We start from the raw sequence: 112,826 nt of genomic DNA, 5'->3' as shown, positions 1-112,826 counted from the left end.
GTAAGGCTGTCGGTGCGCACACCCACCGTGATGACCGGGATGTTCGCCTCCTTCAGGATCGGCAGCGCCGCCTCGATTGCCTCCCCGCAGAGGAAGCCCACCACGGCCTGCACCTTCGCCTCGGAAAATTGTTTTGCAGCCTTGGCGCCGCCTTCGGCGGTGCAGCCATCGTCGGCAATGTGCAGCTTCACTGTGCCCCGGTCTGCCGCGGCTTCCTCCGCGCCGTCGCGGATCTGTACGCCAAGGACACTTGAAGGGCCGCTGAGCGGGGCTGCCACGCCGATGCGCAGAGCTTCGGCATGCGCAAAGCCGGCCAGCAGAAGGCCGCCCAATGCGCCTATGACGAAACCTGCGATCCGCATGTTTGTGTTTTGCCCCGCTGCCGGCCGGCCGTGGCCGGCGTCATTTCGGGCAAGAGGTAAAGGCTGGCCGGGTTTTCCGCAACACGCTTGTTCGCCCGCCAGCGGGCGCTGGCCCAAGTTGCCTTGCTTGTGGGCCGTGTATCGGGCTCATATATAACGGACATCTGGAAATTTCGGGATTCTCTCTGGTGCTGAAGAAATACGATGTCGAGCCGCAGGCCTACCGCGACGCGATGGCCCATTTCGCGGGTGCCGTCCATGTCGTGACGACTGATGGCGCCGCTGGCCGGCGCGGGGCGACGGTGATAGCCGCCTGCTCGGTGTCAGACACGCCGCCCATGATCCTGGTTTGCCTCAACCGCGAGAATCCCAACAACGAACTGTTCGTGAAGAACGGCAATTTCGCGCTGAACACGCTTGCCGCGCACCATCAGGAGCTTGCGGCCGCGTTTTCGGGCATTACCCGCCTGCCCACCGAAGAACGCTTTGCGCTGGGCGAGTGGAAGACCATCGCCAGCGGGGCGCCGACCCTTAGCGACGCACTGGCCGTGTTCGATTGCGAACTGATCGACACCAAGGACCTGGCCACCCATCGTGTGCTTTTTGGCAAGGTGACAGGGCTGCGCGTCAGCAATAATTTCAAACCGCTGATCTACCACGATCGCGGCTATCACGTGCTGGGTCGATGAGGCCACTGGAGATGCAATGACCGAGGCAGCGCGACCGGTACCCAGCACAATCGACGAAACGCTCAAGATGCTGACGGGCGCCGACTATGTGGCAGACCGCGCGCTGGCCACCGTGCTGTTCCTCAGCCTGCGCATGAAGCGGCCGCTGTTCCTCGAAGGCGAGGCGGGCGTGGGCAAGACCGAGATCGCCAAGGTGCTTGCCGAAGGGCTTGGCCGCCGTCTCATCCGCCTGCAATGCTATGAAGGGCTCGACGTTTCCTCCGCCGTCTACGAGTGGAACTACGCTGCCCAGATGATCGAGATCCGCATGGAGGAGGCGGCCGGCTCGGTCAATCGCAGCGACATGGAGCGCAACGTCTTCTCCGAAAAGTACCTGATCCGCCGCCCGGTGCTCGATGCGCTGACTGGCACGGCAGGTGCTGCGCCGATTTTCCTCATCGACGAGCTCGACCGCACCGACGAGGCTTTTGAGGCCTTCCTGCTCGAGATACTCTCCGATTTCCAGGTGACGGTGCCCGAGCTTGGCACGATCAAGGCGGAGGAGCCGCCGATCGTCGTCATCACTTCCAATCGCACGCGCGAAATCCACGACGCGCTCAAGCGACGCTGTCTCTACCATTGGGTCGACTACCCCGATGCCGCGCGCGAGTTGGAGATCGTGCGCCGCAAGGTGCCGGAGGCCAACAGCCGCCTTTCGGCCGAGGTGGTGGGCTTCATCCAGAAGCTGCGTCAGATCGAACTGTTCAAGGCGCCCGGCGTGGCCGAGACAATCGACTGGGCGAGCGCGCTGACGGAACTCGACAAGGTGGCGCTAGACCCGGAAACCGTATCCGACACGCTTGGCGTGCTCCTGAAATACCAGGACGACATCGCGCGTATCGCAGAAGGCGAAGGCCGGCGCATCCTGCAGGAAGTGAAGGCCGAGCTCTCGGCGGCGGAGTAGGGCCATGGAAAAGTTCCAGTCCGCTCCCAATGTCGCCGGGCCGGACGGGCGCATAGCCGACAACATCGTCTTTTTCGCCCGCACGCTTCGCAAGGCTGGCATGCGCCTCGGCCCGGCTTCGGTGAAGGATGCCATTGAGGCGGTCCTGGCCGCCGGCATCGGTTCGCGCGAGGATTTTTACTGGACCCTGCATGCGGTGCTGGTTACGCGCCACGAAGATCATGCGACGTTCGACGAAGCCTTTCGCCTGTTCTGGAAATCGCGCGAACTGATCGAGAAGATGATCGCCATGTTCTCGCCGGTTGCCCCCGACAATCGCGAGAAACAGAAGCTCCGCGCCGCTGAAAGCCGCGTGTCCAAGGCAATGTTCGAGGGACACGAAAAGAACCAGCCGCCGCGCGAGATGCCGGAATTCGAGATCGACGCGCGCTTCACCACTTCCGGCAACGAGGTGCTGCGCGGCAAGGATTTCGCGCAGATGACGGCGGCCGAGATCGGCGACGCCAAGCGCGCCATCGCCGATCTCCAGCTTCCTTTCGACACGGTGCGCACGCGCCGTTTCCGCCCCGACAACCGCGGCCGCTCCGATCCCCGTGCGATGTTGCGCTCGGCCGCCCGGACCGGCGGCCAACTCATTCTGCCGAAATTCCGCTCGGCCCGGGAGATCAACCCGCCCATCGTGGTTCTGGCCGATATTTCGGGCTCGATGAGCCAATACACGCGAATTTTCCTGCATTTCCTGCACGCGCTGACGGAAAAGCGGCGGCATGTGCACACCTTCGTGTTCGGCACGCGGCTGACCAATCTCACCCGCCAGATGCGCCATCGCGACCCTGATGCCGCTCTGGCCGACTGTTCCACGGCAGTTCAGGACTGGTCCGGCGGCACCCGCATCGGCGAGGCGCTGCATGAGTTCAACCGGCTCTGGTCGCGCCGGGTGCTGGGGCAGGGAGCGGTCGTTCTCCTGATCACCGACGGGCTCGAGCGGGAAGACGTGACCGGACTTTCGCAGGAGATGGCGCGGCTGCAGCGCTCCTGCCGGCGGCTGATCTGGCTGAACCCGCTGCTGCGCTTCGACGGCTTCGAGGCCCGTGCGCGCGGGGTGAAGGCCATGCTGCCTTTTGTCGATGAGTTCCGGCCAGTGCACAACCTTGACGCGCTTGCCGATCTCTGCGCTTCCTTGGACAGGAGAACGGGTGCGGATGTCGATCCGCGCCGATGGCTGGGAAATGGCAGGCCGCAAGCGGCATGACCATATTCTGTGCCATGGAGGAGCAGTCATGGAAAACATCGCGCATCTGGATGAGAGCCGCGACCCGCTGATCATTGCCGAAAACTGGATAAAGGACGGCAGGGACGTTGCCGTTGCGACGGTGGTGGAAACCTGGGGCTCGGCCCCGCGTCCGGTAGGCAGCCATCTCGTCATCGACGCGGAGGGCAATTTCCACGGTTCCGTTTCGGGTGGCTGCGTGGAAGGCGCTGTCATTGCCGAAGCCGCGGACGTGATCGAAACCGGCAAGCCGAGGATGCTGGAGTTCGGCGTGGCCGACGAGACCGCCTGGCGCGTTGGGCTTTCCTGCGGCGGCCGCATCCGCGTTTATGTCGAGCGGCTGGGCTGACGCCATGGACCCCCTGCATCTCAAGAAGCTGAATGCCGAGCGCCGCGGCCGCCGGGCCGCGATCCTGGTGACTGACCTTGGAGACGGCCGCGACCGTATCGTGTGCGAGGGCGAGGCCGTGGCGGGCGAACTCGGTACTGCGATCGCGGATGCTTTTGGCTCGGGCAAATCAGCCGTTGTCGAAGCAGATGGCAGGAACTTCTTTCTCAACGTGCACCTGCCGCAACCTCGCCTCGTGGTCATCGGCGCGGTGCATATCAGCCAGGCGCTGGCGCCGATGGCTCAGGTTGCCGGCTATCCGCTGGAGATCATCGATCCGCGCACGGCCTTTGCCACAGCGGACCGCTTTCCCGACGTGACCCTGTTTGCCGAATGGCCGGAAGACGTCCTGAAGACACGGCCGCTCGACAGCTACACGGCCCTTGCGGCCGTGACCCATGATCCGAAGATAGACGATTCCGCGCTCAAGGCTGCACTGGGAGCGGGTTGCTTCTATGTCGGCGCGCTCGGAAGCCGCAAGACGCACGCCAGGCGTGTCGAGCGCCTGCTGGCGGCCGGCGTTTCCGAGGAAGAAATCGCAAGGATCCATTCCCCCATCGGTCTCGACATCGGCGCAGCCAGCCCGGCCGAGATTGCCGTGGCCGTTCTCGCGCAGGTCATTCGCACCTTCCGGTCGCGTGATGCGGCCAGGCAACCGAAAGGGCAAGCGGCGTGAAGTTCGGCACGGTCTCCATCGATCAGGCAGAAGGCGCGATCTTGGCGCATTCGCTGACCGCGGGCGAACGGCGCTTCCGCAAGGCCCACAGTTTGAGCGCAGACGATATCGCGTTCCTCAAGAACGCCGGCGTCGACGAACTGGTCGTCGCAAGGCTCGATCCGGGCGACCTGTGTGAAGACGGCGCCGCCGAGCGGATCGCGCAGGCGCTTTCAACGCGCAATGTTGAGGTCAAGCCGGCAGCCACCGGCCGCGTCAATCTCTATGCCCAAGCCGCGGGCGTGTTCACCGTCGACAAGGCGCTGATCGATGCAATCAACGCCGTTGGTCCCGCGATCACGCTGGCCACCGTTGCCGAGTATGCCGAAGTGCAGAAGGGGCAGATGGTCGCCACCGTCAAGATCATCCCCTTTGCCGTGGCCGGCGAACTGGTGGACAAGGTGGTGGCGCTGTGCGCCGGGCGTGAGGCTTTTGCGGTGCACCCGTTCCGCGCTCTGCGCGTGGGCGTGGTGCAGTCTGTTCTGCCGGGAATCAAGCAGAGCGTGCTGGACAAGACGACCGCGATCACGGTCGAGCGCTTCGCGCGCTCTCAAAGCCGGATCACCGAGGAGCGCCGCACGCCGCACAGCGCGGAGCCGGTGTCCGAGGCGGTCGAAGCCCTGGTGCGCGACAACGACATGGTGGTGGTGTTCGGCGCTTCCGCCATGTGTGACTTCGAGGATGTCATCCCGGCGGCAATTGCCAAGGCGGGCGGGCGGGTCATCCGCGCCGGCATGCCGGTCGACCCGGGCAATCTGCTGGTGATCGGCGAGATCGGCGGCAAGCCTGTGATCGGTGCGCCGGGCTGCGCCCGCAGCCCGAAGGAAAACGGCTTCGACTGGGTGCTGGACCGCGTGATTGCCGGCCTGCCGGTTTCCGCCATGGACATTGCCGGCATGGGTGTCGGCGGCCTGCTGATGGAAATCCCCACCCGGCCGCAGCCGCGCGAGGCGCGCGAAAAGCCCCTGCCGGTGCGCGTGGGGATCGTGCTGCTCGCCGCCGGCCGTTCCAGCCGTATGGGTGGCCCCAACAAGCTGATGGCGATGTTCGGCGACCAGCCGCTGATTCGCCGCATCGCCGAACGTGCGGCAGCAAGCCATGCGGCCGGCACGGTCGTCGTGACCGGCCACCAGGCAGAACGGATCGAAACCGTGCTGGACGGGATGGACGTGAAGTTTGTCCGCAACCCGGACTTTGTCACTGGGCTTGCCTCCTCGCTCAAGGCTGGAATTGCGGCGCTGCCGGCCGATGTTGCCGGCGCGCTGATCGTGCTGGGCGACATGCCCGGGGTCACCACGGCCGACCTCGATCGCATGATCGAGGCTTTCAAGTCTGCCGGTGGACGCCCCATCGTGCGCGCGACCCACGAGGGAAGGCGCGGCAACCCGGTGCTGCTGCCGCGCTCGCTGTTTCCTGCGGTCGCGGCCTTGCAAGGCGATACCGGCGCGCGGCATATCGTAGAGGCTGAAGGGGCGGATGCCGTGGACGTGGAGATCGGGGCAGGGGCTGCGCTGGACGTCGACACACGTGACGCAATGGAAGATGCGGGCGGAGTGTTGCAGGGCAACTAATCGGGGGCACGCATGACGTTTTCGACAGGACTGCGCTGCGCTGCGGCAGCGTCCCTCATGAGTATCGTTCTGCCCTGTTCTGCGCGGTCAGAGACTCTGACGCTCGCTCCCTTCAAGGACGATCTATTCGCCTATCCGGGTGTCCTGTCCACGGGCGAGGGCGGTGCCCACACGGTGGTGGATTATCGCGAGATGCGCGACATCAACAGGCGCGATGAAGTTCCTCAAAGGCGCGCGCACCGCAAATATGTGTCGACCGGGGTGCGCAGCGTGCAGAACGACTTGGTGCTGAAGACTGCTGCCGGAGACATCCGCCACTTCGCGGTGGGCACCCAGCGCGGCGCGAAGCTCATCGTTCTCTATCTGCACGGGCAGGGCGGCAGCCGCAAGCAAGGGGTGGACGATTTCACCTTCGGCGGAAATTTCAACCGGGTGAAGAACCTGATGGCCGAAAATGGCGGCCTTTATCTCTCGCCCGACTTCTCCGATTTCGGCGACAAGGGAGCCGCGGAAATTGCCGCTCTCATCACTCACTATTCCGAACGCTCGCCCGGCGCGCCGATCTTCGTCGCTTGCGGCTCGATGGGCGGGGTCTTGTGCTGGAAGCTTGCCGGAGACAAGACCATTGCGCCGCGCCTGTCGGGTCTGATGCTGCTCGGCTCGCTGTGGTACGAGGGGTTTCTTTCCAGTCCGGCGTACAAGCGCAAGGTCCCGGTGTTTTTCGGACAGGGCAGTCGCGACAAGGTGTTCCCTATCGCAAACCAGGAAGCCTTTTTCCGTTCCATATTGGCCAAATCACCGGGTTATCCCGCCCGCTTCGTCCGCTTTGAAACAGGCACTCATGGCACGCCCATCCGAATGATCGACTGGCGCGCGGCGCTGAACTGGATGCTCTCGCTGAGAAGCTGAGCCCGCGACCGCCTACGGTGCCGAATTGTAGTCCAGTATGGTCTCGGGATTGATCACGCCATCATAGGAAGCGTCGACGTCATACTGCACCAGGCTGAAGTCGCCTTTGCGAAACAGCCAGATGCCGCTTGACGATACATCGCCCTTGGCGCGCCACTTGCCGTGGGAGGTAATGGTGTGAGCCTGCTCGTCATAAGACGAGTTGCTCAGTGCATTCTCGTCGCGAAAGCCAATGATGTTGATCGCCTCAACCTTGCCCTCCGCGTCATTGTTTTCGCGGTGAATTTCGTATTCGGGAGTTGCGAAGTGCAACTCGCGAAGGCCCCGTGCATCGTCGGCCAGATAGTAGACATGCACCTCGTTGTAGGCGCCGGTGCTGCATAGGAAGCGGATCAGGCGAGCCTTTCGCTCCGGTCCGGCCTTGCCATCCTGCCCGTCATGAAAGGTAATCGTGTAGTCTTCGGGCTTTGTGGCGTCGCCCGGTTGGCCCGGCGCCAGCGTGGTGCACTGGCTTGCATGGGTGGCCGAAAAGGCTGCCTTGGCCTGTTCGAGCACTGCATCCCTGGGCGCGGGGGCAGGGCCTTCGCTGCAGCTTTCAGGAAGCGAGTTCTCGAACGGCTTGTCGCTCGGTTTCAGGTCACCCTTTTCGATGTGCAGCCCCATGAAGGGCGGCTCGGCCTGGATCTGAGGGTCGGCGAGGCGAGCGGTGTAGCATCCGGCAAAGACCGTCTCGCCGCCCTTCTTGTCGCGGGCGAGGACGGCAACGGGGATATAGTAGTAGGTGCTGCCCGCCGCCCCTTCGGAGCCCGGTTCGCCAATTGCAACTTGCACTTCCTCGGTGTCGCTGAAGCCATCGACGAACTGCTGAAAGTCCTCGGTGGGCTTTGCATTTCCGAAATAGCTCCAGGCGCGAGTATATTCGTGCCGGTTCAAGGCATTGTAGAACGAGCGCACGAGGGCGCCCGGGTCGGACCGGTCATCCAGATACGCTGGCTCGGCGGCCAGCGCGGCGGTGCAGATCGCGATAGAGGCGGTGGCTGCAAGCAGCAGTCGAATCATTGCGCGCGGATCCTCTTTCCTAAGTATCTTCAGCCGATTGCGGCAGTGTCGTGACGTGTCGGTGTCTCGGCAAAATCGCACCCCCGGATCATTCAGCCGCGAAATTTCCTGGTGCATCACCAAGTGATTTTTAACGAGCGGCGACTAGTGTCCCGGCAGTTGTCCGCCGCGAGCCGGACGGCGCAGGAGGCTGTCTTGGGGACCAACACCGATCGCGATTTCGCTTCGCTGCTCGACGATCTCTTCGTTGCGCAGCCGCTGATTGAAGAATCGGCGTCCAAGCCCTCAATTCCCTTCGATTATCTCGCTGTCGCCGACGAACTTCATTCTGGCCGAATCAAGGTAACGAACGACGTCGCTGCCGCGGAATACCGCGAGGCCAGCGAGAACTTCGAGGCCGGCTTCGCGGCTTTGCTCGCCAGCCTCGACGCCCTGGCAGCAGAGCGCGCCGAGCCGGAGGAAGAGTTGCCCTCCGTCGATCCTGAGGCCATCGCACGTGAACTGGATCTCGCCACCGCAAAGGTGAGTGCGGACTTCAGCCGGTTGCGGCGAACTTTTGCCTTCCACAACCATCCCGACCGGGTTGCGCCGCACCTGCGCCAACGCGCCATGGTGCGCATGCAGGTGGCGAACATGCTGATCGACGACGCCAAGCGCCGCGCCGCCAAGCCGCCCAAGCGCTGATCCCGCTCCGCATCTGGAGCACCGGGCGATCATGGGCTATGCAGCAATTCGTTCTCGGCGCGTCTGCGCCACGTTCCAGTCGGAGATTTTTCATGAAGAAGCGCCGCATCGGCCGCACCGACCTTTACGTCTCGCAAATCTGCCTCGGCACGATGACATGGGGGCAGCAGAACACCGAGGCCGAAGGCCATGCCCAGATGGACCTGGCCTTCTCGCGCGGCGTCAATTTCCTCGACACGGCGGAGATGTATCCCATACCGCCTAAGGCGGAGACGCAAGGCCGCACCGAAACCTGTATCGGCAATTGGATGAAGGCCCGCGGCAACCGCGACCGCGTGGTGCTTGCCTCCAAGGTCATCGGTCGCACGAACAGCGACTGGTATCGCGGCGGGCGTCCGTCGAAGCTGGTGCGCGCGGATATTTTCGACGCCATTGACAAGTCGCTGCGCCGGCTTCAGACCGATTATATCGATATCTACCAGATCCACTTCCCCGAGCGGCCCATCACCTGGGGCGCCAACCCGACGCGTGTAGGTGCGGCGCCGGCCGAGCGGCTGGCCGACGAGACGCCGATCGCCGAGACGCTCGCCGTCTTCGACGAGTTGGTGAAGGCGGGCAAGATCCGGCATTTCGGCCTCTCCAACGAAAGCTCCTGGGGGGTGATGCGCTTCATTGCCGAGAGCGATCGGGGTGTCGGACCGCGGGTGGCCTCGCTCCAGAACGCCTACAACCTCGTCAACCGCACCTTCGAGGTGAACCTCGCCGAGGTGTGCGAGCGCGAGGACGTGAGCCTGCTTGCCTATTCGCCGCTGGCGCAGGGCTACCTGACCGGAAAGTATGACCACGGTGCCCGGCCGGAGGGCGCTCGCAGCACCCTGTTCAACCGCGGCCAGCGCTACGAGACGCCTCACGCGGCCGAAGCGCTGCTTGCCTACAACGAGCTTGCGCGCAGCTTTGGCACGGAGCCCGCGCTCTTTGCCAACGCCTATGTCAGCAGCCGCTGGTTCGTCACTTCAAACATCATCGGCGCGACATCGCTGGCCCAGCTGGAGATGGCGCTTGATTCGGCCGGGGTAACCTGGACCGAGGAAATGCAGAAGGCCGTCGACGATATTCACCAGCGTGTCGGCAATCCCTGCCCGTAACCGGCACAGCAGGTCGTTTTGACAGCTGGACCATGCACACCGGCCCCGTTAAGTTCCGGCCGGAAGTGAGGAAAGGATAAAGCATGACTGATATCTGGTTTCGCACAGGCGAGGCAACGGTTCTGGCCGCGGAAGGGCAGGCCACCGATGCCATGCCTGAGGTTCTGATCGGCTCGGTCCGGGGTCCCGTGGGGCAGGCATTCGCGTCGATGATGGGGCAGGTGAAGGGTCACACGCGCATGTTCGTGGTGCGCGACCTGAACCAGCTCGTGCGCCCGGCCGCGATGATGACCACGAAGGTCACGATCAAGAACATGGCTTATGCCGAGCTGCTCGGCGGCGTCGTGCAGGCGGCGACCGGCGACGCAATCGTCGACTGCCTTGCCGAGGGCATCCTGCCCAAGGACCAGGCCGACGAGCTGTGCATGATCATCATGATCTGGCTCGACCCGCGCTGCGCCGAAGACGAGAACCTCGACAAGAAGGATCTCTATCGCACCAACTACGAGGCGACCAAGCTGGCGATTTCGCGCGCCATGACCGGCAGCCCGACGGTGGACGAGCTGATCGCCAACCGCAAGACGGTCAAGCACTACGCGCTGGAAGACGTGATCGACTACTGAGCCGTCGATCTTCGCCCTCGCTCTGCGAGGAGAGAGGCCTTTTTTTGAAGACGTCGCAAAAGCGGCGTCTTCTTCGTTTGATAGGAGGCCGGGACTGGCCCCCCGCTTTGCCCGCTTCTGGCCGTGACGCCTCGGCCAGGCGGCATTATGAAAGGCCCGCCCACCATCGGGCCCTGAGAGTTGTTATGAAAAGTACCGCGAGTATGGGCAGCGCGACGACCACGTCGCAGAGCTTCGCGCTGACTGCCCTTATCGTCGGCGGCATCACCATCGGTTGCTCGCCCATCTTCGTGCGCCTGTCCGAGCTTGGCCCTTTGTCGACCGCCTTCTGGCGCGTCGCGCTTGCCATGCTGCCGCTGATGGCCTGGTCGGCGGCCACATCGGGCCGCTCCGAAGGTGAGGCGAAGCCGAGCAGCCTTGCTGAAGTTCTCGCCTTGATGGTGCCGGGCGTGATGCTGGCCGGCGACCTGGCGGCCTGGCACATTTCGCTGCACATGACCTCCGTGGCCAACGCAACGCTGCTGGCCAATATGGCGCCCATCTTTGTCACCCTGGCCAGTTGGCTGTTTTTTCGAACCCGGATCACGCGGGTCTTCCTCGCAGGGCTTACCCTGTCGCTGATCGGGGTCACGATCCTGCAGGGCGGGCTGGGCGCCGTGGGCGGCGGCAAGCTTGCCGGCGACGCGATGGCAGTAGTGGCGTCGGTGTTTTATGCAGGCTACCTGATTTCCTTGGGGCGCCTGCGCAGCAAGTTTTCCACGCTGACCACGATGCTATGGACCACCTTTTCGGCGGGCCTGTGCATGCTGCCGGCAGCGCTCATCTTCGAGACAGGCTTCTTCCCCGTCACCCTGTTCGGCTTTGCGATGCTGCTCGGTCTGGCCTGGATCACCCATGCCAGCGGGCAGGGGCTGATCATCTATGCGCTGGCGTGGTTGCCGCCCGCCTTTTCGTCGCTGACATTGCTGGTGCAGCCGGTCGTGGCGGCCATCCTTGCCTGGGCACTCCTGGCAGAGCCGTTGGGTGCGGCCCAGGCGCTTGGAGGTGTCATCGTGCTCGCCGGGATATTTGTGGCCCGGCGAGGCTAGCGACTTCGGCTCCTGAGGCCGAAGCCATGACGGTTTCGGCCCGTTCGCCGGTTAGATCCTATGCGCCTTCGACGACGGTAAAGCCCTCGAACTGAGGGTTGCCGACGTAGAGCGCCTTGTTCGAGCCGGCATTTTTGTGTGCGGAACGAAAATTCTCCGACTTGGTCCAGGCAATGAAGTCTTCCTGGCTATCCCAGACCGCGTGCGAGGCGAACAGCGTGTAGCCTTCCGCCTCGTTGACGGGGCCGCGCAGGAGCTGGAATTCGCGAAAGCCTTTCATTTCCGAAAGCTTCGAGTCGCGGTTCCTCCAGAGGTCTTCAAAGGTCTCCTCCGAGCCCTTCTGCACCTTGAAGCGGTTCATGGCGATGTACATGCATCTATCCTTTCAAACTGGCCTGAGTTCAGGTCGTGGAAGTTGGCTCACCTGGTGCGGTTGAAGGCGAGCGGTACGGTGAAGTTCCAGCTCGATCGCTCGGCCGCGTCAGGAATGGGCGGGAAGGGGGCAGCGCGCCGCACTGCATCCAGCGCGGCTTCGTCGAGCGCGGCCGAACCGGAACTGCCAACCATGCGAATCGAACTGACACTGCCGTCGGCGGCCACGACGAAGCTGACCCTGGTTTCGCCGTGCACGCCCTGTAGCCGTGCTTGGGCGGGATAGCGAAGCGCTCGGCGCAACTTGGCAACGATCTTGCCGGGATAATTCGAGACGGCCGCGTTGCCCACGCCGCTGGTGCCGCCCTTGCTGGCAATTCCGTCGCTGCCGTTCTTCTGGCCGTCCACCTTGCCTCGCCGCGCATCAAGGGCGGCGTTGCCACCGGAGCCCGAACTCCGTTGCGACTTCGCAGGCGCGGGTTTTTCCGCGGGCTTCTCGGCGCGCTTTTGGGGACCAGCCGCGGCCGCCTTTTGCGGCTCAGCCTTCTTCGCCTCGGCCGGTCTTGCCCGCGGCTCAGGCTTGGGCTCCGGCAAGGGGTTAACCTCTTCTGGCTTTTCGGCGGGTTCGAGCGGGGTGACAGCCGATAGCTGTAGCACCTCCGCCTGTTCCACCGGCTTGGCCTCCGCAGCGAGGATCGGCGGCGCAGGCTCTGCAGGCAGTGTTTCTTCTGCCGCAGCTCTGGAAATGTCGGGCTCGGCCGTTTGTGGTTTCGGCTGCTCCGTCGCCTTTTCGATTGGCGCCGGCATCTCGTTGACCGCCGTCTCCACTGCCGTCGCGTCCGCCGGCCGGGGTGGAGGGGCCTCGGCCACAGCCTGCGTTTCCGCCTTTCGCTCTGGGCTGGGGTCGGACACCGTCACCAGCGTGACATTCGTCACGGGCATGCCATCGTCGGCGCTGTCGCCCGCTGCCTGCAGGTTTTCGGCCGCGTTGCCGAACATGGCAATTCCGGCATCGTCAGCGCCGGCGATCAGAACGCCATTTTCTTTGATGGCCACGAAACACAGCGCCACTGCTGCGTGGAAGGCGACCGACGCTACGATCGTTGCGCCGGACCATCTGCTTCGCCGCGCTTTTGGTCCTGTGCGGGCAATGTCGAGCGGCTCCGTGGGACTGCTGTCGAGCGCAGAGTCCCCGATCAATTCGTATCGCTTTTCCGGAATTTCGCGGCTGCCCGGCCTCACCGCACCCCAGGGGAGAATGAAGCCGGGCTCGCCCGAGCCGTGAGGCAGCGCCTGAAACCCGGCCGGAGGCCAGGTCGTCATGTCTTGCGCGAATGCAGGCTCCAGTCCCAATTCCAACCTCATGCCCCTACATGCCGAAAACAATGCCGGTTCTTGTAGTGGTCTTAACGTCGCGCAGGCATGCCGCCGCGGACGGCAACATCAGCACGCTGCCGAGCAATGTTGCCGCCCTGAGCATCGTTCAGCCTCCGAATCGCATGGTCGCAGCCAGCTTGAGCGTCACACCGGGCTCATAGAGCACGGTGGTGGTGCTGGTGTTGAGCGGGTTGACATATTTCACGTCGAAAATGTTGTCGACGCGGAAGTTCACGTTGAGGTTGTCCGTCGCCTTGTAGGTGGCGAAAGCGTTGACCAGCGTGTAGTCGTCGGCGACCTTGTTGCCCTTCGGCGCGCCGCTGTACTGCACCTCGCCGCCGATCAGGAGCCTGTCTTCCAGAAAGCGGAAGCCGAGCTGCCCGGTGACCTGCGAGGAGGGGATGGTGGACAGGTCCTCGCGAATGCCGGCGTAGGACACGGTGTAGCCATTGAGGGTGGATGCCGACAGCCCGACGAAACCCCACGCCGCGTCGTAGACCCCTTCCAACTCGAAACCCCTGATCTTCGCATTGGCGTAGTTCTGGTACTGCGAGCAGATCGGTGCGTAGGTCACATTCGGGTTCATCAGCAGGTCCCACCGAACGGGGCAGAGCCCGGTCGTATCGGCAAAGGCCGAGATCGTGGTGCTGCCGATGTAGTCGGCGATATCGTTGTTGAAATAGGCCGCCTTGATGCGGAGCGCATCGTCAGGCTGGATCACGCCGTCCGCGCGATAGTTGGCGCCGACTTCCCAGGTCTTGCCCGTTTCCGGCGTGAGGTCGGGATTGGGCAGGAACGGGAATGTCGCCCCGGTGGGGTGCATGCCGTTCATCAGCGTTTCCGTGATGGACGGCGAGCGGTAGCCTTCGGCGTAGGTGCCGTAGAGCTGCAGCCCTTCCAGCGCCGCCGTCTGGAATGGCGAAACGCCCACGGTGATGCGTGGCGAAAGGCGATTGCCGGAATTGTTCGCAGCATCGCTGTCGAGGCCATAGCTGTCATACCGTAGCCCGGCGAGCACCTCGAGCCATTCCCAGCTTATCTTGTCCTGGACATAGGCGCCGCTGACCCGCCGCTTGCCCGAGGGCGTGTAGCTGTCCATGCTGCCGCTGGGGTCCCGTGTGACCACGCCGTCGCTGACCCAGTCGCCTCCATAGGTCATCTCATGCTGAAGCGCGCCCGTTTCGAAGCGGGACGTGTTCCAGATGTCGAAGCTCCAGGTGCCGAGATCGTAGTTCGTCTGCGAGCCCGCCGGAATGATGGTCGGCAGGCCTGTCCCGGGGTCGAACTGGCCGTTGCTGAGGGGCTTGACGTAGGTCCTGTCCAGCCTGGTCTTGTTGTAGGAGGCGTTGATGTGGAGGTCGAGCCAGCTCTGGTCCTCGTCCGTGATGTTGTAACGGCCGGTGAACGTGTTCTGCTTCAGGTCGAGATCGGAGACCGGGGAGCCGCCGCTGACCTCGTTCCAGCTGTCGTTGGCGCCGACCCAGCCAAGCTTGAGTTCGCTGTTTTCCGTCGGACGGATGCTGCTCTTGAGCATGCCGCTCAACACGTCGAAGCTGGTGCCGGGAACGGTATCGCCGCCGCCATCCTTGTAGTCGCCGTAGTCGCGATAGACGATGTTGCCGAGCACGTCGAACGCGTCATTGAAGCGATAAGCGCCGGTGGCGCTGGTGGTCCAGCCGTGACCGTTGGTCTCGTACATGCCGGTGGCCGAAGCAGCCCAGCTTTCGCCGGGACGGAGGAAATCCTCGGCATCCTTGGTCTCATAGAAGACCACGCCGCCGATTGCGCCAGAGCCGTAGGTGTTGGCCACCGGGCCGCGGATGACGTCGACCTGCTTGACCAGTTCGGGATCGAGCCAGAACTTCGACTGCGTGCCATGGCCTGAGCGCTGAAAATCCTGTCGCGCGCCGTCGATGATCACCTGAACGCGACCAAAGTCCTGCAGGCCTCGAATGTTGACGCTGGAAGCCGTACGGCTGGCGTCCGTCTGGACGGCCACGTTGGGCAGGCCGAACAGGACGCCCTGCTGAGACGTCGCCATGCGGCGCTCAAGCTGCTCCTGACCGACATGGCTGACGGATGCCATGGTGTCGATCGCGCTTTCGTCGGTGCGGCTGACGACCGTGATCTTGTCGAGCAGCGTGGCGCCGTCGCCGCTCTTTTTCTGTTCGACCTTCTCAGCCGTCTCCTGTGCTGCCGCCGTGCTATCTGCCTCCTGTGCGGATGCCGAAACCACGCCCAGTGCGATCGCCGCCACGCCCGCCATCAGGGCCGCCGAGCGCGCGATGCCCGGCCTCAATCTCACTTCTCCGTCGAGCCCCGACAGAACCAAAATATCCCGAGCCACAAGCCCCATACCCACAATTCTCCAGTGTCTGCTGATGCGGGCTGGCCTGGAGGCTGGCTGGCATTTTTCGTTTGCGCCGGAGTGATTTAAAACTTGACTCGTTTACTCCGGTAATGCAGTTGACTAGATAACATGATTAATTGAGTCAAGATTGATTTCGCGATCCACTCACAGTTCGTTGGACAACGAAATCGGCGCAGACATACGGCAGACGAGAGGGCCGACGCCATGAGCAGCCACGACCAGGATGCTTCCCACCATCGTCCGGAAAAAACCGCCGCGGAAACGGCGCGGCGGACGGCATCGTCGCTCATGTCCATGCGCACGGTGTCGAGCGCCGCGCTGTTTGCCGGCGAGCACGAGATCGGCATCGATCATCGCGGTTCGCTCTACCGCTTGAAAATCACCCGTCAGGGCAAGCTCATTCTCAACAAGTAATTCCGCATAGGGGGTCTGAATCATGGATGCTCGCGTAAAGCCCGCGCCGCACGAAATCCGTCTGGCGAGAGCCGAAAATCCGAAGATGCGCGAGCGCGATCTCGCCAGCCAGCTCGGCGTCTCCGAGGCCGAACTGGTGGCGGCCTATATCGGCGAGGGCGTCGTGCGCCTCGAGCCGTGCGTCAACGATCTGCTGACCGGCCTGGAGGCCGTGGGCGAAGTGATGGCGCTCACTCGCAACGAAAGCGCCGTGCACGAGAAGATCGGCGTCTACGACAAGGTCGTCACCGGCGACCAGACGACGATGGCGCTGGGCGAGAACATCGACCTGCGCATCTTTCCCAAGCGCTGGGCCTTCGGCTTTGCGGTCGAAAAGCGCGACGGCGACGGTGTGCGCCGCAGCTTCCAGTTCTTCGACAAGACGGGGGCTGCCGTGCACAAGGTGCATCTGCGCCCGTCCTCAAATGTCGAGGCGTATGAGCAGCTGTTGGAAAAACTCCGCTCGGAGGACCAGAGTGCCACCCTCGAAATCGAGGCCACCGATGTTGCCGAGGCTCCCGTCGTTGAAACGACCACGACCGTGGAAGAGCTGCGCGACCGCTGGAGCAAGCTCACCGACACGCACCAGTTCTTTGGCATGCTGCGTACCCTGAAGCTCGGCCGCCAACAGGCGCTGCACATGGTCGGCGACGACTATGCCTGGCGGGTCGAAAACGATGCGCTGACGACCATGCTGCACAAGTCGGTCGAAACGCAGGTGCCAATCATGTGCTTCGTCGGCAATGACGGCTGCATCCAGATCCATTCGGGACCGATCCAGAACGTCAAGCCGATGGGGCCTTGGATCAACATCTTCGACGAGACCTTCCACCTGCATTTCCGGACCGACCACGTCCAGGAACTCTGGGTGGTGCGCAAACCGACAACGGACGGCCATGTCACCTCGCTGGAGGCCTATGACGCCAAGGGCGAGCTGGTCATCCAGTTCTTCGGCAAGCGCAAGGAAGGTCATGACGAGCGTGTCGAATGGCGCGAAATCGCCGAGAGCCTGCCACGTGCGACGGCGGCAGCGGCCGCATAAGGATGAAGAGCATGTCGACATTCAGCCGTTCCGTGCGGGCCGCCGCAATTGGCGTGGCGCTGGCACTCGGTTCACTTGGCGTGGCGCAGGCCGAGGAGGGCGCGGCCGCGTTTCCGGATGCCTCCCGCCTCGCGGCCGTAGGCGGCTCGATCACCGAGATCGTCTATGCGCTGGGCGAGGAGGGCAAGCTGGTTGCCCGCGACTCGACCAGCACCTACCCGGAAAGCGCGCTAAAACTGCCCGATGTCGGCTATATGCGTGCGCTGTCGCCCGAGGGCGTGCTGTCGGTCAATCCGTCCGGCATCCTGGCGCTCGCGGGCAGCGGGCCGAAGGAGGCCATCGACGTGCTCAAGAAGGCGAGCGTGACCTACATCGAAGTGCCCGAGACCTTCGATCATCAGGGCATTCTCGACAAGGTCCGGATCGTCGGCCACGCGCTCGGCGTGGACGAGAAGGCCGCCGCGCTGGCCAGGTCGATCGACGCCGATCTGAAGGCAGCCGAGGAGCTGACCGCCAAGATCGCCGAGCGCAAGCGCGTGCTGTTCATCCTCAGCATGGAGGGCGGCAAGATCCTCGCTGCCGGCGATCACACGGCCGCCAATGGCATCATCAAGCTGGCCGGAGGCGTCAATGCGATGGACGGGGTGAATGGCTACAAGCAACTGACCGACGAGGCGGCACTGACCGCCAGGCCGGACGTGATCCTGATGATGGACACCCCGGGCGCGCCCGCAACGGCGGATGCCGATGTCTTCTCCAACCCGGCTCTTGCCGCTACGCCGGCGGGCAAGACGAAGAAACTCATCCGCATGGATGGCAGCTACCTGCTGGGTTTTGGTCCGCGCACGGCAAGCGCCATCCGCGATCTCGCGACCGCGCTCTATGGCGACCAGATCAAGGGCTGAGCGTACCGTGGTTGACAGCGTGGCCGGCAGCGTCGGCAACATGGAAAGGCGCGCGTCGGCGGGCGACCGCTCGGCGCGCGCGAAATTTGCGATTGTGCTCTTGGCGGTTCTGCTCGGCGTGACCGTGCTGATGAGCCTGGCTTCCGGAGCGTCCGGCGCCTCGGCGCTGGCGGTGGTGCGCGACTGGCTGTTTCCGTCGATGTCGGACGGCTCGGCACTGTCCGAGCGCGACCGCATCATCATCTATGACATCCGCCTGCCGCGCGTGGTGCTCGGCGTGCTCATCGGCTCGGCGCTCGCCGTTTCGGGCGCGGTCATGCAGGGGCTGTTCCGCAATCCGCTGGCCGATCCCGGCCTGGTCGGCGTGTCCGCGGGCGCCGGGCTCGGCGCTATCGTGGTGATCGTGCTGGGCGGCACCGTGCTCGGCCCGCTGCTGGCGATCTTGGGCATCTACACACTTCCGCTCGCCGCTTTCGCCGGTGGTCTTGCCACCACGCTGACCCTCTATCGTGTCGCCACGCGGCGCGGACAGACCTCCATCGCCACCATGCTTCTGGCCGGCATTGCACTCGGCGCCATGGCTGGTGCTTTCTCCGGCATCCTCGTCTATCTCGCCGATGACCGGCAGCTGCGCGACCTGACGTTCTGGGGGCTCGGCTCGCTCGCCGGCGCCACCTGGACCAAGATCGCGGCGGCCGGGCCGATCATCGCGCTGGCGCTGATCGCGTCTCCCTTCATGGCGCGGGGCCTGAACGCGCTGGCGCTGGGGGAGGCGGCGGCGCATCACCTCGGCATCCCCGTGCAGCGGTTCAAGAATGTCGCCATCTTCTCGGTCGCGGCGGCCACCGGCGCGTCCGTCGCTGTCAGTGGCGGAATCGGCTTTGTCGGCATCGTCGTGCCGCATCTGCTGCGCCTGCTGATCGGCCCGGACAATCGGTACCTGCTGCCGGCTTCGGCGCTGCTCGGCGCCTCCATGCTGCTGCTTGCGGATGCGATCAGCCGCACCGTCGTGGCGCCGGCCGAACTGCCCATAGGCATCATCACGGCAGCCGTCGGCGGACCGTTCTTCCTGTGGATCCTGCTCCGCAAGCGCGGGCTTCTGGACCTCTGAGTGCAGCCATGATCGAAGCCCGAAATATTTCCGTCTCCATCGGCTCCAGGCGCATCATCTCCGATGTCGATTTCGAAGTGCGCGCGGGCGAGCTCGCGGCGATCGTCGGGCCCAACGGGTCCGGAAAAACGACCTTCCTGAAGGCGCTTTCCGGCGATCTCCCATATTCGGGCAAGATCGAGATCAACAACCGCGACATGGCGGGCCTAAAACCATGGGAGACAGCGTCGATGCGCGCCGTGCTGCCGCAGGCGACGGCGCTGTCCTTTCCTTTCACGGTGCATGAAGTCGTCAGTCTCGGCCTGATGAGCGGCCGTTCCGGCGCGCTGGCCGGCGAGGAACGCAATCTGCCGGAGCGTGCCTTGGCGCGGGTGGATCTCGACGGTTTTGCCGGCCGCTTCTATCAGGAACTCTCAGGCGGCGAACAGCAGCGCGTGCAGCTTGCGCGCGTGCTGTGCCAGGTCTGGGCGCCCGTGCTGGACGGCAAGCCGCGTTACCTGTTCCTCGACGAGCCGGTCTCCAGCCTCGACATCAAGCACCAGCTGATCATCATGGACATTGCCCGCGACTTTGCCCGGCGCGGCGGGGGCGTGGTGGCGATCCTGCACGACCTTAACCTGACTGCGATGTATGCCGACCGCATCTTCGTCATGCATCGGGGGCGGTTGGCGGCGGCGGGCACGCCGAGTGAGGTGCTCAGCGACGATCTGATTTCGGAAGTGTTCGAGTGCTGCCTGAAGGTCGGTGCGCTGCCCGCGGGTGATACGCCCTTTGTCCTCCCCCAATCGGTGTCGGTTTAGGCCGCCAGCGTTGCCAAACAAAAAAGGCCGCGCTCGAAGGAGCTGCGGCCTTGCGCTTCTGGAGGCGGTATCCGTTACGCCGCCGGCGCCCGGCGGTCCTCGAGCTGGTCGATGCCCAGCAGCGAGCGCACATTCGGCCGCGCCTTGACCAGGTCGTCGATAGTGTGGCGGGAAAGAACGTCGAAGAAGGCGTTCAGAGCTTCGCGCAGCGCCGAGTTCAGGCCGCAGCTGTCGATGAGCGGGCATTCTGCGGCGTCGCTCTCGAAGCACTCTGCCATGGCGAAACTTTCTTCCGTCACCCGCACGACATCGAACAGGGTGATCTTATCGGCGTCGCGGCCAAGTCGCACACCGCCATGGCGTCCGCGCACGGTTTCGACCAGGCCATGCTGGACCAGCGGCTGGAGGATCTTGAACAGGAACAGTTCCGAGACCGAATATGCCTGGGCGATTTCGGGAATCCTGCTGAGCCGGTCCTTATTGGCCGCGCAATACATCAGGATCCGTATTGCATAATTGGTCTGGCGCGTAAGCCGCATGATCGTTCCTTCGCTGATGCTGGCCGGGCATGGGGGCAAAATGCGGCCGCAATTGGCCCGGGCAGAACAGGCAATATGTTCACGGGCCGCTTCGCCAAACCGAATATGGCGTGGGCCCTGGAATAATTCCAGATCGGTAACGACGATACTTTCTGCACGTTGTCAAGTTATCGGGGGCTATCGGCAGGGGGCCTGTCCAGTAGCTGGGACGGGCCATTTTTGGGCGGCCGCACGCGCGGCACTTTGACCTTTACGTAATAGCGGGGTTGCAATTCGTGCTGCAGTGCACAATATTCGCGGCGTCAAGAGTCGTAGACTCGCGGGAGGAGCCCTCGAGGAGTACGACATGCAGAAGTCTGCATCCAACGCCGCCCCGCTCACGGGCATCATTCGGCAGCTAAGGCCTTCGGACCTCCGGCGCTTTCGTGATCATCTGCTGAGGCTCGACGCCGAAAGCCGGCGCGACCGCTTCAACGGCTTTGCCGACGACAATTTCGTTCGCGCCTATGCCGACCGCTGCTTTGCCAAAGGCACGACGGTCATCGGCTATGTCGAGGGCGACCGTGTGCTCGGCGCTGCCGAACTGCACGAACGGCCCGAGATTGCCGAGCCTACCGGCGAGATCGCCTTCAGCGTCGAGCAGCAGCTCCAGCACCGGGGTATCGGTGGCAGCCTGTTCGAGCGGCTGATCGCCAATGCGCGCTGGCTGGGCTACACGCGGCTGCTGGTGACCACCCACCCGCAGAACGAGGCGATGAAGGCGCTGGCGCGCAAGTTCAATGCGTCCCTGTCGTTCGATGCGGGCGAAACCGTCGGTGTCATCGAACTCGATCCGCCGGCGCCCGTTTTCCCGGAGACTCCCGACCCTTTCGGAAAAGCTAAGGGCGGGCGCGGCGGCGCCATGCCGCCCGCAGTGGTGTCAATGCGTGCTGCGCAACCGGCGCAAGCGAGGCGATAGGCGCTCTTTCTCGCTGGGCGGGTGGCGCCGCTCGACGCTGATCGGTAGTCTCGCATCGTTCGCCACCGGAATTGCCATGCCACCGAACGAGACGACGACCGCTACCGGTTTCCGCGACGACGCTGCAAAGCTTGCAGCCCTTCGGCGCACCAGGGCAATTGCCACTGGCGCGCTTTGCCTCTGCGTCGTGGTGTTCGCTACCGCCAAGATTTTCCAGCCACGCTATCCATGGCTCGGTTTCGTGGCCGCCTTCGCGGAAGCTGCGACTATCGGCGGCCTGGCCGACTGGTATGCCGTGGTGGCCCTCTTCAAGCGCCCGCTCGGGCTGCCCATTCCCCACACCGCCATCATTCCCGCCAATCAGAACCGCATCGCCGAGAATCTCGGCCGCTTCATCGAGGTCAATTTCCTGGCGCCCGGGCCGGTACGGGAGAAATTGAACGAGGTCGATTTTGCCGCGCTCGTCGCCGACTGGCTGTCCGATGCGCAACGCGCCGAGGCATTGTCGCGCTTCGTTGCGCGGCTGGTGCCGCAAACACTTGCGGCGATCGACCGCTCAGGGCTGCGCAGCTTCGTCGCCGACCGGATGGTCGAGCAGCTCGACAGGGTGAAGGTGGCGCCGCTGGCCTCTGAACTGCTCTCGGCCTTCAGCGAGGACCGCCGCCACCAGAAGCTTTTGGACCAGTTCACCACGATCATCGGCCGCTTCCTGTCGGATGAGGAAGCGTTAGCGGCCATGCGCGAGAAGATCCGCAAGGAACTGCCGTCGCTGTTCAACCTGTTCCGTGCCGACGCGTACCTGCTCAAGAAAATCGTCGCTTCCGCGGGTTCGCTGCTGGAGGAGGTGCGCAACGACCCGGACCACCCGATGCGGCACGAGTTCGACCGCTTCGTTCACAAATTCATCTATGATCTGCGCACCTCCAAGGCATATGCCCGCCGCGCCGAGGCCATGAAGCGCGATTTTCTCGCGCGACCGGAGCTGAGGGCAATTGCGGGCGACGTCTGGGAAAGCCTGCGCAGCCTGATCGAGCAGGACGCAGCCGCGCCCGATTCGAAGATCCGCGCGCATCTTGCCGGCATGTTTGTGGAGGTCGGCCGCAATCTCGCGCGCGACGAGGCGATCCGCGCCGACATGAACGAGGGTTTCGTGGTGGCTCTCGCCGCTTTCGTCGAAAGCCAGAAGAGCAGCGTCTCCGGCTTCATCGCCGACCAGGTCAAGCGCTGGGACCTCGCCCAGCTGACCCGCCTGATGGAAATGAATATCGGCCGCGACCTGCAATATATCCGGTTCAACGGCATGCTGATCGGCGGTATGGCGGGGCTGGCGCTCCATGTTGCGGAACTGCTCTTTTTTGCAGGCTGACTTGTGCTGGTCACACCATTGCATTGGGCAAGTAAGTATAAGTCGATCCATGTCATGTCCCAGCCCTGATCCAAATTGACAAAGCTGCTTTGTTCGTGACAGTCGGAATGAACACCGCCCGGGGAACAGAATTCGCGGTGTGCATTTGCGGAGAGGTTCATGTCAAAGCCCGCCCCGACGTTTGCGGAGCTCAAGCAGATGGCAGGCCAGGAACTGGGCGTGTCGGGATGGGTTACGGTCGATCAGACGCGTATAAACCAGTTTGCCGAATGCACCGGCGATCATCAGTGGATCCACGTCGACCCCGAGCGCGCCAGACGGCGCAGCCCCTTTCGCTGCACAATCGCGCACGGATATCTGACCCTATCGATAATAGCGGCGCTCGGGCAGGAGATTGGGGCGGTTCCCGAAAACACCCAGGCTGCGTTCAATTATGGTCTGGACAGCGTGCGTTTCATCGCACCGGTTCGGGTCGGCGCGCGCATCCGCTTGCGCTCGACGCTGGTGTCCATCGAGGATCGCGGACCCGGCCAATATCTCATGAAGGCCAGCAATGTGGTCGAGATCGAGGGCGAGGAGCGGCCGGCGCTGACCGCGGAAACCCTGGTCATGCTGTATGAGCGCCGCAGCAAGGCGGCTGCATCCACAACTGGCGGCTAGGCAGTGGCGGCCGCCGGTGTACTAATTGGCAATAATCGTTCCATGAACCCTCGGATACTAATAGGCTGTGAATCGAGGAACTGAGAACAGCCTCCGGCAGGCGAAACTGGCACGCGCGCCTTGATTCCCGCAATCGCATCAAGGAGTGTTGGCCATGAGCGCTGCCAACGAGAAGGCCCGGTTCCTTATCATCGACGACCATCCGCTGTTTCGCGAAGCGCTGCACAGTGCCGTGCGAATGGCCTATCCCGATGTCGATACGGTGGAGGCGCGTTCTCTCTCCGAAGCGCTCGAAATACTGGCGGGGCCGAAACCCTTCGACCTGGCTTTGCTCGATCTCGGCATGCCCGATGTCCATGGTTTCGAGGGGCTTCTCCAGCTACGCATCCACCATCCGCGTCTGCCGGTTGTGGTCGTATCAGGCCACGATGAGCAGAAGATCATTTCCGAAGCCCTGTCCTATGGCGCGGCGGGTTTCATTCCCAAGTCGGTTCGCAAGAGCGATCTCGCCAACGCAATACGCTCGGTGATGGACGGTGCGGTCCACGTTCCGGAAAACTACAAGCCAGAGGCGCTAGACCCCGAGAGTGCCGATCGTGCGGAAATGGTGCGCCGCCTCGCCAAGCTCACGCCGCAGCAGCTGCGCGTGCTGCAGATGCTACGCCAGGGGCTGCTCAACAAGCAGATCGCCTTCGAGCTGCAGGTCGGCGAAACGACGGTGAAGGCGCATGTCTCGGAAATCCTGCGCAAGCTCAACGTCTATTCCCGCACGCAAGCGGTCATTGAGGTTTCGAAGCTCGAGAATGTCGATCTCTTCCGCGAGCAGTCGGGTTTCCAGGCGGCTACCCCTCGGCAAAACGACACGTGAAGACCTGAACGGGCGACCGGCACCGGCCGTTCCGCGCTAAGCCAACAGATGCGCCAGCAGTGCCCTGAGCTGCGCCGGCTTCAGCGGCTTGCGCATCAGCTCCACGCCGGCCGCGCGCGCCGTTTGCGTGACGGATTCCGACGTGTCGCCGGTGATGATCAGGGCAGGGACCTCGCTAGACAGATGGTGCCGCACGGCTGCGATGGTGACGCTGCCCAGATCGCCGCCGTCCAGGTGCTGGTCGGCGATGACGACGTCAGGAACCCAGGCCGTATCCCCGAGCGCCCGAAGCGCCTCGGCTGTGGAGGTGGCGGCGCGAACCGTGCATTGCCAGCGTTCGAGCAAGGTGGTCATCGCATTCAGAACGTCCGGTTCGTCCTCCACCAGCAGCACCTTGGTGCCGAAAAGGCCGTAGCCGCGCGGCCGCTCCGTGTCGGTCGCGACGATATTCGTCGCCTGGAATACGGTCGCGGCAACCGGCAGCTCCAGGTGGAATACAGTGCCGCGCCCTACGACGGAGGAAAGCGTGATCGGGTGATCCAGCGCAGTCGTCATGCGCCGCACGATGGAGAGCCCAAGCCCCAGGCCGCCGCTTGAAACGTCGGAGCCGGAGGCTGCGGAGCAACGATGGAACTCCTCGAAAATGGCTTCGCGCTGGTCTTCCGCGATGCCGCAACCGGTATCCGCCACGTCGATCCGGATCGCGTCGCCCCTGTGTCGCGCGCCGACCAGCACACCGCCCTTGCGGGTGTAGCGGATGGCATTTGAGACGATGTTTTGCAGGATGCGCCGCAGCAAGGTGCGATCCGAACGCACCACTGCATTGGTCGACCGGAACTTGACCTTCAGTCCCTTCTGCGCGGCCAGCGGCTGAAAGTCGGACTTGAGCGAGGAAAACAGCGGTCCGAGCGGGACGTCGGTGATGTTGGTCTCCACCACGCCGGCGTCCAGCTTGGAAATGTCGAGCAGCGTATGGAGCAGGTCCTCCATCGTCTCCAGGGAACGCTCGACCTGCCTCACCAGCTTGCGGCCCTCCTCGGTGGTCTGGATCTCGGCGAGCGCCGAAACGGTGAGGTGGGCGGCATTGAGCGGCTGGAGAATGTCATGGCTGGCCGCGGCCAGGAAACGTGTCTTGGACACGTTGGCGCGCTCGGCGCTTTCCTTGGCTGCAACCAGGTCGATATTGGACACTTCGAGCCGGCGCAGCGTGGCGCGCAGTTCCTCGGTGCGGCGGCGCACCCGGCTCTCCAGATTGATCGCTGTCTGGAACAGTGAAAAAGCATTGCCCTGCTGATCCATCGATCGTTCCACGCGCGAAATCAGCGCCTGGTTGATCTTCTTCAGCTTCTCGATGTCATGGACATCCCGCATGGGCATTTTCACCTGCCTCTATTCGGCCGCCTCTCGCTGGCCGAAGGCGATACCGGTGAAGGTCTGGTTGAGATGCATGGAACGATATTGCTCGCCATAGGTTCCAAAACCGATCACCCGATTGGCGCGATATAGTTCCGAAATATCGCGGAAGACCTGTCGGTTGCGCGCGTCGAGGCGTCGCAAAACGCAATCAAAGCCCAAAATCATGTCTATCCCGCCTAATCTTTCCCGCACATTCATGAGCGCGTCGCGGGTGGATTCGACCATGCCGGTGGGCTTGGCGATGGAAAGCACGACGCCATCGTCGATGGCGCAGTAGAACGACAGCGAACCGTCGCCGTTCATCTTCTGGATCGAGCGGCAATAATATTCGCCGCCCACCTTCACCACCACTGGATGCGAGGCAAAGCTCTGCGGCGTCATCGCGTGGTGTTCGATGCCCACTGCTGCCGCGAATTCTTCGGCCGCCACGCATGCGTTGAACTCATGGACGATCCGCCGCTCCGGGTCGGAAGCGGTCACCACCAGTTTGTCGCCGGTAGGCACGAAGTTCTCCGTCTTGAAAACATGGAACGGGACGTCGGTGGCCACGAGGATGACGATGGCGCAGTCGCTGTCGACCTGGCCGTCGTGGATCAGTGTCGTGGTCTCGAACTTCAGATCGTCACCGGCCGAGCCGCCGATCAGCGGGATGTCGTCCAGGCCCCAATGCAGGGCCGAAGTCACCGCCTCCTCGGCGTAGGAAAGCCCGTCGATCAGGCAGAGCGCGAACACGTTGCCCGAGCGGGCACCCGTCAGTCCGTACAGCGTGCGGCGCAGCTGTTCCACCTCGGCCGCCACATAGTCTATCCCCGAGGAGGAGAGTTCACGCACGACTGCGCTGGCGACTGTAAACGACCGCTGCGGAAACAAGATTGCCAAGGCTCGGCTGGTCGTCAGCCCGTCGGGCGTGATTTCGCCCGCGGTCGAGCAGCCGGCATGGGCGAGACTTGGCGCATGCAGCCTCAGGGCTGCTGCGAGCAAATGGGCGTCCAGCAGGGATTGGGAGAAGAAGACCAGCGCAAAACCGGCGTCAATTGCTGCTGCCTCATCGGCAATGGCGCGGGCGAATTCGTCCGCGTCGGGATCATCAGAGGTCAGGGTCGACACCCCGCAGGCATAGCTTGTCCGTGAACAGACCAGCGCAACTCCTCCCCCAGCCAGCCTGGATGTGCCCCCAACACATCGTCGGCGTACTTGGCGGGCATTGTTGCCACAAGAAACCGCTTTGGCAATGGGTGTCGGCGACGGTCGTATCCGAAAGTACAATATGCCCTCTCTTGTGCGGGCTGCATTCTCGATTTGTGGGCAATACGAAATGTACTTATGCTGCGTCTTGCGGCGTTTGAACATTGCCGCCGCGGCCCGGGTCGGACTGGGCGGTTAGGGCACCAAGGGAGGATACATGTCGGAAGTATCGTTGGTTGTGAACGGCCGGCGCGTAAGCGGCGTGGTCGAAGACCGAACCTTGCTGGTTCAGTTTCTGCGCGAGCATCTCGGGCTCACCGGAACCCATGTCGGCTGCGACACATCGCAATGCGGCGCCTGCGTCGTGCATGTCGACGGAATGGCCGTCAAGTCGTGCACCATGCTCGCCGTGCAGGCATCGGGCTCCACGGTGGTCACTATTGAAGGCCTGGCCGACGGCGCGGACCTGCACCCCGTACAGGCGGCTTTCCGCGAGCATCACGGCTTGCAATGCGGCTTCTGCACGCCGGGCATGATCATGGCGGCGGTGGACATCATCAACCGTCACCCGGACGATCTGGACGAGGCGACCGTGCGGACCGAGCTGGAAGGCAATATCTGCCGTTGCACCGGCTACCATAACATCGTCAAGGCCGTGCTGGCGGCTTCGAAGGCCATGGCGCAGAACAGGGGCAACACTGCAAAGGCGAATGAGGCGGCGTAAGCCAGGCGGTGAGCGAGCGGAGCGCGCTGACGGTTCGTTGTTCACTTTTCGCGTTTCGCTTCTTTAAGGTTCCGGAGGAGAACTTTGATGGGCATTGAAGGAATTGGCGCGCGCGTGACGCGCAAGGAAGACAAGAGATTCATCACCGGCGCCGGGCGCTATGTCGACGACATGGTGGTTCCCGGCATGAAGCACGCGGTCTTCGTGCGCAGTCCGCACGCGCATGCGCAAATACAGGGCATCGACGTCGAGGCGGCCCGGGCCATGCCGGGCGTGATCGGCGTCCTGACGGGCAGGGAACTCAAGGCGGACGGCATCGGCAACCTCATCTGCGGCTGGATGATCCATTCCAAGGACGGCTCGCCGATGAAGATGGGCGCGTGGTCGCCGCTGGCGGTGGACAGGGTGCGCTATGTCGGTGACGCCGTGGCGGTCGTGGTGGCCGAAACCAAGGCCCAGGCCCGCGACGCCGCCGAGGCCGTCGAAGTTGCCTACGAGGAACTCGAGGCCGTCACCACGGCGGAGGAGGCGCTGAAGAAGGGCGCCCCGCAGCTGCATCCGGAAGCCGAGGGTAATCTGATCTTCGACTGGGAGATCGGCGACGCCAAGGCAACCGACGCGGCGATAGCCAATGCAGCCCATGTCACCCGCATGAGGATCATCAACAACCGCCTCGTGCCCAATGCCATGGAGCCACGGGCCGCACTGGGCCATTACAACAAGGCCGAAGACCACTACACCTGCTGGACGACCTCGCAGAACCCGCATGTCGCCCGCCTGGTCATGAGCGCCTTCTACAACGTCGCTCCCGAAAACAAGCTGCGGGTAATCGCGCCGGATGTCGGCGGCGGCTTCGGGTCCAAGATCTACATCTATCCCGAAGAAATCGTCTGCCTTTGGGCCTCCAGGAAGACCGGCGTGCCGGTGAAATGGGTGGCCGACCGCACTGAAAGCTTCCTCACCGACGCGCATGGCCGCGACCACGTCTCAATGGTGGAGATGGCTTTCGACAAGGACAACCGCATCACCGGCCTCAAGGTCGACACCATCGCCAATCTTGGCGCCTACATGTCGCTCTTCTCTTCGTCGGTTCCGACCTATCTCTACGCGACCCTTTTGTCGGGCCAGTACGACATACCGGCGATCCACGCCAATGTGCGTACGGTCTACACTAACACCGCACCCGTCGACGCCTATCGCGGGGCAGGGCGGCCGGAAGCCACCTACGTGCTTGAGCGAGTGATGGAGACGGCCGCGCGCGAGCTTGGCCTCTCGCCGGCAGAGTTGCGCCGCAAGAACTTCATCACCTCCTTCCCGCACCAGACGCCTGTGATCATGAACTATGACGCCGGCGACTACGGCGCCTCGCTCGACGCGGCGATGAAGGCGGCGGACTATGCCGGCTTTGCCGATCGCAAGGCCGAGGCCGCCAGGCGCGGCAAGCTGCGCGGCATAGGCATGAGCTGCTATATCGAGGCCTGCGGCATCGCCCCCTCGGCGGCCGTCGGCTCGCTCGGTGCGGGCGTGGGCCTGTGGGAATCGGCCGAGGTTCGCGTCAATGCGGTGGGCACCATCGAGGTTCTGACCGGCTCGCACAGCCACGGGCAGGGTCATGAGACGACCTTCGCGCAGCTCGTTTCAGGCCGCCTCGGCATACCGCTCGACCAGGTTTCCATTGTCCATGGCGACACCGACAAGGTGCAGATGGGCATGGGCACCTATGGATCGCGTTCCGGCGCGGTCGGCATGAGCGCGATCGTCAAGGCGCTCGACAAGGTCGAGGCCAAGGCCAAGAAGATCGCAGCGCATATGATGGAGGCCGATGAGGGCGACATCGTTATCGAGAACGGCGCCTGCAAGGTGGCCGGCACAGACAAGAGCGTGCCGTGGTTCCAGGTGGCGCTTGCCGCCTACACCGCGCACAACCTGCCGGGCGGCATGGAGCCAGGGCTGAAGGAGACCGCCTTCTACGATCCGACGAACTTCACCTTCCCGGCCGGCTGCTACATCTGCGAGGTCGAGATCGATCCGGAGACGGGCACGACCGAGATCGTGCAGTTCGTTGCTTCCGACGATTTCGGCAAGATCATCAATCCGATGATTGTCGAAGGCCAGGTTCATGGCGGCATCGCCCAAGGCGTCGGCCAGGCGCTGCTGGAGGGCGCTCACTACGATCCCGACAGCGGGCAGCTGCTGACGGCGAGCTACATGGACTACACCATGCCGCGCGCCGGCGACCTGCCGTCCTTCCAGGTTTCGACCACGGAAACGCCGTGCCCCGGCAACCCGCTCGGCATCAAGGGCTGCGGCGAGGCGGGCGCCATCGGGTCTCCGCCGGCGGTCATGAACGCCATCACCGACGCCATTGGCACCAACGAGCTGACCATGCCGGCAACGCCGCAAAAGGTGTGGGCGGCGATCCGTTCGGCAACGAGACACTGAGGAGGAGCGATCATGTATTCGGTTAACTATCATCGGGCTTCCTCCGTCGCCGACGCCGCGAAGCTGATAAAGAACGGCGATGCCAAGTTCATGTCTGGCGGCATGACCCTGATTCCGGCCATGAAGACACGGCTGGCTGCCCCGTCGGACCTGGTCGACCTCGGTCATGTTGCCGAGCTGAAAGGCATCACGATCTCGGGCGAAACCGTCACGATCGGGGCAGGGACGACGCACTATCAGGTTGCCAATGACGAGCAGTTGAAGAAGGTGTGCCCGGCGCTGGCCGAGCTTGCCGGCATGATCGGCGACCCCGCCGTGCGCTACAAGGGCACCATCGGCGGCTCCATCGCCAACAACGACCCGGCGGCCGACTATCCGGCGGCGATGCTTGGGCTTGGTGCAACGATGGTCACCAACCAGCGGGAAATTCCTGCCGACGAGTTCTTCGAGGGGCTGTTCGAGACGGCCCTGAACGAGGACGAGATCATCACCGCGGTGACATTCACCGCGCCCGCGAAGGCCGCGTATCAGAAGTTCCGCAACCCGGCCTCGCGCTACGCCATCGTCGGCGTGTTCGTCGCCAAGGATGCGGACGGCGTGCGGGTGGCGGTGACCGGGGCGGGGGATGATGGCGTGTTCCGCGCCACGCAAATCGAGGAGGCGTTGGCGAATAGATTCGATGCGTCCGCGCTCGAGGGCGTGACTGTGCCATCGGACAGCCTGATGAGCGACATTCACGCGTCCGCCGAGTACCGCGCCAGCCTTGTCGTTGTCATGGCCAAACGCGCGGTGGCTGCTGCCAGCGCCTGAGGGCCGGCGCATCGATCCTGAAGGGGGCCGTTCGCGGCCCTTTTCTCGTCGGGAGTTTGGTGAAGTCGCACCGGGCAATCCGCCATCAGAGTGCTGGCTCATCTTTTGACTCGGTTGCGGGGGAAGGCTAGACCGTAGGCTAACATCGCACGGCAACACAGGCAGGTTCGTTTGAAGAATTTCGTGAGGACCGCCGTCGGCTTTCTGGCCCTGCTCCTGCTGGCTGCAATCCTTCTTTGGTATCGCACCACGTCCATCGGCCACGAAGCGCTTGGCGACATCGCCACCCAGGCCGACCTGTGCAAGACCGTCGGCTGCTCCGAGGGCATCGACGAGGCGGCGTCCTATCTCGCCGAAGAATTCGGCCTGTCACCGCGTCTGGTCGAATGGTGCGTCGGCGTCGACACGATTTCCGAGCGCATGGGCAGCAAGGGCCTGGTCAATCGCTCCTGGTGGATCAACTTGCTCTACATACCCTGTGGCGAGCCAGTCGTGGAGTAGGCCGCCAACTGGTGTCACTTTGCGAGTAGCAGAGTTGCCACCCCGTGTGATCTTGCCGTCGCATCCGCCGGCAGCTTGCGCTAGATAGCCAGAGGAACCATTTCTGCTCTTGCGTAGAGCGATGATGCCACGCATGCAGGGCAGCATACAAACGGCCAAAACGCGGCACGGAGAAGCGCCCTGAACGCGCGTGAAAAGACCATAGGAAAATGAGCGGAAACGCAAACATGCACGACAACTACAGCGTCTTCAGGCTCTCCATCGCACCGATGATGGACTGGACTGATAGGCACTGCCGCTTTTTCCATCGCCAGCTCACGCAGCGATCGCTGCTCTACACCGAGATGGTGGTGGCTGATGCCGTCATTCAGGGGGCGCGGGAGCGGCTGCTCGCGTTCTCGGCGGAAGAGCATCCGGTTGCGCTGCAGCTTGGCGGGTCGGATCCGCGCAAGCTTGCCGAGGCCGCGCGCATTGGCGAGGCGTTCGGCTATGACGAGATCAACCTCAATGTCGGCTGCCCGTCCGACCGGGTGCAGTCTGGCACGTTCGGCGCCTGCCTGATGAAGACGCCCGAACTGGTGGCCGAATGCGTGGCCGCCATGAAGCGGGCGGTCAAAATTCCGGTCACCGTCAAATGCCGCATAGGCGTCGACGAGCAGGACCCCGAAGTGGCGCTCGACGCACTTTCTGATCGCGTCTTTGCCGCCGGCGTCGACGCACTCTGGGTGCATGCGCGCAAAGCCTGGCTGGAGGGGCTGAGCCCGAAGGAAAACCGGGATATTCCGCCGCTCGACTATGGCCGCGTCTATCGCCTGAAGGCGAAAAATAGCAGCCAGTTCATTGGCATCAATGGCGGTGTTCAGTCATTGGATGAAGCGCGCGAGCACCTCGATTACGTCGATGGGGTCATGCTCGGCCGCGCCGCCTATCACACGCCCGGCATACTTGCGCAGGTCGATGCGGCCCTGTTTGGCCAGCCTGTGCGGGAGTTTGATTTCGCGGGGCTGATCGACGCAATGGCAGCCTATGCCGCACGCCATATCGAGCGCGGGGGGCGGCTTGCCCATGTCACCCGCCACATGGTGGGGCTGTTCCACGGCCAGCCCGGCGCGCGGCGGTTTCGTCAAATCCTCTCCACCGACGCCACGCGCCCGGGAGCGGGGCCGGAGGTTTTGCACCGGGCCTTTGCGGCTGTCGAACTGGAGCGCGCCGGTCAGGCAGCCTGACTGCTCAGTCGCGCATGATCATGCGGTCGCCGCGAATGTCGAAGCGCGACAGCGAACCTATGAAGTCCATGCCAAGCAGGCTTTGGCCCAGCATTCCCGGTGCCGCCACCAGCACTGGCATGTTGCGCCGGGTGATCGCACCCAGCGTTATGTTGCCGGCCACCACGCGGGCGGCGTTGGCGTTGCCATTGGCGGTCGAGACGGGGATGGTGTAGTTCAGCGCGGAGGGATCGAAGCCGGCGCGCTCGGCATCTGCTGCCGTCAGCACGATGCTGGTTGCGCCCGTGTCGATCAGCACGCGGATCGGCGCGCCATCGATTGTCATCCGTGCCTCGAAATGGCCGTTCGGCAGTTTGTCCAGCGTCACGGTGGATCGTCCGTCAGCATCGGTGAACGACATCGGGCTACCTGGAACCAGGCCGGCGGTGACGCGGCTGGCAATGTCCTGCAGTTCGTAGCGGTATTGGTAGCCGGCCACCAAAACCAGCGCCAGCAGCAGCCAAAGGCCAAGCGTCCGCGCCACGTCGCCGAAGCGGTGCCTGGCATTGAGAATGCCGGCGCCGATCACAGCACCGAATATGCCGAGATAAAGAACGCGCCCGAACGTGTCGCTGGAGATGCCCGAAGCGCCGCCGCTCATGTCGTTGAGCACGAGGAAGAGCAGTCCCGCAGCCATTACCGCCAGAAAGATCCAGATCCAACGGCCCGCCATGTCGTCAGCCCGCCACGTCGCGTTCGCGCGCCATGCGGGCGCGGCGGGTTTCTCGGCGAGGGCGCCGCTCCACCGTATCCAGCCTTGCCGGAAGCTCCGCCATCACCTCGCGCCGACGCTGCGGCGTCATGCCGATCCAGCCGGAAATCTCTTCGCGGGTGCGCCCGCAGCCAAAGCAGTAGCCGGTCTTCATGTCGACCGAGCAGACGAGTATGCAGGGCGATTCGATTGCCGTCATGGAGCGTTCCGGTTGGTATTCACCACATGGGACAGGCGTGCGACCAATGCAAGCCCCACGCCCTTTCGGCATTGTGCCACGAAGCCAAGGCGGCTATGCCGCAGGCAACGACGATTTGCCCAGGCTAATACGACATGACCAGCGCGCTTCCCTTTGATGACATCCGCACCCTGATGGCCCAGTTGCCTGCCGGCGATGAGGCAGCCGGCGCGCTCGTGCGCGGCCAGTTCGCCAGGGCCGAGAAGGCGGCGGGCTCGCTTGGCCGGCTGGAAGAGCTGGCCGCATGGCTCGCCACATGGAGCGGTCGCCCGCCGGCGGTCAATCGTCCGCTGGTGGCCATCTTTGCGGGCAATCATGGCGTGGCGCGGCACGGCGTCTCGCCACGGCCGATGGAAGCAACGGCGCGCGCGGTGGAACTCACCGCTGCAGGCGGGGCGGCAATCAACCAGGTCTGCCTGGCGCATGATATCGGGCTGAAGGTGTTCGACCTCGCGCTGCACCTGCCGACCGAGGACATCACCCAGGAGGCCGCGCTCGACGAACGGGGCTGCGCGGCAACCATGGCTTTCGGCATGGAAGCGATCGCGGGAACCGACCTTCTGTGCATAGGCGATCTGGGCGTCGGCAACTCCACGGTTGCCGCCGCCATGCTGGCGGCGCTTCACGGCGGCTCGGGCGCGGACTGGGTGGGGCAGGGCTCCGGCGCTGATGCAGCCATGGTCGCGCGTAAGGCCCAGGTGGTCGACGCCGCGCTTGCCTTCCACGGCAGTCATCTCAAAGACCCTTTGGAGGTGCTGCGCCGCGTTGGCGGGCGTGAATTTGCCGCCATCGCGGGTGCAATCATTGCCGCACGCATGGAGAAGATACCCGTCATCCTGGATGGCCTGCCTGCGGTCGCTTCGGCCTCTGTCCTGCAGGCGCTGAACCCGCGCGCGCTGGAGCACTGCGTGGTGGCACAGCTTTCGTCCGAGCCCGCTTTTGGCAAGGCGGTGGAAAAGCTCGGCATGCGGCCCGTGCTTGATCTCGGCCTCGCCCACGCCGAGGGCGTGGGGGCGGCTCTTGCCGCGGGCATCGTCAAGGCCGCGGCGCTGTGCAGCACGGGCATGGCTGCCGCGCTACGCTGACGGCGCCCGCGGGCGGCCACGAACGGCCGAGCATGAAAGGGCGCCTACCGCCGGCGCCCGCCCATTGCCACGCTCTTGGTCGGCAGGGCAGGCAGCACTTCCATCACCCGCGAGAGCGGGAAGATGGCGATAGCTTCCGTGCCCTCGCGCAGCTTGGAATGCAGCTGGAATTCGCCTCCGTGCATTTCGATCAGCCCTTGCACTATGGGCAGCCCAAGTCCGGTACCCTGTTCTGCGCTTTTGATGGCGATGGAGCCCTGGCCGAAAGCCGAAAGAACCACCGGGATTTCTTCGGGCGGTATGCCTGGTCCATTGTCCTTGACCGACACATATTGTCCGCCGCCGGCCGTCCAGCCCACACGCACCAGGATGTCGCTTCCAGGCGGGGCGAATTTCACCGCATTCGACAGCAGGTTCAGCGTGATCTGGCGCACGGCACGCTCGTCGGCATGGAGACGCGGCAGATCCGGCTCGAACTGCTGCACAATACGAAGGTCCTTGTTGTGCGCCTTCAATTCCATCAGGTGGCAGCACTCCTCCACCACGTGCAGAAGCTGCACCGGCTCCTCGTGGAGCTGATAGCGGCCGGCTTCTATGCGCGACAGGTCGAGGATCTCGTTGATCAGGTCGAGCAAATGCTGGCCGGAATCGTGCACATCGCGCGCGTAGTCGCGGTAAGTGGGGTTTTCCATCGGCCCCAGAACCTCGCTCGACATCACCTCCGAAAAGCCGAGGATGGCGTTGAGAGGCGTGCGCAGCTCGTGGCTCATCGAGGCCAGGAAGCGCGACTTGGCCAAATTGGCCTCTTCTGCGCGCCGGCGGGCTTCGTCCGACATCGACTTGGCGGTTTCAAGCTCGGCGATCAGCCCATCCTTTTCGGACCGGAAGGAAAGCAGCATCACCGAAGAACGGTTGAGGTGGGTCGCCACATAGTCAAAGAAAGGCAGCGACAGCGCCAGAAGACCGATCATGATGAGCTCGACCGGCGTCCAGCCCTGCATGCTGGCCATGGCATAGGCGGCCACCGGCAAGGTGAAGGTGACCAGCAAAGCGCCGCGCAGCGAAGAGGCGATCAGCGCCGTGGCGGCCATCGCCAGCAGCAGAACCACCGCCTTGATGATCGGGAACTGGTCAACCCGGCATTCACCGCAGCCCATGGAGGCGAAATAGACCCAGCCCAGCCCGCTGACAAAATGCCAGAAAAGCAGCCTTTGCTTGGTGCTGTTGGCGTCGAGCTTTGAAATATCGGCCGTGCCGACGCGGTGCGCTATGTAGGCGAGGCCGGCATAGCTGGTCACGGTCAGCAGCGCCCAGACCAGAATGTCGCCGCGCATGCCGGCAAAAAGCCCGGCAACCGCTATCACCAGAACAAGCAGGGGAATTGCCGTGGCGCTGCTGGTCATGGCATGGGCATGCAGCTTCAGCATTTCGCGATCGAAGGCGAGCGCGCCCGGACGTTGCGCCAGGCGGTCTCTCGTCCTGCGCACTGCCCGCGCGACGTCGCTGTTGCGGCGCCGCTTGGTGCGGTCCACAATGAACTTGTCGGCGATGTCGGAGCGCAGCAACGCCATTGAGAGTGTTCAACTTATGCGAGCAACCGGTTCAGGAGCCAAGCTACGCCGGAATGATTAAGAGACTGTTTGCCATATGATTGGATTGTCGCGGTATCGGCCGCGTTCCAGAGGTTTTTCTTCGCCGCGCCGTCGCCCCTTGCGGTTTGTATTCGACATCGGCTTGACGTTCGCCATTCTCGGTATGCTTGCATTGGTGGTGGCTCGCGTCGAACAGCTGACGGTGCATCAGGCCGAGGGCGAAGTCGTCGTTCATGACGGCGATACCGTCACGCTGGCCGGCGAGCAAATTCGGCTGGCCGGCATCGATGCTCCGGAATATGCACAGCTGTGCCAGCTCGACGGCGATGACTATGCCTGTGGCCACCGGGCGCGGGATGTACTTGTCGAACTCGTCGACAAACAGCGAGTGATCTGCGAGGGAAGCGAGCACGACCGCTACGGCCGGCTCCTGGCGGTTTGCAGGGCGGGTGGCGTCGAACTCAACCACGCGCTTGTCGAGGCAGGCTGGGCCGTTGCCTACGGCCGCTATGACGACGCCGAACGGGCGGCGCGGGAAGCCCGTCGCGGCATGTGGTCCGGCACGTTCGAACGCCCGCGGGATTGGCGCGACAAGCACAGCGGAGTATCCGAAGACCACCACGGCGGCGAAATCGCCGGTTTCCGCTGGCTGCGAGAATTTCTGCGAACTCCGTGACGCGGTGTTACAGTGCGGTCCATCCGTTTCACAGGGAGAGCGATGTGAGGCTGTTCGATGGCGGGCGCGCGCCCAATCCGCGCCGGGTTCGCGTATTTCTGGCTGAAAAGGGCATCGAGGTGCCGCTTGTGCCGGTCGACATGGCCGGCTTGGAGCACAAGGGCGCGCCAATCACGTCGCGCAATCCTTTGCAGCGCCTGCCGGTTCTTGAGCTGGACGACGGCACGATCCTGACCGAGTCTGTCGCGATCTGCCGCTATTTCGAAGAGCTTCATCCGGAGCCGGCGCTGTTCGGGCGCGGCGCGCTCGGCAAGGCTCTGGTGGAGATGTGGCAGCGGCGCATGGAGTTCAACCTGTTTGCCGCGGTGGCGGCTGCGTTCCGCCATCTGCATCCGGCGATGAAGGAGTGGGAGGTGCCGCAGGTTCCAGCATGGGGCGAGGCCAACAAGGTGAAGGCCGTCGAGTTTTTGGCCATCCTCGATGACGAGCTTTCCAGCCGTGAATTCGCCGCCGGGGACGAGTTTTCCATCGCGGACATCACCGGCCTGATCGCGATCGACTTCATGAAGCCTGCGCGCATTCAGGTGCCCGAGGAAATGGGCAATGTCATTCGCTGGCACAGGGGCCTTTCCAGCCGCTCGAGTGCTGCCGCATAAGCCCATGCCCGAGTTCGAACTGGATCGATTGACAGCGCAAATTCGCGCCTGCCGCATCTGTGTGGAAGCGCCGCGCGGCCGCCCACTGCCGCATGAACCTCGTCCGGTGGTGGTGGCGTCCACGACAGCGCGAATTCTCATCGCCGGGCAGGCGCCGGGCACCCGGGTGCATGCCAGCGGCATACCATTCGACGACCCCTCGGGTGATCGCCTGCGCGACTGGCTCGGCGTCGATCGAGCCGAATTCTACGAGCCCGCAAATTTCGCCATCGTACCCATGGGTTTCTGCTTTCCCGGCAATGATGCCAAGGGTGGCGACCTGCCGCCGCGCCGCGAATGCGCGCCGCAGTGGCGCAAACCGCTGATCGAACAGATGCCGCAGATAGAACTTGTGCTCGCTGTAGGTCTTCACGCGCAAGCCTGGCACATCGGCACCGCGCGCGCCGCTAGCCTTGGCCAGACCGTCATGAACTGGCGCGCGGTCTATGATGCCTCTGCGGCGCCGCGCGTCATACCTTTGCCGCATCCCTCCTGGCGTAATTCGGCTTGGCTGAAGAGGAATCCCTGGTTTGAAACCGATTTGCTGCCTTTCCTGAAATCGGAAATCCGCCATCGCCTGCGTGGTAAAGCGGGCAAAGGCGTTGCCTAGAATTGCCCAGGCCGGAGAATTCCTTTCTTGCGAAAAGGGGGTTCTATCGCGATGATGCGAGAATATTTTTTCGTTTGGAGCCATCATGGATCGCCTTGACCGCAAAATTCTTCGTCTTCTTCAGGAAGACGCGACCCTGGCCGTGGCCGACATCGCTAAGAAGGTGGGGCTATCGACGACCCCGTGCTGGCGGCGCATTCAGAAGCTGGAGGAAGAGGGCGTCATCAAGCGCCGTGTGGCCATTCTTGACCCCGAAAAGGTCAACACGCGGGTCAATGTCTTTGTGTCGATCCGCACCAATTCGCACAGCCATGAGTGGCTGCGCCGCTTCTCGGAAGTCATCCAGGAGTTTCCGGAAGTCATCGAATTCTATCGCATGAGCGGCGATGTGGACTATCTCTTGCGGGTCGTGGTGCCCGACATTGCCGCCTACGACGCCTTTTACAAAAGACTCATCGCCAGGATCGAGATCCGTGACGTGTCGTCGGCATTTGCCATGGAGCAGATCAAGTATACCACGCAACTGCCGCTGGATTATCTTGTTCTGGACAAGGAGGCGGGCTCCAATGCCGCCTGAAACCGTACAGCTTTCAGGGCCGCTTCGCCTTTGATGCGAGGCGGCCCTTCGCATTCAGATTGCCCAGGCACGGAAAATGAAGTGCTCCCGTGCCTTCGCTCCGTCTGCTATGCGCCGCTGCGCCCTGCCAGAGCATGATAAAGCCAAAGCACGACGATAGCGCCGATGACCGCGACTATGAGGCTGTAAATGTTCAGCCCTGTAACACCGGTCGCGCCGAAGAAGTTGAAGATAAGGCCGCCGACCACTGCGCCGATGACGCCGAGGACGATGTCCATCAGCATGCCCTGACCAGTATTGTTGACGATTTTGCTAGCCAGGAAGCCGGCGATCAGGCCGAGGATGATCCAACCGATAATCGACATGTTGAAGTCTCCTGTTTGCACGCCAGCAAAGATTTTCACAAGAGACTATGAAACACAACTCCTTCCGATATTTGCAGCCGAAGTCAGTCCGCGCTGCTGTCCCGGCGGGGAAAGGGGCAACCCGAAGTCGTCGAACCGGGGCTCCCCTATCACGCTGGCGGCGGTGGCCCAAACCGCAGTGTAGTCGTCACCTTGGGTCTATGATGATGCGTTATCCGCATGAGACTCATTGCTGATGTTGAGTAGGAACATTACGGTTTTTCCTGACCTGACAAGAATATCGAAAGGTTCTAGCCTGTCCGGGTGGTAGTAAGTCTCATTCCTATCTTCACCAAGGGGAAATTGCCCGCGTCGGTTCGCCGATGCGGGCCTTTTATTTGCAGCATGCGGTTGTCCGCGGGTGGATTGTCGGAATCTCGCAGGGCATTTTACAGGCCTCCGCACCGCCAATTCGCGAGCGAGTGATTCAACTTGCCCGAGGGATTGGAGATTCGAGCGGCGCATGGGCTTTCGCTTGGATTCGGACGCGGATCGGGCTTGTCCACAGCTCGCCCCATCAAAACAGAAGGTCTTTTCGCGGCGCAGTTTGTCGGGATTTGCGGCATTTTACCGGAAATGATCGGCTTCTGCTCGCCAGTCTCGAAATAGCGCTTGCGCCCCCACCTTCGAGTATATATGGCTTCCCCCGGTTCGGAGTGTAGCGCAGCCCGGTAGCGCACTTGACTGGGGGTCAAGGGGTCGTGGGTTCGAATCCCGCCACTCCGACCATTTTCCTTCTGCTAAGGTTCGAGATCCGGCAGCCGCCCCAGCGGTTGCTCTCGCCATCCTCGGCTAGCCGAGTGCGGGCACATTGCCTTCCCGCTGGTGGCGGTATTCCAGCCCGATCGCGCCCCAGATCAGCCCCAGCAACAGGTAGAAATGTCGCCAGTGGTCGGTGTCGATGACCGTGCCGAGCGCGATGTGCCCGATGAGCACGACATAGGCGCACAAGAGGTATGGCTGCCACGGCCGGTCGCGAAACAGGATGCGGAAGCCGGCTGCCAGGGTCCAGCAGATCATGGTGAGATAGGCGACGAAGCCGAGCCAGCCGTAATCCATCAGAGATTTCAGCCAGATGTTGTGCGTGTCCTCGCCATAGATCTGGCCGAACACCAGCGGCCCGATGCCGAAAGGCCTTTCCAGCGCAAGCAGAAAACCGATGCCATAGCGCGCGAAGCGGCCGAGGCGGGCGCCGTCATAGTCCTGCACCAGTTGCGCGCGCGTGGTGAACAGGTCCGAAATGCTCGGTATCTGCAGGGCGATCAGCAGCGCGAAGGCGAGCAGCAGGAAGGCGGCAATGCTCATGGCAACAATGCGCAGCCGGAAGGCGCCGCTCGAACTTTGCAGGAAAAGCGCGGCAATCAGCAGGATGGACGAGGCAGCGAACAGGCCCCAGGCTCCGCGCGAAAACGAAAGAAAGATGCCGCCGACAACGACCAGCAGCGGCACGGCATAGACCACCATCATCAGCGGTCGACCGGTCATGAGACGGTGGAGCAGGTAAATGCCGGGCAGGGCAAGGAAGGGGCCGAATACGTTCGGGTCCTGAAAGGCGCCTGCCGCGCGGCCATATTTGGTGAACATGGCCGCGCCGGGAAAGGCGTTGAAATAGCCCAATATCCCAAGCGTGGATGTGCACAGGGCTGCCGTTACCCAGGCCGCGAAGACGACCCGATAAAGCCCCGGCCGCATTTCCGTGACGGCGGCGAAGAACACGGCGGTGAAGGCAAGAAACAGCGAGACTGCCAGATACAGCGGCGTGCTCATCAGGTTCGACATCTGGCTCATGGAGATCATGCCGCCGATGTTGAAGATCACCAGCAGCACCAGGAGCGGCGCTACGGCGCGCGAGATTCGCAGGCCGAAGAGCGACCAGATGGCGATCAGCCCGGCCATGTAGAGTTCGTAGGGCGCCGGCTCGTTGATGACGAACCCGGACAAGAGAACGCCGAGTCCGATCGCGCCCGAAGAGATCAGCGCCACGAGCTTGGCGTTGACGGCTGCCCGAGTCAGCTCATGGACGATCGCGCTCAATAGGCGTTTTCCGTGTCGAGCAGCCGCACCGGCGTCAGCAGAAGTATCTTCAGGTCGAACCAAAGCGACCAGTTCTCGATGTAGTCGAGATCATATTCCGTGCGCATGCGGATCTTTTCGTCCGAATCCATCTCGCCGCGCCAGCCATTGATCTGCGCCCAGCCGGTAACGCCCGGCTTCACGCGATGGCGGGCGAAATAGCTGTCCACCACTTCATTGTACAAGAGGTTGTGCGATTGTGCGGCCACGGCATGCGGGCGTGGCCCGACGAGCGACAGGCTGCCGAACAGCACATTGAAGAATTGCGGCAGTTCATCAATCGAAGTCCTGCGGATGAAGCGGCCCACGTGCGTGACCCGGGGATCGTTCTTGGTCACCGCCTTGCGCGCCGTCGGGTCCGACTGGTCGGCATACATGGAGCGGAACTTGAAGACCTCGATGATCTCGTTGTTGAAGCCATGCCGCTTCTGCTTGAATAGCACGGGCCCCTTGCTGTCGAGCTTGATGGCGATCGCCGTCGCGAGCATCACCGGAGAGAACACGATGATGCCCAGCAGGCTGAACGCGATGTCAAAGGCGCGCTTCGCCACCGAATCCCAGTCGTTGATGGGCTTGTCGAAGATGTCGAGCATCGGCACCGACCCGATGAAGGAATAGGCGCGTGGCCTGAACTGGAGTTGGCTGGAATGCGCCGAAAGGCGAATGTCCACCGGCAGCACCCAAAGCTGCTTCAACAACGAGAGGACCCGAGTTTCCGCAGTGATTGGTAAGGAAACGATCAGCATGTCGATGCGGGCAATGCGTGCAAACTCGATGAGCTCGCTGACATCGCCGAGCTTGGGATAGCCGGCGACGACGGGCGGAGAACGGCGTTCATCGCGATCGTCGAAAATGCCGCAGACGCGAATATCGTTGTAAGGCTGCTGTTCGATGGCGCGGATCAGCGTTTCCGCAGCCTTGCCGCCGCCCACGATCACGGCGCGGCGTTCCATGGTACCGTTGCGGGCCCAGCGGCGAATGAGATGCGCCATCACCAGGCGAAATCCGAATACCAGGAAAAATCCGGTCACGAACCAGGTGCCGAACATCAGCCGCGAGAACTCGCTCGAGATCTTCAGGAAGAAGCCCGTGATCGCGACCAGCGCAAAGCCGCACGCCCACAGGAGAGCCAAGCGCCCGGCGCGGCGGAACGGCCTGAGCAGTTCGGGTATCTGGTAAAGGTCGCAAATCTCGAAGAGCAGGACCGTCAGCAGCGAGACCCCGCCGATGACCCCCGCATACTGCCACAACAGGTGGGTGCTCAGGCCGACATGGAAGGCAAACAGTGCGGCGCCGGAGACGAAGAACAGAGCGAATTCGACGAGCCGCATCACGCCGCTCACCATCACCGGCGAAGTGGTGTCGCGGCGGTATTGCGAGGCGACCTGCAGCGCAACCTTGTTGAGCTTGCCGGCCGGCTTGCCGATGCCAGTGGCTGAGCCGTCAAATCGACGGACCGCTTCCGTCGAATAGAGGCGCGAAGGGTCTAGCTCTTTCATGATGATGATCCGTAGCTTGCGCGGGATCATTATCGGGCAGGCGCTAAGAAACCCTTGAAGCAATCGCGTCGTTTGAGATGCCCCTGTCAGGAGCGGCGTGGCCGAGCGCGCCGAAATAGATGCGTTCGATCTCGGCCGCCATCACGTCGGCGCCGAAGCGCGCCTTCAGTTCGGCGCTTGTGGGCATCGCAGCGCGGTAGGCTGCGGGCGAGGCCAATGCGCTGCTCATCTTTTCGGCAATTTGCGAGGCCAGCGGCAATACCAGGGCAGGCGAATCGTGGCCGAATATTTCCGGTATGCCCCCAACCGCCGTTGCTATCATGGGCATGCCGGCGCCAAGCGCCTCCAGCACGATGTAGGGCATAGCCTCGGCACGTGAGGGGACGACGATAAACCTCGCAAGTTCAAAGGCTTTCCGGGCTGGCATCGGCGGCAGGAATCGCACCCGCTCGGCAAGGCTCAGTTCCCGCACCTGATCCCTATAGCGTGGCAGGTCATCTCCATCGCCCACCATCACGGCGGTGACCCGGCGCGAAAGGCGGACTTCAGTTTCGGCCAGTGCCGCGATGAAGAGGTCCGGACCCTTCAGGTCGCGCATCATCCCGATATAGAGAAAGTCGGCGGCGCTTTCTGTCGGCCTGACGGGCTCGAACTCGCCCGCACGCAGCCCGTTGTAGACGAGGCTATTGGGTGCCAGCGGCTCACCGATCTTGCGTTTGAATGTGCGTCGCTCGTAGTCGGAAACGAAAAGCAGGTGGTCGGTCAGGCGCCCCATCAGGCGCTCGAGGCCGAAAATCACACGCCCGCTAGCGGTCGTTTCGTCATAGTGCAGGCTGCCGCCGTGCGGCGAATAGAGGCGGGCTACGCGAGACCTTGAAACCCGCAACAGTGAGCCGAACAAGCGCGCATAGACGCCACCTTTGGCGCCGTGTCCGTGCAAGATGTCCGGCCGCAATTCCTTGATGATTCTGTAGGCGCGGACGGCTGCGGCGATGTCGCCCGGCCCGACGTGGCGTTGCATCGGCGTGCGCCAGATGCCGAGTTCCAGGGTGCTTTCGATCTCCTGGAAGATGCGGTCCTCAAACTCGCCGCCCGTGGTCGAATCGCAGACGATGCCGACTGAATGGCCAGCGGCTACCTGCGCGGCGATCAGGTCGCGCACGTGGCGAAAGATGCCGCCGACGGGCGAACGAAAGCAGTGGACTATGCGCAGCTTGGTGGTCACGGCCGGGGCAATCGCTTCCGCGGCCTCATGCTCCCGGCTCTGCCTCAAAAGAATCGCTCGCGCACATAGATGGTGTCGCCCGGCAGCAGCGGATCGGTCGTCTTGACCCGGCCGGTCATGACCTTGCCATTGATGTCGCGGGTGATATCGACATCGGCCTGGTTTGCGCGAGGCGTAAATCCGCCCGCGATTGCGATCGCCTTTTGCACGGTCAACCCGGGAACGTAGGAATATTGGCCGGCCGCGCCCACTTCGCCCATGACGAAGATGGGCCGGTAACGATCGATCTCGACGGAGACGTCGGGCGAGCGCAGATAGCCGTTGCGCAGCCTGCCTGCGATCGTGGCTTCGACCTGCTGGGCGGTGGACCCGCGAACAGGAACCAGGCCGATCAGGGGGAAGGCGATGTGGCCGGACTGGTCGACGCTGTAGGTGTTGGTCAGTCCTTCCTGCTCGAAAACAGTGACGCGGATGCGGTCGCCTGCGCCCAGCCGATAGGGCTGGTCGAGCACTTCATGGAAGGCGGTAGGGGCCGGGCGATAGCTCGTGCAGCCGGCAAGCAGTGCCGTAGCCAGCATTGCGCAAACAAACGGGCGAAAGCGTTGCATGAGTTTGCCGATACCTTTGGCGTTGCGCCGGAGAGCCCCGAGCGGATTCGATGGCGTTTTATCGGCCTGTTAGGGTTAATGGCGGGTAAAGGTGCGATTGCGCGCGCTCTCACGCTGGTGTTGCGGTAGGTGTTGCCGCCGAAGGCTGCAGAAGCCGTGGCAATCTTAACTGCCGGGTTACCATGGATGTTTACCATGCTGCTGTCAGATACTGGGAGCAGGATGCATGTCAGGCGTTCACTCGACTGCCGGCGATATCGACGTCGACCTTGGAAGGCTGTTTGCTTCGCTTTTGAGAAGCTGGCGGCGGATTCTGGCTGTCGCGCTGGGCGCTGCGGTTTTGGCTTTCCTGTTTGCCTCGCTGGCCACGCCGCACTACCGCGCCGAAACGCGCCTGCTCATCGAAACGCGCGAATCCGTGTTCACCCGCCCCAGCGGAGAGGCAGATCGGCCGATCCTCGACGAGGAAGGGGTGGCCAGCCAGGTCGAGGTCATCGGCTCCACCGACATCCTCAAGCAGGTAGCCCAGAAGCTTGAGCTGTCGAAGCTGCCGGAATTCGATCCCGCGGCCAACATGTCCGTTGTGTCGCGGCTGCTCGTTCTCGCCGGTCTGAAGAGCGACCCGCACGAAATTCCCTCCGACGAGCGCGTGCTTAAGGCGTTCCGCGAAAAGTTGACCGTCTACCGCGTGGAGCGGTCCCGCGTCATTGTCATCGAGTTTTCTTCCAAGGACCCCAAGCTGGCGGCCGAGGTGCCGAACGCGCTGGCCAATGCCTATCTGGCGGTCAGCCGCGATGCCAAGCTCGCCTCGAACTCCGATGCCACTGGCTGGCTGGCGCCCGAGATCGCCGATCTCGACAAGCGCGTGAAGGAGGCCGAGGCTCGCGTGGCCGATTTCCGCGCCAAATCGGACCTGTTGATCGGCCAGAACAATTCTATCCTCGCCACCCAGCAGCTGGCGGAGCTTTCCTCCGAGTTGTCGCGCGTGCGGGCCAGCCGGGCTGCAGCCGAAGCGACTGCTGAAAGCGTGCGAAAGGCGCTGGAGAAGGGCGGCTCGCTCGATGCGCTGCCGCAGGTGCTTTCCTCGTCGCTGGTGCAGCGACTGCGCGAACGGCAGGCGCAACTCAAGGCGGACATTGCGGACCTGTCCACAACGCTGCTGGAAAACCATCCGCGCATCCGTGCCCTCCGATCGCAGCTCGTTGATCTCGATGCGCAGATACGTGCCGAAGCGCAGAACGTTCTCAAAAGCGTCGCTACCGAAGTGCAGGCCGCGCAGTTGCGTGAAACCCAGATCACCGCCGATCTCAACAGGCTCAAGGCCGAGTCGGCACGCGCGGGCGAGGAAGAGGTCGAGTTGCGCGCGCTGGAACGCGAAGCCGCCGCACAGCGTCAACTGCTCGAATCCTACATGACCCGTTACCGCGAGGCCGCCTCGCGGCAGGATCGCAACTATCTGCCGGCGGATGCGCGGATCTTCTCCCGCGCAGTCGTGCCGTCGGAGCCCTATTTCCCAAAAATCGTGCCCATCGTGGGGGCTGCTTTCGTGGCTTCCCTTCTCATAATGGCGGTGGCGACCCTGCTGCAGGAGCTCTTTTCCGGACGAGCCATGCGGCCTGCGCCTGGTGCGCGCCTGGACCCGGTGGAGCAGGTTGCCATGCCGGCGCTGCACGAGCCGGAACAGACGCCAGCGCTCGAGGCAGATGCAGTTGCCGCTGCAATGCCGGAGCCTGTCGCGGCAATGGTGCCAGAGGCGCCTCCCGTCGTCAGGCGTGCTGCTCCGCGTCTCAGCAAGCTGGGCGAAATCGGCATCGAGCGCGCCGCCGAGAAACTGATTTCAAGCGGCACCACAAGGGCCATCGTCGTCTCGCCCGAAGGCGACGAGGCTGCGGCCACGGCCATTCTGGTGGCTCGGGAAATTTCAGATGCCGGCCTGCGCGTGCTGCTGCTCGACCTGACCGCCTCCGGCGCCGCATCGCGGCCGATGCTGGATGGTGTCCGCCGCCCGGGCATCACCAATCTTCTTACCGCGAAGGCGCAGTTCACCGACGTGATCCATGCCGATCATTATTCGGGCTGCCATGTGATCCCGGTGGGGACGGCCGACCCCGTTCGTGCCATGCGCGCTGCCGACCGGCTGCCGATCATCCTGGAATCGCTTTCCACGGCTTATGACCTTGTCATCGTCGAATGCGGTCCGATCGACGCCGATGGCATCCGTCGGCTCGTGGGCGAGGACACCGAAATCCTGCTGAGCGTCATCGAGCCTGAGGACGAGGTGGTGGCCGCCGCCGCGAATCTGAAGGCCGGTGGCTATCTCGACCTGATTCTGGTCACGCCTGCCGGTTCCGAACTGCCGATCACGCCGGTGCCAGGACGCAGCGCCGCTTGAGGATGCAGGAGGCGTGGTCAGTCGTCCGATGAGGCGGCGGACCGGCTTGCCGCGCGCCTGCGCAGCGCCTTTGCGAGCCTCCACATCACAGGGCTGTTCTTGATGTGGGTCTTGAGACGGACCGAAACGCGCATGGCAAGTGCAAAACCGTGCCCCTTTGCGGTCAATGGCACAAGCACATCGGCTTGCCTGGTTTCGACATCACACCACAACCGCTTGTAGGGCTCGTCTCCCACGCTGAAGTCATAGACCTCGAAACCCTGTTCGCAGGCTTTCTCGATGTTTTCGTAGAACAGGAACTCGCCGGGGCTGGCGGGCGCCAGCTCATTGTCGCGGATAGCGCCGAATTCGCAGATAAGGCGTTTGCCGCAGTGGCTGGTGCCTGTTACGGCGCGCAGCTTGCCGGCCACTTCCAGCCCCTCGAGCGTGAAGCGCCGCGTGCCGTGGCGCAGTGCGTCGGCGAAAAGCGCCTGAAAAAACGCCTGGATTTCAGCTTCGGCGAACACATTGGCCACGCCGGCCTTGCGGAACCGCTGCTCCTTCATCTCCAGGAATGCGTCGAAGAGCCGGCGGATTTCCTCCGGCGTGGCGGCGACGATGCGCCTGTAGCCGCCGGCAGCCTCGAACTTGCGCATCTGCGCTCGGTGCTTCTTGCGTTTGCGCTTGGCGCTGGTGTGCTCCAGCACGGCGTCAAACCCGGATCGCAGGTCGACCGCGAGCGCGATATTCGGGCTCGGCACGTGCGGCAAGGCAAGCAGCGGGTTCTTGTGGCCGTCTAGGTCGACGGCAAGGCGCTGCAGGAGCAAGGCGTCTATGTCGGGCCTCGCTGCGCGAATGGCCTTTACCATCTGCGCCATCTCGGCCCGCGTTGCGACGCCTGACCAGGCGGGCAGGGCGGGTGCGAAATTGCCATTTGCATGTGTGCCGCCCATGAAACGGGCGATGCGAAACGGCCCGGCGCGCACGACCTCCAGCGCAAGCGCGAATGCGGCGCGGCCATCCGCCTTCAGCGAGACGATCAGTCCTTCCGGGTGCATATGGGTGACCCAGTTCTGCACCCAGAGCGGGGCTTGCGCCGGTCCGTGGGGGCTTGTCGCGCAAAGCTGGCCATAAGCCGCGAGTGCCGCGGGCGTGACCTGCGAAACCTGGACGTCGATCAGCACGCCGCTGGCGGCGTCTGCGTTGCCAAGCGATGCGGCCGCGTCAACCATACCTCAATCCTTCGCGGCTACTGCTGGCCATCTGGGTTCATCAGGGCCGCCAGGGCCCGGCTGTCATGGACAGTAGTGGCTAAAGGTGAATCAATGTTCGATGGGGTCGATGCTCTGCGCCGGCTGGTACTGAACGGTCTTGGCGCTTCCGGTCTGTCCCGGCTGGCGCGCCCGCTTGTGGGCGGCGTCGGCGCCATCCTCATGTTGCATCGCGTCACCGCCCATCCGCAAAAACCGGATGGCTTCAACCGGCATCTCAACATCGAACCAGCCTTTCTCGATGCGCTGATCGCCGACATGAGGGTTGGCGGCTACGAGTTCGTTACGCTCGATGAGGCGCTGGTGCGCCTTGCGCAGGGCAGGGGCGCCCGGCGTTTCGCGACCATAACCGCCGACGATGCCTATCGCGACAACCTCACCGAGGCTCTTCCAATACTGGAAAAGCACGGTGCGCCCATCACCATCTACGTCGCGCCGGGGCTGATTGATGGCGCGGTCGATCTCTGGTGGGAGGTGGTCGAAGACGTTGTGAACAAGCGCGGCATGCTGGTGCTCGAAACGGCGGAAGGCCCGCTCAAGCTCGATTGCTCGACATTGGAGGGGCGCATTCGCGCTAATGCCCGCCTGCACCGCTATCTGACCGTCGAGACGCGCGAGGAAGATCAGTGCGCGGTGCTGGCCGCGCTGGCGCAAGCGAACGGCGTCGATCCACGCACGCCGAGCCGCGAAACGCTGATGAACTGGGACGAGATTGCCCAGGCGGCGGCGCATCCTCTGGTTACGATCGGTGCGCACACCATCCATCACTACAGCCTGAAGCGGCTGAATGCGGAAACGGCGCGCCGCGAGATCGTCGATGCCGCAACAGCTCTGGAAGAGCGCCTCGGCGCGCGGCCGCGCCATATGGCCTATCCCTATGGTTATGCCAGCGCGGTCGGTGCGCGCGAGGTGGAACTGGCCAGGGAGGCGGGCTACACATCTGCCGTCACGACGCGCCACGGCATTTTGCAGGCCGGGCACGCGCGCCATTTACACGCTCTGCCGCGCATCTCGGTCAACGGCCGCTATCAGGAGCTTGCCTATCTGCGCACGATGCTGTCGGGCATCACCACGCCGCTCGCAAATCGCGGCAGGGCGCTGGTGACGGTATAGATCGAAAGGGGCTATCAGCCCTTCTTCGGCTTGCGCTCGACGAGCAGCCACTTGATGATGCCCATGGCGGGCAGGATCCAGAGAAGGCCGGTAAGCAGGAAGAACAGGAAGTGCACCAGCGCGCTGGATTCGCCAAGTCGCGCCACTGCAATCGTCGTCGCCACGAGCGAATAGACGATCACCAGTACGATCAGCAGTATGGTTCCGATCAGCTTCTTGAGGCGAATAGGCATGGCTTTTCCTTCGTGGTCGTCCTAGGACTTCCTGGTGCCGTGCGCAAGCCGAACAACGGCGCGACGGCGTGTCGCGCGCATCACAGCCTTGTAACCGCGGCCCCGATGGTCCACCAATCGCCGCGGTTCGAACCGCCGGAATATTGCCATGTCAGCGACGATAAATTCCACTGCGCCCCTTGCCATTCGCGAACAGGAACTGCGCGACCGCAGGCTGGTCCGCGACTGGCTCTATATTGTGCTGGTCGTGCTCTTTGCTCTGGTCATGGTGGGCGGCGCCACCCGAATGACTGGCTCCGGCCTGTCGATCACCGAGTGGAAGCCGATCCACGGGGTCATTCCGCCGCTCAACCAGGCCGAATGGCAGGAAGAGTTCGAGAAGTATCAGCAGATCCCGCAATACGAGCAGATCAACAAGGGCATGACCCTTGAGGAGTTCAAGGAAATCTTCTGGTGGGAGTGGGCGCACCGTTTGCTGGCGCGCGGCGTCGGCTTCCTGGTCGCCATTCCGCTTGTGCTGTTCTGGGCGTCGGGCCGGCTCGAGCGCGGGCTGAAGCCGCGGCTGGTCGGTTTGCTTGCTCTCGGTGGGCTGCAGGGCGCTGTCGGCTGGTGGATGGTCGCTTCGGGGCTTTCGGAGCGTGCTTTCGTCAGCCAATACAGGCTCGCGATCCACCTCACCTTCGCCTGCGTCATCGTCATGGCCGTGACCTATATTGCGCGCGGGCTGGCAATCTATTCGCAAGCGCCGGCCGGGCGAGGCGTGCAGCGCTTTGCCGGCATCATGGTGCTACTCGTTCTGGTGCAGATCTATCTCGGCGCGCTCGTGGCGGGCCTGCATGCCGGCCTGACCTACAACACCTGGCCGCTGATGGACGGCGCCATCATTCCGGGCGATCTGTTCGTCATCGATCCGGCCTGGCGCAACCTGTTCGAAAACCCCAAGACTGTGCAGTTCATCCACCGTATGTTCGCCTATACGGTGCTGGTGGTAGCGATCTGGCATGCCGTGGCGACGGGCCTGGCAGAACCGGGAACGACACATGCGCGCCGCGCCTGGGTGCTGGTCGGCCTTGTTTTGGTGCAGGCCGCAGTCGGCGTCGGCACGCTGTTGGCTCAGGCGCATATGCATTGGGCACTGCTGCATCAGGGAGTCGCACTTGTGGTGCTTATCTTCGCGACGGCCCACTGGCGCGGCACAAAGGGTGCCTATCCGCTTCCGACCGAGGTGGTTGTCGGAAGGTAACCAGCCGGAACTTTCTCTTGGCGAAGGCCGCGACCGCAGGTGCGCGGCCTTTTTGTTATTTCAGATTGTCGTGCTGCGGCGCCAGCGCGCCACCAGGCAGCACTAGGCGCAAGCGTCGAGCGAAGACTGGCCCAACCGTCCGGATGTGGCGAGAAAACCCAGAGAGAGTAGCAGGGCCGGCCTTCAATCAGACGGGAAGGCCGGCACTATATTCTATGGCTACAGGCCGAGCATCAGGTTCAGGTTCTGCACGGCTGCGCCGGAGGCGCCCTTGCCGAGATTGTCGTAGACGGCGATCAGCAGAGCCTGCGCGCGGGCGTCGTTGGCGCTGACATACAGCTTCATCTTGTTGGTGCCGTTATAGATCTCAGGCTGGATATCCGCGCTGCGCTCGAAGTCGACCAGCGGCGCAACCTCGACCACGCCGCCCTTCACGCCGGCATAATGGTCTGCGATTGCCGCATGCAGTTCCGCGCCGGTGGGCACCTGCGGCAGGCGGCCGAGCTGCAACGGCACCACGGTGATCATGCCTTGCGCGAAATTGCCGACGGCCGGCTGCATGATCGGGTCATGCGAGAGCTTCGCATAGGCGCGCAGCTCGGGGATATGCTTGTGCTTGAGCATCAGGCCATAGGGAAGGAATTCGGGCGAATCCTCCCCCTGCGCTTCATAGTCCTCGATCATCTGCCGGCCGCCGCCCGAATAGCCGGAGATGCCGTTGATGGTGACGGGGAAGTCGGCCGGCAGCAGGCCGGCGGTGACCAGCGGGCGCAGGCCCGCGATCGGACCCTGCGGCCAGCAGCCGGGATTGGCCACTCGCTTGGATGCGGCAATCGCCTGCATCTGCGCCTTGTCCATCTCCGGAAAACCGTAGGTCCAGCCTTCGGCTACGCGGTACGCAGTCGAGGCGTCGATCACCCGTGTGGTGTCGTTCTCGATCAGCGAGACGCTTTCGCGCGCCGCGTCGTCGGGCAGGCACAGAATGGCCACGTCCGCCTTGTTCAGGAACTCGGCGCGCGCTTCCGTTTCCTTGCGTCGTTCGGCAGGAACCGAAATGATCTCCAGGTCGCCGCGGTCAGCCAGCAGTGCCCTGATCTGCAGGCCTGTCGTGCCATGCTCGCCGTCGATGAAGATTTTCGGTTTCATTTCCTGTCGTCCGTAAGAAGGTTCACATTGTTTGGCCGACCGCGCCCGAAGCCGGGCTGGTCTGGTTGCTCGGCTCAGGCGCTCTCGCGCGCCTTTCGCTCTGCCAGCAAGCCGACATACTGCATCGCCACGGTGGCACCCGCGATTGCCGTTATATCGGCGTGGTCGTAGGCCGGCGCAACCTCTACGACATCGGCGCCGACAATGTCGATCTGCGTCATCTGGCGCAGCACCGACAGCATCTTGGCCGAGGAGGGGCCGCCAGCAACCGGCGTCCCGGTTCCGGGCGCATATGCGGGGTCGAGGCAGTCTATGTCGAAGGTCACATAGGTCTTCCGACCGCCGGTGCGTTCCGCAATCGCATAGGCGATGTCGGACGCGCGCATTTCTTCCACGTCGTAGCCATAGAGGATCTTGATGCCGAACGTGTCGGGCGCATGGGTGCGGATGCCGATCTGGATCGAGCGATCCGGATCGATGATGCCTTCGCGTACCGCGCGCGCCACGAAGGAGCCGTGGTCGATGCGCTTGCCGTCGTCGTCCCAGGTGTCCTGATGCGCGTCGAATTGCACCAGCGCCATCGGCCCGTGGATGGCCGCATGCGCCTTCAGCACCGGCCAGGTGACGAAATGGTCGCCCCCAAGCGTCAGCAGGAAGGCGCCGGATTTCAGGATCTTGGCCGCTTCGCGCTCGATGATGCCCGGCGTCTTCTGGTGGTTGCCGCTGTCGAGCAGGCAGTCGCCATAATCGATCACGCCCAGTTCTTCGAACAGATCGAGATGGAACGGATATTGCGGGTCGCAGTCGAAAATGGCCGAGGCGCGGCGGATGGCCTGCGGGCCGAAGCGTGCGCCCGGCCGGTTTGTCACGGCAGCGTCGAAGGGGATGCCCCAGACGACCACGTCGGCACCCTTCACGTTCTTGGTATAGCGCCGGCGCATGAAGGACAGCGCTCCAGCATAGGTCGGGTCGCCCGAGCGGCCGGTGTTCCTGGTGGCCGTGAAAGCATGGTCAATGGAATTTGCAGGCATCACGATTTCCTAAACGGGTCTGGTGGGACGAAGCCATCGCGCGGAAACTGCTCGGCTTCGGTCGAGAGGGTTTCGTCCCGGCTCTACACCATTCCGGACGAAAAGTGGACCCGCGCAGACTGCATGTTCTGCCGCAGCCGGCAGGGGCCCGTCCAACTGCTCGTGGCCTTCGCAGAGCCACAAAAAAAAGCCGCCCGAAGGCGGCTTTTCCGACAGGCACCTGCCGCGAGGCAGCGCCCGAATGTTTCGAGCCGCTTAGCGCTTCGAGAACTGGAAGCTGCGGCGAGCCTTGGCCCGGCCGTACTTCTTGCGCTCGACGGTACGGCTGTCGCGGGTCAGGAAACCGCCCTTCTTGAGCACGCCGCGCAGCGCCGGCTCGTAGTAGGTCAGCGCCTTGGAGATGCCGTGACGGACCGCGCCGGCCTGGCCGGAGAGGCCGCCGCCGACAACGGTGGCGATGATGTCGAACTGGCCTTCGCGGTTGGTCGCCACGATCGGCTGCTTCAGGATCATCTGCAACACCGGACGGGCGAAATAGGCGCCGTATTCCTTGTCGTTGATGATGATCTTGCCGGTGCCGGGCTTGACCCAGACGCGAGCGATGGCGTCCTTGCGCTTGCCGGTGGCGTAGGCGCGGCCCTGGGCATCCAGCTTCTGGACGTGGACCGGAGCGGCCGGCTGTGCGGCGGCAACGGTGCCGAGATCTGCGAGCGAGTTGAGCTCAGCCATGATTACGAAGCCTTCTTGTTCTTGGCGTTCAGCGCGCCGACGTCGAGCGTCTCGGGCTGCTGGGCGACATGCGGGTGTTCAGAGCCGGCGTAAACGCGCAGGTTCTTCATCTGGCGACGGCCGAGCGGGCCGCGCGGGATCATGCGTTCCACGGCCTTCTCAAGCAGACGCTCGGGGAAACGGCCTTCGATCAGCTGGCGAGCGGTGCGCTCCTTGATGCCGCCGGGGTGGCCGGTGTGCCAGTAGTACATCTTGTCGGTGTACTTCTTGCCGGTCAGCACGACCTTCTCGGCGTTGATGATGATGACGTTGTCACCGTCGTCGACGTGAGGCGTGAAGGTGGGCTTATGCTTGCCGCGCAGGCGGTTGGCGACGATGGATGCGAGACGGCCGACGACGAGACCTTCGGCGTCGATCAGCACCCACTTCTTCACCACGTCCGCAGGCTTCTGCGAAAAGGTTTTCATGGATCTTGCTTTCGTTCTGGACCTTCCGGAGAAGGCGTTTCTTGTTGCTTGGTTTGCCGGATGGCCGAGGCCGCCCGCCAAATACAAGGACTGCGGCCTGGAAGGCTGCTGGTCCAGACGGGCTTATAGGCAAAGCTCAATATTCGCGTCAAGTGGGCGTGGCCGGAGAATCCTATAATAAGCGACTTGAAAACAAAGGCTTACGATTGTGGTATTATTTTACCGTACCTAGCCGTGCCGTTTCGGTGGAATCGAATAGGTTCCGGTGGCGTGTGCCACCGTGTGGCTATCCGGCCCGGCGACGATGTCGATGTCGAAGACCATCAGGCTTTTCCCCATCTTCAGGATGCGGCAGTGACCCAGAATCGGCCCGGCCTCGGCCTTGCGCATGAAGTTTATGTTGAGATTGGTTGTGACGGACAGCGCGTCCGCACCGGCATGGGTGAGTACGCAGACATAGCCGCCAATGTCGGCGAGCGTGAACAGCGAAGGCCCGGAAACCGTGCCGCCGGGGCGCAGGTGCCGCTCGTCGGCGTTCAGCCGCACCGTGCAGCCGCCCGGAAACACGTCGATCGCCTCGTACGCGGCGAATTCGCCATTGAGCTGCGGATAGACCGAGCGTAGCAGGGTGTTGGCCTCGGCGGCTGTCATGTGCGGGGTAAGATTGTTCTGGGTCGGCATAGCGAGTTTCGTCGGCCTCATTCATGAATGCCGCCGCTTCGGCGGCGTTGCGCGCACGGAAACTTGCGCAAGTTCGCGGCCATAAGACCCGTTTGGCCCCTGTTCTTCAACCCGGGCCGTGGTAGTTCTTCGGCAAGCTTGAATGCGTGGCTGTCTCATACAACATTCGAAGACCACGCGTTGATCGAAGGTGTCACGGCCGCCGTCATGGGCAGTGCCGTGGTGCGCAACAGAGCCGGAGAATAACATTGGCAGAAATCGTAGCCATGAAAGGCGCCGCCGAAGGGCCGGTCACCGCAATTTCCAGGGGAGGCGTGCTGCGCCTGACATTGTCCAATCCGCCGGCCAATGCACTGTCGATGGCGACGATGGCCGCGCTCCAGGCCGAATTCGACCGCGCCCGTGACGACGAAGCGGTGCGGGTGATCGTGCTGGCGGCAGAAGGCAAGGTGTTCTGCGCCGGCCACGACCTCAAGGAGATGACCGCGCATCGCGCCGATGCCGACGGGGGCAGGGCCTTCTTCGAGCGCACCATGGCCGCCTGCGCGCAGCTGATGCAGACCATCGTGCGCCATCCAAAGCCTGTCCTCGCTGAGGTGGCCGGGCTGGCGACTGCGGCCGGTTGCCAGCTTGTGGCAAGCTGCGATCTTGCAATCGCCTCCAGCGAGGCCACCTTCTGCACGCCGGGCGTCAATATCGGCCTGTTCTGCTCGACGCCGATGGTCGCGCTATCGCGCAACGTGTCGCGCAAGCAGGCGATGGAAATGCTGCTCACCGGCGAGACGATCGACGCCACGACCGCGCGGGAATTCGGTCTGGTCAATCGCGTCGTGCCGCCCGAATACCTGAACCAGATCGTGAGCAAATATGCTCAAACCATTGCATCCAAATCGCCGCTGACGTTGAAGATCGGCAAGGAAGCCTTTTATGCGCAGGCCGAGATGGGGCTTTCGGGGGCCTACGACTATGCCTCGCGGGTGATGGTGGAAAACATGCTGGCGCGCGATGCGGAGGAGGGTATCGGTGCCTTCATCGAAAAACGCAAGCCGGAGTGGAAGGGGGAATAAGCTCCCGCGATTGCCCTCGTCCGTCCTGAAAGCGCATGAAGACATGAACCACGACGCCTACGAAAACTCCTACATCGCCGGCATCCTGAACTCGGTGAAGACCATCGCGGTGGTCGGCGCCTCGGCGAACGAGGTGCGGCCGAGCTATTTCGTGATGAAATACCTGCTCGCCAAGGGCTACTCCGTCATCCCGGTCAATCCGGGGCATGCGGGCAAGGAGATCCTCGGGCAGATGACCTATGCCAGGTTGGCCGACATTCCGGTGCCGATCGACATGGTGGACATCTTCCGCGCCTCCGAGGCGGTGCCGGCAATCGTCGACGAGGTTCTGGCGCTCGAGTCGCTACCCAAGGTTATCTGGACGCAGTTGACCGTGCGCCACGACGAAGCGGCCGCGCGGGCGGAAGCCGCCGGCATCAAGGTCGTGATGAACCGCTGCCCGAAAATCGAATATGCGCGGCTGGCCGGCGAAATCGGCTGGAACGGCGTCAATTCAGGCGTCGTTTCGGCGAGGAAACCGGTCATGCGCGCGGGCTTCCAGAGTTTCGGTGTCAGGGAGCGCTAGTTTTGTAAAATTATTCCCGCCGCGGCTGCATTTTGCGGCGCAACGGCTCAATTGCCGGTCTGACGAGGCATTTTGTTCTTTGCATTCACGGCGGCGGTCCGTCAAGAATAGCAACGAATTTCAGCATCCCTTTTCGGAGAAAACGATGTCCCAACGCACCCCTGGCTTCAACACGCTCGCCGTGCATGCCGGCGCCAAGCCCGATCCGGCCACGGGCGCGCGCGCCACGCCGATCTACCAGACGACGGCCTATGTGTTCGATGATGTCGACCACGCCGCCTCGCTGTTCGGCCTCAAGGCTTTCGGCAACATCTACACGCGCATCATGAACCCGACCCAGGCGGTGCTTGAGGAGCGCGTGGCCGCGCTCGAGGGCGGCACGGCGGCGGTGGCGACGGCTTCCGGCCATGCTGCGCAGCTGCTGGTGTTCCACACCATCATGCAGCCGGGCGAAAATTTTGTTGCCGCCCGCAAGCTCTATGGCGGCTCGATCAACCAGTTCGGCCATGCCTTCAAGAATTTCGGCTGGGAAGTGCGCTGGGCCGATGTCGATGACGTCTCGACCTTCGAGAGCCAGATCGACGACAAGACCCGCGCCATCTTCATCGAGAGCCTGGCCAACCCCGGTGGCGTGTTCGTCGACATCGAGGCGATCGGCAACATCGCCCGCAAGCACGGCCTGCCGCTTATCGTCGACAACACCATGGCCACCCCGTATCTGCTGCGTCCGATCGAGCACGGCGCCGACGTCGTCGTGCACTCGCTGACCAAGTTCATCGGCGGCCACGGCAACTCCATGGGCGGCATCATCGTCGATGGCGGCACCTTTGACTGGTCGAAGTCGGGCAACTATCCGATGCTGTCGCAGCCGCGTCCGGAATATGGCGGCCTCGTCCTGCACGAGACGTTTGGCAACTTCGCCTTCGCGATCGCCAACCGCGTTCTGGGCCTGCGCGACTTCGGCCCGGCGATCTCGCCGTTCAACGCCTTCCTTATCCAGACCGGCCTGGAAACCCTGCCGCTGCGCATGCAGCGCCACTGCGATAATGCGCTGAAGGTAGCCGAGTGGCTGTCCAGGCATGACAAGGTCGCCTGGGTGTCCTATCCGGGCCTGCCGGGGGACAAGAACCATGCGCTTCAGCAGAAGTACTCGCCCAAGGGCGCGGGCGCCGTCTTCACCTTCGGCCTCAAGGGCGGCTACGAATCGGGCGTCAAGCTGGTTGAATCGCTTGAACTGTTCTCGCACCTTGCCAACATCGGCGACACCAAGTCGCTGGTCATCCACCCGGCCTCGACCACCCATCGCCAGCTCTCCGACGAGCAGAAGATTGCCGCTGGCGCCGGCCCGGACGTGGTGCGACTGTCGATCGGCATCGAGGATGTCGCCGACATCATCGCAGACCTGGAACAGGCGCTGGCCAAGGCTTGAGGCTGCAAGCCCGAATTTGAACCTGGGCCCCGGAAGGCATTCGCCGTCCGGGGCCGGTTCCGTTTCCTGGAGGGAGAACAGCGTGACCGAAAAATTCCTGACCGTGGACATTGCCGGTATCGAGCCGGAGGAGAACGCCCCGGCCGAGGGGCGGCTTGTTTCTGGCAACCCGAAGTTCCGAAGCTGGAACATCGAGGATGTCGATGGCGGTCTTTTCGCCGGCATCTGGGAATCGACGCCCGGCAAATGGCGCATCGAATATGACGAGTGGGAGTTCTGCCACATCCTCTCGGGCGTTTCGGTCATCACCGAGGATGGCGGGGAGCCGCGCACGGTGAAGACAGGCGACCGCTTTGTCATTCGCCCCGGCTTCAAGGGTAGCTGGGAAGTGATCGAAACCACGCGCAAGGATTATGTGATCCGGCTCTAGTTTTTGTTGCCCGGTATTTGACAGAAATGCATTGATCTAAAGAGTTTTGCCGCCACCGGAATAGAGTGGGCAAATGACGAAAGTTTATCTCGTCAACCTTGATAGATCTGTTGCCCGCTTGGAGCATATGCGGCGCCAGTTTGCTGCACTCGGCTTGGAGGTCGAGCGCGTGTCAGCCACGGACGGCTCGTCGATTGACCTCACCCCTTATGCGGGCAGCGGGCTGCTGCCCGGTGAGATCGGCTGTTTTCTCAGCCATCGCGAAATCTGGGAGAAGCTGGTGCGATCCGAGGAGGAATATGCCCTGGTGCTCGAAGACGATGTGCGCCTGAGCCGCGATCTTCCCGGGCTGCTCTCGGCTCTCGACTGGGTTCCGGGTTCGGCCGGGCTGGTGAAGCTCGACACTTCGGGCGGTCTTATCGGCGTGGCCAAATCAGGGTCGAGGGCGCCCTGCCGGCGCTCGCTGCATTTGCTGCGCACCCACCACGGCGGCACGGCGGGCTACATCGTCAGCCGCGCTTACGCGGCAAGGTTGCTTGCAGGTTCCACGACCTTGAGGGAGGCGGTGGATCACTTCATGTTCGGCCACGATGCGGTGGCGAATGACGATGGCCAGATCTGGCAACTGATCCCCGCGCTGGTCGCCCAGGAAAAGCGGTTTAGCCCTACGCCGGATCAGGAGTTCGAAAGCCTCATACAGCCCAACCGGCGCAGGCGCCGCTCGTTCCCACGGCGGCTCCTACGCAGTCTGGGCAAGCCGTTCAGCTGGCTGGCCGGTGCGACCGAAAGACTATATCGGTCGGCCACCGGAGACATTCGTTTCGTCAAAATGACTTTCAGATAGCCGGCCTGAGCGTTCCTACCACCTGCACGTCAGCCTTTCCAAACCGTGGAAATGGTAGCTGTCGCGGTAGAGGGGTTCTTCGGCCAGCGAAATCTGCGGCAGCCTGTCGAACAGCACCTTCAGCGAGGTCTGCATCTCCAGTCGCGCCAGCGGCGCGCCGATGCAGAAATGGATGCCGGCGCCGAAAGACACGTTCTTCTGGTCGCTGCGGCCGGGCTGGAATTCATGCGGTGCGGCATAGGCTTCGGGATCCCGGTTGGCGCAGCCAAGCAGCAGGCCCACCTGCTGGCCCTGCTTCAGCGTCAGGCCCTCCGCGGCCTCGATCTCGCCATAGGCATAGCGCGTGAACATGTGCAGCGGCGCATCGAAACGCAGGCATTCCTCTACCGTCGCGGCCGTTTCTTCCGGCGTCGTGAAGAAGCGGCGCGGATCGCCGCCCTGCTTCAGTATGGTGCGCACGGCATTGCCGGTCTGGTGCACGGTCGCCTCATGGCCGGCATTGAGCAGCAGTATGGCCGACGATACGAGTTCGTCTTCGGTCAGTTTCTGGCCGTCTTCCTGCGCCGAGATCAGCAAGCTGAGCAGGTCGTCGCCGGGGTTCTTGCGCCGCTCGGCCACATAGGCGCGCAGAAAGTCGGAAAACGCCTGCGAAGCGGCATTGGCCCGGTCTTCGGTCTCGCGGGTGCGCCCGTGCATATACATGGCCACCATGTCGTGGGACCAGGCCAGAAGCTGTGGGCCCATTTCCACCGGCACGCCCAGCATCTCGGCGATGATGGTGATCGGCAGCGGCGCGGCAAAGGCCGGCAAGAGGTCGACCTGGCCGCCTGCCTCGAAGCCATCGATCAGTTCGTTGGCCAGCGCTTCCACGCGCGGACGCAGGCGCTCGACCTGGCGCGAGACGAAGGCGCGGTTGACCAGCGTGCGCAAGCGCGTGTGCACCGGCGGCTCCAGCTCCAGCATCGAGTTGGCCTCGATCGCATCGAAGGCCTTGAGGTGCGAGCGGTCGCCGGCAAGACCCTGGTCGTCCGCGCCCGCAGGCTTTTCGCGGCCGAAGCGGCGATCGCGCAGCAGGCGATTCACGTCGTCGTAGCCGGCAAGGCACCAGAAGCCGAAATCTTCCCAGAAGAAGCTGCGCGCATTGGCATGCAGCCACGCATAGGCCTCATAAGGGTCTTGCACGAAACGCTGCTCATGCGGGTCGAGCCGCAGGCGGCGCGTGGCGGGGTCGTAATTCAGGTAGGATGGAGGTGCGGAGATGTTCGTCATGGCGGCCTGTTTAGCCCGCCTTGCCAAGCCTGATCCAGTGCATATCTGTCGCGCGCCCGGTTTTGGTTTGATCCAGAAGCCCTTGGGCTTTCCGACCGGCTCCCGAGAAACTGCCAGAAACAAGGTGGGCATCGGGCGCGCTCGACCACCAGGGTCGGCGAGGCCGATCTGGCCGCGAGGATACGCATGCGCACAGTTACCAACGCGCGCGGCCCACGATCTCTGAAACGTCGCGTTCTAAGCGTGGCTTGTCGAGAGAGAAACCTAGGCGCGGCCCGCTACGCCACAGCGTTCCAGTGCAGAGGCGAGGGTCGTGGTTTCGGTAAGCCCAAGCACCTTGCGGATGGCGTCGGTGCTTTCGCTCACCACGATCTGCCCCATGACATGGGTGACCATGGTGCCTCGGCCATGTTCTCTCATCGCGACGATATGGTTGGTGTTGAGATAAACGAGTTTGCCGTCAAAATCCGTTAGTGCAATCCACATGCCGGTCCCCTTGCAGTCGCCAAACGCTGCCCCCTCAGGCCGGATGAACTGCCTCCCTCGTCAAGGCCCACGTACATCTGAGAGAAATATAGTCCCGCAAAATCGAATCGATTGCAACGGTCTGCTCCGATTCGCGAAAGCCGCCTTTGATCTGCTGCGGCTTCCGAAGTCGATCTCAGCGCGGCGACTCAATTGCTCTTCCAAAGGGCAGGTGGGGCTGGTGGGCGGATCACCTCGCCGCCAGTTCGCCGCAGGCTAAGTATCTCGTGAAAGGGCGGAGCCGAACCGAGCGATTCGCGCAGAGCGTGTGCGGGCAGCCCAGGCCGCCGAGGAAGATCGCATTTTCTTGAAGGTGAGTGGCACGCCCAACGGGACTCGAACCCGTGTTTCCGCCGTGAAAGGGCGGCGTCCTAGACCGCTAGACGATGGGCGCGCGGCAGGGATGGGCGCCTTATAGACATGCAATCGGCGGTGGGCAACCCATCAAATCACGCGGCAGGTTCTTGATGGCCAATGATCGCGGGAAAAGTCGCCGCGAGGCGAAGCATGCCGCTCACGCGCTGCGCCAGCCTGCGCCGGTAAGCTGCTTGTTAGCCAGGTTTTTATGGAAAAAACCACTGGCACGCCCAACGGGACTCGAACCCGTGTTTCCGCCGTGAAAGGGCGGCGTCCTAGACCGCTAGACGATGGGCGCGCGGTGGAGATGGCGCCTTATAGACAGGCAATTGGTGGCGGGCAACCCATCAAAGCGAGCTTCAGCAGATTTTTTTCGCGTCACTGGCGGCGACGGCAGCGCCAGTTCCAGTCGCGCTCAGGGCCGACGTCCACATGCACGGAATCCGTGTGGCAATAGGTGCCCACGCCGCCGCGGCCGGGCATCGAGCGTACGTAGTTTGCAAGCTCCCACTTGCTCACGCCTTCGATCTGGATATCGGCGGCCGCGCAATACATATGCAGCGAGTTCTTGGCCCCGCGCGCGCGACGGTTGTGAGAGGGGCTGCGGTAGCCCGAAGTCACGATGATCTTGCCGCCGTAACGCTGCTCGATGGCCTTCAGCATGCGCACCAGGGACGGCTTGAGGCAGGCAATGTCGACGTTTTCGGTTTGGCGCAACAGTCCGTTGGGAGCAAGGCGCGCCAATCCGGCCGCTGACGCCAGCTGGTATGTGCCGGCTTCGTCCTCGTGCAGGTCGACGTCGCTGTCGTCGTCTATGCCGGACTTTCGGGTGATTTCAAAAAGGCCGCTCTGGCGCACGCCTGGCAGGGCTGATTCGCCGGTGATGGAAGCCAGAGCCGCAGGCTTTGCGGAGGGATCAGCGGCAGCAATCTGGATGATCGGCTTTGCCTGCGGCTGCTCGGCCGTCTCTATCAGCGGTTTGCTGGCAGGGGCGGCGGTTGCGATCAGGGGTTTTGCGGAAACACCAGGCGCTCCGCGACCGGAAGCCGTCGGAGTGACGGGCGATGCCGAAGAGGGGGAGCCGAAGAGCGAGGTGAAGAAGCCCTTCTTCTTCGGCGCTTCCGGCTGGGCAGCCTTGGGAGTGCTGGCCGCCGAAGATTCGGCCTGCACCGCCACGCCTGTGTCGGGGCTGGGGGCAATAGTGGCTTCCGCTGCTGCGACCACCTGGGAAGGGGCTGCCTCGGGCAGGCTGCCGGTGGGCGTCGCGTCCGCCTGGGTCTCGGCAGCTGCGGCCGGCTTGGCCGGCTCTGCTGCCTGCGCGGCAGCAATCGCCAGCCGCTCGGCCTGTGCTTCTGCCGCAACGGCCTCCTGCAGCGAAATGGTGGCGCCGTTGGCTGGCTTGGCTGTAGGCAGGTAGGCAACCGCCAAGGGCAGTTCCTTGTCGTTGGCGTCCATCACCGTCGTCATCGCTGGCGCGGTGTTCGCGTCTGCAGCTGCAGGCGTGGCTTCTGCGAGTTGCGCGCCTTCGGCCGGCGCTGCTTCATTGCCGTCGACGGCGACCTCCACCGCCTCGGCCGGCGTGACCCCGACATTGAAACCCGGCGCGTTGAAATCGAGGTTGGGATCGTTGGTCGAGGTGCAGGATGCGAGCAGCGCGCAGCAAAGCGCAGCCAGCACCGCACGGCTTTCTCGTTTGGCGACGCGAGTGCCTACTGCGGTCAAACCTATCCCCTTCTTGTCTTTATTTTCGCGTGGTGGATGGGCACGGCGTTCAAAAATGCAGTCGAACTATGTCGTCTCAGCAATCGGGCTCAGAGCCCGCCGATTCTGCAGCACCCCGGCCGGAGTCGAGCTAGGGTTGAAATAAGGCAAGAACGTGTTTGCCACGCCATCATTTCGCCTGCTTTTCTGGAAAGGTCAATTCACCACGCATTACAATGTGTTACACGCGCACCCTTACATAGGTGCCCGGCGCATCGCCAAGGGTGGGTGTGTGCGCGCCCGGGTGGCGCGCCGCAACCTTGCGGTTGTCTCGTTCCGCGATCCAGCTTTGCCAGTGCGGCCACCAGGAACCCGTGTTTTCCTGCGCGTTGGCAACCCATTCATCGAAGTCGCCCGCCGGTTTCCCGTTGGTCCAGTATTGATACTTGTTTTGCGCCGGCGGGTTCACGACGCCGGCGATGTGGCCTGACCCTGCCATCACATATTCCACCGGCCCGCCGAAATATCGGCAGCCCAGAAACACCGATCGGGCCGGTGCAATGTGGTCTTCGCGGGCGGCGAGATTGTAGACGGGGATGGTCACGTCCCCCAGCGAGACGGTGCGGCCAGCCAGTTCCATGCGGCCGTGGGAGAGGTTGTTCTCAAGATAGCAGTTGCGCAGGTAGAACGAGTGGTTGGCCGCGCTCATGCGCGTCGAGTCCGCGTTCCAGTAGAGCAGGTCGAAGGGCAGGGGCTCCTTGCCGCGCATGTAGTTGTTGACCACGTAAGGCCAGATCAGGTCGCTCGAGCGCAGCATGTTGAAGGCGGTGGCCATCTTGTTGCCTTCCAGGTAGCCCTTGCCGCGCATCGAGCGTTCGAGCGCCGCGATCTGATCCTCGTCGACAAAGACCTTGAGGTCGCCGGCATGGGTGAAGTCCACCTGCGTGGTGAAGAAGGTGGCCGTCTTGATCCGCTCGTCGCCTTCCTGTGCCAGCAGCGCCAGCGCCGCGGCCAGCAGCGTGCCGCCGACGCAGTAGCCGATCGCGTTGACCTCGCGCTCGCCCGTGGCAGCCTCGACCGTATCGAGGCCATATTGCAGCCCCTCGCGGATATAGGCTTCCCAGCCCTTCATGCCGTGCCGCTCGTCCGGATTGATCCAGGAGATCACGAACACCGTGTGGCCCTGTTCGACAGCCCAGCGGATGAAGGATTTCTGCGGGTTGAGGTCGAGGATGTAGAACTTGTTGATCCAGGGCGGGCAGATCAGCAGCGGGCGCTTCAGCACCGTTTCGGTCGAAGGATCATATTGGATGATCTCGGCCACGTCGCTGCGCCCGACCACCTTGCCCGGCGTCATCGCCAGGTTGCGGCCGATCTCGAACTGCGAATGGTCGGACTGCCGCAGCTTCAGGTCGCCGCCGCCGGCCTGGATGTCCTCGGCCAGCATCTTCATGCCGCGCACCAGGTTCTCGCCATTGCTGGCCACGGTTTCGCGGAACAGCTCGGGGTTGGTGAGGATGAAGTTGGACGGAGACAGCGCGTTGGAGATCTGCCTGACGTAGAAGCTGGCCTTGTGGCGCGTATGCTCGTCTAGCCCCTCTGCGTGCTCGACCAGATCGTTCGCCCAGCGAGCGGTCACCAGATAGGCCTGCTTCAGAAAGTCGAAGAAGGCGTTGCGGCCCCATTCGGGGTCCTGGAAGCGTTTGTCGCCCTTCTCGGGAGCGATGCTCTCGCCGCCGCTTGGCTGTTCGCCGCCGCTCATGCGCAGGATCGCGCTCGACCAGACGTTCATGTATCCGGAAAACAACCTGGTCTGCGCTTCCAGCGCCCGCGACGGGTCGGAAAGCCAGTACTCGGTGAGCTTGGAGAACGTCTTGACCATGTCGGCCATGGGCTCGGAGACGCCGTCGCGCAGTTCGCCGCGCTCGCGCGGCTCGATCCATGCCGAGGCAGCCTTGCCGGCCTGTTCGACCATGCGCGCGAGGTTAAGTGCGAAGCGTTCCGGGTCCTTGACCAGATACTGCTCGACCGAAGAGGCCTGCTCGCTATCGGTCTTGCCCGAATCGGCGGTCTTCGACATGGTTCCCGCTTGTCCTCCCGTGTCTTTTTACTACCATATTAAGATGTGATGCCCAAACGGGTCGAACAACACCGATGCCGACGTGTAATAGAGCTGCGGGGGAATTGATATGACAGGGCAAGCTCGGCTGGGCATTTTTTCCGCTTTGCGTCCGGGGTTTTTCGGCGCGGCCGTGGGATTGGCGCTGATCGCGCTTTCCGGCTGCACTACCCCGGAGGAAGTGGCGTTCACCGCTCCGCCATCGGGCCTGTCTTCGGGGCAGGCAAGGCAGACCGGCACCTTTCCGAACCTGAACATCCCGCCGCAGGTGGCGGCCAGCCAGATCAGCGAGGGCGAGAAGGCGGAAAAGCTGTCGGAATTGCAGGCGGCGCAAGCCTCTCAGGCCGCGGCCGGGCAGGGCAACGTGCCCAAGGACGAGGCCTTGTTGAAGAAGCTCGCCACCACTCACGGCAAGAAAACGCTGCAGGAAATCGAGGGCAAATGATGGCCTCGACCAGCCTTCGCATAGGGTATATACCGCGGCACACAAACTGATCGCTGGGCTGGCACTTCAATGGAAGAATTTCATAAGGTTCGTAGACTTCCACCCTACGTCTTCGAGCAGGTCAACCGGTTGAAGGCCAGTGCCCGAGCCAGGGGCGCCGATATCGTCGATCTGGGCATGGGCAATCCCGACCTGCCCACGCCCAAGGCCATCGTCGACAAGCTTTGCGAAGTCGTGCGCGATCCGCGCACGCATCGCTATTCTTCCTCGCGCGGCATTCCCGGCCTGCGCCGCGCCCAGGCCAACTATTACGCCCGCCGCTTCGGCGTGAAGCTCGATCCCGACACCCAGGTCGTCGCCACGCTCGGTTCCAAGGAAGGCTTCGCCAACATGGCGCAGGCCATCACCGCGCCCGGCGACGTGGTGCTGTGCCCGAACCCGACCTATCCGATCCATGCCTTCGGTTTCATCATGTCGGGCGGCGTCATCCGCTCGCTGCAGGCCGAGCCCGACGATGGCTTCATCCCGGCGCTGGAGCGCGGCATGCGCCACTCCATCCCCAAGCCGCTGGCGCTGATCCTCAACTACCCGTCGAACCCGACGGCGCTGGTCGCCTCGCTCGACTTCTACAAGGACGTGGTCGCCTTCGCCCGGAAGCACGAGATCATCATCCTTTCCGACCTCGCCTATGCGGAGATCTATTTCGACGATACGCCGCCGCCTTCGGTGCTGCAGGTGCCGGGCGCGATGGACGTCACGGTCGAGTTCACCTCCATGTCGAAGACGTTTTCCATGCCGGGCTGGCGCATGGGTTTTGCCGTGGGCAACGAGCGCCTGATCGCGGCGCTGACGCGGGTGAAATCCTATCTGGACTACGGTGCCTTCACGCCGATTCAGGTGGCGGCGACGGCCGCCCTCAACGGCGACGGCTCTGACATCGCCGAGGTGCGCGAAGTCTACCACAAGCGTCGCGAGGTCATGGTGGACGCGTTCGGCCGCGCGGGATGGGATATTCCAGCCCCGGCCGCGACGATGTTTGCCTGGGCGCCCATTCCCGAGCAGTTCCGGCATCTCGGTTCGCTCGAATTCTCCAAGCTTCTGATCGAGAAAGCGGATGTGGCTGTTGCGCCGGGCATCGGCTTTGGCGAATACGGTGACGACCACGTGCGCATCGCGCTGGTCGAAAACGAACACCGCATCCGCCAGGCGGCGCGCAACATCAAGCGCTTCCTCGGCTCGGATGCCGACAAACCGGACAATGTGGTGCCACTCGCGGCGCAACGCTGAACGGATCCCACGAACACTTATCCAACAGCCAAGGGGACACTGCTGGCATGGCCGAAGCTTTGCGTATTGGAATAGCCGGGCTCGGCACTGTCGGCGCGTCCGTGGTGCGCGTTCTTAGCGACAAGGCTGCCGAGCTCACCCGCCAGTGCGGCCGCGATATCGTGGTGACGGCGGTCTCGGCCCGAAACAAGTCGCGTGACCGCGGCATCGATCTCGGCGCTGCCACCTGGTTCGACGAGCCGCTCGAACTGGCCAAGAGCCCGGACATCGACGTCTTTGTCGAACTGATGGGCGGCGAGGACGACCCCGCACTGGCCTGCGTGAAGGCGGCGCTTGAGGCGGGCAAGCATGTCGTGACTGCCAACAAGGCGCTGCTTTCGAAGCACGGCGTGGCGCTGGCGGAGATCGCCGAGAGCAAGGGCGTGCTGCTCAACTACGAGGCGGCGGTGGCGGGCGGCATTCCCATCATCAAGACCATGCGCGAGGCTATGGCGGGAAACACCGTGTCGCGCGTGCTCGGAATCCTCAACGGCACCTGCAACTATATCCTGACCCGCATGGAGGCCGAGGGCCTGTCCTTCGAGGCCTGCCTGAAGGACGCGCAGCGCCTGGGCTACGCGGAAGCTGACCCGACTTTCGACATCGAGGGCCACGACACCGCCCACAAGCTGTCCATCCTGACCAGCCTTGCGTTTGGCTGCAAGATCGCGGCCGACAGCATCTATATGGAAGGCATCAGCAACATCAGCCAGGCTGACATTCGCGCCGCGGCCGAACTCGGCTACCGCATCAAGCTGCTTGGTGTCGCCCAGCAGACCGAGAGCGGCATCGAACAGCGCGTGCACCCCACCATGGTGCCGACCTCATCGGTCATCGCGCAGGTGCATGGGGTGACCAATGCGGTGGCCGTCGAGACCGACATTCTGGGCGAGCTGCTTCTGTCCGGCCCCGGAGCCGGCGGCAACGCCACCGCCTCGGCCGTCGTGGGCGACATTGCCGACATCGCCAAGAGCCGGCCGGGCTTCCAGCACGGCCCGGTCTTCGGCCGTCCGGCCAGGGAACTGAAGCCCTACAAGAAGGCGCAGATGCGCAGCCATGCAGGCGGCTATTTCATCCGCCTCACCGTGCATGACCGCGTCGGCGTTTTTGCCGGCGTCGCCAAGCGCATGGCCGACAACGACATTTCGCTGGAATCGATCGTCCAGCACGGTTCGAGCGCCGAGGGCGACAACAGCAAGACCGTCATCCTCGTCACCCATGAGACGACCGAGGCGGCGGTGCGCAAGGCAGTGGAAGGCATCACCAAAGACGGTCACCTGGTCGACAAGCCGCAGGTTATCCGCATCGAGCGCGCTGACTGACGCCCGCCGCCGCGAGGCGGCTCTCGCGTGAATCCGAAGCGGCGTGGACCGATGGGTCCGCGCCGCTTTTTACGTTTGGAGTATGCCCCTACGCCGGCTTCTACTCTCTTCGGCCAGGGGCCGCCCTCGCTGCCCACACCTTAATCGATTGAGGTTTCGCCAGGTCGCAACAAGTGCATCTGGCAGGTCTTGCCGTTGTCATGACACTTTGACACAAGGGTTCGGTAAGCGCCGATGACGGCGTAACCATCAGAATTCACGGGAATACTCAGCTATGGCGAAAAGAGACGCAGCCGGCCTCGACCGGATCCTCACCATGGAACTCGTGCGCGTGACCGAGCGCGCTGCCGTGGCAGCCGCAAGGCTGCGCGGGCGCGGCGACGAGAAGGCGGCCGACCAGGTTGCGGTCGACGCCATGCGCGCCGAGCTGAACCGCCTCGCCATCAAGGGCACCGTCGTCATCGGCGAAGGCGAGCGCGACGAGGCGCCGATGCTCTATATCGGCGAAGAGGTTGGTCTGGGCGACGGGCCCGAGGTCGATATCGCGCTCGACCCGCTGGAAGGCACAACCATCTGCGCCAAGAACCTGCCCAACGCGCTGGCCGTCATCGCCATCGCCGAGAAGGGCAGCCTGCTGTTTGCGCCTGACGTCTACATGGACAAGATCGCGGTCGGCCCCGGCTATGCCGACGGCGTCATCGACATCGACGCCTCGCCGGAAGACAATATCCACAGTCTCGCCAAGGCCAAGGGCGTGCCGGTGACCGAAGTTACCGCCTGTATCCTCGACCGCCCGCGCCATGCCAAGCTGATCGACGCCGTGCGCGGCACGGGCGCTGCCATCCGCCTCATCGGCGACGGCGACGTTGCCGGCGTCATCCACACCACCAACCCGGAAGAGACCGGCATCGACATCTACATGGGCACCGGCGGTGCGCCCGAAGGCGTGCTGGCTGCTGCTGCGCTGCGCTGCACCGGCGGCCAGATACAGGGGCGCCTGCTGCTCGATACGCCGGAAAAGGTCGCGCGTGCGGCCAAGATGGGCATCTCCGACCCCAACAAGGTCTACCGCACCGAGGAGATGGCGCGCGGCGACGTGCTGTTTGCTGCCACCGGCGTCACCGACGGCAACATGCTTGCCGGCGTGAAGTTCGGCCGCAACTTCATCACCACCGACACGATCGTGCTGCGCTCGTCCTCGCTCACGGTGCGCTCGATCAAGGCCCGCCACCAGGATCTGGAGAAGTTCCAGTAATTCCCGGCGGACTTTCCACGGCTTCGATGCCGCAGCCTGTTTGGCTTTGCCGCGCGATCCCTTATCCTGCACTCAAGGATTGGGGATTTGGGGGCGCATGACGACCGAAAAGCGTTTCTTTCTGGGCGTCAGGCGCTCGGCCACCGGGCTTGCCTGGGAGCACAGGCTCAACGAGCGCCAGGAGATGACGGCGCTCGCCATTGCCCAGGGGCATGGCGTGCCCGACATCGTGGCGCGCGTGCTGGCCGGCCGCGGCGTTGCCGCGGACGACACGCAGCGCTTTCTCGACCCGACCATCCGCGACCTCCTGCCGAACCCGGCAACCTTCACCGACATGGAGAAGGCGGCCGAGCGCATCGCCGCGGCGATAGTGCGTCGCGAGCGCGTGGCGATCTTTGGCGATTACGATGTCGACGGCGCGGCGTCCTCCGCGCTGCTGAAGCGCTTTCTGGCGCACTACGGCGTCGAGGCCGAGATCTACATTCCCGACCGCATCTTCGAAGGCTATGGGCCGAACCCGGACGCCATGCGCGAACTGGTCTCGCGCGGGGCGCGTCTGATCGTCACCGTCGACTGCGGCACCAACAGCGCAGCCGCAATCGAAGCGGCGCGCGAGGCCGGCGCCGATGTCGTCGTGCTCGATCACCATCAGGTCGGCGGACCGCTGCCGGAGGCGGCCGTCGCCATCGTCAACCCCAACCGCGAGGACGATCTGTCGGGGCAGGGGCATCTGTGCGCAGCCGGCGTGGTGTTCTTGGCGCTGGTGCAGACGGCCAAGGTGCTGCGCAACGCGCGCCCCGACCTGCCGCACATCGATCTCCTGTCGATGCTCGACCTAGTGGCGCTCGCGACCGTCTGCGACGTGGTGCCGTTAACCGGCGTCAACCGGGCCTTCGTTGTCAAGGGCCTCGTCGCCATCCGCCAGCAGCGCAATGTTGGCCTCGGCGCTCTTGCTCGCGTCTCGCGCATAGGCGAACCGATCAACAGTTTTCACCTTGCCTTCCTCATCGGCCCGCGCATCAATGCCGGCGGCCGCATCGGCGATGCAGCACTCGGCAGCCGTTTGCTCGCTACCGACGATCCCGTGGAGGCCGGCAAGATCGCCGAGACGCTCGACCGCCTGAACCAGGAGCGGCAGGCGATGGAGCAGGAGATGCTGGCTGAAGCCCGCGCCGAGGCGGATGCGGAACTGCTGGGCGGGCAGGGGCCTGCCGTCATGGTGACCGCCAGCCCGAAATGGCACCCGGGCATCGTCGGTCTTCTGGCTTCCCGGCTGAAGGACCATGCGCGGCGCCCCGCCTTCGCCATCGCCTTCAATGCCAATGGCGTCGGCACCGGCTCAGGTCGATCCATCCCCGGCTTCGACCTCGGACGGCTGGTGCGTGAGGCGCATGAGCGCGGGCTGATCGTGAAGGGCGGCGGCCATGCCATGGCGGCCGGCATCACGGTGGAACGCGAGAAACTTGGCGCGCTGCGCGCCTTCTTCGAGGAACACGCCGCGTCCGACGTCTTCCGCCTGCAAAGCGAGGAAAGCCTGCCCATCGATGCCGCGCTTGCAGCCGACGGCGCCACCACGGGCCTGCTCGATACGCTTGAGCGCGCCGGCCCCTTCGGCTCCGGCCATGTCGCGCCGGTCTTCGTGCTGCCGCGCCACAAGCTGGTCGACGCGCGACTGGTGGGCACCTCGCACATTCGCGCGGATCTGCGCTCGGATGGCGGCGGCCGCATTCAGGCGATCGCCTTCCGCGCGGTGGATACGGCCTTGGGTGATTTCCTGTTCAAGAGCCGGGGCGGCACGGTGCATCTCGCCGGCTCGCTGTCCTCAAACTATTGGAACGGCAACAGAAGCGTGCAATTCCGCATCATAGATGCGGCGCTGGCCTGATCAGGCCAGAACCGTCTGCAGCCGCTCCAGCTCCCCGAGCTGCGCCTGCGTGGCCTCGTAGCCCAGGCGGATCGCCTCGTCTGCGCGGTGGAATTCCGCGAGGCCGATATGACCGAGCTTGGGCTGGAGCGAGAGGTCCGGCGGGTCGCCGGCAAGCCGCGCCCGGGAAATACGGTCCTGGATGATGTTGAAGGCTTCCACCATCACGCCGGTGATGCCGAGCCGGCTCTCGCGCGAATAGGCGTTGAGCTGGCGCGAGCCGCCAGCGGGCGCGTCGGCCTCGACCAGAAGTTCGCCGGCGCTGTGCTTGATCACGGCTGCGCGCCCGAACAGGTCGTAGTGCAGGTTCACCGCCACCACCAGTCGCTGCTCATAGGCCCGGCAGACCGAAACCGGCACGGGATTGACCAGCGCGCCGTCGACCAGGATGCGCTTGTTGGCCAGTACCGGCTCGAACACGCCGGGCAGGGCGTAAGACGCGCGCATGGCTGTGATCAGCGCCCCGCTCGACAGCCAGATTTCATGGCCAGTGCGGATCTCGGAGGCGACGCAGACGAAGGGCTTTGGCAGGTCCTCGAAGCGCAGGCCGGAAAGATGTTCCTGCATGCGTGCTGTCAGCTTCATGCCGCCCAGCAGCCCGCTGCCTCCGAGGCGGAAGTCGAGCAGGCCGAAGATGCGCCGCTTGGTCAGGTTGCGGGCGAACTCCTCCAGTTCGTCCAGCTTGCCGGCGAGATAGCAGCCGCCGACCAGCGCGCCGATCGAGGTGCCGGCGATCATGTCGATCTCGATGCCGGCCTCGTCCAGCGCGCGCAGCACGCCGATATGGGCCCAGCCGCGCGCTGCGCCGCCGCCAAGGGCGAGTGAAATTCCGGATTTCTTTGCGGGTTGTGGGTCGGAAAGTCCGCCCGACGAGGCGGGACCGTTTGCCTCCCTCACATCTGGCCTATTGCGCAGTGACGCCCATTCGAGCATCGCAATCTCCATCTTCCCACGCCCAAGTTAGGCGGAGGTCGTATCGAAAGAATGAATCTTCCCTTTTTCTGGCCGAGAGGCCGACGCCTATTATGTGGCGCCTTGATATGTCCTTTTCACGTCGAAAAGCGGTTCGGTGCCATCACCTGTTAGAACGACGCCGCCGTCCTTGCGTTCCACCTTTCGATAGAAGCAGGAACGTCGTCCGGTATGGCAGGTTGCATCGTGACCGGACACGTTTACGCGCAGCAACACCGCGTCCTGGTCGCAGTCGGTGCGCATCTCGACCACGTGCTGGAAATTGCCGGATGTCTCGCCCTTCTTCCAGAGCGATTTGCGCGAACGCGACCAGTAATGGGCGATGCCGGTCTCGACGGTGAGCGCCAGCGCTTCGGCGTTCATATGCGCCACCATCAAGAGCACGCCGTCGCTGGCGTCGGTCACCACCGCCGTCACGAGGCCGTTGGCGTCGAAGCGCGGCGCAAAGACTTCGCCCTCTTCGATCGCCTTCTTGTCGGTCGGAGTTTTGGGGAATTCAAGCGCGGACATCGCCGGCTCCCTGTCTCGCGAAGCCGGCGGCCAGCCGCCCGGCTTATTTGCTGCCGTGGCGCACCATGGTCATGAAGCGCAGTTGCTCTTCGGGGCTGTCCTTGAACACGCCGGTAAAGGTCGAAGTCAGCGTGGTGGAGCCCTGCTTGCGGATACCCCGCATGGCCATGCACATATGCTCGGCCTCGATCATCACCGCCACGCCGCGCGGATTGAGCACGTCCTGGATGACGTTGGCGATCTGCGCCGTCATGGCTTCCTGCGTCTGCAGGCGGTGGGCGAAGATGTCGACCACCCGCGCAATCTTGGAGAGGCCGACGACCCTGCCGTCCGGCAGGTAGCCGACATGGGCGCGGCCGATGATGGGCACCATGTGGTGCTCGCAATGCGAGTGGAACTCGATATCCCGCACCAGCACGAGATCGTCATAGCCGGCCACTTCTTCGAACGTGCGGCCGAGCTCTTCTGCCGGGCACATGTCGTAGCCGTTGAACATCTCCAGATATGCCTTGGCGACGCGCTTCGGCGTGTCGATCAGGCCCTCGCGGTCCGGGTTGTCGCCGGTCCAGCGCAGCAGCGTTCGCACGGCCGCCTCGACCTCCGCCTGGTCTGGCCTGTCGGTCGCCGGCTTTTCGAGATATTCGGATTTCGGCATCAATTTCTTGATCACGGCGTCCATGAAAGGTGTCTCCCGTAGTCCCACTCAGAGGAGGGACGAGTTGAACGGACCACAGCCTTTAACGGGATGTCGGAGAGTCCGGCCCGAAAGCGGCGTGACGGAAATCCGAGCGGGCAGGGCGCTGCCTTGCCGTTGTCGGATCATAAGCATTATATAAGGGTTAGCGGCACGAATGAAAGATGCCGAAACGGCACAGGCTGTTTCCGAAACGGCGACGGGTTGGAAAATCATGATCGATGACGTCTACAATGCGAAAATTCTTGGCTTCGCAGGTAATATTGCACGGATCGGTCGGCTTGAGCACCCCGATGCCACCGCGACCGCGCATTCAAAATTATGCGGCTCGACGGTGACAGTCGATCTCAAGATGAAGGACGGCATCGTCACCCACTTCGCCCATGATGTGAAGGCCTGCGCGCTCGGCCAGGCTTCGTCCTCGATCATGGCCGCCAATGTCGTGGGCGCGAGCGCCGACGAGCTGCGCGATGTGCGCGAAACCATGCTGAAGATGCTGAAGGAAAACGGCCCCCCGCCGCAGGGCCGATTCGCCGACCTGAAATATCTGGAGCCGGTGCGCGACTACAAGGCCCGCCATGCCTCGACCATGCTGACCTTCGACGCGGTCGTCGATTGCATCGGCCAGATCGAAAGGAAGCACGCCGAGGCGGCTGCCTGAAGGCGGTCCCGAAGTTGGAAAGACATGCGCCGGCCCATTGCGAGCCGGCGCTTTTGTTTCAGGCAATCAGGTCGCGTACCATCGGCACCACCTTGGTGCCGTAGAGCTCGATTGAGCGCATCATCTTTTCATGCGGCAGCGGCCCGGACGAGTATTTCATCTGGAAACGCGAGATGCCGAGCGCCTTGACCGTCGCGGCGATCTTGCGGGCCACCGTCTCCGGTGAACCGACATAGAGCGAACCGAGATCGGCCTCTGAATTGAATGCGGCCTGCGTGGTCGGCGGCCAGCCACGCTCGGCGCCGATGCGGTCGTGCATCTTCTTGTAGTTCGGCCACAGTTCTTCGCGCGCCTGCTCGTCGGTGTCAGCGACATAGCCCGGCGAATGCACGCCGATCGGCTGCCTTTGGCCGCCGAGTTGGTCGATAGCCCGGTAATAGAGGTCGACAAAGGGGCGGAAACGCTTCGGATCGCCGCCGATGATGGCAAGGATCATGGGCAGGTTGTAGCGCGCCGCGCGCACCACCGATTCGGGGCTGCCGCCCACGCCGATCCAGGTTTTGAGCGTGCCGGATTCCGTCGGCGGGTAGACCCGCTGGTCGTGCAGGGGCGGCCGCGTCGAGCCCTGCCAACTGACGGGGCCGCCTTTCAGCAGTCCCGCGAACAGGTCGAGCTTTTCAGTGAAAAGCGTCTCGTAGTCGTTGAGCCGGAACCCGAACAGCGGAAAGGATTCGGTGAAGGAGCCGCGACCGAGAATCACTTCGGCCCGCCCGTTCGAGAGGGCGTCGACCGTTGAAAAACGCTGGAAGACGCGGATCGGGTCGTCCGAACTCAGCACCGTGACGGCGGAGCCGAGCTTGATGCGCCCCGTGCGCGCCGCGATCGCGGCCAGCACAGTTTCCGGCGTCGACACGGCAAAATCGTCGCGGTGGTGTTCGCCCACGCCGATGAAATCGATGCCGAGCTGATCGGCCAGCACGGCCTCGTCCACGACGTTGCGGATAACCTGTGCCTGCGGCAGAAGCTGGCCGTTGGCGCCGGCGGTGACGTCACCGAAGGTATCGAGCCCGAATTCAATCTTGTCCGACATGGTGTCCCTCTGCATTGGCCGGATATTTGACCGGCAATGACGATTATCGCAATCGCCCTGAATCTCGCAGGGCAGCAGATTGCCCGAGATTGTGGCGATCGGTTCGATGAACCAGATAAGCAGCTTGGCGCACGCTTCACATTCGCCGGACCGAGCACGGACTGTTCACGCCGGGTTGACGACCTTGCGGAAACGCCTGGCCGGCAGCGACATATTCGCCAAAACATTGCGAAATAGCGCAAGGCAAGCCATCTACAGGTGCATGGGTTTCTTGTTGGGGCAAAGCGGACGATGAGCGGCGGTCGGGACGACGATCACGCCTGTGGTCATCGGCACGATGAGCAAGGCGGCCGCGGAAGCGTGCCCGTCGCCAGAGGGCGCAACTGGTCCGGTCCTTGGTCGAAGACGCCCGGGCGTCTTCTAGGGGTGTCACTGGTGCGCCTCTATCAGCTCACGCTGTCCGGGTTTGTCGGCAATTCCTGCCGGCATCTGCCTACTTGCTCGGAATATGCCTATGAGGCCATCGCCCGGCACGGCCTGTGGGCCGGCGGCTGGATGGGGCTGTTCCGCGTGATGCGCTGTGGCCCCTGGGGCACCCACGGCATCGACCGTGTTCCGGAGATATTGCAACAGCGCTATCGCTGGTACACGCCCTGGCGCTACTGGCACATTGGCAAGGCGCCGCAGGGGCATTCCTGACGCTCGGTGCTTTACGACGCGTCAAACTCACCCTAAAAGACCGCTCGCCCGCCGGATGCGAAAATCCCGGCATCACCACCCGCGCTCGTTTGCGGGACTGGATATGGAGAAGAGCTTTGCTGAATTCTGTTTCCCTTACATTTCCCGATGGTTCCGTCCGCGAATACGAAGCGGCGATGACCGGCATGGGCCTTGCCGAGTCGATTTCCAAGTCACTGGCCAAGAAGGCGGTGGCCTACGCCATCGACGGCGAACTGCGCGATCTTTCCGACCCGCTCGGCAAGTCCGGCAAAATCGAAATCGTCACCCGTGACGATCCGCGCGCGCTTGAACTGATCCGCCACGACGCAGCCCACGTGCTCGCCGAGGCTGTGCAGGAGCTTTGGCCCGGAACCCAGGTCACCATCGGCCCGGTGATCGAGAACGGTTTCTATTACGACTTTGCGCGCAACGAACCCTTCACGCCGGAAGATTTCCCCGCCATCGAGAAGAAGATGCGCGAGATCATCGCCCGCAACAAGCCCTTCACCAAGGAGGTCTGGGACCGCGAGAAGGCCAGGCAGGTGTTCCGCGACAAGGGCGAGGCCTACAAGGTCGAGCTGATCGACGCGATCCCCGAGGATCAGGACCTCAAGATCTATTCCCAGGGCGAGTGGTTCGACCTCTGCCGCGGCCCGCACATGGCCTCGACCGGCCAGATCGGCAACGCCTTCAAGCTGATGAAGGTGGCCGGCGCCTATTGGCGCGGCGACGCCAACAACCCGATGCTGACACGCATCTACGGCACCGCCTGGGCTGACCAGGCGCAGCTCGACCAGTATCTTCACATGCTGGAAGAGGCCGAGAAGCGCGATCACCGTCGCCTCGGCCGCGAGATGGACCTGTTCCATTTCCAGGAGGAGGGACCGGGCGTGGTCTTCTGGCACGCCAAGGGCTGGAAGATGTTCCAGAACCTCGTGTCCTACATGCGCCGCCGCCTCGACCAGCAGGGCTATCAGGAAGTCAACGCACCGCAAGTGCTCGACAAGAGCCTGTGGGAGACTTCCGGTCACTGGGGCTGGTATCGCGACGCCATGTTCAAGGTGACGGTCGCCGGCGACGACACCGACGACGACCGCGTCTTCGCGCTCAAGCCGATGAACTGCCCGGGTCACGTGCAGATCTTCAAGCATGGCTTGAAGTCCTACCGCGATCTGCCGATCAAGCTTGCCGAATTCGGCAACGTCCATCGCTACGAGCCATCCGGCGCGCTGCATGGGCTGATGCGCGTGCGCGGCTTCACGCAGGACGATGCGCACATCTTCTGCACCGAGGACCAACTCGCCGAAGAGTGCCTGCGCATCAACGACCTGATCCTGTCGACCTATGCCGATTTCGGCTTCGACGAGATCAGCGTGAAGCTCTCCACGCGACCGGACAAGCGCGTGGGCTCCGACGAGGCGTGGGACCACGCAGAGGAGATCATGTCGAACGTTCTGGAGACGATCCGGACACGATCGGGCAACCGCATCAAGACGTCGATCAATCCGGGCGAGGGCGCGTTCTACGGGCCGAAGTTCGAATATGTGCTGAAGGACGCCATCGGCCGCGAATGGCAGTGCGGCACCACGCAGGTCGACTTCAACCTGCCGGAACGCTTCGGCGCCTTCTACATCGGCAACGATTCGGAGAAGAAGCAGCCGGTGATGATCCACCGCGCCATCTGCGGCTCCATGGAACGTTTCCTCGGTATCCTGATCGAGAACTATGCGGGCCACTTCCCGCTGTGGTTCGCGCCGCTGCAGGTGGTGGTGGCGACGATCACCTCGGACGCCGACGAATACGCGCAATCCGTGGTGAAGCGCCTCAAGGCAGCTGGCCTGTCGGCCGAGGCCGACCTGCGCAACGAGAAGATCAACTACAAGGTCCGCGAGCATTCGCTGGCCAAGGTCCCGGTCATTCTCGTCTGCGGCAAGCGCGAGGCGGAGGAGGCGACGGTCAACGTCCGCCGGCTCGGCTCGCGCGACCAGCAGTCCATGACGCTGGACGAGGCGGTGGCCGCTCTTGCCGACGAAGCCATCACGCCGGATCGTCGCCGCGCTCTGCAGGGCTGAGGCGCCGGCCATCAACAGCGATTACTAAAAGGCGGAGCGATCATCGCTCCGCCTTTATCATTTTTTGAGGGATTTTGGGCGCGTGGCCCAGCCGCTCAGTCTTCGTTCGCCTTCACGATCACGCCAAGCGTCTTTGGCAGCTCGAGCGGCGCGGACATCGCACTGGCCGCCAGCAGCGCGAACGGCACCGGGGAGGCTGGAGCGGCCTTGATCTCGATGCTCTGCGGATCGTCCAGGAATTTATTGACCGCCGCAGTGATCTGGCCGGAAAGCTCCGGGTTGTTGAGTTGCGCCGTCATGAACGGCAGGATGGCCTTGGTCTGGTTGGCGACGTCGGACGGCTTCACGCCCTGCTGTTCGGCAAGGTAGTTCAGCACCTTGCCCACCAGCGAGTCGTCGTAATAGCGCAGGCTGGCGCCCTTAAAGGTCAGTTGCTGCATCAGCCCCAGCATGGCGAACCCCTGCGCTGTGTTGTCAGCGCCTTCGGGCAACTCGGCCATCTTCTTCTGCACGTCCTGCAACGACTTCATGAATGCGAGCGTGTAGCCGCCGATGTCGAAGCTCATTCCGAACGTGCCGGCGTTCTCGACCGTCACGTCATATTGCGAAAGCGCGAGCCGGCCATCGTCCGGATGCCACAGGCCCGCCATTTCGATGGAGCCGCTGATCTGCTGGTAGCCAAGGCTGTCGAGCACCTTGCGCGTGTCGCGGTCGTCGATGGATGTCAGGTCGGCGGAGAAGCCTTCCGCCGAACCGGTGAATTCCATCGCCTTGCCATCCTTCGGCGGCGTGATTTCCATCGACAGGTTGGAGAGCGAGAACACATCCTTGCCGTCGGCCTTCACCTCGATGCTGGCCAGTTCCGCACTCTGATACATGACCATCGAGGCAAGGGGATCGGTTGTTGCCCCCTCGGGCGGGAGAACGACGCCCGACAGAACCAGCGAACTGATATCCACCGAGCTCTTGTCGTGCGCATAATGATAGGGCTCGGTGCTGATCGTTTCGATTTTGTAGCTGCCGCCGGCCTCGCTCACGCCCTCGAGCGTCAGCGAGCCGATCGAAAAACGCTCGGCCTCGCCCGGTATGCCGACGGTGACGCCTTGGAGCACCATTTCGGAGGAAGTGCCGCTGGCGGACTTCCAGTCCAAGTCCATGCTCTGGGCGGCCAGCAGTTGCTTCAGGCGGGAGGCAACTTCCGATGCATCCTGTGCATGGGCGCCCTGCAGCGAAGCGGCAACGAAAACGGTTGAAAATGCGAGCTTGTAAAAAGCTGGACGGAACATCGTCATTTTGTGATCCTTGAGATCGGGAAATGCATGAACGTTGCTTCTCGCGTTGGGGCATGCGCGGGAAAGTGAGGCATTTCGCACAGAATGCTCAAAAAAGCGTGCAAAAGGCAATTGAAAGAAGGGCGCGGATGCTCCGCGATCGGGGTATGGTCCGACGGGCTTGCGCTTTTGCTACAATTCGCCCTCTTGTCGCGAATCAGCCGGTCGGATAACCGAATTTTATGGGAAAAGGGCTTTTGCCGCCGGGCTCCGGCGATGGCGATCATATTGAACCGGTCGATCTGAAGAAGGCGCTGGAAGAGCGCTATCTTGCCTATGCGCTATCGACCATCATGCACCGTGCGCTGCCGGACGTGCGCGACGGGCTCAAACCCGTGCACCGGCGCATCATGCATGCGATGCGGCTGCTGCGCCTCAACCCCGACCAGGGCTTTGCCAAGTGCGCCCGCATCGTCGGCGAGGTGATGGGTAAGTTCCACCCGCATGGCGACCAGTCGATCTACGACGCGCTGGTGCGCCTGGCGCAGGACTTTGCCGTGCGCTATCCGCTGGTCGACGGGCAGGGCAACTTCGGCAACATCGACGGCGATAACGCCGCCGCCATGCGCTACACCGAAGCGCGCATGACCGAAGTTTCGACAGCGCTTTTGGAGGGCATTACCGAGGATGCGGTCGACTATCGACCGACCTACAACGAGGAAGACGAGGAGCCGGTGGTGCTGCCCGGCGCCTTCCCCAACCTGCTCGCCAACGGCTCGTCGGGCATCGCGGTCGGCATGGCCACTTCCATTCCGCCGCACAACGCGGCCGAGCTTTGCACGGCTGCGCTCCACCTGATCGATCATCCCGAAGCCACCGTCGACGACCTCATCAGCAAGGAGCCGGGCGACGGCTTGGTGCAGGGGCCGGATTTCCCCACCGGCGGCATCATCATCGACAACCGCGCCTCGATCCTGGAGGCATACGAGACCGGCAGGGGCTCCTTCCGCGTCCGTGCCCGCTATTCGGTCGAGGACCAGGGCCGCGGCACCTGGCACATCGTCGTCACCGAGATACCGTATCAGGTCCAGAAATCGCGCCTGATCGAGAAGATCGCCGAGCTTCTGGTGGCCCGCAAGCTGCCGCTCCTGGAAGACATTCGCGACGAGAGCGCGGAAGACATCCGCCTCGTGCTTGTGCCCAAGAGCCGCACCGTCGATCCGGGCCTGTTGATGGAATCGCTGTTCAAGCTCACGGAGCTTGAAAGCCGCTTCCCGCTCAACATGAACGTGCTGTCGCGCGGCAAGGTGCCGAACGTACTTTCGCTGAAGACGGTTCTTCAGGAGTGGCTGGAGCACCGCAAGGAAGTGCTGGTCCGCCGCTCCAGGCATCGTCTGGCCGAGATCGAGCGCCGGCTGGAAATCCTCGCCGGCTATCTCATCGCCTATCTCAACCTCGACGAGGTGATCCGCATCATCCGCGAAGAGGACGAGCCCAAGCAGGTGATGATGGCCCGCTGGGCGCTCACCGACACCCAGGCCGAAGCGATCCTCAACATGCGGCTGCGCGCGTTGCGCAAGCTCGAGGAAATCGAGATCCGCAAGGAGCACGATGCTCTCAGCGGCGAGAAGGCCGAGATCGAGCAGTTGCTGGCTTCCGATGCCAGGCAGTGGAAGACCATCGCCTGGCAGGTCCATGAGGTGCGCCGCGATTTCGGACCCGAGGAAAACCCGGCACTCGGCAAGCGCCGCACGACCTTCGCCGATGCCCCCGACCACGATCTGAGCGAAATCCAGAACGCGATGATCGAGAAGGAGCCGGTTACTGTCGTCATCTCTGAAAAGGGCTGGCTGCGGGCCATGAAGGGTCACCTCAACGACCATTTGCTGTTCAGCTTCAAGGAGGGCGACGGCCTCAAGCTCGCCTTCCACGCACAGACCACCGACAAGATCCTGGTCTTCACCACGGGCGGCAAGTTCTACACCATCGGCGTCGACCGGCTGCCGGGCGGCCGCGGCCATGGCGAACCCATCCGCATCATCGTCGACATGGAGAACGATCAGGACATCGTCACCGCTTTCGTGCACGACCCATCGCGCAAGCTGCTGCTGGTCTCGCGCGACGGCAATGGCTTTGTCGTGCCGGAGACGGACGTCGTTGCCAACACCCGCAAGGGCAAGCAGGTGATGAACGTCAAGCTGCCCGACGAGGCCAAGCTTTGCCTGCCGGTGAAGGGCGACCACGTCGCCATCGTCGGCGACAACCGCAAGATGCTGGTGTTCGCGCTCTCCGAAATTCCGGAAATGACCCGCGGCAAGGGCGTACGCCTGCAGCGCTACAAGGATGGCGGCGTGCTCGACCTGAAGCTTTTTGCCATCGCCGAAGGTCTCACCTGGCAGGATTCGGCCGAGCGCACCTTTGTGCGCAGCCGCGAGGAACTGCTGGAGTGGATCGGCAACCGCGCCGCTGCCGGCCGTATGGTGCCCAAGGGCTTTCCGCGCACCGGCAAGTTCGGCAACTAGCTTCTTCAGGCAGGGGGCGAGCTAGCGCCTGCTCCCTTCCTCTCCTGTTCGGCCTTTAGTCTGCGCGCGATCGGGCCGTACTGCTTTGACCAAGCGATGAAGGCCTCGAACACCGGCCGCAGCCCATAGGCGGCCTCGGTGATGTCGTATTCGACGCGGGGCGGGCTTTCGTCATAGGCCGTGCGCTTGACCAGCCCGTCCGCCTCCAGTTCGCGCAACTGCACGGTCAGCATGTGCTGGGTGATGCCCGGAAGCGCTCGCCGCAACTCGCCGAAGCGATGCGTGTGCTGCGCCAGTGCCCACATGATCTCGATCTTCCACTTGCCCGTCAAAGGCCGCATGGCTTCCAGAAAGGGCGTGTAGGGGTGTTCGCCGGCTTGGTCTTCGTCGTCTTTGGCTTGCATGCTCATGTGCGGATCAAAAGATCATTCCGGTTGAAGTCGCCGGCCCCGGTAGCGCCTCAATGGCTGTTCGCCCTGGCAAAATGAAGGCCGCCGGTCGCGCTAGCCCCAGGCCTCAGGTCACGATTCTTTTAAGGAAATTACGGTTCGCTGAAGGAAGCGCGATTTCGGCAATTGTGCTGCCGCCTGTCGCCCGCGAACGCGCCGCACTTGCCGGTGGGCGAAGGGGCTTCGCCCCTCCGCCCGGGCCCCGTTCTAGAGGCCCTTGGCGATCCTGGCCGCCAAGCGCGCATTGTTTTCCACCAGCGCGATATTGGTCTTCAGGCTCGCGCCATTGGTCAGTTCGAGGAGGCGGGCCAGCAGGAACGGGGTCACCGCCTTGCCGGAGATGCCCTGCGCCTCTGCGTCGCGCTGCGCGGCATCGACGTAGCCGGCCATCGTCTCGACCGGAATCTCGTCGGCTTCAGGAACCGGATTGGCCACCAGCATGCCGCCGCCGAGGCCGAGCGCCTGGCGCGTGCGGAAGAAGCCGGAAATGTCTTCGGCAGCGTCGAGACGAAGCGGCGCTGCATAAGGCGAGACGCGCGACCAGAAGGCCGGCACCACGTCCGAGCCGAAGGCGACCACCGGAACGCCGCGTGTTTCCAGCACTTCCAGCGTCTTTTCGATGTCGAGAATGGCCTTGGCGCCGGCCGAAACGACGATGACCGGCGTGCGCGCCAGTTCGTCGAGGTCGGCGGAAATGTCAAAGCTCTTTTCCGCACCCTTGTGCACGCCGCCGATGCCGCCGGTGGCGAAGACGCGGATGCCGGCCATATGCGCCGCGATCATGGTGGCGGCAACCGTGGTGCCGCCGGTGCGCCCCTGTGCCACCGCAAAGGCCAGGTCGGCGCGAGAAAGCTTCATGGTGCCAGTGGTCTTTGCCAGCGCCTCGCGCTCCGCGTCCGAAAGGCCGATCTTCAGGCGGCCATCGATCACGGCGATGGTAGCGGGCACCGCGCCCTCGTCGCGGATGATTTTTTCGACATTGGCGGCCATCTCGCTGTTCTGCGGATAGGGCATGCCGTGGGTGATGATGGTGCTTTCCAGTGCCACCACCGGCTTGCCCGAGGCGAGCGCCTCGGCAACGGGCGCATGGATGTCGACGAAGGGGCGGGCGGTTTCTGGCGTCATGGGGTATCTCCGATATTTGCGCCTTCATGCAATTCCTCGGCCTGAGGCACAAGGGAAAGCATTGCGGCAAAATCCTCTGGCGAAAGCTCAGGCGCTGACTTGTCGCTCTCGACGGCCAGCACCGCCGCCGCAACGCCCTCGCGCAGCGCTTGGCGAAGCGGCAGGCCGCGCAGCATGGCAACCGTCGTGGCGCCGGCCAGCGCATCGCCCGCGCCGGTCACATCGACCACTTTGCGCGCTTTTGGCGGCTCGATCGAAAACAGCTCGTCGCCATCGAAGCCGATAACCGCGCTTTCGCCGGCGGTGATGACGCCGCGGCAAAGACCGCGCTCGCGCAGCGCCCCGACCGAAGTCGCAATGCCGGCTTCTCCGGTTTCGGCCAGCGCGCCGATTTCGCGGCGGTTCATGAACAGGCAGGCAAGGCTGGAAAGCAGGCCGTCCAGGCGCACGACTTTGGCCGGCGAAACCGCGATGACGAAGACAGGCTTGCCCGCAGCCAGGCCCACGAGGCTGCGCAACGCCTCAGACGGCAGGTTTGCGTCGCACAGGATGGCGTCGGTGCGGTCGAGCGCGTCGCGCATCTTGGAGCGGCGCATCTGCTTGGGGAAGGCGAGCTCATAGAGCATCATGTCGGCAAAGCCGGTGATCACGTCGCCGTCCTGGTCGAGGATGGCGGTGTAGCTCGGCGTGGTTCTGTCGAGGAACACCGCCGAAAGATCCTCTATGCCTTCCGCGGCGATTGCGCGCGCCACCATGTCGCCGGCCGCGTCCCCGCCGCGCACCGAAATCAGCGCCGCTGTTGCGCCTCGCCGGACGGCATTGCGCACCGCGTTGAAAACTCCGCCGCCCAGGTCCTCGCGCATGATTCCCGGGTTTGAAGCGCCGGGAACATAGACGCCGCTGACCTGGCCGCGCCGGTCCACGTGGGCGCCGCCAACGGCCAGAATGCTGGGAGATCTCATGCTTGTGTCCTGTCGAAACGAGCTTGCCGAAGCGCCGCGGACCTTATGGCTTCTCCCGGCCATGGGCAATCGGCCGCGACGAATCGAGGAAATGGCGACGAAACCGGGGCGGGAGTGCACTTCCCGCGCCTTGTGTCTCTTGTTCTTTCGGCCATGTACAAAAATAGAACAAAATTGGAATATCTTTCTTTGTCAGATAGTTAACCACTCTTGTCAAACGTGAACAAAAAAGGTACAAATCTTTTCTCGAAAAGGACATTCCGGCCTTCATTGACGTCCGAGGGGTAATGTATCATGGCTCAGAATTCGTTGCGGCTTGTTGAGGACAAATCGGTGGACAAAACTAAGGCTCTGGATGCAGCGCTGTCGCAAATCGAGCGCGCCTTCGGCAAGGGCTCGATCATGCGTCTGGGCGCAAATGAGAAGAGCGTCGAGATCGAAACGGTTTCGACCGGCTCGCTCGGCCTCGACATTGCGCTCGGCGTTGGCGGTCTGCCGCGCGGCCGTATCGTCGAGATTTACGGCCCGGAAAGCTCGGGTAAGACCACGATGGCGCTGCACACCGTGGCAGAGGCACAGAAGAAGGGCGGTATCTGCGCCTTCGTCGACGCCGAACACGCGCTCGACCCCGTCTATGCCCGCAAGCTGGGCGTTGACCTGGAAAACCTCCTGATCTCGCAGCCCGATACCGGCGAGCAGGCGCTGGAAATCTGCGACACGCTGGTGCGCTCCGGCGCCATCGACGTTCTGGTGGTCGACTCGGTCGCGGCACTCACCCCGCGCGCCGAAATCGAAGGCGAGATGGGCGATTCACTGCCCGGCCTGCAGGCCCGCCTGATGAGCCAGGCGCTGCGCAAGCTCACCGCGACCATCTCGCGTTCCAACACCATGGTCATCTTCATCAACCAGATCCGCATGAAGATCGGCGTCATGTTCGGTTCGCCGGAAACCACCACGGGCGGCAACGCGCTGAAGTTCTATGCATCGGTGCGTCTCGACATCCGCCGCATCGGCTCGGTGAAGGACCGTGACGAGGTCGTCGGCAACCAGACCCGCGTCAAGGTGGTGAAGAACAAGCTGGCGCCGCCCTTCAAGCAGGTCGAGTTCGACATCATGTATGGCGAGGGCGTGTCCAAGACCGGTGAACTTATCGATCTCGGCGTCAAGGCCGGCGTGGTCGAGAAGTCGGGCGCCTGGTTCTCCTACAATTCGCAGCGCCTCGGCCAGGGCCGTGAGAACGCCAAGACGTTCCTGCGTGACAACCCCGATACGGCGCGCGAGATCGAGACGGTGCTGCGCCAGAACGCCGGCCTGATTGCCGAAAAGATGCTCGACCAGGGTGGCGAAGACGGTTTCGACGAGGTCGGCGAGGCTTAAAGCCCGCCGCAGTTCGAAAGGTTTGGCAGGCCGTCGGCGTTCGCGCCGGCGGCCTGTTTCGTATAACGGGCTCGGTGTGTCCCGTCCGGGCCACCGGTGGCCGTGCCACAAGCAAACTCAGGGCTTTCGGCGTTCTGGACAGGGTAGAATGCGAAGGCTAAAAGGCCATGTTCATTTTCCGCCTCCGGCATGGGCGGATCTCTCGCAAAGGCAATGACATGAGCGGCGTAAACGAAATCCGGTCGACTTTCCTCGACTATTACCGGAAGAACGGTCACGAAGTGGTGCCATCGAGCCCGCTCGTGCCGCGCAACGACCCCACCCTCATGTTCGTCAATGCCGGCATGGTGCAGTTCAAGAACGTGTTCACGGGGCTTGAGACGCGCAACTATTCGCGCGCCGCGACCGCGCAGAAATGCGTGCGCGCCGGCGGCAAGCACAACGACCTCGACAATGTCGGCTACACCGCCCGCCACCACACCTTCTTCGAGATGCTCGGCAACTTCTCGTTCGGCGATTATTTCAAGGAACAGGCCATCGAGCTCGCCTGGAACCTGATCACGAAGGAGTTCGGCCTCGATCGCGAGCGCCTGCTGGTCACCGTCTACCACACCGACGACGAAGCTGCCGGCTTCTGGAAGAAGATCGCGGGCCTGCCCGAGCAGAAGATCATCCGCATCCCGACCAGCGACAATTTCTGGGCGATGGGTGATACCGGCCCCTGCGGCCCGTGCTCGGAAATCTTCTACGACCACGGCGAAGGCATTGCCGGTGGCCCTCCCGGCAGCCCGGATGAAGACGGCGACCGCTTCATCGAGATCTGGAACCTCGTCTTCATGCAGTTCGAGCAGGTGACGAAGGAAGAGCGCATCGCGCTGCCACGTCCGTCGATCGATACCGGCATGGGGCTGGAGCGCATCGCAGCCGTGCTTCAGGGCAAGCACGACAACTACGACATCGACCTGTTCCAGGCGCTGATCCGTGCCTCGGAAGAGGCGACCGGTGTCAGGGCCGAGGGCAAGAACCGCGCCAGCCACCGCGTAATTGCCGACCATTTGCGCGCGGCGAGCTTCCTGATTGCCGATGGCGTTCTGCCGTCCAACGAAGGGCGCGGCTATGTTCTGCGCCGCATCATGCGCCGCGCCATGCGCCATGCCCAGCTTCTCGGCGCCAGCGAGCCGCTGATGTGGCGTCTGGTGCCGGCGCTGGTGCGCGAAATGGGCCAGGCCTATCCCGAACTGTTGCGCGGCCAGCCGCTGATCACCGAGACGCTGAAGCTTGAGGAAACCCGCTTCCGCAAGACGCTCGCGCGCGGCCTCAATCTCCTTTCCGATGCGACCGAAACGCTGGGCACCGGCGACCGCCTCGACGGCGAGACTGCCTTCAAGCTCTACGACACTTACGGCTTCCCGCTCGACCTCACGCAGGATGCGCTGCGCCAGCGCGGCATTTCCGTCGACACCGACGGCTTCAATGCTGCCATGGAGCGCCAGAAGGCCGAAGCGCGCGCCAACTGGGCGGGTTCCGGCGAAGCCGCAACAGAGGCGGTCTGGTTCGCCGTCAAGGACAAGGTCGGCGCCACCGAGTTCCTCGGCTACGAAACCGAGCAGGCCGAGGGCGTGGTCGCCGCGCTGGTGAAAAGCGGCGAGGAGGTCAGTTCCGTCCAGGCCGGCGAGATGGTCGATATCGTCGTCAACCAGACGCCGTTCTACGGCGAATCCGGCGGCCAGGTGGGCGACACCGGCACCATGTCGGGCGAAGGTTTTGCGGTCGAGATCACCGACACGCAGAAAAAGGGTGACGGCCTGTTCGTGCACAGCGGCAAGGTGGTCCAGGGCAGCGTCCGGGTCGGCGCGGCCGTGGAGATGAAGGTCGACCACGAGCGCCGCACGCGGCTGCGCTCCAATCACTCTGCCACCCACCTGATCCACGAGGCGCTGCGTGAGGTGCTGGGCACCCATGTCGCCCAGAAGGGTTCGCTGGTGGCGCCGGAGCGCCTGCGCTTCGACTTCTCGCATCCGAAGCCGATTTCGGCCGAGGAACTGGAGCGCATCGAGACCATGGCCAACGAGGTCGTGGTGCAGAACAGCCCGATCACCACGCGCCTCATGAGCGTCGACGATGCCATTGCCGAGGGCGCCATGGCGCTGTTCGGCGAAAAATACGGCGACGAGGTACGCGTCGTGACGATGGGCACGGGCCTGGATGGCGACAAGGCCGGCAAGCCCTATTCGGTCGAGCTTTGCGGTGGCACCCATGTCAACGCCACTGGTGACATCGGCCTTGTGCGGCTCGTCTCGGAAGGCGCGGTGGCTGCGGGCGTGCGACGCATCGAGGCGCTGACCGGCGAGGCGGCCCGCCGTCATCTCGACGAGCAGGACCGCCGCCTCAAGGCAATTGCGGCGGCGCTCAAGGTGTCGCCCGCCGATGCGCAGGCCCGCGTCGAGGCGCTGGTCGAGGAACGCCGCAAGCTCGAGCGCGAACTCACCGAGGCGCGCAAGAAGCTGGCGCTGGGCGGCGGCGCGGCGGGCAGCGGTGCCGCGGCAGCGGACGAGACTGTTGCCGGCGTCGGCTTCATGGGCCGCGTCGTTTCGGGTGTTTCGCCCAAGGACCTCAAGCCGCTTGCGGACGAGGGCAAGAAGTCGCTCGGCTCCGGTGTCGTGGTGTTCGTCGGCGCGGCCGATGACGGCAAGGCGAGCGTGGTTGTCGGCGTCACCGACGATCTCACCCAGCGCTTCAGCGCGGTCGACCTCGTGCGTGTCGCCTCTGCTGCGCTCGGCGGCCAGGGCGGTGGCGGCCGGCCGGACATGGCGCAGGCCGGCGGCCCCGATGCTGCCCGCGCCCAGGAAGCCATCGATGCCGTGAAGGCCGCGCTCCAGTAAGCGCGGTCAGTCCTTGCGCACCACCGGACCGATCCTGTCGATGCGATCGGTCCATACTGCTCCATCGAAGTAAGTGGTGGGGCAGCGTCCGCAGGGGCAGGGTCAAACCGGATCGCCGGCAAGGCAGCCTACCTGCTTTCTGCCGCCGACGACCGTACGCTTGACGCGCATCAAGCCGCTGTCGCGGTTCAATGGGGCGACGCCGACCAGCTTGGCAATCTGCTCCCTGTCGATGCGGCCCAGTTCTGGCAGGCCGGCCGGCAAGAAGCACGCGGTACGCAGGCCGCTGCCCTCGGGCCTTTTTGCCAAACCCGGTATCCGCCGCACGTCAGGCCGTCATTCGTCGATGACATTGGCGCTGGTCGAGCAGGAAGTGCAAGCTCTCCTCGACCCAGCCTCTTGCCGTGTCGGTCATCTTCTTCCGGCCGTTCTCTTCTTGCACGTGGGGCATTTCGGTAGCGCACGACGAGATCCTCCACGACAGCCTCACGGCCGGATTGTCGCGGCAGAGCCCGCATTTCCGTGCGCAGGCCGTGGTCGGCCGGGACGAAGGCGTCGATCTTGTCGTCTTGGAGAGTTGGCCGCAGGCCCTGGCGAACTGACTGACCTGGTTGGCGTCACCCTGGCGACGGCATCCCGGTCGCCGGCAGTATAAGTCACAGGCTTGGTCCCCCCCTTATACGCGAGCGCCCGGCTCTCTCATCGGTTCGACGAAGCCTCGTGAGGCTGGAGCGTCATACCAAGTGCTCCGACCTCACAATGAAAAAGCGCCCCGGGGGCGCTTTTTCGTTTTCTGGGTCTCTGCCGATCAGCGCTTGGCGATCGGCACGTAGTCGCGCTCCGGCGAGCCGGTATAGAGCTGGCGCGGACGGCCGATCCTCTGGCTCGGATCTTCGATCATTTCCTTCCACTGCGAGATCCAGCCCACAGTGCGCGCCACCGCGAACAGCACCGTGAACATGGTGGTGGGGAAGCCCAGCGCCTTCAGCGTGATGCCCGAGTAGAAGTCGATGTTCGGGTAGAGCTTCTTTTCGATGAAATATTCATCGGTAAGCGCGATCTTCTCAAGCTCCATCGCAACGTCGAGCAGCGGATCGTCCTTGATGCCGAGCTCGCCCAGAACTTCATGCGTGGTCTTCTGCATGATCTTGGCGCGCGGGTCGTAATTCTTGTAGACGCGGTGGCCGAAGCCCATCAGGCGGAACGGATCGTTCTTGTCCTTGGCGCGATCGATGAATTCCGGAATGCGGTCGACCGTGCCGATCTCGGCCAGCATGTTCAGCGCCGCTTCATTGGCGCCGCCATGCGCCGGGCCCCACAGGCAGGCGATGCCGGCAGCAATGCACGCAAACGGATTGGCGCCCGACGAGCCGGCCAGGCGCACCGTCGAGGTCGAGGCGTTCTGTTCGTGGTCGGCGTGCAGGATGAAGATGCGCTCCATCGCGCGGGCCAGCACTGGGTTGACCTTGTATTCCTCGCACGGGACCGCAAAGCACATGTGCAGGAAGTTGGCGGCGAAGTTCAGCTCGTTCTTCGGGTAAACGAAGGGCTGTCCGATGTGGTACTTATAGGCCATCGCCGCAATCGTCGGCATCTTGGCGATCAGGCGGATCGAGGCGACCATGCGCTGGTGCGGATCCGAAATGTCGGTCGAGTCGTGGTAGAAGGCCGACAGCGCGCCGACCACGCCGCACATCACCGCCATCGGGTGCGCGTCACGGCGGAAGCCGGTGAAGAAGCGCGACATCTGCTCGTGCACCATGGTGTGGCGCGTCACGCGATAGTCGAAGTCGTCCTTCTGGGCCTTGGTGGGCAGCTCGCCATAGAGCAGCAGGTAGCAGACTTCCAGGAAGTCGCCATGCTCGGCAAGCTGGTCGATCGGATAGCCGCGGTGCAGCAGCACGCCGGCGTCGCCATCGATATAGGTGATCTCCGACTCGCAGCTGGCGGTCGAAGTGAAGCCCGGATCGTAGGTGAAGGCCCCGGTTTCCTTGTAGAGCGCGCCAATATCGATCACCGATGGGCCGACAGAGCCACTTCGCACTTTGAATTCGTGGGTCTTGCCACCAAATTCTAGTTTGGCTGTCGAGTCGGTCATCGCAAACTTCCTTTTCTATTCGGCGAACGGCGTCACCCGCGGGAAAATGCCGTTTTTCCGGCATTCGAAATGCGGGTTTTTGCTAACGCATTTCCGGGGGCGTGCCAAGTTCGGCAACGGAGATATGTTGCATCGCAGCAGGCATGTTGCAACGCCAAACCGCGTTGCGACCATAACGTTAATCGATTTGATCGGCGATGCGCGCCAGGCTTTCCTCGCGACCCAGCACAGCCAGCACGTCGAATACGCCCGGCGAGGTGCTTTTCCCCGTCAGCGCTGCGCGCAGCGGTTGGGCAACGCCGCCGAGCTTGAGCTCCTTGGCGCTGGCGAACTCGCGAATCGCCGCCTCTGTCGAGGCCGCGGTCCAGTCCGCGCCGACGCCTGCGAGGGCCGCGTGCGCGCCGCGCAGGATCTCACGCTGTGGCTCGCCCAGAAGCGCCGCCGCCTTTTCGTCCAGCGGCAGCGGGCGCTGAGCAAACAGGAAGGCTGCGCCATCCGCGAGTTCCAGCAGCGTCTTGGCGCGTTCCTTGAGGCCGGGCATGGCGGCCAGCAGCTGTGCCTTGCGCGCGTCATTCAGCCCGGCGCGGATCGCCTCCGCGTTCTCCAGGTGGGGCAGCGTGTCGATGAAGATGTCGAGCAGTTCCGCGTCGTCCATCTTGCGCATATAGATGCCGTTCAGCGCCTCGAGCTTCTGGAAGTCGAAGCGCGCCGCACCCTTGTTGACGTCGACGATGTCGAACCAGCGGATCATGTCCTCCATCGCCATCACTTCGTCGTCACCATGGCTCCAGCCGAGGCGCGCGAGATAGTTCAATAGCGCCGCCGGCAGGTAGCCCATGGAACGATAGGCTTCGACGCCGAGCGCGCCGTGCCGCTTGGAAAGTTTTGCCCCGTCCGAGCCATGGATCAGCGGGATGTGCGCCATCTGCGGCACGTCCCAGCCCATGGCGTTGTAGATGACGGTCTGGCGTGCGGCGTTGGTCAGGTGGTCGTCGCCGCGGATGATGTGCGTGACGCCCATGTCGTGGTCGTCCACCACCACGGCATGCATGTAGGTGGGGTTGCCGTCCGAGCGCAGGATGATGAAGTCGTCGAGGTCCTTGTTGGGGAAGCGGACCTGTCCTTGCACGCTGTCATTCACCACCGTCTCGCCTTCCGTGGGCGCCTTGATACGGATGGCGGGCTTCACGCCGGCGGGTGCCTCGGACGGGTCTCGGTCGCGCCAGCGGCCGTCATAGCGCGGCGGCCGGCCCTCGGCACGGGCCTTTTCGCGCATCTCGTTGAGCTCCTCGGGCGTGGCATAGCAGTAATAGGCCTTGCCCGTGCGCACCAGCTCTTCGGCCACTTCGCGGTGCCGGGGGGCGCGCTCGAACTGCGACACCGGCTCGCCTTCCCAGGTCAGGCCGAGCCAGGTGAGCCCGTCGAGGATAGCGGCGGTCGCCGCGTCAGTGGAGCGTTCGCGGTCGGTGTCCTCGATGCGCAGCAGCATCTTGCCGCCGGTGTGGCGCGCGTAGAGCCAGTTGAACAGCGCCGTGCGGGCGCCGCCGATATGCAGATAGCCGGTGGGCGAGGGGGCGAAACGTGTGATGACTGTGTCGGACATGAGGTTTCCAGAAGGAAGGATCAGGCTGGCCGGAGCCGCAAGGGCAGGCGCATGGCAATTTGATAGCGTTCATGTAGCATAGAGGGTCAGTGGCGCAAGGGGCAGGCCCTCCGGCAGTGCAAAGCGCTGTGCGGGCGGCCGTGCTCTCAGGCAGGGGGAGCCGGGGCAGTGCGTGCACCACCGAGAGGCGATGTGAGCGAGCGCGAGCTGTTCACCGGCGGGCCGGAAGGCCTGACGCTGCTGCAACCGCCCGCGTTGCCGAACACAGCGGACCCACCGCGCCCGGCCCCACAGCCGCCGCCACGAGTCGCGACGCTGCCCGCTGCCGCGCGCCAGGCGCTGACAGCAGTCGTCGATCCCATCAAGCGGGGCCATCGCAAGGGGGCACTGGCTACCGCCCTTGCAACCGAGCTCGATCGGGGCACACCGTTTCTGTTCATGCCCGTCCTTCTTGGGGCGGGCGCCATCATCTATTTCCGGCTCCCTTCCGAACCGGACTTCCAACCACTCGTCGGCGGGGTTGCGCTCACTGCGGCCCTTGCGGCGCTGGTGCCGGCGCGGCGTCAGGCTGTGCGGCTTGTGCTCATTGCCGTTCTGGTATGCCTTTCGGGCATGGCGCTGGCGAAGCTGGAAACCTGGCGGGCCGGAACCGCCATGCTGGGCGGCGAAATCTCCACGCGCCTCTCTGCGCGGGTCGCGGCGATAGAGCAGATGGCCAATGGCCGTGTGCGGCTGACAATGGATGTTCTGGCCACCGCGCGGCCCACGCTGCGTTACGCGCCGCAGCGCGTGCGGTTGACCGCGCGCCGTGTCCCGCCCGGAACCATCGTCGGCTCGCATGTCGAAGGTGTGGTCACGCTGATGCCGCCTTCCGGCCCGGTGCGGCCTGACAGCTACGACTTTTCCTTTACCAGCTATTTCGACGGCATCGGCGCCAGCGGCTTTTTCCTCCGCGGTCCCGACCTTGTCGAAGGCGCGCCGCAGCCGTCGTTGCGGACCAGGCTTTCCAACGGCCTGGAAAATGTCCGCAACGCCATCGCCGCGCGCATTCGCGGCCACATAGGCGGTCCTGAGGGCGAAATCGCCGCCGCCCTGGTGGTGGGCATTCGCGCCGGCATTCCGGAAGACATCAACGAGGCGATGCGCCGGACTGGCATCTACCACATCATCTCGATTTCAGGCCTGCACATGGCGCTGGTGGCCGGCACCGTGATGAGCGCGCTGCGAGTGGCTTTCGCGGCTTTTCCCGGCTTCGCCTCGAGGCGGCCGGTCAAGAAATACGCGGCCGGCGCGGCTCTTGCCGCCATTGCCGGCTATCTGTTCCTTTCTGGTGGCGACGTGGCGGCGCAGCGCAGCTTCCTTATGCTGGCGGTGATGCTCACAGCCCTGCTTTTTGACCGCGGCGCGCTCACCACGCGCAATCTCGCCATCTCGGCGCTCGTCATCATGGCCGTATCACCGCATGAGGTGGTGGGCCCAAGCTTCCAGATGTCGTTTGCGGCAACCGCGGCGCTGGTGAGCGCCTATGCGATATGGGCCGAGCGCCGGCATGTGAAGAAGCGGGCACCGCCGGCCCAGCCCAGATCGCTCGTGGGGCGCGGAGTTGCCAAGGCGATCGGCGCCGTGGGCGCGCTTGCCATCACATCCGTTGTGGCGGGCGTCGCGACGACTGCTTTCGGCGTCTATCACTTCCAGCGTGTCTCGCCGCTCAGCCTGCTTGCCAATCTGGCCGTGATGCCCAGCGTTTCTATACTCGTCATGCCTTTCGCCGTCGCCGGATCGCTGGCGATGCCGCTCGGGCTGGACGCGCCGTTCTTCTACGTGATGGGGAAGGGCCTGTCGCTGATGATCGCAGTGTCGAGCTGGATATCTGAGCGATCGCCGATCGATGCGGTGGGACTCATCTCAGCGCATTCGCTGGTGCTGCTTACCGTCGCGCTGGTGTTTGCCTGCATGGCCTCGACCTGGCTGCGGCTGCTGGCGGTGCCGGCTGTACTTGCCGGCGCGCTGACGCTGACCGATGTTCGCACGCCCGACGTTTTCGTTTCCGAAGACGGACGGCTCGTTGCGGTGCCGCTCGGCGGTGGGAAACTTGCGGTCAACAGAGCAAGGCCGAACGCCTTTACCATCGAAAACTGGAAACGGGCGGTACGGGCCGAGGAACTCGTCAGCCCGGTCAACACCACTTCGAAAAGAAGCGCCGGCAAGGGAAGGTCGCGCACTGCGCAGAAGCTGAGCAACCAGGCTGCAGTTACGGATCGCGATATTTCAGGCGCGGAAGTCGAAGGCGAGGGCATTGCGCCGCCGAAAATCCGAACGCAGCCGCCGGCGCTACCAAAAGCCGAAACGGGGCAAGATGAAGCGCCAAGCTCAGGCTTCGACTGCCACGACAGCCTCTGCGTTGCCGTGCATCCCTCCGGCGCGATTGTAGTTCACGCGGCAAACCCGGCAATCGCGCGTCCCGTCTGCGAATATGCCGCCGTGATTGTCGTCGACGACGCCACCGCCAAAAACATCTGTCGGCGTGAGGGGATGCTGGTCATCACCAAGCGCGATCTGGCGAAATTCGGCAGCGCCGTCGTCAATCTTGGTGGCGGCGAGGTGGGCAGCCAAGGCGCGGAAGTTCACTACGCGGTGGGCGAGCCATATCGGCCATGGCATGCCCATCGCCAGTTTTCGCGCGAGGCACGAGGCTTGGCGCCCTACGTCAAAAAGTCGGAGGCCAAGTCAGCCGAACCGCGTGGATCATCGCAAAACGCACGGACGCCGCCACCGCACCACGCCGAAGACTGAGCTGAGCTCGGTGCCCGCCGGCTCCGGTTCAATAGCGGCGGATCAGCCCAACCAGCCTGCCTTGGACTTTCACCCGATCAGGTCCGAAAATGCGCGTCTCATAGGCCGGGTTCGCAGCCTCGAGCGCGATCGACGCCCCCTTGCGACGGAAGCGCTTCAAGGTCGCTTCCTCGTCGTCCACCAGTGCCACCACGATCTCGCCGGGATTGGCCGTATTGGCGTTGCGGATGATGACCGTATCGCCATCGAAAATGCCGGCCTCGATCATGGAGTCGCCCTTGACCTCGAGCGCATAGTGCTCGCCACCGGAAATCATCTCTGGCGGCACCGTGATGGAATGGGTCTTGTGCTGGATTGCGTCGATGGGCACGCCGGCGGCAATGCGGCCCATAACCGGGATCGAGATCGCCGTCCCGGATTCGTCGTTGCTGGCCAGAGGCGCGCGAGCCGGCTCCGGGGCGGCGCGGCGGCCGAGGCTGCCTTCGATCACACTGGGCGAGAACCTGGTGCGAGGCGTGAGGCCGGGGGCAATGGAATCGGGCAGGCGCAGCACTTCAAGCGCGCGCGCCCGGTTGGGCAGCCGGCGAATAAAGCCGCGCTCTTCCAGTGCGGTGATCAGCCGGTGGATGCCGGATTTGGAAGCAAGGTCCAGCGCGTCCTTCATTTCGTCAAAGGAAGGCGGTATGCCGGATTCCTTCAGCCGCTCGTGAATGAAGAGAAGCAACTCGTGTTGTTTGCGCGTCAGCATGGCCAGCCCCCCGGGGAGAATCGACCCCCAAAACAAAACCAGAACAAACACTATCTGTTCCAGTTGTGTTCTGCAACTGTTTAAATTTCCATGAAGACGCGCAAATCGGTTGCCGGCTGAGATATTGGCGTGCTCCGCTCCACCTTTGCCACCTTGCTGCAGCAAAGCGGCGCAAGGGGTTGGTTCCGCGCAATTTCCGCCTTTTGCGCACCAAGCCTCAATCGCGCCGCGACCGGCTTCCGGAGGGCGGCATCCATTGCGGTGTAGACCGTGGGAAGCCGCGCGCAGTCAGCGCAGCTTCAGAACCGTGCAAGGGGCGCCGGCCGGCGCTGCCGGGGCGAAGGGATCGCGGATGATCAGCGCATTGGCTTCCGCGAATGTCCTCAGCATGGACGAATCCTGCACTTCGAAGGGCGTCGCCACCGGGCCGTCATGCCCTTCTCGCAACACCGCCCGCACGAAGTCCTGCCGGCGGCCGTTCGCCGCCATCGGTTTGCCGAGAACGGCCTGGCGCAGGTCGGGTTCGAAGGGACGGCCGGCAAGCCGCGACAGAAGCGGCTTCAGGAAAAGATGCGAGCACACGAGGCTGGCGACGGGATTGCCGGGCAGGCCCAGGAAACGCGTGCGGCCGCGCCGGCCGAACATCAGCGGCTTGCCGGGGCGCATGGCGATCTTCCAGAAATCCAGCACCATGCCCTCGCTCACCAGCGCCTCATGGGTAAGGTCGTGGTCGCCCACGGAGGCCCCGCCAAGCATGACCACCACATCGGCGTCGTGGTCCAGCGCCTGCCTGATGCGCGCGGCAATTGCCGGGCGGCTGTCGGGCACGATGCCCAGATCAAGCACCCGTGCGCCTACGGAGGTGGCAATCGCCGCGACACCGAAGGCATTGGAAGCCACGATCTGGTCGGGCCCAAGCTCGCTGCCAGGCGGCAGCAGTTCGTCGCCGGTGGCGATGATGGCGAGCAGTGGCCGTTTCACGACGTCGAGGCGAGGGTGGTTTGCCGACGCCACCAGCGAAAGCGCGCCGGCATCGAGTTCGCGGCCTTTTTCAAGAAGCAGGTCGCCGGTGACGAAATCCAGTCCCTTGCGGCGGATGTGCCGCCCTGCGGCTACGGTTTCCAGAACTTCGACCGTGTCCTGGCCCAGCTTACGCGCGTTTTCCTGGATCACGATGGTGTCGGCGCCCTCCGGCACCGGCGCACCGGTGAAGATGCGCACCGCCTGGCTGCGCCCGATCTGGCCGTTGAACCGCCGGCCAGCCGGGGCCTCGCCGATGATCTGGAGCGTGACGGGCACTGTCTCCACGTCCTGGGCGCGCACCGCGTAGCCGTCCATGGCCGCCGCATCGAAAGGAGGCTGCGTTCTCAGCGCGCGCACGTCTTCGGCAAGTATGCGGCCCGCAGCCTCCGCCAGCGGCACGGTTTCGGGCTCGCAGGCAACCGCCCCTTGCAGAAGCCGCTCGAGCGCGTCCTTCACCGGGAGCAGCGACATCGTCAGCTATCCGCCCGGTAGTCGCCGGATTTTCCGCCGGACTTCTCCAAAAGCCTGATGCCGGAAATCACCATGCCACGGTCCACCGCCTTGGCCATGTCGTAGATGGTCAGGCAGGCCACCGAGGCGGCGGTCAGCGCTTCCATTTCCACGCCGGTCTTGCCCGTCACGCGCGCCAGCGCCGTCACGCGCAGGCCGGGCAGCGCTTCGTCAGGCTCGATGTCCACCGAAACCTTGGTCAGCAGCAGCGGATGGCACAGGGGAATCAGCTCATGGGTGCGCTTGGCGGCCATTATGCCGGCCAGGCGTGCGGTGCCCAGCACGTCGCCCTTCTTGGCATCGCCGGCGCGGATCATGCGCAATGTCTCGGGCAGCATGGTGACGATGCCTTCGGCAACCGCCGTGCGCTCGGTTTCCGCCTTGGCGCCGACATCGACCATATTCGCCTGGCCATCGGCGCCGAGATGGGTAAGGGCAGGCTTGCCGGTCATGACCTAACCGTTCACGGCGCGGGCAGCTTCGGCGCCCGTCAGCAGTTTCCGGGTGGCCTCGGCCACGTCGGCCTGCCGCATCAGGCTTTCGCCCACCAGGAAGGTGCCGATGCCGCAACTCTCCAGGCGCCGACAGTCGTTGTGGGTGAAGATGCCGCTTTCGCCGACAAGCAGCTTGTTGTCCGGCACCAGCGCCGAAACGCGCTCGGAGGTCTCGAGGCTGACCTCGAAGGTGCGCAGGTTGCGGTTGTTGATGCCGATCAGCGGCGAGGCGAGTTTCAGCGCGCGCTCGGCCTCGGCCTCGTCATGCACTTCCAACAGCACGTCCATGCCCAGATGGTGCGCAGTGTCCTCAAGCGCCTTGGCCTCGTCATCGTCCAGGCTGGCCATGATGACGAGTATGGCGTCCGCGCCCCAGGCGCGCGCCTCATAAACCTGATAGGGCTCGAACATGAAGTCCTTGCGCAGCGCAGGCAGGCCGCAGGCGGCGCGCGCCTCGGTCAGGAATTCAGGCGCCCCTTGGAAGGAGGGCGTGTCGGTCAGCACCGACAGGCACGCCGCCCCGCCCGCTTCATAGGCGCGGGCAAGCGCCGGCGGATCGAAATCCGGACGGATCAGCCCCTTGGAAGGGCTGGCCTTCTTGATCTCGGCAATCAGCGCGAAATCGCCGCTGGCGCGCTTGGCCTTCAACGCGGCCAGAAAGCCGCGCGGCGGCTCGGCATCGCGCATGCGGGCCTTCAGTTCCACCAGCGGCAGGCGCGCCTTGGCTGCGGCGATCTCCTCGCGCTTGTAGGCTTCGATCTTCGCAAGAATGTCAGACATCGCTTATCCGTTGGAAACCTTCACCAGCGCCTCGAGAACGCCCAGCGCGCGGCCGTTATCGATCGTCGCGGCGGCGGTGGCCACGCCTTCTTTCAGGCTTGCAGCCCTGCCGGCAACGACCAGGCCGGCGCCGGCATTCATCAGCACCGTCTCGCGATAGGCGCCGTTCACGCCCGAAAGAACGCCGCGCAGCGCATTGGCGTTGAAGGCCGCATCGCCGCCGCGCAGTTCTTCCTTGGTGTGGCGGCTCAAGCCCACCTGTTCGGGGCTCAGCACGAAGCTGCGCAGTTCCCCGCCAACCACTTCCGTCACATCCGTTTCGCCGGTGGTGGTGATCTCGTCGTAGCCGTCGCCATGCACGACCCAGACGTGGTCCGCGCCAAGGGTCTTCAGCGTCTCGGCCACGGGCACCACCCACTGAGGCGAAAACACGCCCACCATCTGGCGCGTCACGCCGGCCGGATTGGAGAGCGGGCCGATGATGTTGAAGATAGTGCGCGTGCCGAGCTCTACCCGCGTCGGGCCGACATGGCGCATCGCCGGGTGGTGCGCCGGCGCGAACATGAAGCCGACGCCGGCCTCGCGCACGCATTCACCGATCTGCTCCGGCGTCAGGTCGATCTTGACGCCCAGCGCCATCAGCACGTCGGCCGCACCGGTCTGCGAGGAAAGGCCGCGATTGCCGTGCTTGGCCACCGGCACGCCGGCGCCCGCAATCACGAAGGCCGAGGCGGTCGAAATATTGACGCTGTGCGACCCGTCGCCGCCGGTGCCGACGATGTCGACAGCGCCGGCAGGTGCGTCCACGCGCAGCATCTTCTCGCGCATCGTCGCTACCGCGCCGGAGATTTCGTCCACGGTTTCGCCGCGAACTCTCAGCGCCATCAGGAAACCGCCGATCTGGCCCGGCGTGGCGTCGCCGGACATGATGATGTCGAACGCCTCCTTCGCCTCCTCGAAGGAGAGGGGGGCGCCCGTGGCGATCTTGGCGAGATGGGGTTTCAGCGTGCTCATCGTCAGAAGGCCAGTGCCTGAGTGATCGCGTTCTGGTTGATCTGCACTGGGTACTGCGTCTGCAGCTTGGCCACCAGCTCGTCCAGCAGGTCGTCGGCAATGCCCCTTGCAACGACCTTCCGGTCTTCTTCCGGAACCGAATGGGCATCGGCACCGGCCGGCTCCACCACATCCGTCACCTTGAACAGGATCTGTGCGTCCCCCGTGGGCGAAGCGAACAGGCCCACGCCATTCTGCCCGACGCTGAACACGACGCCGACGCCCGCGCGACCGAAGTCGCCATCGTCGGCTTCGCGCTTCAGGCCGCGTTTGGTCTGCTTCTCCTGCGACAGCTCGGACGCCAGCGTTTCCATGGGGGTGCCATCCTTGAGGCGCTTGCGCAGTTCCTCTCCCTTTTCGGCCAGACGCTTCTCGGTCTCGATCTTGGTCCAGTCGGCCACGACCTTCTCGCGCACTTCGTCCAGCGTGCGGTCGCGGGCGGGGGTCACGTCTTCCAGTTCATAGAACACGTAGCCGGCCGAGCCGATGTTCAGGGGCGGGTTGTCGGCGCCGACATCGGCCTGGAACACGGCCTGCAGCAGTTCACGCGGCTGCGGCAGGGAATCCACCGCCGTGCCGTCCGGCCGCTGGCCGGCGCGGTCGATGTCGACGGTCACCAGCTTCAGATGCGTCTTGTTCGCCGCTTCCGCCATGGAATCGCCGGCAGCGCGCGCGTCCTCGAAGTTGTCGTGCACTTCCAGCAGCAGCCGGTTGGCATCGACCAGCGCAAGGTGCTTGCGGATCTCGCCGGCCACCTCGTCGAGCGGCTTCACCACCTCGGGCTTGATTTCCGTCACGCGCAGCAGCACCGGGCCGAACTGGCCCTGCACCACGGGGCTCACCTCATTGGCAGCCATCGAGAAGGCGGCTTCGGCGACGGCCCTGTCGGGGATCCTGTCCTTCGCCAGCGTGCCGAGCAGCACGTCGGCTTCCGTCTTGCCTTCCGCCGCCATGATCTTCTCGAAAGTGGCGCCGCCCTTGATCGAATCGAGCGCTGCGTTGGCTGCCTCGGGCGACTTGAAGACGATCTGCTCGATCGTGCGCGTCTCCGGCGTGGTGTAGTGCGCCTTGTTCTTCTCGTAATCCTCGCGAACCTGCTCGTCCGAGATCGACTTCTCGTCGGCAATGTCGGCCGGCTCGAGTTTCACGTAGGAAAACTTGCGGAATTCAGGAGCCGCATAGTTCTTCTTGTTGTCCTCGAACCAGGCCTTGAGCACCTCGTCGGAGGGCGCGGCGACTGGCTCGACCAGCGACTTGGGCAGGACCACATAGTCCACGGTGCGGTCTTCACCGCGATAAAGCGCAACCGCGCGCAGGAACGTGTCGGGCGCCCGGAGCCCGTCGGAAACCGCCTCGATGATCTGCTGGCGGACGGCAACCTGCGAGCGATTGGCGAAATAGTCGTCGGGCCGCATCCCGATCTGGCGCAGCACATAGTCGAACTGCTGGCGGTTGAAGCGGCCGTCCGGGCCCTGGAAGGCCGGGTCTTCGGCGGTCAGAGCCGCCAGGCGATCCTTGGAAAGGCCCAGCCCCATCTTGCGGGCCTGTTCGTCGAGCAGTGCGCCGGCCACAAGCTGCGCCAGCACCTGGTTCTCCAGGCCGAATGCCTTCATCTGCTCGCGCGTCAGGCGCTGGCCGAATTGCTGCGACATCAGGTTGGCCTGACGGTCATAGGCCAGGCGGAATTCGTTGATCGAAACCGACGTGCCGCCGGCGGTCAGCACCTTGTTGCCGCCGTGGCCCTCCATCATCTTGCCGGTGATGCCCCAGATGGCGAAGCTCAGGACCAACATGAGAAGCAGCAGCTTCGCAACCCAGGTTCCAGCGGCATTTCGCAAGCTATTGAGCATCTATCACTTCCGGTCTTGGCGCATACGGGCGCGGTTTCGCGTCTGAATGAACGGCAATAGCGCCGTTCAGGGCCAGTGTCGATTGCTTTGTGGCCTGATTTTGGTACTGAGGGCGGGGGTCACCGGTCACAGATACAGGATAAAGAGCATAATGACGCCAGGAATTCGCCCGCTGGTCGCCGGCAACTGGAAGATGAACGGAACGAGCGCCTCGCTGGGCGAGTTGCGCGCCATTGCCGAAGGCCTGGGGCAGGGGCTGGACGCCTTTGCCGACGCACTGGTCTGCGTGCCGGCAACGCTCATCTCTCGCGCCGCCGAGGTGGTGGCGGGCACGCCCGTGGGCGTCGGCGGCGAGGACTGCCATCCCAAGGAAAGCGGCGCTCATACGGGCGACATCTCGGCCGAGATGCTGAAGGACGCCGGCGCCACTCATGTCATAGTGGGCCACTCCGAGCGCCGTACCGATCACGGCGAGAGCGATGCGCTGGTTCATGCCAAGGCGGAAGCGGCCTGGCGCGCGGGGCTCGTGGCCATCATCTGCATCGGCGAGACCAAGGACGAGCGCGAAAGCGGCGCGACGCTAGACATTCTGTCGCGCCAGATCGAGGGTTCGGTGCCTGCCGACGCAACTGCCGCCAACGCGATCATCGCCTATGAACCCGTCTGGGCGATCGGCACCGGCCTCACGCCTACCGTCGCCGACGTTGCCGAGGCGCACGCCCACATCCGCTCACGGCTGACGGCGCGTCTGGGTGCGGCGGCTGGCTCGATGCGCATCCTCTATGGCGGCTCCGTCAAGCCCTCCAACGCAGTCGAACTGCTGGCGGTCGGCAATGTCGATGGCGCGCTGGTCGGCGGCGCCAGCCTCAAGGCAGTCGACTTCCTCGGCATCGCCGAAGCATATCGCTCGCTCTGACGCAGAACGGTCAGAACACTTTGCAATGCCGGTTTCGCATCCCATATTCGCTCTCGGACTTGGAAATGCCGCGAAACCGTTGTATTGAGCCGCCTCCAATGCCGCGGACGCGACCGCGCCCGTAAATCCGCCAGCTTCAGGTGAAGTCATGCAAACCATAATCATCGTCATTCATCTGATGATCGTTCTCGCGCTCGTCGGCGTCGTGCTTCTGCAGCGCTCCGAAGGCGGGGGGCTCGGCATCGGCGGCGGCTCCGGCTTCATGACCGCCCGCGGTGCCGCCAATGCGCTCACCCGCGCCACGGCCATCCTGGCAGCTGGCTTCTTCGCCACCTCGCTGATCCTTTCGATCCTCGCGCGCTACGGCGAGCGTCCGATCGACATTCTGGACCGCGTGCCGGTTACGCAGGGCGGCACTTCCGGCGGCGGCGTGCTCAACCAGCTTGGCGGCGCGCCCGAGGCGCCCGCGCAGACCGCTCCGGCAGAGAGCGGCACTGCTCCTGCGCCCGCCGAGCAGCCGGCCGCGCCGCAGGTCCCCAATCAGTAACGGATTAGCCCGGAATAGGCCTCCGCGGGGCTCTTGAAGCCCGGCGGAGGCTTTTGTTTTGCGCCTCCAGCAACGAGCCGTCCGACAACTGTGGTCATTTGATCACAGTTTGGGTGAATGGGGTTTTGTCCTCGGAAAACACCCTAAGGCGGAGAATCGGTCCCTTGAGATTTTTCGGGTTTATTGCTTATAAACCCGACAGCGGTAGCCTGCGCTTTGGCGTAGTATGATGCTCTGCCGCACAGTTTTTATCAGGATCGCAAACAATGCATATTCGCAGCCTACTATTCCTGGGCATCTGCGCTTCCCTTGGCCTGTCCGCTTCGGCCTACGCCGAAACCCCGCCGCAGAAGACCTATCTTTTCCCCAAGACCGCCAAGGCCGCCGAGGTCGATGCCAAGCAGGAGAAGCTTCCGATCAAGAAGCCCAATGGCAAGCAGCAGGCCAAGAAGGACGAGAAGAAAGCCAAGCAGGACTTGATTACGACAGGCGCTGTGCTTGCCGATCCGCTCTCGATCGCGCGGGAAGGCAATAGTGGCGAATTGCGTAGCGCGGAGCACGGCAAGCCGCAGGGCGGTTTCCTGGCGCTTCTCTTCGGCGGCGAGGCTTCCTCGCCCAGCATGCTGCCGCAGACCCGCGCGCTGGATGCGGTGCTCGAAAAGCGCCAGTCCCAGAAGAAATTTCAGGTGAGGTCGGAGTTCGAGCCGCAGACGGTTCCGTTCTCGGGCTATGAGCGCGGCACCATCGTGATCGACACCAGGGCGCGCTACCTCTATCTGGTCGAAACCTCCAGCACTGCACGCCGCTATGCGATCGCGGTCGGCCGCGAGGGGCTCGAGTTCAAGGGCACCGCCAAGGTCGGCGACAAGCAGGAATGGCCGCGCTGGATCCCCACACAGGATATGCAGAAGCGTGAGCCGCAAAAATACGGTCAGTACAAGGACGGCATGAATGGCGGCCCCGACAATCCGCTCGGCGCCCGTGCCATCTACCTCTACCAGGGCCGGAACGACACACATATCCGCATCCACGGCACCAACCAGCCGCAGACCATCGGCACCAACTCGTCCAATGGCTGCTTCCGCATGGTCAACGATCACGTGATCGACCTCTACAACCGCGTCAAGATGGGCACGGAAGTCGTCGTTCTCTGATCGATAGGGCATCATAAAAAGGGCCGGCCCTGCCGGCCCTTTTTGTTTGGGCGCCTGGCGCCCAAAAAAATCATTGCCGGGAAAATGCGCCCTGCGCGGATTTTTCACTGGCGGAATCAATCCTACAGCGATAAGCGATGACTCCCATGGCGCGATACGTATTCATCACTGGCGGCGTGGTTTCTTCCCTCGGAAAAGGCATAGCCGCGGCAGCACTCGGTGCTCTCTTGCAGGCACGCGGTTACCGCGTGCGCATCCGTAAACTCGATCCCTATCTGAATGTGGATCCCGGCACGATGTCGCCGTATCAGCACGGCGAGGTGTTCGTGACCGATGACGGGGCCGAAACCGACCTCGACCTCGGTCACTACGAGCGCTTCACTGGCCGCTCGGCCAATCAGAGCGACAGCATCACCACCGGCCGCATCTACAAGAACATCATCGAGCGCGAGCGGCGCGGCGACTATCTGGGCGCGACCGTCCAGGTCATTCCGCACGTCACCGACGAGATCAAGAATTTCATCCTGGCCGGAAACGACGATTTCGATTTCGTCCTGTGCGAGATCGGCGGCACGGTGGGCGACATCGAGGCGATGCCGTTCCTGGAAGCCATTCGCCAGCTCGGCAACGACCTGCCGCGCAACAATGCGGTCTATGTCCATCTGACCCTGATGCCGTATATCCCGACGGCCGGCGAACTGAAGACCAAGCCCACCCAGCATTCGGTCAAGGAACTGCGCTCGATCGGCATCGCCCCGGACATCCTGCTGGTACGCGCCGACAGGGCCATTCCCAAGGAAGAGCGCAGGAAGCTTTCGCTGTTCTGCAATGTGCGCGAATCGGCAGTCATCCAGGCGCTGGACGTCGGCCACATCTACGATGTGCCGCTGGCCTATCACAACGAAGGGCTGGATTCGGAAGTCCTGGCTGCGTTCGGTATCGACCCCGCGCCCAAGCCGCGCCTTGACCAGTGGCAGCATGTCTCCCAGCTTATCCACAACCCCGAGGGCGAAGTCACCATCGCGGTGGTCGGCAAGTACACCGGCCTCAAGGATGCCTACAAATCTCTGATTGAAGCGCTGTCTCACGGCGGCCTGGCCAACCGGGTCAAGGTCAAGCTGGACTGGATCGAGGCCGAGATCTTCGAAAAGGAAGACCCGGTGCCGTGGCTGGAAAAGGTGCATGGCATCCTGGTTCCGGGCGGCTTCGGCGAACGTGGAGCGGAAGGCAAGATCCTGGCCGCCAAGTTCGCCCGCGAGCACAAGGTGCCATATTTCGGCATCTGCTTCGGCATGCAGATGGCCTGCATCGAGGCGGCGCGTTCGCTTGCCGGGGTTCAGAAGGCCTCTTCGACCGAATTCGGCCCCACCAGCGAGCCTGTCGTCGGCCTGATGACCGAGTGGCTGAAGGGCAACATGCTCGAGAAGCGCCAGGCGGCCGGCGATTTGGGCGGCACCATGCGTCTCGGCGCATACGAGTCTCATCTCGCCGCGGGCTCGAAGATCGCCGAAATCTACGGCGACACCATTATTCACGAGCGCCATCGCCACCGCTATGAGGTCAACGTCGACTACAAGGAACGGCTGGAAGAGTGCGGGTTGGTGTTCGCTGGCATGTCGCCCGACGGCGTGCTGCCCGAGACGGTCGAGTATCCGGACCATCCGTGGTTCATCGGCGTGCAATATCACCCCGAGCTCAAGAGCCGCCCGCTCGATCCGCATCCGCTGTTTGCAAGCTTCATCGAGGCGGCGGTAGAGCAGAGCCGGCTCGTCTAGCCGCCGCGTCGCCGGACGCGAAGGCGGGTCAAGAAGCCCGGAAGAAAAAAGCTCGGCCCGAAAATCGGCAGCGATTTCGGGCCGAGCCTTTTTCATGCGGTATCACGAATGAGCGGAGGCGTTGGCGGCCCACTGAGAGCGGCGGGCGAACGCTATGCGTTCGCCCATCACTGCGACTGGCGCCGTGACTATGCCCTGGCCGCAACGTGGCCGGCGCCGCGCCTCGCCATGCGAAGGGCGTAGTAGATAACCCCGGCGATGGCGACGCCGAAGAACCAGCCATAGACACCCCACCATTCCGGCAGCCAGTTGGTGAAGTTGGGCAGGATCGACGAGAACAGCGCACCGATGCCGGCGGCGATGAAGGCGTTGACGTGCCAGCCGGCCTGGAAGCGGAATTCCCCGTTCTCGCGATAGAGATCGGCCACATTCATCTCGCCCTTCCGGATGAGATAGTAATCCACCATCATCACCCCGAAGATCGGGCCCATGGTGGCGCCGATGATGCCGACGAAGACGGCCGCACCGCTTTCCCATGGCGCGAATGGATAGAGAGCCAGCGCGATCAGCGCAGCGATGTAGCCACCCTTCTTGAAGTCGATCTGCCTGGGAAAGACGTTGGAGAAGTCGAAGGCCGGCGAGACGAAGTTTGCGACCACGTTGATGCCGAGCGTGGCGACCGCGAAGGTGAGGGCGGCCAGCAGGGCCAGGAAGTAGCTGTCGAACTTGGCCGAGATCTGGTCGGGGTGCAGAAGCACCTCGCCATAGACGTCATAGGCGGCGATGGTGGTCACGCCGGCGACCAGCGAGAACAGGATCAGGTTGACCGGCAGGCCCCATATGTTGCCCTTGCGCACCGCCGCCTGGTTTGGGGCATAACGCGAGAAGTCGCAGAAGTTCAGGTAGAGCGCGGAGAAATAGGTAACCCAGATCGCCGCCGCGGCCGCCAGCGCGGGCACGGAGCCCGGCAGGCCCGGAACGCCCGCATCCTTGGTCTTCTCCAGCAGCACGTCCATGGGAATGTCGCTGGTGACGGCGAAGCTACCGGCCTTCCAGCACAGATAGACGGCAAGGATCAGCATCATGATCCAGACCGCCGGTCCCGCCCAGTCCTGGAAGCGCCGGACGGTTTCCATGCCACGCTGGATGATCAGCAGCTGCAGGGCCCACACCACCAGGAAACACACGACCTCGAGCCCTGAGTGGCCGAGCACATGCACATCCTGGTGAAAGCTCGCAAACCACTCGGTGCGGATCAGCAGCGCCACAATGGCGCCCGACGCCGCCGCGGTCTGCGCGCCGTACCAGAAGCAGGCCACAATCGCCCGCACCAGGGCCGGGATGTTGGCGCCCCAGATTCCGAAAGACGCGCGCGCCAGCACTGGGAACGGCACGCCGGTTTTCACGCCCGCATTGCCGATCAGGTTCATGAGCACGTAGATTATCAGCGAGCCGATGCCGATTGCGATGAGGAAGTTTACAAAGCTGCCGCAGAAAAGAAAAAGGCTGGCGGCAAGATAATAGCCCCACAGGCTGTGAACGTCCGATGTCCAGACGTTGAATATGCTGAACGCTCCCCAGTTACGCACTTTCGCGGGGGCCAGATCGTCGTTGTAGAGAGATGGCGATGCGTCGGTAATGCTCATTTGGTCTTCTCCCAAGACTCAGTCAGGCATTTGCGCGATCGCCGAAAGCTATGCCTGTGGGTGGGCGATGTCCATCGTTTCGAATGTGAGGCGGTGAACGAACGCGTGCCTCATGCACGCGCTTTTGACGGCGCTCCAGCCGACACATCGTTCACCATTTGACGCCTAATTCCCTCGCTATCGTTCACATATCTACACTCCATCGGCGCTGCACCGCAGCTGACCGAAAGGTTTGAAATAGAGACTATTGGAGAATTGAAATGAACAAGACCATTCTTGCTGTCGCAGCCATCCTGCTCGCTTCGGGTACCGCTTTTGCCAACGAGCGCCAGGGCGATGCCGCGCCGGCCGTGGTCATCAACCAAGACGCCGTTGCCGCTTCCACGGCCGCGTCCGTGCCTCTGCCGCGCCAGGGCGATGCGGTTCCGGCCTCGTCGGTTGTCCATGCACCCAGCTCCGCCAACTACGGCTCCAGTGCATCGATCGGCGCCTATGCTGGGCAAGTCGGCAACAGCCCCCGCTTGATCGGCCGCGGCAACTGAGTGCTGGTCAACTAATCTGGTCGTTAGGGGCGGCGGGCTTCGGCCTTGCCGCCCTTGCCATGCCTGGCGTTCAGATGCGCTGCATGAAGGCGATTGCGCCGTGCGGCGCATGTATTTTTCCGGACGTAATGAAATAGACGAACACGTCCCGCGGCTTCACCGGTGCGTCATACGCGGGGTCCGCGCGTGGCAGGTCAGCCGGCACGCCGCCCTCCGCCCAGGTCTTGGCCCGCGTAGCCCATTCATCGAGCGCCTTGGGGGCATAGCAGGTCGCAATGTCGTCCGAGCCGGTCTGCAGCCGCGCATAGACGAAATCTCCGGTAATGTCGGCGATGGCCGGGTAGGTGGCGTGGTCGGCATAGACTACGGGCACATTGTATTTGCGCGCCAACGCCACGAATTCGGGTACGACGAATGAGGGGTGGCGCACTTCAACTGTGTGGCGCAGCGCCACGCCGTCCTGTTTTTCCGGCAGCAGCTTCAGAAAGGCCTCGAAGTCGTCATGATCGAATTTCTTGGTCGGCGCGAACTGCCACAGGATCGGCCCCAGCTTTTCGCCCAGCGCCACAATGCCTGAGCCCAGGAAGCGCATCATGGATTCGCCTGCTTCTCCGAGCACGCGGCGATTGGTGACGAAGCGGTTGCCCTTCAGCGAATAGACGAAGCCGTCCGGCGCCTCGCTGGCCCATTTGACGAAGGTCGGTTCCTTGAAGCTCGAATAATAGGTGCCATTGACCTCGATGGTCGGCACCTGGCGGCTGGCATATTGGAGCTGCTTCGCCTTGGGCAGCTTTTCAGGATAGAAGGAGGTGTCCCAGGGCTCGAAAGTCCAGCCTCCCATGCCTGCGCGAATGGTCCCCGACTTGGTCATACGCTCCTCCACCTCAACTCGAAAAATCTAAGCTTATGCGATGGATCTGGCACCGCCCCCTACGCGGCCGGGGGGCATTGCCGCTCGGCCGAGCTTCGTCACCGTTTCCGGCAGCCGGTCGAAGTATCGGAAACACCGAACCGGCTTTCGATTGAAACGATGCCGCTCTCGTCCATCACTCCGCAGCTTCGCGTTTTCCCTTCGGCCGCCGTTCCAGCAGCTCCTTCAGGAACTGGCCGGTGTAGCTGCGCGGCTCGGCAATGATGTCCTCGGGCGTGCCGGCAGCCACGAGTTCACCGCCGCCGTCGCCGCCTTCGGGCCCGAGGTCGAGGATCCAGTCGGCGGTCTTGATGACTTCCAGATTGTGCTCGATCACCACCACCGTGTTGCCCTGTTCGACCAGTTCGTGCAGCACCTCCAGAAGCTTGGCCACATCGTGGAAGTGCAGGCCGGTCGTCGGCTCGTCGAGGATGTAGAGTGTCTTGCCTGTCGCCTTGCGCGACAGTTCTTTGGCGAGCTTGATGCGCTGTGCCTCGCCGCCCGACAGCGTCGTCGCCTGCTGGCCGACATGGATGTAGCCCAGACCAACCTTGGCCAGCGTCTCCAGCTTGTCGCGCACCGCAGGCACGGCCGAGAAGAACTCGACGCCTTCCTCCACCGTCATCTCCAGCACGTCGGCGATCGACTTGCCCTTGAAGGTGACGTCCAGCGTTTCGCGGTTGTAGCGCTTGCCGTGGCAGACGTCGCAGGTGACGTAGACGTCGGGCAGGAAGTGCATCTCGATCTTGATGACGCCGTCGCCCTGGCAGGCCTCGCAGCGGCCGCCCTTCACGTTGAAGGAGAAGCGGCCGGGCTGGTAGCCGCGCGCCTTGGCTTCCGGCAGGCCCGCGAACCAGTCGCGGATCGGCGTGAAGGCGCCGGTATAGGTGGCAGGGTTGGAGCGCGGCGTGCGGCCGATTGGCGACTGGTCGATGTCGATCACCTTGTCGAGGAATTCCAATCCCTCGATGCGGTCGTGCTCGGCTGGGTGCTCGCGCGAGCCCATGATGCGCCGCGACGCGGCCTTGAACAGCGTCTCGATCAGGAAGGTCGACTTGCCGCCGCCCGAAACGCCGGTGACGGCGGTGAAGGTGCCGAGCGGTATCTCGGCGGTGACATTCTTCAGGTTGTTGCCGCGCGCGCCCACCACCTTGATGCGCCGACCTTTCTTCATCTGCCGCCGCGCCTCTGGCACGTGAACCTCGAGCTCGCCGCTGAGGTACTTGCCGGTGATCGAGTTCGGGTTGTCCATGATCTCGGCCGGCGTACCCTGCGCGATGATCTGTCCGCCATGAATGCCGGCGGCGGGGCCGATGTCGACGACGTAGTCGGCGGTGAGGATCGCGTCCTCGTCATGCTCCACCACGATGACCGTGTTGCCCAGGTCGCGCAGATGCTTGAGCGTATCGAGCAGCCGGTCGTTGTCGCGCTGGTGCAGTCCGATCGACGGTTCGTCGAGCACGTAGAGCACCCCGGTCAGGCCCGAGCCGATCTGCGAGGCCAGGCGGATGCGCTGGCTCTCGCCGCCCGACAGCGTGCCGGAATTGCGCGCCAGCGTCAGATAATCCAGGCCGACATCATTGAGGAAGCGCAGGCGCTCGCGGATCTCCTTGAGGATGCGCACCGCAATCTCGTTCTGCTTGTCATTGAGCTGCGCCGGCAGTTCCTCGAACCAGGAATTCGCCTTGCGGATCGAAAGCTCCGTCACCTGGCCTATGTGCTTGTCACCGACCTTTACCGCCAGCGCCTCCGGCTTCAGGCGATAGCCATTGCAGGCCGGGCAGGGGGTGGCCGACATGAAGCGCTCGATCTCCTCGCGCATCCAGGCCGATTCGGTCTCCTTCCAGCGGCGCTCGAGGTTGGGTATCACGCCCTCGAAGGTCTTGGTCGTCTTGTAGGAGCGCAGGCCGTCGTCATAGTTGAAGGTGATCTCGCGGCTGCCGGTGCCGTGCAGAATGGCCTGCCTGGCCTCGTCGCTCAGATCCTTGAACTTGTCACCCAGCTTGAAGCCATACGCCTTGCCCAGCGCCTCCAGCGTCTGAGCGTAATAGGGCGATGTCGATTTCGCCCACGGGCTCACCGCGCCGTCGCGCAGCGAAACGTTGTCGTCCGGCACCACCAGGTTGGGGTCGATTGCGCGCTGGCTGCCCAGGCCGTCGCAGGTCGGGCAGGCGCCGAAAGGGTTGTTGAACGAGAACAGTCGCGGCTCAATCTCGGGAATGGTGAAACCCGAAACCGGGCAGGCGAACTTTTCCGAGAACAGGATGCGCTCATGCGTCTCGTTGGCCGACTTGTTGGCCGCGCCACCCTCCGCCGTCTCCTCCGGGGGCAGCGGCTTGTCGGCGAATTCGGCAACCGCAAGGCCGTCGGCCAGCTTCAGCGCCGTTTCCATAGAGTCGGCCAGTCGCGTCGCCAGATCGCCGCGCACCACAATGCGGTCCACGACGACGTCGATGTCGTGCTTGTACTTCTTGTCCAGCGCGGGCACGTCGGCGATCTCGTAGAAGGTGCCGTCCACCTTGACGCGCTGAAAACCCTTCTTCTGTAGCTCCGCCAGTTCCTTGCGGTATTCGCCTTTGCGGCCCCGCACCAGCGGCGCCATGATGTAGAGGCGCGTGCCTTCGTCCAGCGCCAGCACCCGGTCGACCATCTGGCTCACCGTCTGGCTCTCGATCGGCAGGCCGGTTGCCGGTGAGTAGGGCACGCCCACGCGCGCGAACAGCAGGCGCATGTAGTCGTAGATTTCGGTGACCGTGCCGACCGTCGAGCGCGGGTTGCGCGAGGTCGTCTTCTGCTCGATGGAAATGGCCGGCGACAGGCCGTCGATCTGGTCGACGTCCGGCTTCTGCATCATCTCGAGGAACTGCCGCGCATAGGCCGACAGGCTTTCCACATAGCGCCGCTGGCCTTCCGCATAGATCGTGTCGAAAGCCAGCGAAGACTTGCCCGAGCCTGACAGGCCGGTCATCACGATCAGCGAGTCGCGGGGCAGGTCGAGATCGACGTTCTTGAGGTTGTGTTCGCGCGCGCCGCGAATGGAGAGGAATTTGTGCTCGGCCATGCCGGGTCGCCGCCTCGATTTCAAAATGTTACCTGGCTTGGCTGGTATGACCGGCCAAACCCGTCATGTAGGTATTCTCTCAACTGTGTCGAGGGATGCCTAAAGCTCCTCAAGCCGGGGTTTAGCCGCCTTTGGGCGGATGCGGCAAGTGAAAAGAACAAAGGTCGAACGCTCTGCTGACATTTCACCGTCGGCAGTAGTCGTTCGGGATAACAATTTTTCCCTGCCGGAATTTGCGCATTGACCCCATGGCACGGCGGGCGCACAATGACGTTGTCATCTGCGGCTGAGCAAGTTGCTCTTCGCTGCCAAAGGGCGGTTTGCGAGACGCCACAAACCTGCGAACGGAAGTCGTGGAGACGTTGGAGCAAGCGACTCAGGAGGGAGGCATGATCCCACCGGACAGTCTCAAATGGCTCCCCTTGATGGAGCCGCAGCGGGTCTGACAACCCGAAGGTACCCGGCACGTCGGCCTCTGTAATCAAGAAAAATAAGCTGAAACACCAGTCGGATCGTCGGCTGAAGGCCGCGAAGCATCCGAAAAAGCC

102 protein-coding genes, 3 tRNA genes and 1 pseudogene (1 of these 106 only partly in view) are annotated in these 112,826 nt (G+C 63.6%); 57 read left to right on the top strand and 49 right to left on the bottom strand.

Annotated features, from left to right (window positions below):
- A protein-coding gene (locus ABLE86_RS00800; RefSeq protein ID WP_348777017.1) for a branched-chain amino acid ABC transporter substrate-binding protein crosses the window boundary here: on the bottom strand, positions 1–362 show its beginning. It extends 712 nt beyond the left edge of the window; the window shows 362 of its 1,074 coding nt (coding positions 1–362); its start codon is at positions 360–362; its stop codon lies beyond the left edge, outside the window.
- Between the two features lie 188 nt (positions 363–550).
- Between ABLE86_RS00800 and ABLE86_RS00795 the strand changes: the two genes are divergently transcribed.
- From ABLE86_RS00795 to ABLE86_RS00765, 7 genes are read left to right on the top strand one after another with little or no spacing between them, the layout of a single operon-like run.
- Positions 551–1,051 carry a flavin reductase gene (locus ABLE86_RS00795; protein ID WP_348777016.1) on the top strand — a complete coding sequence of 167 codons (501 nt, stop codon included), beginning with the start codon at positions 551–553 and terminating at the stop codon, positions 1,049–1,051.
- Between the two features lie 16 nt (positions 1,052–1,067).
- The gene (locus tag ABLE86_RS00790; protein ID WP_348777015.1) at positions 1,068–1,994 is read left to right on the top strand and encodes a MoxR family ATPase; all 927 of its coding nucleotides are present in this window, start codon (positions 1,068–1,070) and stop codon (positions 1,992–1,994) included.
- A 4-nt stretch (positions 1,995–1,998) separates the two neighbouring features.
- Positions 1,999–3,246 carry a VWA domain-containing protein gene (locus ABLE86_RS00785; protein WP_348777014.1) on the top strand — a complete coding sequence of 416 codons (1,248 nt, stop codon included), beginning with the start codon at positions 1,999–2,001 and terminating at the stop codon, positions 3,244–3,246.
- A gap of 28 nt (positions 3,247–3,274) precedes the next feature.
- Positions 3,275–3,613, top strand: coding sequence for an XdhC family protein (locus ABLE86_RS00780; protein WP_348777013.1), 339 nt, complete (start codon positions 3,275–3,277; stop codon positions 3,611–3,613).
- Between the two features lie 4 nt (positions 3,614–3,617).
- The gene (locus ABLE86_RS00775) at positions 3,618–4,328 is read left to right on the top strand and encodes an XdhC family protein (protein WP_348777012.1); all 711 of its coding nucleotides are present in this window, start codon (positions 3,618–3,620) and stop codon (positions 4,326–4,328) included.
- Complete coding sequence (locus ABLE86_RS00770) at positions 4,325–5,938, top strand: molybdopterin-binding/glycosyltransferase family 2 protein (protein ID WP_348777011.1); 1,614 nt, start codon at positions 4,325–4,327, stop codon at positions 5,936–5,938. Before ABLE86_RS00775 ends, ABLE86_RS00770 begins: the two co-directional genes overlap by 4 nt.
- A 57-nt stretch (positions 5,939–5,995) precedes the next feature.
- Positions 5,996–6,847, top strand: coding sequence for an alpha/beta hydrolase (locus ABLE86_RS00765; RefSeq protein WP_348777010.1), 852 nt, complete (start codon positions 5,996–5,998; stop codon positions 6,845–6,847).
- A 12-nt stretch (positions 6,848–6,859) separates the two neighbouring features.
- On the opposite strand, the gene ABLE86_RS00760 is transcribed toward ABLE86_RS00765, so the two are convergent.
- Positions 6,860–7,906: a DUF1176 domain-containing protein gene (locus tag ABLE86_RS00760; protein ID WP_348777009.1), complete on the bottom strand. Its 1,047-nt coding sequence runs from the start codon at positions 7,904–7,906 to the stop codon at positions 6,860–6,862.
- Positions 7,907–8,101: 195 nt separating this feature from the next.
- On the opposite strand from ABLE86_RS00760, the gene ABLE86_RS00755 reads away from it, so the two are divergent.
- The 4 genes from ABLE86_RS00755 to ABLE86_RS00740 all read left to right on the top strand — a co-directional run bounded on the left by ABLE86_RS00755 (position 8,102) and on the right by ABLE86_RS00740 (position 11,446).
- Positions 8,102–8,590: a hypothetical protein gene (locus ABLE86_RS00755; RefSeq protein ID WP_348777706.1), complete on the top strand. Its 489-nt coding sequence runs from the start codon at positions 8,102–8,104 to the stop codon at positions 8,588–8,590.
- Between the two features lie 92 nt (positions 8,591–8,682).
- Complete coding sequence (locus ABLE86_RS00750) at positions 8,683–9,735, top strand: aldo/keto reductase (protein ID WP_348777008.1); 1,053 nt, start codon at positions 8,683–8,685, stop codon at positions 9,733–9,735.
- A gap of 83 nt (positions 9,736–9,818) precedes the next feature.
- On the top strand, positions 9,819–10,358 hold the full coding sequence (gene fae, locus ABLE86_RS00745) for a formaldehyde-activating enzyme (RefSeq protein ID WP_348777007.1): 540 nt from the start codon (positions 9,819–9,821) through the stop codon (positions 10,356–10,358).
- 185 nt (positions 10,359–10,543) lie between these two features.
- The gene (locus ABLE86_RS00740) at positions 10,544–11,446 is read left to right on the top strand and encodes a DMT family transporter (protein ID WP_348777006.1); all 903 of its coding nucleotides are present in this window, start codon (positions 10,544–10,546) and stop codon (positions 11,444–11,446) included.
- A gap of 58 nt (positions 11,447–11,504) precedes the next feature.
- Here ABLE86_RS00740 and ABLE86_RS00735 read toward each other — a convergent pair whose 3' ends face one another.
- From ABLE86_RS00735 to ABLE86_RS00725, 3 genes are all read right to left on the bottom strand, one after another.
- Complete coding sequence (locus tag ABLE86_RS00735; RefSeq protein ID WP_348777005.1) at positions 11,505–11,819, bottom strand: antibiotic biosynthesis monooxygenase; 315 nt, start codon at positions 11,817–11,819, stop codon at positions 11,505–11,507.
- Between the two features lie 47 nt (positions 11,820–11,866).
- Complete coding sequence (locus tag ABLE86_RS00730) at positions 11,867–13,141, bottom strand: TonB family protein (RefSeq protein ID WP_348777004.1); 1,275 nt, start codon at positions 13,139–13,141, stop codon at positions 11,867–11,869.
- Between the two features lie 160 nt (positions 13,142–13,301).
- The gene (locus ABLE86_RS00725; protein ID WP_348777003.1) at positions 13,302–15,494 is read right to left on the bottom strand and encodes a TonB-dependent hemoglobin/transferrin/lactoferrin family receptor; all 2,193 of its coding nucleotides are present in this window, start codon (positions 15,492–15,494) and stop codon (positions 13,302–13,304) included.
- Between the two features lie 276 nt (positions 15,495–15,770).
- On the opposite strand from ABLE86_RS00725, the gene hemP reads away from it, so the two are divergent.
- From hemP to ABLE86_RS00700, 5 genes are read left to right on the top strand one after another with little or no spacing between them, the layout of a single operon-like run.
- Positions 15,771–15,980 carry a hemin uptake protein HemP gene (gene hemP, locus ABLE86_RS00720; protein WP_348777002.1) on the top strand — a complete coding sequence of 70 codons (210 nt, stop codon included), beginning with the start codon at positions 15,771–15,773 and terminating at the stop codon, positions 15,978–15,980.
- A 22-nt stretch (positions 15,981–16,002) separates the two neighbouring features.
- Positions 16,003–17,061 (top strand): ChuX/HutX family heme-like substrate-binding protein, encoded by a 1,059-nt coding sequence (locus ABLE86_RS00715; RefSeq protein WP_348777001.1) that lies wholly within the window; start codon positions 16,003–16,005, stop codon positions 17,059–17,061.
- An 11-nt stretch (positions 17,062–17,072) separates the two neighbouring features.
- Positions 17,073–17,966, top strand: a complete 894-nt coding sequence (locus ABLE86_RS00710; protein WP_348777000.1) for an ABC transporter substrate-binding protein — start codon at positions 17,073–17,075, stop codon at positions 17,964–17,966.
- Between the two features lie 40 nt (positions 17,967–18,006).
- A complete protein-coding gene (locus tag ABLE86_RS00705; RefSeq protein WP_348777705.1) occupies positions 18,007–19,077 on the top strand; it encodes an iron ABC transporter permease in 1,071 nt (356 codons plus the stop codon).
- Between the two features lie 8 nt (positions 19,078–19,085).
- Positions 19,086–19,877 carry a heme ABC transporter ATP-binding protein gene (locus tag ABLE86_RS00700; protein WP_348776999.1) on the top strand — a complete coding sequence of 264 codons (792 nt, stop codon included), beginning with the start codon at positions 19,086–19,088 and terminating at the stop codon, positions 19,875–19,877.
- Between the two features lie 74 nt (positions 19,878–19,951).
- Here ABLE86_RS00700 and rirA read toward each other — a convergent pair whose 3' ends face one another.
- Positions 19,952–20,416, bottom strand: coding sequence for an iron-responsive transcriptional regulator RirA (rirA, locus tag ABLE86_RS00695; RefSeq protein WP_348776998.1), 465 nt, complete (start codon positions 20,414–20,416; stop codon positions 19,952–19,954).
- Positions 20,417–20,762: 346 nt separating this feature from the next.
- On the opposite strand from rirA, the gene ABLE86_RS00690 reads away from it, so the two are divergent.
- The 4 genes from ABLE86_RS00690 (at position 20,763) to ABLE86_RS00675 (ending at position 24,268) form a co-directional block, all read left to right on the top strand.
- Positions 20,763–21,374, top strand: coding sequence for a GNAT family N-acetyltransferase (locus tag ABLE86_RS00690; RefSeq protein ID WP_348776997.1), 612 nt, complete (start codon positions 20,763–20,765; stop codon positions 21,372–21,374).
- 76 nt (positions 21,375–21,450) lie between these two features.
- Entirely contained in the window at positions 21,451–22,740 is a 1,290-nt protein-coding gene (locus tag ABLE86_RS00685; RefSeq protein WP_348776996.1) for a DUF445 domain-containing protein, read from the top strand.
- Positions 22,741–22,938: 198 nt separating this feature from the next.
- Positions 22,939–23,400, top strand: coding sequence for a MaoC family dehydratase (locus ABLE86_RS00680; RefSeq protein ID WP_348776995.1), 462 nt, complete (start codon positions 22,939–22,941; stop codon positions 23,398–23,400).
- Positions 23,401–23,554: 154 nt separating this feature from the next.
- Positions 23,555–24,268, top strand: coding sequence for a response regulator transcription factor (locus ABLE86_RS00675; RefSeq protein ID WP_348776994.1), 714 nt, complete (start codon positions 23,555–23,557; stop codon positions 24,266–24,268).
- Positions 24,269–24,304: 36 nt separating this feature from the next.
- On the opposite strand, the gene ABLE86_RS00670 is transcribed toward ABLE86_RS00675, so the two are convergent.
- On the bottom strand, positions 24,305–25,645 hold the full coding sequence (locus ABLE86_RS00670) for a hybrid sensor histidine kinase/response regulator (protein ID WP_348776993.1): 1,341 nt from the start codon (positions 25,643–25,645) through the stop codon (positions 24,305–24,307).
- Between the two features lie 12 nt (positions 25,646–25,657).
- A complete protein-coding gene (locus tag ABLE86_RS00665) occupies positions 25,658–27,034 on the bottom strand; it encodes an FIST N-terminal domain-containing protein (protein WP_348776992.1) in 1,377 nt (458 codons plus the stop codon).
- Between the two features lie 52 nt (positions 27,035–27,086).
- Between ABLE86_RS00665 and ABLE86_RS00660 the strand changes: the two genes are divergently transcribed.
- The 5 genes from ABLE86_RS00660 to dusA all read left to right on the top strand — a co-directional run bounded on the left by ABLE86_RS00660 (position 27,087) and on the right by dusA (position 32,572).
- Positions 27,087–27,593 (top strand): (2Fe-2S)-binding protein, encoded by a 507-nt coding sequence (locus ABLE86_RS00660; protein ID WP_348776991.1) that lies wholly within the window; start codon positions 27,087–27,089, stop codon positions 27,591–27,593.
- 87 nt (positions 27,594–27,680) lie between these two features.
- Entirely contained in the window at positions 27,681–30,035 is a 2,355-nt protein-coding gene (locus ABLE86_RS00655; protein ID WP_348776990.1) for a xanthine dehydrogenase family protein molybdopterin-binding subunit, read from the top strand.
- Positions 30,036–30,047: 12 nt separating this feature from the next.
- Positions 30,048–30,845 carry a xanthine dehydrogenase family protein subunit M gene (locus ABLE86_RS00650; protein ID WP_348776989.1) on the top strand — a complete coding sequence of 266 codons (798 nt, stop codon included), beginning with the start codon at positions 30,048–30,050 and terminating at the stop codon, positions 30,843–30,845.
- A 183-nt stretch (positions 30,846–31,028) separates the two neighbouring features.
- Positions 31,029–31,346, top strand: a complete 318-nt coding sequence (locus ABLE86_RS00645) for a hypothetical protein (protein WP_348776988.1) — start codon at positions 31,029–31,031, stop codon at positions 31,344–31,346.
- 227 nt (positions 31,347–31,573) lie between these two features.
- Positions 31,574–32,572, top strand: coding sequence for a tRNA dihydrouridine(20/20a) synthase DusA (gene dusA / locus ABLE86_RS00640; RefSeq protein WP_348776987.1), 999 nt, complete (start codon positions 31,574–31,576; stop codon positions 32,570–32,572).
- 4 nt (positions 32,573–32,576) lie between these two features.
- Here dusA and ABLE86_RS00635 read toward each other — a convergent pair whose 3' ends face one another.
- Both ABLE86_RS00635 and ABLE86_RS00630 read right to left on the bottom strand, forming a co-directional pair.
- Positions 32,577–33,284, bottom strand: a complete 708-nt coding sequence (locus ABLE86_RS00635) for a TIGR02281 family clan AA aspartic protease (protein WP_348776986.1) — start codon at positions 33,282–33,284, stop codon at positions 32,577–32,579.
- Between the two features lie 4 nt (positions 33,285–33,288).
- Positions 33,289–33,522: a DUF1289 domain-containing protein gene (locus ABLE86_RS00630; protein WP_348776985.1), complete on the bottom strand. Its 234-nt coding sequence runs from the start codon at positions 33,520–33,522 to the stop codon at positions 33,289–33,291.
- 134 nt (positions 33,523–33,656) lie between these two features.
- Here ABLE86_RS00630 and ABLE86_RS00625 point away from each other — a divergent pair, with 134 nt between their 5' ends.
- Positions 33,657–34,646, top strand: a complete 990-nt coding sequence (locus ABLE86_RS00625) for a nicotinate-nucleotide--dimethylbenzimidazole phosphoribosyltransferase (protein WP_348776984.1) — start codon at positions 33,657–33,659, stop codon at positions 34,644–34,646.
- 44 nt (positions 34,647–34,690) lie between these two features.
- Here ABLE86_RS00625 and ABLE86_RS00620 read toward each other — a convergent pair whose 3' ends face one another.
- A complete protein-coding gene (locus tag ABLE86_RS00620) occupies positions 34,691–36,217 on the bottom strand; it encodes a HAMP domain-containing sensor histidine kinase (RefSeq protein WP_348776983.1) in 1,527 nt (508 codons plus the stop codon).
- Positions 36,218–36,380: 163 nt separating this feature from the next.
- Here ABLE86_RS00620 and ABLE86_RS00615 point away from each other — a divergent pair, with 163 nt between their 5' ends.
- The 4 genes from ABLE86_RS00615 (at position 36,381) to ABLE86_RS00600 (ending at position 38,796) form a co-directional block, all read left to right on the top strand.
- Complete coding sequence (locus tag ABLE86_RS00615; protein ID WP_348776982.1) at positions 36,381–36,914, top strand: thermonuclease family protein; 534 nt, start codon at positions 36,381–36,383, stop codon at positions 36,912–36,914.
- A gap of 44 nt (positions 36,915–36,958) precedes the next feature.
- The gene (locus tag ABLE86_RS00610) at positions 36,959–37,570 is read left to right on the top strand and encodes a glutathione S-transferase (protein WP_348776981.1); all 612 of its coding nucleotides are present in this window, start codon (positions 36,959–36,961) and stop codon (positions 37,568–37,570) included.
- 4 nt (positions 37,571–37,574) lie between these two features.
- Positions 37,575–38,219 carry a uracil-DNA glycosylase family protein gene (locus tag ABLE86_RS00605; protein ID WP_348776980.1) on the top strand — a complete coding sequence of 215 codons (645 nt, stop codon included), beginning with the start codon at positions 37,575–37,577 and terminating at the stop codon, positions 38,217–38,219.
- 85 nt (positions 38,220–38,304) lie between these two features.
- Positions 38,305–38,796, top strand: a complete 492-nt coding sequence (locus tag ABLE86_RS00600) for an Lrp/AsnC family transcriptional regulator (RefSeq protein ID WP_348776979.1) — start codon at positions 38,305–38,307, stop codon at positions 38,794–38,796.
- 107 nt (positions 38,797–38,903) lie between these two features.
- On the opposite strand, the gene ABLE86_RS00595 is transcribed toward ABLE86_RS00600, so the two are convergent.
- Positions 38,904–39,161: a GlsB/YeaQ/YmgE family stress response membrane protein gene (locus ABLE86_RS00595; RefSeq protein WP_348776978.1), complete on the bottom strand. Its 258-nt coding sequence runs from the start codon at positions 39,159–39,161 to the stop codon at positions 38,904–38,906.
- 691 nt (positions 39,162–39,852) lie between these two features.
- Here ABLE86_RS00595 and ABLE86_RS00590 point away from each other — a divergent pair.
- A tRNA-Pro gene (locus ABLE86_RS00590) sits at positions 39,853–39,929 on the top strand.
- A 63-nt stretch (positions 39,930–39,992) separates the two neighbouring features.
- Here ABLE86_RS00590 and ABLE86_RS00585 read toward each other — a convergent pair.
- Genes ABLE86_RS00585 through ABLE86_RS00570 form a run of 4 tightly spaced genes read right to left on the bottom strand, consistent with a single transcriptional unit; the run spans position 39,993 to position 44,605 of the window.
- Positions 39,993–41,234 carry an O-antigen ligase family protein gene (locus ABLE86_RS00585; RefSeq protein ID WP_348776977.1) on the bottom strand — a complete coding sequence of 414 codons (1,242 nt, stop codon included), beginning with the start codon at positions 41,232–41,234 and terminating at the stop codon, positions 39,993–39,995.
- Complete coding sequence (locus ABLE86_RS00580) at positions 41,231–42,772, bottom strand: undecaprenyl-phosphate glucose phosphotransferase (protein WP_348776976.1); 1,542 nt, start codon at positions 42,770–42,772, stop codon at positions 41,231–41,233. Before ABLE86_RS00580 ends, ABLE86_RS00585 begins: the two co-directional genes overlap by 4 nt.
- A 43-nt stretch (positions 42,773–42,815) precedes the next feature.
- Entirely contained in the window at positions 42,816–43,997 is a 1,182-nt protein-coding gene (locus ABLE86_RS00575) for a glycosyltransferase family 4 protein (RefSeq protein WP_348776975.1), read from the bottom strand.
- Positions 43,998–44,041: 44 nt separating this feature from the next.
- Positions 44,042–44,605 carry a polysaccharide biosynthesis/export family protein gene (locus ABLE86_RS00570; RefSeq protein WP_348776974.1) on the bottom strand — a complete coding sequence of 188 codons (564 nt, stop codon included), beginning with the start codon at positions 44,603–44,605 and terminating at the stop codon, positions 44,042–44,044.
- 226 nt (positions 44,606–44,831) lie between these two features.
- Here ABLE86_RS00570 and ABLE86_RS00565 point away from each other — a divergent pair, with 226 nt between their 5' ends.
- On the top strand, positions 44,832–46,997 hold the full coding sequence (locus tag ABLE86_RS00565; RefSeq protein WP_348776973.1) for an exopolysaccharide transport family protein: 2,166 nt from the start codon (positions 44,832–44,834) through the stop codon (positions 46,995–46,997).
- Positions 46,998–47,014: 17 nt separating this feature from the next.
- Here the strand turns inward: ABLE86_RS00565 and ABLE86_RS00560 are convergent, their stop codons facing one another.
- Positions 47,015–48,208: a GNAT family N-acetyltransferase gene (locus ABLE86_RS00560; protein ID WP_348776972.1), complete on the bottom strand. Its 1,194-nt coding sequence runs from the start codon at positions 48,206–48,208 to the stop codon at positions 47,015–47,017.
- Between the two features lie 93 nt (positions 48,209–48,301).
- Here ABLE86_RS00560 and ABLE86_RS00555 point away from each other — a divergent pair, with 93 nt between their 5' ends.
- Positions 48,302–49,360 carry a polysaccharide deacetylase family protein gene (locus ABLE86_RS00555; RefSeq protein WP_348776971.1) on the top strand — a complete coding sequence of 353 codons (1,059 nt, stop codon included), beginning with the start codon at positions 48,302–48,304 and terminating at the stop codon, positions 49,358–49,360.
- A 14-nt stretch (positions 49,361–49,374) separates the two neighbouring features.
- On the opposite strand, the gene ABLE86_RS00550 is transcribed toward ABLE86_RS00555, so the two are convergent.
- Complete coding sequence (locus ABLE86_RS00550; RefSeq protein ID WP_348776970.1) at positions 49,375–49,593, bottom strand: DUF2842 domain-containing protein; 219 nt, start codon at positions 49,591–49,593, stop codon at positions 49,375–49,377.
- Between the two features lie 148 nt (positions 49,594–49,741).
- Between ABLE86_RS00550 and ABLE86_RS00545 the strand changes: the two genes are divergently transcribed.
- Complete coding sequence (locus ABLE86_RS00545; protein WP_348776969.1) at positions 49,742–50,836, top strand: COX15/CtaA family protein; 1,095 nt, start codon at positions 49,742–49,744, stop codon at positions 50,834–50,836.
- A 219-nt stretch (positions 50,837–51,055) separates the two neighbouring features.
- Here the strand turns inward: ABLE86_RS00545 and argC are convergent, their stop codons facing one another.
- The 5 genes from argC to ABLE86_RS00520 all read right to left on the bottom strand — a co-directional run bounded on the left by argC (position 51,056) and on the right by ABLE86_RS00520 (position 54,890).
- A complete protein-coding gene (gene argC, locus ABLE86_RS00540; RefSeq protein WP_348776968.1) occupies positions 51,056–51,982 on the bottom strand; it encodes an N-acetyl-gamma-glutamyl-phosphate reductase in 927 nt (308 codons plus the stop codon).
- Between the two features lie 74 nt (positions 51,983–52,056).
- Positions 52,057–53,013 (bottom strand): agmatinase, encoded by a 957-nt coding sequence (gene speB / locus ABLE86_RS00535; RefSeq protein WP_348776967.1) that lies wholly within the window; start codon positions 53,011–53,013, stop codon positions 52,057–52,059.
- A 255-nt stretch (positions 53,014–53,268) separates the two neighbouring features.
- Positions 53,269–53,742, bottom strand: a complete 474-nt coding sequence (gene rpsI / locus ABLE86_RS00530; RefSeq protein ID WP_348776966.1) for a 30S ribosomal protein S9 — start codon at positions 53,740–53,742, stop codon at positions 53,269–53,271.
- Between the two features lie 2 nt (positions 53,743–53,744).
- Positions 53,745–54,209: a 50S ribosomal protein L13 gene (gene rplM, locus ABLE86_RS00525; RefSeq protein WP_348776965.1), complete on the bottom strand. Its 465-nt coding sequence runs from the start codon at positions 54,207–54,209 to the stop codon at positions 53,745–53,747.
- A 228-nt stretch (positions 54,210–54,437) separates the two neighbouring features.
- Positions 54,438–54,890 carry a PaaI family thioesterase gene (locus tag ABLE86_RS00520; protein ID WP_348776964.1) on the bottom strand — a complete coding sequence of 151 codons (453 nt, stop codon included), beginning with the start codon at positions 54,888–54,890 and terminating at the stop codon, positions 54,438–54,440.
- Between the two features lie 248 nt (positions 54,891–55,138).
- Between ABLE86_RS00520 and ABLE86_RS00515 the strand changes: the two genes are divergently transcribed.
- The 5 genes from ABLE86_RS00515 to ABLE86_RS00495 all read left to right on the top strand — a co-directional run bounded on the left by ABLE86_RS00515 (position 55,139) and on the right by ABLE86_RS00495 (position 59,225).
- Positions 55,139–55,957 carry an enoyl-CoA hydratase gene (locus ABLE86_RS00515; RefSeq protein WP_348776963.1) on the top strand — a complete coding sequence of 273 codons (819 nt, stop codon included), beginning with the start codon at positions 55,139–55,141 and terminating at the stop codon, positions 55,955–55,957.
- A gap of 43 nt (positions 55,958–56,000) precedes the next feature.
- Entirely contained in the window at positions 56,001–56,522 is a 522-nt protein-coding gene (locus tag ABLE86_RS00510) for a CoA-binding protein (RefSeq protein ID WP_348776962.1), read from the top strand.
- 145 nt (positions 56,523–56,667) lie between these two features.
- A complete protein-coding gene (locus ABLE86_RS00505) occupies positions 56,668–57,951 on the top strand; it encodes an O-acetylhomoserine aminocarboxypropyltransferase (RefSeq protein WP_348776961.1) in 1,284 nt (427 codons plus the stop codon).
- 82 nt (positions 57,952–58,033) lie between these two features.
- The gene (locus tag ABLE86_RS00500; protein ID WP_348776960.1) at positions 58,034–58,381 is read left to right on the top strand and encodes a cupin domain-containing protein; all 348 of its coding nucleotides are present in this window, start codon (positions 58,034–58,036) and stop codon (positions 58,379–58,381) included.
- Between the two features lie 73 nt (positions 58,382–58,454).
- Positions 58,455–59,225 carry a glycosyltransferase family 25 protein gene (locus ABLE86_RS00495; RefSeq protein WP_348776959.1) on the top strand — a complete coding sequence of 257 codons (771 nt, stop codon included), beginning with the start codon at positions 58,455–58,457 and terminating at the stop codon, positions 59,223–59,225.
- A gap of 15 nt (positions 59,226–59,240) precedes the next feature.
- Here ABLE86_RS00495 and ABLE86_RS00490 read toward each other — a convergent pair whose 3' ends face one another.
- The 6 genes from ABLE86_RS00490 to phaC all read right to left on the bottom strand — a co-directional run bounded on the left by ABLE86_RS00490 (position 59,241) and on the right by phaC (position 65,157).
- Positions 59,241–60,494: a cytochrome P450 gene (locus tag ABLE86_RS00490; RefSeq protein WP_348776958.1), complete on the bottom strand. Its 1,254-nt coding sequence runs from the start codon at positions 60,492–60,494 to the stop codon at positions 59,241–59,243.
- A 264-nt stretch (positions 60,495–60,758) separates the two neighbouring features.
- The gene (locus tag ABLE86_RS00485; protein WP_348776957.1) at positions 60,759–60,980 is read right to left on the bottom strand and encodes a hypothetical protein; all 222 of its coding nucleotides are present in this window, start codon (positions 60,978–60,980) and stop codon (positions 60,759–60,761) included.
- Between the two features lie 357 nt (positions 60,981–61,337).
- Positions 61,338–61,413: transfer RNA gene (locus ABLE86_RS00480), tRNA-Glu, on the bottom strand.
- A gap of 185 nt (positions 61,414–61,598) precedes the next feature.
- A tRNA-Glu gene (locus ABLE86_RS00475) sits at positions 61,599–61,674 on the bottom strand.
- An 80-nt stretch (positions 61,675–61,754) separates the two neighbouring features.
- Entirely contained in the window at positions 61,755–63,098 is a 1,344-nt protein-coding gene (locus ABLE86_RS00470; protein WP_348776956.1) for a D-Ala-D-Ala carboxypeptidase family metallohydrolase, read from the bottom strand.
- A gap of 220 nt (positions 63,099–63,318) precedes the next feature.
- Positions 63,319–65,157, bottom strand: a complete 1,839-nt coding sequence (phaC, locus tag ABLE86_RS00465; protein ID WP_348776955.1) for a class I poly(R)-hydroxyalkanoic acid synthase — start codon at positions 65,155–65,157, stop codon at positions 63,319–63,321.
- A gap of 178 nt (positions 65,158–65,335) precedes the next feature.
- Here phaC and ABLE86_RS00460 point away from each other — a divergent pair, with 178 nt between their 5' ends.
- The 5 genes from ABLE86_RS00460 (at position 65,336) to recJ (ending at position 71,429) form a co-directional block, all read left to right on the top strand.
- Positions 65,336–65,641, top strand: coding sequence for a hypothetical protein (locus ABLE86_RS00460; RefSeq protein ID WP_348776954.1), 306 nt, complete (start codon positions 65,336–65,338; stop codon positions 65,639–65,641).
- Positions 65,642–65,710: 69 nt separating this feature from the next.
- On the top strand, positions 65,711–66,928 hold the full coding sequence (locus ABLE86_RS00455; protein WP_348776953.1) for an LL-diaminopimelate aminotransferase: 1,218 nt from the start codon (positions 65,711–65,713) through the stop codon (positions 66,926–66,928).
- Between the two features lie 47 nt (positions 66,929–66,975).
- Positions 66,976–68,289: a homoserine dehydrogenase gene (locus tag ABLE86_RS00450; RefSeq protein WP_348776952.1), complete on the top strand. Its 1,314-nt coding sequence runs from the start codon at positions 66,976–66,978 to the stop codon at positions 68,287–68,289.
- A 274-nt stretch (positions 68,290–68,563) separates the two neighbouring features.
- Complete coding sequence (glpX, locus tag ABLE86_RS00445) at positions 68,564–69,544, top strand: class II fructose-bisphosphatase (protein ID WP_348776951.1); 981 nt, start codon at positions 68,564–68,566, stop codon at positions 69,542–69,544.
- Positions 69,545–69,641: 97 nt separating this feature from the next.
- Positions 69,642–71,429, top strand: a complete 1,788-nt coding sequence (recJ, locus tag ABLE86_RS00440) for a single-stranded-DNA-specific exonuclease RecJ (RefSeq protein WP_348776950.1) — start codon at positions 69,642–69,644, stop codon at positions 71,427–71,429.
- Here recJ and ABLE86_RS00435 read toward each other — a convergent pair whose 3' ends face one another.
- The 3 genes from ABLE86_RS00435 to folE form a co-directional block, all read right to left on the bottom strand.
- The gene (locus tag ABLE86_RS00435; RefSeq protein ID WP_348777704.1) at positions 71,430–72,401 is read right to left on the bottom strand and encodes a patatin-like phospholipase family protein; all 972 of its coding nucleotides are present in this window, start codon (positions 72,399–72,401) and stop codon (positions 71,430–71,432) included. It lies immediately after the preceding gene.
- Between the two features lie 90 nt (positions 72,402–72,491).
- Positions 72,492–72,950 carry a phosphoribosyl-AMP cyclohydrolase gene (hisI, locus tag ABLE86_RS00430; protein WP_348776949.1) on the bottom strand — a complete coding sequence of 153 codons (459 nt, stop codon included), beginning with the start codon at positions 72,948–72,950 and terminating at the stop codon, positions 72,492–72,494.
- 43 nt (positions 72,951–72,993) lie between these two features.
- Positions 72,994–73,629 carry a GTP cyclohydrolase I FolE gene (gene folE / locus ABLE86_RS00425; RefSeq protein ID WP_348776948.1) on the bottom strand — a complete coding sequence of 212 codons (636 nt, stop codon included), beginning with the start codon at positions 73,627–73,629 and terminating at the stop codon, positions 72,994–72,996.
- 229 nt (positions 73,630–73,858) lie between these two features.
- On the opposite strand from folE, the gene ABLE86_RS00420 reads away from it, so the two are divergent.
- The gene (locus ABLE86_RS00420; RefSeq protein ID WP_348776947.1) at positions 73,859–74,305 is read left to right on the top strand and encodes an iron-sulfur cluster assembly scaffold protein; all 447 of its coding nucleotides are present in this window, start codon (positions 73,859–73,861) and stop codon (positions 74,303–74,305) included.
- A 58-nt stretch (positions 74,306–74,363) separates the two neighbouring features.
- Here the strand turns inward: ABLE86_RS00420 and ABLE86_RS00415 are convergent, their stop codons facing one another.
- Positions 74,364–75,395 carry an LLM class flavin-dependent oxidoreductase gene (locus ABLE86_RS00415; RefSeq protein ID WP_348776946.1) on the bottom strand — a complete coding sequence of 344 codons (1,032 nt, stop codon included), beginning with the start codon at positions 75,393–75,395 and terminating at the stop codon, positions 74,364–74,366.
- 360 nt (positions 75,396–75,755) lie between these two features.
- On the opposite strand from ABLE86_RS00415, the gene yidD reads away from it, so the two are divergent.
- The gene (gene yidD, locus ABLE86_RS00410; protein ID WP_348776945.1) at positions 75,756–76,094 is read left to right on the top strand and encodes a membrane protein insertion efficiency factor YidD; all 339 of its coding nucleotides are present in this window, start codon (positions 75,756–75,758) and stop codon (positions 76,092–76,094) included.
- 116 nt (positions 76,095–76,210) lie between these two features.
- Positions 76,211–78,187, top strand: coding sequence for a threonine--tRNA ligase (gene thrS / locus ABLE86_RS00405; RefSeq protein WP_348776944.1), 1,977 nt, complete (start codon positions 76,211–76,213; stop codon positions 78,185–78,187).
- Between the two features lie 95 nt (positions 78,188–78,282).
- Here the strand turns inward: thrS and ABLE86_RS00400 are convergent, their stop codons facing one another.
- On the bottom strand, positions 78,283–79,479 hold the full coding sequence (locus ABLE86_RS00400) for a hypothetical protein (protein WP_348776943.1): 1,197 nt from the start codon (positions 79,477–79,479) through the stop codon (positions 78,283–78,285).
- Between the two features lie 221 nt (positions 79,480–79,700).
- On the opposite strand from ABLE86_RS00400, the gene parC reads away from it, so the two are divergent.
- The gene (gene parC / locus ABLE86_RS00395) at positions 79,701–81,980 is read left to right on the top strand and encodes a DNA topoisomerase IV subunit A (protein WP_348776942.1); all 2,280 of its coding nucleotides are present in this window, start codon (positions 79,701–79,703) and stop codon (positions 81,978–81,980) included.
- Positions 81,981–81,985: 5 nt separating this feature from the next.
- Here the strand turns inward: parC and ABLE86_RS00390 are convergent, their stop codons facing one another.
- From ABLE86_RS00390 to ABLE86_RS00380, 3 genes are all read right to left on the bottom strand, one after another.
- Complete coding sequence (locus ABLE86_RS00390; protein ID WP_348777703.1) at positions 81,986–82,321, bottom strand: helix-turn-helix domain-containing protein; 336 nt, start codon at positions 82,319–82,321, stop codon at positions 81,986–81,988.
- 315 nt (positions 82,322–82,636) lie between these two features.
- A complete protein-coding gene (locus ABLE86_RS00385) occupies positions 82,637–83,554 on the bottom strand; it encodes a pseudouridine-5'-phosphate glycosidase (protein WP_348776941.1) in 918 nt (305 codons plus the stop codon).
- Complete coding sequence (locus tag ABLE86_RS00380; protein WP_348776940.1) at positions 83,551–84,516, bottom strand: carbohydrate kinase family protein; 966 nt, start codon at positions 84,514–84,516, stop codon at positions 83,551–83,553. Before ABLE86_RS00380 ends, ABLE86_RS00385 begins: the two co-directional genes overlap by 4 nt.
- A gap of 294 nt (positions 84,517–84,810) precedes the next feature.
- On the opposite strand from ABLE86_RS00380, the gene recA reads away from it, so the two are divergent.
- Both recA and alaS read left to right on the top strand, forming a co-directional pair.
- Positions 84,811–85,893 (top strand): recombinase RecA, encoded by a 1,083-nt coding sequence (gene recA / locus ABLE86_RS00375; RefSeq protein WP_348776939.1) that lies wholly within the window; start codon positions 84,811–84,813, stop codon positions 85,891–85,893.
- Between the two features lie 218 nt (positions 85,894–86,111).
- Positions 86,112–88,775 (top strand): alanine--tRNA ligase, encoded by a 2,664-nt coding sequence (gene alaS, locus ABLE86_RS00370; protein ID WP_348776938.1) that lies wholly within the window; start codon positions 86,112–86,114, stop codon positions 88,773–88,775.
- A gap of 95 nt (positions 88,776–88,870) precedes the next feature.
- On the opposite strand, the pseudogene ABLE86_RS00365 reads toward alaS, so the two are convergent.
- Positions 88,871–89,039: pseudogene (locus ABLE86_RS00365) on the bottom strand (IS110 family transposase); the annotation flags it as partial.
- Positions 89,040–89,179: 140 nt separating this feature from the next.
- Between ABLE86_RS00365 and ABLE86_RS00360 the strand changes: the two are divergent.
- On the top strand, positions 89,180–89,377 hold the full coding sequence (locus ABLE86_RS00360; protein WP_348776937.1) for a hypothetical protein: 198 nt from the start codon (positions 89,180–89,182) through the stop codon (positions 89,375–89,377).
- Between the two features lie 206 nt (positions 89,378–89,583).
- On the opposite strand, the gene gltA is transcribed toward ABLE86_RS00360, so the two are convergent.
- Positions 89,584–90,873, bottom strand: coding sequence for a citrate synthase (gltA, locus tag ABLE86_RS00355; RefSeq protein ID WP_348776936.1), 1,290 nt, complete (start codon positions 90,871–90,873; stop codon positions 89,584–89,586).
- A gap of 178 nt (positions 90,874–91,051) precedes the next feature.
- Positions 91,052–92,476 carry a glutamate--tRNA ligase gene (gene gltX, locus ABLE86_RS00350; RefSeq protein ID WP_348776935.1) on the bottom strand — a complete coding sequence of 475 codons (1,425 nt, stop codon included), beginning with the start codon at positions 92,474–92,476 and terminating at the stop codon, positions 91,052–91,054.
- A 168-nt stretch (positions 92,477–92,644) separates the two neighbouring features.
- On the opposite strand from gltX, the gene ABLE86_RS00345 reads away from it, so the two are divergent.
- A complete protein-coding gene (locus ABLE86_RS00345; RefSeq protein ID WP_348776934.1) occupies positions 92,645–95,269 on the top strand; it encodes a ComEC/Rec2 family competence protein in 2,625 nt (874 codons plus the stop codon).
- Between the two features lie 28 nt (positions 95,270–95,297).
- Here the strand turns inward: ABLE86_RS00345 and lexA are convergent, their stop codons facing one another.
- The 6 genes from lexA to ABLE86_RS00315 all read right to left on the bottom strand — a co-directional run bounded on the left by lexA (position 95,298) and on the right by ABLE86_RS00315 (position 101,727).
- Positions 95,298–96,017, bottom strand: a complete 720-nt coding sequence (gene lexA / locus ABLE86_RS00340) for a transcriptional repressor LexA (protein ID WP_348777702.1) — start codon at positions 96,015–96,017, stop codon at positions 95,298–95,300.
- Between the two features lie 288 nt (positions 96,018–96,305).
- On the bottom strand, positions 96,306–97,511 hold the full coding sequence (gene glp / locus ABLE86_RS00335) for a gephyrin-like molybdotransferase Glp (RefSeq protein ID WP_348776933.1): 1,206 nt from the start codon (positions 97,509–97,511) through the stop codon (positions 96,306–96,308).
- Positions 97,512–97,513: 2 nt separating this feature from the next.
- Positions 97,514–98,002 (bottom strand): cyclic pyranopterin monophosphate synthase MoaC, encoded by a 489-nt coding sequence (moaC, locus tag ABLE86_RS00330; RefSeq protein WP_348776932.1) that lies wholly within the window; start codon positions 98,000–98,002, stop codon positions 97,514–97,516.
- A 3-nt stretch (positions 98,003–98,005) separates the two neighbouring features.
- A complete protein-coding gene (gene trpC, locus ABLE86_RS00325) occupies positions 98,006–98,824 on the bottom strand; it encodes an indole-3-glycerol phosphate synthase TrpC (protein WP_348776931.1) in 819 nt (272 codons plus the stop codon).
- 3 nt (positions 98,825–98,827) lie between these two features.
- Positions 98,828–99,838 (bottom strand): anthranilate phosphoribosyltransferase, encoded by a 1,011-nt coding sequence (gene trpD, locus ABLE86_RS00320; protein ID WP_348776930.1) that lies wholly within the window; start codon positions 99,836–99,838, stop codon positions 98,828–98,830.
- A gap of 2 nt (positions 99,839–99,840) precedes the next feature.
- Positions 99,841–101,727 (bottom strand): SurA N-terminal domain-containing protein, encoded by a 1,887-nt coding sequence (locus ABLE86_RS00315; protein ID WP_348776929.1) that lies wholly within the window; start codon positions 101,725–101,727, stop codon positions 99,841–99,843.
- Positions 101,728–101,878: 151 nt separating this feature from the next.
- On the opposite strand from ABLE86_RS00315, the gene tpiA reads away from it, so the two are divergent.
- From tpiA to ABLE86_RS00295, 4 genes are all read left to right on the top strand, one after another.
- The gene (gene tpiA, locus ABLE86_RS00310) at positions 101,879–102,643 is read left to right on the top strand and encodes a triose-phosphate isomerase (RefSeq protein WP_348776928.1); all 765 of its coding nucleotides are present in this window, start codon (positions 101,879–101,881) and stop codon (positions 102,641–102,643) included.
- Positions 102,644–102,791: 148 nt separating this feature from the next.
- Positions 102,792–103,190, top strand: coding sequence for a preprotein translocase subunit SecG (gene secG, locus ABLE86_RS00305; RefSeq protein WP_348776927.1), 399 nt, complete (start codon positions 102,792–102,794; stop codon positions 103,188–103,190).
- Between the two features lie 266 nt (positions 103,191–103,456).
- The gene (locus tag ABLE86_RS00300; protein ID WP_348776926.1) at positions 103,457–104,344 is read left to right on the top strand and encodes a L,D-transpeptidase; all 888 of its coding nucleotides are present in this window, start codon (positions 103,457–103,459) and stop codon (positions 104,342–104,344) included.
- Between the two features lie 146 nt (positions 104,345–104,490).
- Positions 104,491–106,119 (top strand): CTP synthase, encoded by a 1,629-nt coding sequence (locus ABLE86_RS00295; protein WP_348776925.1) that lies wholly within the window; start codon positions 104,491–104,493, stop codon positions 106,117–106,119.
- Positions 106,120–106,307: 188 nt separating this feature from the next.
- On the opposite strand, the gene ABLE86_RS00290 is transcribed toward ABLE86_RS00295, so the two are convergent.
- Positions 106,308–107,765, bottom strand: a complete 1,458-nt coding sequence (locus ABLE86_RS00290) for an NCS1 family nucleobase:cation symporter-1 (protein ID WP_348776924.1) — start codon at positions 107,763–107,765, stop codon at positions 106,308–106,310.
- A 260-nt stretch (positions 107,766–108,025) separates the two neighbouring features.
- Here ABLE86_RS00290 and ABLE86_RS00285 point away from each other — a divergent pair, with 260 nt between their 5' ends.
- On the top strand, positions 108,026–108,307 hold the full coding sequence (locus tag ABLE86_RS00285; RefSeq protein WP_348776923.1) for a hypothetical protein: 282 nt from the start codon (positions 108,026–108,028) through the stop codon (positions 108,305–108,307).
- 70 nt (positions 108,308–108,377) lie between these two features.
- Here the strand turns inward: ABLE86_RS00285 and ABLE86_RS00280 are convergent, their stop codons facing one another.
- Positions 108,378–109,178: a DUF72 domain-containing protein gene (locus ABLE86_RS00280; RefSeq protein WP_348776922.1), complete on the bottom strand. Its 801-nt coding sequence runs from the start codon at positions 109,176–109,178 to the stop codon at positions 108,378–108,380.
- A 175-nt stretch (positions 109,179–109,353) separates the two neighbouring features.
- A complete protein-coding gene (gene uvrA, locus ABLE86_RS00275; protein WP_348776921.1) occupies positions 109,354–112,278 on the bottom strand; it encodes an excinuclease ABC subunit UvrA in 2,925 nt (974 codons plus the stop codon).
- Positions 112,279–112,826 lie beyond the last annotated feature (548 nt).

Origin of the sequence: Mesorhizobium sp. KR2-14 (assembly GCF_040049255.1) — a bacterium.
GTDB lineage: Bacteria > Pseudomonadota > Alphaproteobacteria > Rhizobiales > Rhizobiaceae > Pseudaminobacter.
Note: the sequence above shows the minus strand (reverse complement) of the source record. Positions and strands in the feature narration are given on the sequence as shown.

What these genes read in the sequence shown, in the direction of transcription:
- ABLE86_RS00790 (WP_348777015.1), top strand. Translation starts at nt 1,068, where the DNA reads ATGACCGAGGCAGCGCGACCGGTACCCAGCACAATCGACGAAACGCTC.
- ABLE86_RS00785 (WP_348777014.1), top strand. Translation starts at nt 1,999, where the DNA reads ATGGAAAAGTTCCAGTCCGCTCCCAATGTCGCCGGGCCGGACGGGCGC.
- ABLE86_RS00780 (WP_348777013.1), top strand. Translation starts at nt 3,275, where the DNA reads ATGGAAAACATCGCGCATCTGGATGAGAGCCGCGACCCGCTGATCATT.
- ABLE86_RS00775 (WP_348777012.1), top strand. Translation starts at nt 3,618, where the DNA reads ATGGACCCCCTGCATCTCAAGAAGCTGAATGCCGAGCGCCGCGGCCGC.
- ABLE86_RS00765 (WP_348777010.1), top strand. Translation starts at nt 5,996, where the DNA reads ATGAGTATCGTTCTGCCCTGTTCTGCGCGGTCAGAGACTCTGACGCTC.
- ABLE86_RS00760 (WP_348777009.1), bottom strand. Translation starts at nt 7,906, where the DNA reads ATGATTCGACTGCTGCTTGCAGCCACCGCCTCTATCGCGATCTGCACC.
- ABLE86_RS00750 (WP_348777008.1), top strand. Translation starts at nt 8,683, where the DNA reads ATGAAGAAGCGCCGCATCGGCCGCACCGACCTTTACGTCTCGCAAATC.
- fae (WP_348777007.1), top strand. Translation starts at nt 9,819, where the DNA reads ATGACTGATATCTGGTTTCGCACAGGCGAGGCAACGGTTCTGGCCGCG.
- ABLE86_RS00740 (WP_348777006.1), top strand. Translation starts at nt 10,544, where the DNA reads ATGAAAAGTACCGCGAGTATGGGCAGCGCGACGACCACGTCGCAGAGC.
- ABLE86_RS00735 (WP_348777005.1), bottom strand. Translation starts at nt 11,819, where the DNA reads ATGTACATCGCCATGAACCGCTTCAAGGTGCAGAAGGGCTCGGAGGAG.
- ABLE86_RS00730 (WP_348777004.1), bottom strand. Translation starts at nt 13,141, where the DNA reads ATGACGACCTGGCCTCCGGCCGGGTTTCAGGCGCTGCCTCACGGCTCG.
- hemP (WP_348777002.1), top strand. Translation starts at nt 15,771, where the DNA reads ATGAGCAGCCACGACCAGGATGCTTCCCACCATCGTCCGGAAAAAACC.
- ABLE86_RS00715 (WP_348777001.1), top strand. Translation starts at nt 16,003, where the DNA reads ATGGATGCTCGCGTAAAGCCCGCGCCGCACGAAATCCGTCTGGCGAGA.
- ABLE86_RS00710 (WP_348777000.1), top strand. Translation starts at nt 17,073, where the DNA reads ATGTCGACATTCAGCCGTTCCGTGCGGGCCGCCGCAATTGGCGTGGCG.
- ABLE86_RS00705 (WP_348777705.1), top strand. Translation starts at nt 18,007, where the DNA reads ATGGAAAGGCGCGCGTCGGCGGGCGACCGCTCGGCGCGCGCGAAATTT.
- ABLE86_RS00700 (WP_348776999.1), top strand. Translation starts at nt 19,086, where the DNA reads ATGATCGAAGCCCGAAATATTTCCGTCTCCATCGGCTCCAGGCGCATC.
- rirA (WP_348776998.1), bottom strand. Translation starts at nt 20,416, where the DNA reads ATGCGGCTTACGCGCCAGACCAATTATGCAATACGGATCCTGATGTAT.
- ABLE86_RS00690 (WP_348776997.1), top strand. Translation starts at nt 20,763, where the DNA reads ATGCAGAAGTCTGCATCCAACGCCGCCCCGCTCACGGGCATCATTCGG.
- ABLE86_RS00685 (WP_348776996.1), top strand. Translation starts at nt 21,451, where the DNA reads ATGCCACCGAACGAGACGACGACCGCTACCGGTTTCCGCGACGACGCT.
- ABLE86_RS00680 (WP_348776995.1), top strand. Translation starts at nt 22,939, where the DNA reads ATGGCAGGCCAGGAACTGGGCGTGTCGGGATGGGTTACGGTCGATCAG.
- ABLE86_RS00675 (WP_348776994.1), top strand. Translation starts at nt 23,555, where the DNA reads ATGAGCGCTGCCAACGAGAAGGCCCGGTTCCTTATCATCGACGACCAT.
- ABLE86_RS00670 (WP_348776993.1), bottom strand. Translation starts at nt 25,645, where the DNA reads ATGCCCATGCGGGATGTCCATGACATCGAGAAGCTGAAGAAGATCAAC.
- ABLE86_RS00665 (WP_348776992.1), bottom strand. Translation starts at nt 27,034, where the DNA reads ATGTTCAAACGCCGCAAGACGCAGCATAAGTACATTTCGTATTGCCCA.
- ABLE86_RS00660 (WP_348776991.1), top strand. Translation starts at nt 27,087, where the DNA reads ATGTCGGAAGTATCGTTGGTTGTGAACGGCCGGCGCGTAAGCGGCGTG.
- ABLE86_RS00655 (WP_348776990.1), top strand. Translation starts at nt 27,681, where the DNA reads ATGGGCATTGAAGGAATTGGCGCGCGCGTGACGCGCAAGGAAGACAAG.
- ABLE86_RS00650 (WP_348776989.1), top strand. Translation starts at nt 30,048, where the DNA reads ATGTATTCGGTTAACTATCATCGGGCTTCCTCCGTCGCCGACGCCGCG.
- dusA (WP_348776987.1), top strand. Translation starts at nt 31,574, where the DNA reads ATGCACGACAACTACAGCGTCTTCAGGCTCTCCATCGCACCGATGATG.
- ABLE86_RS00635 (WP_348776986.1), bottom strand. Translation starts at nt 33,284, where the DNA reads ATGGCGGGCCGTTGGATCTGGATCTTTCTGGCGGTAATGGCTGCGGGA.
- ABLE86_RS00630 (WP_348776985.1), bottom strand. Translation starts at nt 33,522, where the DNA reads ATGACGGCAATCGAATCGCCCTGCATACTCGTCTGCTCGGTCGACATG.
- ABLE86_RS00625 (WP_348776984.1), top strand. Translation starts at nt 33,657, where the DNA reads ATGACCAGCGCGCTTCCCTTTGATGACATCCGCACCCTGATGGCCCAG.
- ABLE86_RS00620 (WP_348776983.1), bottom strand. Translation starts at nt 36,217, where the DNA reads ATGGCGTTGCTGCGCTCCGACATCGCCGACAAGTTCATTGTGGACCGC.
- ABLE86_RS00605 (WP_348776980.1), top strand. Translation starts at nt 37,575, where the DNA reads ATGCCCGAGTTCGAACTGGATCGATTGACAGCGCAAATTCGCGCCTGC.
- ABLE86_RS00600 (WP_348776979.1), top strand. Translation starts at nt 38,305, where the DNA reads ATGGATCGCCTTGACCGCAAAATTCTTCGTCTTCTTCAGGAAGACGCG.
- ABLE86_RS00595 (WP_348776978.1), bottom strand. Translation starts at nt 39,161, where the DNA reads ATGTCGATTATCGGTTGGATCATCCTCGGCCTGATCGCCGGCTTCCTG.
- ABLE86_RS00580 (WP_348776976.1), bottom strand. Translation starts at nt 42,772, where the DNA reads ATGAAAGAGCTAGACCCTTCGCGCCTCTATTCGACGGAAGCGGTCCGT.
- ABLE86_RS00570 (WP_348776974.1), bottom strand. Translation starts at nt 44,605, where the DNA reads ATGCAACGCTTTCGCCCGTTTGTTTGCGCAATGCTGGCTACGGCACTG.
- ABLE86_RS00565 (WP_348776973.1), top strand. Translation starts at nt 44,832, where the DNA reads ATGTCAGGCGTTCACTCGACTGCCGGCGATATCGACGTCGACCTTGGA.
- ABLE86_RS00560 (WP_348776972.1), bottom strand. Translation starts at nt 48,208, where the DNA reads ATGGTTGACGCGGCCGCATCGCTTGGCAACGCAGACGCCGCCAGCGGC.
- ABLE86_RS00555 (WP_348776971.1), top strand. Translation starts at nt 48,302, where the DNA reads ATGTTCGATGGGGTCGATGCTCTGCGCCGGCTGGTACTGAACGGTCTT.
- ABLE86_RS00550 (WP_348776970.1), bottom strand. Translation starts at nt 49,593, where the DNA reads ATGCCTATTCGCCTCAAGAAGCTGATCGGAACCATACTGCTGATCGTA.
- ABLE86_RS00545 (WP_348776969.1), top strand. Translation starts at nt 49,742, where the DNA reads ATGTCAGCGACGATAAATTCCACTGCGCCCCTTGCCATTCGCGAACAG.
- argC (WP_348776968.1), bottom strand. Translation starts at nt 51,982, where the DNA reads ATGAAACCGAAAATCTTCATCGACGGCGAGCATGGCACGACAGGCCTG.
- speB (WP_348776967.1), bottom strand. Translation starts at nt 53,013, where the DNA reads ATGCCTGCAAATTCCATTGACCATGCTTTCACGGCCACCAGGAACACC.
- rpsI (WP_348776966.1), bottom strand. Translation starts at nt 53,742, where the DNA reads ATGGCTGAGCTCAACTCGCTCGCAGATCTCGGCACCGTTGCCGCCGCA.
- rplM (WP_348776965.1), bottom strand. Translation starts at nt 54,209, where the DNA reads ATGAAAACCTTTTCGCAGAAGCCTGCGGACGTGGTGAAGAAGTGGGTG.
- ABLE86_RS00520 (WP_348776964.1), bottom strand. Translation starts at nt 54,890, where the DNA reads ATGCCGACCCAGAACAATCTTACCCCGCACATGACAGCCGCCGAGGCC.
- ABLE86_RS00510 (WP_348776962.1), top strand. Translation starts at nt 56,001, where the DNA reads ATGAACCACGACGCCTACGAAAACTCCTACATCGCCGGCATCCTGAAC.
- ABLE86_RS00505 (WP_348776961.1), top strand. Translation starts at nt 56,668, where the DNA reads ATGTCCCAACGCACCCCTGGCTTCAACACGCTCGCCGTGCATGCCGGC.
- ABLE86_RS00495 (WP_348776959.1), top strand. Translation starts at nt 58,455, where the DNA reads ATGACGAAAGTTTATCTCGTCAACCTTGATAGATCTGTTGCCCGCTTG.
- ABLE86_RS00490 (WP_348776958.1), bottom strand. Translation starts at nt 60,494, where the DNA reads ATGACGAACATCTCCGCACCTCCATCCTACCTGAATTACGACCCCGCC.
- ABLE86_RS00485 (WP_348776957.1), bottom strand. Translation starts at nt 60,980, where the DNA reads ATGTGGATTGCACTAACGGATTTTGACGGCAAACTCGTTTATCTCAAC.
- phaC (WP_348776955.1), bottom strand. Translation starts at nt 65,157, where the DNA reads ATGTCGAAGACCGCCGATTCGGGCAAGACCGATAGCGAGCAGGCCTCT.
- ABLE86_RS00455 (WP_348776953.1), top strand. Translation starts at nt 65,711, where the DNA reads ATGGAAGAATTTCATAAGGTTCGTAGACTTCCACCCTACGTCTTCGAG.
- ABLE86_RS00450 (WP_348776952.1), top strand. Translation starts at nt 66,976, where the DNA reads ATGGCCGAAGCTTTGCGTATTGGAATAGCCGGGCTCGGCACTGTCGGC.
- glpX (WP_348776951.1), top strand. Translation starts at nt 68,564, where the DNA reads ATGGCGAAAAGAGACGCAGCCGGCCTCGACCGGATCCTCACCATGGAA.
- recJ (WP_348776950.1), top strand. Translation starts at nt 69,642, where the DNA reads ATGACGACCGAAAAGCGTTTCTTTCTGGGCGTCAGGCGCTCGGCCACC.
- ABLE86_RS00435 (WP_348777704.1), bottom strand. Translation starts at nt 72,401, where the DNA reads ATGCTCGAATGGGCGTCACTGCGCAATAGGCCAGATGTGAGGGAGGCA.
- hisI (WP_348776949.1), bottom strand. Translation starts at nt 72,950, where the DNA reads ATGTCCGCGCTTGAATTCCCCAAAACTCCGACCGACAAGAAGGCGATC.
- folE (WP_348776948.1), bottom strand. Translation starts at nt 73,629, where the DNA reads ATGGACGCCGTGATCAAGAAATTGATGCCGAAATCCGAATATCTCGAA.
- ABLE86_RS00420 (WP_348776947.1), top strand. Translation starts at nt 73,859, where the DNA reads ATGATCGATGACGTCTACAATGCGAAAATTCTTGGCTTCGCAGGTAAT.
- ABLE86_RS00415 (WP_348776946.1), bottom strand. Translation starts at nt 75,395, where the DNA reads ATGTCGGACAAGATTGAATTCGGGCTCGATACCTTCGGTGACGTCACC.
- ABLE86_RS00400 (WP_348776943.1), bottom strand. Translation starts at nt 79,479, where the DNA reads ATGACGATGTTCCGTCCAGCTTTTTACAAGCTCGCATTTTCAACCGTT.
- parC (WP_348776942.1), top strand. Translation starts at nt 79,701, where the DNA reads ATGGGAAAAGGGCTTTTGCCGCCGGGCTCCGGCGATGGCGATCATATT.
- ABLE86_RS00390 (WP_348777703.1), bottom strand. Translation starts at nt 82,321, where the DNA reads ATGCGGCCTTTGACGGGCAAGTGGAAGATCGAGATCATGTGGGCACTG.
- ABLE86_RS00385 (WP_348776941.1), bottom strand. Translation starts at nt 83,554, where the DNA reads ATGACGCCAGAAACCGCCCGCCCCTTCGTCGACATCCATGCGCCCGTT.
- ABLE86_RS00380 (WP_348776940.1), bottom strand. Translation starts at nt 84,516, where the DNA reads ATGAGATCTCCCAGCATTCTGGCCGTTGGCGGCGCCCACGTGGACCGG.
- recA (WP_348776939.1), top strand. Translation starts at nt 84,811, where the DNA reads ATGGCTCAGAATTCGTTGCGGCTTGTTGAGGACAAATCGGTGGACAAA.
- alaS (WP_348776938.1), top strand. Translation starts at nt 86,112, where the DNA reads ATGAGCGGCGTAAACGAAATCCGGTCGACTTTCCTCGACTATTACCGG.
- gltA (WP_348776936.1), bottom strand. Translation starts at nt 90,873, where the DNA reads ATGACCGACTCGACAGCCAAACTAGAATTTGGTGGCAAGACCCACGAA.
- gltX (WP_348776935.1), bottom strand. Translation starts at nt 92,476, where the DNA reads ATGTCCGACACAGTCATCACACGTTTCGCCCCCTCGCCCACCGGCTAT.
- lexA (WP_348777702.1), bottom strand. Translation starts at nt 96,017, where the DNA reads ATGCTGACGCGCAAACAACACGAGTTGCTTCTCTTCATTCACGAGCGG.
- glp (WP_348776933.1), bottom strand. Translation starts at nt 97,511, where the DNA reads ATGTCGCTGCTCCCGGTGAAGGACGCGCTCGAGCGGCTTCTGCAAGGG.
- moaC (WP_348776932.1), bottom strand. Translation starts at nt 98,002, where the DNA reads ATGACCGGCAAGCCTGCCCTTACCCATCTCGGCGCCGATGGCCAGGCG.
- trpC (WP_348776931.1), bottom strand. Translation starts at nt 98,824, where the DNA reads ATGTCTGACATTCTTGCGAAGATCGAAGCCTACAAGCGCGAGGAGATC.
- trpD (WP_348776930.1), bottom strand. Translation starts at nt 99,838, where the DNA reads ATGAGCACGCTGAAACCCCATCTCGCCAAGATCGCCACGGGCGCCCCC.
- ABLE86_RS00315 (WP_348776929.1), bottom strand. Translation starts at nt 101,727, where the DNA reads ATGCTCAATAGCTTGCGAAATGCCGCTGGAACCTGGGTTGCGAAGCTG.
- tpiA (WP_348776928.1), top strand. Translation starts at nt 101,879, where the DNA reads ATGACGCCAGGAATTCGCCCGCTGGTCGCCGGCAACTGGAAGATGAAC.
- secG (WP_348776927.1), top strand. Translation starts at nt 102,792, where the DNA reads ATGCAAACCATAATCATCGTCATTCATCTGATGATCGTTCTCGCGCTC.
- ABLE86_RS00300 (WP_348776926.1), top strand. Translation starts at nt 103,457, where the DNA reads ATGCATATTCGCAGCCTACTATTCCTGGGCATCTGCGCTTCCCTTGGC.
- ABLE86_RS00295 (WP_348776925.1), top strand. Translation starts at nt 104,491, where the DNA reads ATGGCGCGATACGTATTCATCACTGGCGGCGTGGTTTCTTCCCTCGGA.
- ABLE86_RS00290 (WP_348776924.1), bottom strand. Translation starts at nt 107,765, where the DNA reads ATGAGCATTACCGACGCATCGCCATCTCTCTACAACGACGATCTGGCC.
- ABLE86_RS00285 (WP_348776923.1), top strand. Translation starts at nt 108,026, where the DNA reads ATGAACAAGACCATTCTTGCTGTCGCAGCCATCCTGCTCGCTTCGGGT.
- ABLE86_RS00280 (WP_348776922.1), bottom strand. Translation starts at nt 109,178, where the DNA reads ATGACCAAGTCGGGGACCATTCGCGCAGGCATGGGAGGCTGGACTTTC.
- uvrA (WP_348776921.1), bottom strand. Translation starts at nt 112,278, where the DNA reads ATGGCCGAGCACAAATTCCTCTCCATTCGCGGCGCGCGCGAACACAAC.